The organism is Streptosporangium heterodermiicola (assembly GCF_051390675.1).
Taxonomy (GTDB): Bacteria; Actinomycetota; Actinomycetes; order Streptosporangiales; family Streptosporangiaceae; genus Streptosporangium.
Genome location: NZ_JBPJSR010000004.1, coordinates 1 through 115343, shown reverse-complemented (window position 1 = coordinate 115343; position 115343 = coordinate 1). Strand labels below are relative to the sequence as shown.

91 protein-coding genes and 2 tRNA genes (1 of these 93 running past the window's edge) are annotated in these 115343 nt (G+C 70.4%); 53 read left to right on the top strand and 40 right to left on the bottom strand.

What is annotated here, in order from left to right; translation table 11 throughout:
* Positions 1–602, bottom strand: partial view of a glycosyltransferase family 2 protein gene (locus ACSC1Q_RS10405; RefSeq protein ID WP_436758456.1) — the 5' end (the start) only. Its footprint begins 661 nt before the window's first position; 602 of the gene's 1263 nt are visible here — the first part of the coding sequence; the start codon lies at positions 600–602; its stop codon lies off the left edge, out of view.
* 523 nt (positions 603–1125) lie between these two features.
* On the opposite strand from ACSC1Q_RS10405, the gene ACSC1Q_RS10400 reads away from it, so the two are divergent.
* The 3 genes from ACSC1Q_RS10400 (at position 1126) to ACSC1Q_RS10390 (ending at position 4160) form a co-directional block, all read left to right on the top strand.
* Positions 1126–1644, top strand: a complete 519-nt coding sequence (locus ACSC1Q_RS10400; RefSeq protein ID WP_436758455.1) for a SigE family RNA polymerase sigma factor — start codon at positions 1126–1128, stop codon at positions 1642–1644.
* The gene (locus ACSC1Q_RS10395) at positions 1641–2765 is read left to right on the top strand and encodes a WD40 repeat domain-containing protein (RefSeq protein WP_436758454.1); all 1125 of its coding nucleotides are present in this window, start codon (positions 1641–1643) and stop codon (positions 2763–2765) included. Before ACSC1Q_RS10400 ends, ACSC1Q_RS10395 begins: the two co-directional genes overlap by 4 nt.
* 336 nt (positions 2766–3101) lie before the next feature.
* Complete coding sequence (locus ACSC1Q_RS10390; protein WP_436758453.1) at positions 3102–4160, top strand: LLM class flavin-dependent oxidoreductase; 1059 nt, start codon at positions 3102–3104, stop codon at positions 4158–4160.
* Between the two features lie 149 nt (positions 4161–4309).
* Here the strand turns inward: ACSC1Q_RS10390 and ACSC1Q_RS10385 are convergent, their stop codons facing one another.
* From ACSC1Q_RS10385 to ACSC1Q_RS10365, 5 genes are all read right to left on the bottom strand, one after another.
* Positions 4310–5602: a PP2C family protein-serine/threonine phosphatase gene (locus ACSC1Q_RS10385; RefSeq protein WP_436758452.1), complete on the bottom strand. Its 1293-nt coding sequence runs from the start codon at positions 5600–5602 to the stop codon at positions 4310–4312.
* A gap of 365 nt (positions 5603–5967) precedes the next feature.
* On the bottom strand, positions 5968–6195 hold the full coding sequence (locus ACSC1Q_RS10380) for a hypothetical protein (RefSeq protein ID WP_436758451.1): 228 nt from the start codon (positions 6193–6195) through the stop codon (positions 5968–5970).
* A gap of 423 nt (positions 6196–6618) precedes the next feature.
* On the bottom strand, positions 6619–6948 hold the full coding sequence (locus ACSC1Q_RS10375; RefSeq protein WP_436758450.1) for a hypothetical protein: 330 nt from the start codon (positions 6946–6948) through the stop codon (positions 6619–6621).
* A gap of 379 nt (positions 6949–7327) precedes the next feature.
* Positions 7328–7969 (bottom strand): fasciclin domain-containing protein, encoded by a 642-nt coding sequence (locus ACSC1Q_RS10370; protein WP_436758449.1) that lies wholly within the window; start codon positions 7967–7969, stop codon positions 7328–7330.
* Between the two features lie 47 nt (positions 7970–8016).
* A complete protein-coding gene (locus ACSC1Q_RS10365; RefSeq protein ID WP_436758814.1) occupies positions 8017–9603 on the bottom strand; it encodes a molybdopterin-dependent oxidoreductase in 1587 nt (528 codons plus the stop codon).
* 297 nt (positions 9604–9900) lie between these two features.
* Between ACSC1Q_RS10365 and ACSC1Q_RS10360 the strand changes: the two genes are divergently transcribed.
* The 8 genes from ACSC1Q_RS10360 to ACSC1Q_RS10325 all read left to right on the top strand — a co-directional run bounded on the left by ACSC1Q_RS10360 (position 9901) and on the right by ACSC1Q_RS10325 (position 15351).
* Positions 9901–9973: transfer RNA gene (locus tag ACSC1Q_RS10360), tRNA-Thr, on the top strand.
* 212 nt (positions 9974–10185) lie between these two features.
* Positions 10186–10259: transfer RNA gene (locus ACSC1Q_RS10355), tRNA-Met, on the top strand.
* A gap of 80 nt (positions 10260–10339) precedes the next feature.
* On the top strand, positions 10340–10504 hold the full coding sequence (rpmG, locus tag ACSC1Q_RS10350; RefSeq protein WP_030921771.1) for a 50S ribosomal protein L33: 165 nt from the start codon (positions 10340–10342) through the stop codon (positions 10502–10504).
* Between the two features lie 341 nt (positions 10505–10845).
* Positions 10846–11292, top strand: coding sequence for a MaoC family dehydratase N-terminal domain-containing protein (locus ACSC1Q_RS10345; protein WP_344742788.1), 447 nt, complete (start codon positions 10846–10848; stop codon positions 11290–11292).
* Position 11293: 1 nt separating this feature from the next.
* Positions 11294–11722, top strand: coding sequence for a MaoC family dehydratase (locus ACSC1Q_RS10340; RefSeq protein ID WP_436758813.1), 429 nt, complete (start codon positions 11294–11296; stop codon positions 11720–11722).
* 81 nt (positions 11723–11803) lie between these two features.
* Positions 11804–13099, top strand: coding sequence for a glycosyltransferase family 2 protein (locus ACSC1Q_RS10335; protein WP_436758448.1), 1296 nt, complete (start codon positions 11804–11806; stop codon positions 13097–13099).
* 122 nt (positions 13100–13221) lie between these two features.
* Positions 13222–14259, top strand: coding sequence for a UDP-N-acetylmuramate dehydrogenase (locus ACSC1Q_RS10330; RefSeq protein ID WP_436758447.1), 1038 nt, complete (start codon positions 13222–13224; stop codon positions 14257–14259).
* Between the two features lie 522 nt (positions 14260–14781).
* Positions 14782–15351, top strand: coding sequence for a TMEM165/GDT1 family protein (locus ACSC1Q_RS10325; protein ID WP_436758446.1), 570 nt, complete (start codon positions 14782–14784; stop codon positions 15349–15351).
* Here ACSC1Q_RS10325 and ACSC1Q_RS10320 read toward each other — a convergent pair whose 3' ends face one another.
* The 3 genes from ACSC1Q_RS10320 to ACSC1Q_RS10310 all read right to left on the bottom strand — a co-directional run bounded on the left by ACSC1Q_RS10320 (position 15352) and on the right by ACSC1Q_RS10310 (position 19385).
* Positions 15352–15984 carry a hypothetical protein gene (locus tag ACSC1Q_RS10320; protein ID WP_436758445.1) on the bottom strand — a complete coding sequence of 211 codons (633 nt, stop codon included), beginning with the start codon at positions 15982–15984 and terminating at the stop codon, positions 15352–15354.
* Positions 15985–16222: 238 nt separating this feature from the next.
* Positions 16223–19099: a helix-turn-helix transcriptional regulator gene (locus ACSC1Q_RS10315; RefSeq protein WP_436758444.1), complete on the bottom strand. Its 2877-nt coding sequence runs from the start codon at positions 19097–19099 to the stop codon at positions 16223–16225.
* Positions 19100–19223: 124 nt separating this feature from the next.
* The gene (locus ACSC1Q_RS10310) at positions 19224–19385 is read right to left on the bottom strand and encodes a hypothetical protein (protein WP_436758443.1); all 162 of its coding nucleotides are present in this window, start codon (positions 19383–19385) and stop codon (positions 19224–19226) included.
* A 779-nt stretch (positions 19386–20164) separates the two neighbouring features.
* On the opposite strand from ACSC1Q_RS10310, the gene ACSC1Q_RS10305 reads away from it, so the two are divergent.
* The 4 genes from ACSC1Q_RS10305 (at position 20165) to ACSC1Q_RS10290 (ending at position 24145) form a co-directional block, all read left to right on the top strand.
* A complete protein-coding gene (locus tag ACSC1Q_RS10305) occupies positions 20165–20464 on the top strand; it encodes a hypothetical protein (RefSeq protein ID WP_436758442.1) in 300 nt (99 codons plus the stop codon).
* Positions 20465–20630: 166 nt separating this feature from the next.
* Positions 20631–21569 (top strand): deoxyribose-phosphate aldolase, encoded by a 939-nt coding sequence (gene deoC, locus ACSC1Q_RS10300; protein WP_436758441.1) that lies wholly within the window; start codon positions 20631–20633, stop codon positions 21567–21569.
* Positions 21570–21578: 9 nt separating this feature from the next.
* Positions 21579–23006 (top strand): aldehyde dehydrogenase family protein, encoded by a 1428-nt coding sequence (locus ACSC1Q_RS10295; protein ID WP_436758440.1) that lies wholly within the window; start codon positions 21579–21581, stop codon positions 23004–23006.
* Between the two features lie 182 nt (positions 23007–23188).
* On the top strand, positions 23189–24145 hold the full coding sequence (locus tag ACSC1Q_RS10290) for an aldehyde dehydrogenase family protein (RefSeq protein ID WP_436758439.1): 957 nt from the start codon (positions 23189–23191) through the stop codon (positions 24143–24145).
* Between the two features lie 74 nt (positions 24146–24219).
* Here ACSC1Q_RS10290 and ACSC1Q_RS10285 read toward each other — a convergent pair whose 3' ends face one another.
* The 4 genes from ACSC1Q_RS10285 to ACSC1Q_RS10270 all read right to left on the bottom strand — a co-directional run bounded on the left by ACSC1Q_RS10285 (position 24220) and on the right by ACSC1Q_RS10270 (position 30707).
* The gene (locus ACSC1Q_RS10285; RefSeq protein ID WP_436758438.1) at positions 24220–25584 is read right to left on the bottom strand and encodes an amidase; all 1365 of its coding nucleotides are present in this window, start codon (positions 25582–25584) and stop codon (positions 24220–24222) included.
* Between the two features lie 217 nt (positions 25585–25801).
* On the bottom strand, positions 25802–28474 hold the full coding sequence (locus tag ACSC1Q_RS10280) for an ATP-dependent RNA helicase (protein ID WP_436758437.1): 2673 nt from the start codon (positions 28472–28474) through the stop codon (positions 25802–25804).
* Positions 28475–28620: 146 nt separating this feature from the next.
* Complete coding sequence (locus ACSC1Q_RS10275; RefSeq protein WP_436758436.1) at positions 28621–29547, bottom strand: inositol monophosphatase family protein; 927 nt, start codon at positions 29545–29547, stop codon at positions 28621–28623.
* A 17-nt stretch (positions 29548–29564) separates the two neighbouring features.
* Positions 29565–30707 (bottom strand): hypothetical protein, encoded by a 1143-nt coding sequence (locus ACSC1Q_RS10270; protein WP_436758435.1) that lies wholly within the window; start codon positions 30705–30707, stop codon positions 29565–29567.
* A gap of 159 nt (positions 30708–30866) precedes the next feature.
* Between ACSC1Q_RS10270 and ACSC1Q_RS10265 the strand changes: the two genes are divergently transcribed.
* The 8 genes from ACSC1Q_RS10265 (at position 30867) to ACSC1Q_RS10230 (ending at position 37306) form a co-directional block, all read left to right on the top strand.
* A complete protein-coding gene (locus ACSC1Q_RS10265; RefSeq protein WP_436758434.1) occupies positions 30867–31268 on the top strand; it encodes a hypothetical protein in 402 nt (133 codons plus the stop codon).
* Between the two features lie 127 nt (positions 31269–31395).
* Positions 31396–32043, top strand: coding sequence for a hypothetical protein (locus ACSC1Q_RS10260; RefSeq protein ID WP_436758433.1), 648 nt, complete (start codon positions 31396–31398; stop codon positions 32041–32043).
* On the top strand, positions 32040–32183 hold the full coding sequence (locus ACSC1Q_RS10255; RefSeq protein ID WP_436758432.1) for a hypothetical protein: 144 nt from the start codon (positions 32040–32042) through the stop codon (positions 32181–32183). The genes ACSC1Q_RS10260 and ACSC1Q_RS10255 overlap by 4 nt, the downstream gene beginning before the upstream one ends.
* A 185-nt stretch (positions 32184–32368) precedes the next feature.
* Complete coding sequence (locus ACSC1Q_RS10250) at positions 32369–33349, top strand: D-alanine--D-alanine ligase family protein (protein WP_436758431.1); 981 nt, start codon at positions 32369–32371, stop codon at positions 33347–33349.
* A gap of 13 nt (positions 33350–33362) precedes the next feature.
* Positions 33363–34163: a threonine ammonia-lyase gene (locus tag ACSC1Q_RS10245; RefSeq protein ID WP_436758430.1), complete on the top strand. Its 801-nt coding sequence runs from the start codon at positions 33363–33365 to the stop codon at positions 34161–34163.
* Positions 34105–34764: a cysteine peptidase family C39 domain-containing protein gene (locus ACSC1Q_RS10240; protein ID WP_436758429.1), complete on the top strand. Its 660-nt coding sequence runs from the start codon at positions 34105–34107 to the stop codon at positions 34762–34764. Before ACSC1Q_RS10245 ends, ACSC1Q_RS10240 begins: the two co-directional genes overlap by 59 nt.
* A gap of 8 nt (positions 34765–34772) precedes the next feature.
* Positions 34773–35597 (top strand): M55 family metallopeptidase, encoded by an 825-nt coding sequence (locus ACSC1Q_RS10235; RefSeq protein ID WP_436758428.1) that lies wholly within the window; start codon positions 34773–34775, stop codon positions 35595–35597.
* A 485-nt stretch (positions 35598–36082) separates the two neighbouring features.
* On the top strand, positions 36083–37306 hold the full coding sequence (locus ACSC1Q_RS10230; RefSeq protein ID WP_436758427.1) for an extracellular catalytic domain type 1 short-chain-length polyhydroxyalkanoate depolymerase: 1224 nt from the start codon (positions 36083–36085) through the stop codon (positions 37304–37306).
* A gap of 96 nt (positions 37307–37402) precedes the next feature.
* Here the strand turns inward: ACSC1Q_RS10230 and ACSC1Q_RS10225 are convergent, their stop codons facing one another.
* A complete protein-coding gene (locus ACSC1Q_RS10225) occupies positions 37403–37627 on the bottom strand; it encodes a hypothetical protein (RefSeq protein ID WP_436758426.1) in 225 nt (74 codons plus the stop codon).
* Positions 37628–37760: 133 nt separating this feature from the next.
* On the bottom strand, positions 37761–38588 hold the full coding sequence (locus ACSC1Q_RS10220) for an undecaprenyl-diphosphate phosphatase (RefSeq protein ID WP_436758425.1): 828 nt from the start codon (positions 38586–38588) through the stop codon (positions 37761–37763).
* A 323-nt stretch (positions 38589–38911) separates the two neighbouring features.
* On the opposite strand from ACSC1Q_RS10220, the gene ACSC1Q_RS10215 reads away from it, so the two are divergent.
* Complete coding sequence (locus tag ACSC1Q_RS10215) at positions 38912–39544, top strand: mycothiol-dependent nitroreductase Rv2466c family protein (protein ID WP_436758424.1); 633 nt, start codon at positions 38912–38914, stop codon at positions 39542–39544.
* Positions 39545–39845: 301 nt separating this feature from the next.
* Here ACSC1Q_RS10215 and ACSC1Q_RS10210 read toward each other — a convergent pair whose 3' ends face one another.
* Positions 39846–41348 carry a M28 family metallopeptidase gene (locus tag ACSC1Q_RS10210; RefSeq protein WP_436758423.1) on the bottom strand — a complete coding sequence of 501 codons (1503 nt, stop codon included), beginning with the start codon at positions 41346–41348 and terminating at the stop codon, positions 39846–39848.
* A gap of 100 nt (positions 41349–41448) precedes the next feature.
* Positions 41449–43008: a M28 family metallopeptidase gene (locus tag ACSC1Q_RS10205; RefSeq protein ID WP_436758422.1), complete on the bottom strand. Its 1560-nt coding sequence runs from the start codon at positions 43006–43008 to the stop codon at positions 41449–41451.
* A gap of 215 nt (positions 43009–43223) precedes the next feature.
* Between ACSC1Q_RS10205 and ACSC1Q_RS10200 the strand changes: the two genes are divergently transcribed.
* Positions 43224–43409 (top strand): PspC domain-containing protein, encoded by a 186-nt coding sequence (locus ACSC1Q_RS10200; RefSeq protein WP_344743060.1) that lies wholly within the window; start codon positions 43224–43226, stop codon positions 43407–43409.
* A gap of 101 nt (positions 43410–43510) precedes the next feature.
* Complete coding sequence (gene lipB, locus ACSC1Q_RS10195) at positions 43511–44149, top strand: lipoyl(octanoyl) transferase LipB (protein WP_436758421.1); 639 nt, start codon at positions 43511–43513, stop codon at positions 44147–44149.
* Between the two features lie 189 nt (positions 44150–44338).
* On the opposite strand, the gene ACSC1Q_RS10190 is transcribed toward lipB, so the two are convergent.
* Together ACSC1Q_RS10190 and ACSC1Q_RS10185 are read right to left on the bottom strand one after the other, a co-directional pair.
* Positions 44339–45916 carry an amino acid permease gene (locus tag ACSC1Q_RS10190; RefSeq protein ID WP_436758420.1) on the bottom strand — a complete coding sequence of 526 codons (1578 nt, stop codon included), beginning with the start codon at positions 45914–45916 and terminating at the stop codon, positions 44339–44341.
* Entirely contained in the window at positions 45913–46866 is a 954-nt protein-coding gene (locus ACSC1Q_RS10185) for a phosphotransferase (protein WP_436758419.1), read from the bottom strand. Before ACSC1Q_RS10185 ends, ACSC1Q_RS10190 begins: the two co-directional genes overlap by 4 nt.
* A gap of 75 nt (positions 46867–46941) precedes the next feature.
* On the opposite strand from ACSC1Q_RS10185, the gene ACSC1Q_RS10180 reads away from it, so the two are divergent.
* From ACSC1Q_RS10180 to ACSC1Q_RS10165, 4 genes are all read left to right on the top strand, one after another.
* Entirely contained in the window at positions 46942–49488 is a 2547-nt protein-coding gene (locus ACSC1Q_RS10180; protein WP_436758418.1) for a GcvT family protein, read from the top strand.
* 309 nt (positions 49489–49797) lie between these two features.
* Positions 49798–50847: a DUF8832 domain-containing protein gene (locus ACSC1Q_RS10175; RefSeq protein WP_436758417.1), complete on the top strand. Its 1050-nt coding sequence runs from the start codon at positions 49798–49800 to the stop codon at positions 50845–50847.
* A gap of 208 nt (positions 50848–51055) precedes the next feature.
* Positions 51056–53290, top strand: a complete 2235-nt coding sequence (locus ACSC1Q_RS10170) for a heavy metal translocating P-type ATPase (RefSeq protein WP_436758812.1) — start codon at positions 51056–51058, stop codon at positions 53288–53290.
* A gap of 273 nt (positions 53291–53563) precedes the next feature.
* The gene (locus ACSC1Q_RS10165) at positions 53564–55108 is read left to right on the top strand and encodes an ankyrin repeat domain-containing protein (RefSeq protein WP_436758416.1); all 1545 of its coding nucleotides are present in this window, start codon (positions 53564–53566) and stop codon (positions 55106–55108) included.
* Positions 55109–55355: 247 nt separating this feature from the next.
* On the opposite strand, the gene ACSC1Q_RS10160 is transcribed toward ACSC1Q_RS10165, so the two are convergent.
* The 4 genes from ACSC1Q_RS10160 to ACSC1Q_RS10145 all read right to left on the bottom strand — a co-directional run bounded on the left by ACSC1Q_RS10160 (position 55356) and on the right by ACSC1Q_RS10145 (position 58563).
* Positions 55356–55997, bottom strand: coding sequence for a thymidylate synthase family protein (locus ACSC1Q_RS10160; RefSeq protein ID WP_436758415.1), 642 nt, complete (start codon positions 55995–55997; stop codon positions 55356–55358).
* A gap of 51 nt (positions 55998–56048) precedes the next feature.
* Entirely contained in the window at positions 56049–56732 is a 684-nt protein-coding gene (locus ACSC1Q_RS10155) for a hypothetical protein (protein WP_436758414.1), read from the bottom strand.
* A gap of 199 nt (positions 56733–56931) precedes the next feature.
* Positions 56932–57786 carry an STAS domain-containing protein gene (locus ACSC1Q_RS10150; protein ID WP_436758413.1) on the bottom strand — a complete coding sequence of 285 codons (855 nt, stop codon included), beginning with the start codon at positions 57784–57786 and terminating at the stop codon, positions 56932–56934.
* Positions 57787–58143: 357 nt separating this feature from the next.
* Positions 58144–58563, bottom strand: a complete 420-nt coding sequence (locus ACSC1Q_RS10145) for an HGxxPAAW family protein (protein WP_436758412.1) — start codon at positions 58561–58563, stop codon at positions 58144–58146.
* Between the two features lie 131 nt (positions 58564–58694).
* Here ACSC1Q_RS10145 and ACSC1Q_RS10140 point away from each other — a divergent pair, with 131 nt between their 5' ends.
* Positions 58695–59177 carry a MarR family winged helix-turn-helix transcriptional regulator gene (locus ACSC1Q_RS10140; protein ID WP_436758411.1) on the top strand — a complete coding sequence of 161 codons (483 nt, stop codon included), beginning with the start codon at positions 58695–58697 and terminating at the stop codon, positions 59175–59177.
* A gap of 161 nt (positions 59178–59338) precedes the next feature.
* Here ACSC1Q_RS10140 and ACSC1Q_RS10135 read toward each other — a convergent pair whose 3' ends face one another.
* The 6 genes from ACSC1Q_RS10135 to ACSC1Q_RS10110 all read right to left on the bottom strand — a co-directional run bounded on the left by ACSC1Q_RS10135 (position 59339) and on the right by ACSC1Q_RS10110 (position 62539).
* Positions 59339–59536, bottom strand: a complete 198-nt coding sequence (locus ACSC1Q_RS10135) for a hypothetical protein (protein ID WP_436758410.1) — start codon at positions 59534–59536, stop codon at positions 59339–59341.
* 177 nt (positions 59537–59713) lie between these two features.
* A complete protein-coding gene (locus ACSC1Q_RS10130) occupies positions 59714–60067 on the bottom strand; it encodes an STAS domain-containing protein (protein WP_436758409.1) in 354 nt (117 codons plus the stop codon).
* A gap of 28 nt (positions 60068–60095) precedes the next feature.
* Positions 60096–60317 (bottom strand): hypothetical protein, encoded by a 222-nt coding sequence (locus ACSC1Q_RS10125; protein ID WP_436758408.1) that lies wholly within the window; start codon positions 60315–60317, stop codon positions 60096–60098.
* A gap of 79 nt (positions 60318–60396) precedes the next feature.
* Positions 60397–60948, bottom strand: coding sequence for a TetR/AcrR family transcriptional regulator (locus tag ACSC1Q_RS10120; protein ID WP_436758407.1), 552 nt, complete (start codon positions 60946–60948; stop codon positions 60397–60399).
* A gap of 329 nt (positions 60949–61277) precedes the next feature.
* A complete protein-coding gene (locus ACSC1Q_RS10115) occupies positions 61278–61814 on the bottom strand; it encodes a pyridoxamine 5'-phosphate oxidase family protein (RefSeq protein WP_436758406.1) in 537 nt (178 codons plus the stop codon).
* A 47-nt stretch (positions 61815–61861) separates the two neighbouring features.
* Positions 61862–62539, bottom strand: coding sequence for a DUF899 domain-containing protein (locus ACSC1Q_RS10110; RefSeq protein WP_436758405.1), 678 nt, complete (start codon positions 62537–62539; stop codon positions 61862–61864).
* A 97-nt stretch (positions 62540–62636) separates the two neighbouring features.
* On the opposite strand from ACSC1Q_RS10110, the gene ACSC1Q_RS10105 reads away from it, so the two are divergent.
* Positions 62637–63146, top strand: a complete 510-nt coding sequence (locus tag ACSC1Q_RS10105; protein WP_436758404.1) for a winged helix-turn-helix transcriptional regulator — start codon at positions 62637–62639, stop codon at positions 63144–63146.
* Positions 63147–63274: 128 nt separating this feature from the next.
* Here the strand turns inward: ACSC1Q_RS10105 and ACSC1Q_RS10100 are convergent, their stop codons facing one another.
* The 4 genes from ACSC1Q_RS10100 to ACSC1Q_RS10085 all read right to left on the bottom strand — a co-directional run bounded on the left by ACSC1Q_RS10100 (position 63275) and on the right by ACSC1Q_RS10085 (position 66218).
* Positions 63275–63562 carry a YiaA/YiaB family inner membrane protein gene (locus ACSC1Q_RS10100; RefSeq protein WP_436758403.1) on the bottom strand — a complete coding sequence of 96 codons (288 nt, stop codon included), beginning with the start codon at positions 63560–63562 and terminating at the stop codon, positions 63275–63277.
* 157 nt (positions 63563–63719) lie between these two features.
* Positions 63720–64979: an RNA polymerase sigma factor gene (locus ACSC1Q_RS10095; RefSeq protein ID WP_436758402.1), complete on the bottom strand. Its 1260-nt coding sequence runs from the start codon at positions 64977–64979 to the stop codon at positions 63720–63722.
* 75 nt (positions 64980–65054) lie between these two features.
* Complete coding sequence (locus ACSC1Q_RS10090) at positions 65055–65426, bottom strand: YciI family protein (protein WP_436758401.1); 372 nt, start codon at positions 65424–65426, stop codon at positions 65055–65057.
* Positions 65427–65525: 99 nt separating this feature from the next.
* The gene (locus ACSC1Q_RS10085; RefSeq protein WP_436758400.1) at positions 65526–66218 is read right to left on the bottom strand and encodes a DUF998 domain-containing protein; all 693 of its coding nucleotides are present in this window, start codon (positions 66216–66218) and stop codon (positions 65526–65528) included.
* A gap of 302 nt (positions 66219–66520) precedes the next feature.
* Between ACSC1Q_RS10085 and ACSC1Q_RS10080 the strand changes: the two genes are divergently transcribed.
* The 3 genes from ACSC1Q_RS10080 to ACSC1Q_RS10070 all read left to right on the top strand — a co-directional run bounded on the left by ACSC1Q_RS10080 (position 66521) and on the right by ACSC1Q_RS10070 (position 69267).
* Positions 66521–67087 carry an MFS transporter gene (locus tag ACSC1Q_RS10080; protein WP_436758399.1) on the top strand — a complete coding sequence of 189 codons (567 nt, stop codon included), beginning with the start codon at positions 66521–66523 and terminating at the stop codon, positions 67085–67087.
* 193 nt (positions 67088–67280) lie between these two features.
* Positions 67281–67991: a copper chaperone PCu(A)C gene (locus ACSC1Q_RS10075; RefSeq protein WP_436758398.1), complete on the top strand. Its 711-nt coding sequence runs from the start codon at positions 67281–67283 to the stop codon at positions 67989–67991.
* Between the two features lie 28 nt (positions 67992–68019).
* Positions 68020–69267: a Dyp-type peroxidase gene (locus ACSC1Q_RS10070; protein ID WP_436758397.1), complete on the top strand. Its 1248-nt coding sequence runs from the start codon at positions 68020–68022 to the stop codon at positions 69265–69267.
* A 106-nt stretch (positions 69268–69373) separates the two neighbouring features.
* Here the strand turns inward: ACSC1Q_RS10070 and ACSC1Q_RS10065 are convergent, their stop codons facing one another.
* Positions 69374–70156 carry a VOC family protein gene (locus ACSC1Q_RS10065; protein ID WP_436758396.1) on the bottom strand — a complete coding sequence of 261 codons (783 nt, stop codon included), beginning with the start codon at positions 70154–70156 and terminating at the stop codon, positions 69374–69376.
* A 167-nt stretch (positions 70157–70323) separates the two neighbouring features.
* Positions 70324–70773 carry a phosphatase domain-containing protein gene (locus tag ACSC1Q_RS10060; RefSeq protein WP_436758395.1) on the bottom strand — a complete coding sequence of 150 codons (450 nt, stop codon included), beginning with the start codon at positions 70771–70773 and terminating at the stop codon, positions 70324–70326.
* 577 nt (positions 70774–71350) lie between these two features.
* On the opposite strand from ACSC1Q_RS10060, the gene ACSC1Q_RS10055 reads away from it, so the two are divergent.
* Positions 71351–87391: a DUF7507 domain-containing protein gene (locus ACSC1Q_RS10055; RefSeq protein ID WP_436758394.1), complete on the top strand. Its 16041-nt coding sequence runs from the start codon at positions 71351–71353 to the stop codon at positions 87389–87391.
* A 564-nt stretch (positions 87392–87955) separates the two neighbouring features.
* A complete protein-coding gene (locus ACSC1Q_RS10050) occupies positions 87956–88393 on the top strand; it encodes a hypothetical protein (protein ID WP_436758393.1) in 438 nt (145 codons plus the stop codon).
* 146 nt (positions 88394–88539) lie between these two features.
* On the opposite strand, the gene ACSC1Q_RS10045 is transcribed toward ACSC1Q_RS10050, so the two are convergent.
* Positions 88540–90042, bottom strand: coding sequence for a CehA/McbA family metallohydrolase domain-containing protein (locus tag ACSC1Q_RS10045; protein ID WP_436758392.1), 1503 nt, complete (start codon positions 90040–90042; stop codon positions 88540–88542).
* A gap of 478 nt (positions 90043–90520) precedes the next feature.
* Here ACSC1Q_RS10045 and ACSC1Q_RS10040 point away from each other — a divergent pair, with 478 nt between their 5' ends.
* The 4 genes from ACSC1Q_RS10040 (at position 90521) to ACSC1Q_RS10025 (ending at position 94515) form a co-directional block, all read left to right on the top strand.
* The gene (locus tag ACSC1Q_RS10040) at positions 90521–90934 is read left to right on the top strand and encodes a ribonuclease domain-containing protein (RefSeq protein ID WP_436758391.1); all 414 of its coding nucleotides are present in this window, start codon (positions 90521–90523) and stop codon (positions 90932–90934) included.
* An 8-nt stretch (positions 90935–90942) separates the two neighbouring features.
* The gene (locus tag ACSC1Q_RS10035; protein WP_436758390.1) at positions 90943–91323 is read left to right on the top strand and encodes a barstar family protein; all 381 of its coding nucleotides are present in this window, start codon (positions 90943–90945) and stop codon (positions 91321–91323) included.
* 207 nt (positions 91324–91530) lie between these two features.
* Positions 91531–92052 (top strand): phospholipase, encoded by a 522-nt coding sequence (locus ACSC1Q_RS10030; protein ID WP_436758389.1) that lies wholly within the window; start codon positions 91531–91533, stop codon positions 92050–92052.
* A 795-nt stretch (positions 92053–92847) separates the two neighbouring features.
* Entirely contained in the window at positions 92848–94515 is a 1668-nt protein-coding gene (locus ACSC1Q_RS10025) for an ABC-F family ATP-binding cassette domain-containing protein (RefSeq protein WP_436758388.1), read from the top strand.
* 125 nt (positions 94516–94640) lie between these two features.
* Here ACSC1Q_RS10025 and ACSC1Q_RS10020 read toward each other — a convergent pair whose 3' ends face one another.
* From ACSC1Q_RS10020 to ACSC1Q_RS10010, 3 genes are all read right to left on the bottom strand, one after another.
* A complete protein-coding gene (locus ACSC1Q_RS10020; RefSeq protein WP_436758387.1) occupies positions 94641–95294 on the bottom strand; it encodes a GNAT family N-acetyltransferase in 654 nt (217 codons plus the stop codon).
* 247 nt (positions 95295–95541) lie between these two features.
* Positions 95542–96222, bottom strand: a complete 681-nt coding sequence (locus ACSC1Q_RS10015) for an NADPH-dependent F420 reductase (protein ID WP_436758386.1) — start codon at positions 96220–96222, stop codon at positions 95542–95544.
* 121 nt (positions 96223–96343) lie between these two features.
* A complete protein-coding gene (locus tag ACSC1Q_RS10010; RefSeq protein WP_436758385.1) occupies positions 96344–96847 on the bottom strand; it encodes a nucleotidyltransferase domain-containing protein in 504 nt (167 codons plus the stop codon).
* A gap of 340 nt (positions 96848–97187) precedes the next feature.
* Between ACSC1Q_RS10010 and ACSC1Q_RS10005 the strand changes: the two genes are divergently transcribed.
* The 6 genes from ACSC1Q_RS10005 (at position 97188) to ACSC1Q_RS09980 (ending at position 109021) form a co-directional block, all read left to right on the top strand.
* A complete protein-coding gene (locus tag ACSC1Q_RS10005; RefSeq protein ID WP_436758384.1) occupies positions 97188–98459 on the top strand; it encodes an acyltransferase domain-containing protein in 1272 nt (423 codons plus the stop codon).
* Complete coding sequence (locus tag ACSC1Q_RS10000) at positions 98456–101509, top strand: SDR family oxidoreductase (RefSeq protein WP_436758383.1); 3054 nt, start codon at positions 98456–98458, stop codon at positions 101507–101509. The genes ACSC1Q_RS10005 and ACSC1Q_RS10000 overlap by 4 nt, the downstream gene beginning before the upstream one ends.
* Before the next feature lie 14 nt (positions 101510–101523).
* The gene (locus ACSC1Q_RS09995; RefSeq protein ID WP_436758382.1) at positions 101524–104280 is read left to right on the top strand and encodes a KR domain-containing protein; all 2757 of its coding nucleotides are present in this window, start codon (positions 101524–101526) and stop codon (positions 104278–104280) included.
* Entirely contained in the window at positions 104277–105611 is a 1335-nt protein-coding gene (locus ACSC1Q_RS09990) for a cytochrome P450 (protein ID WP_436758381.1), read from the top strand. Before ACSC1Q_RS09995 ends, ACSC1Q_RS09990 begins: the two co-directional genes overlap by 4 nt.
* Before the next feature lie 89 nt (positions 105612–105700).
* The gene (locus ACSC1Q_RS09985) at positions 105701–108052 is read left to right on the top strand and encodes an SDR family NAD(P)-dependent oxidoreductase (RefSeq protein WP_436758380.1); all 2352 of its coding nucleotides are present in this window, start codon (positions 105701–105703) and stop codon (positions 108050–108052) included.
* Between the two features lie 189 nt (positions 108053–108241).
* Entirely contained in the window at positions 108242–109021 is a 780-nt protein-coding gene (locus ACSC1Q_RS09980; protein WP_436758379.1) for an alpha/beta fold hydrolase, read from the top strand.
* 181 nt (positions 109022–109202) lie between these two features.
* On the opposite strand, the gene ACSC1Q_RS09975 is transcribed toward ACSC1Q_RS09980, so the two are convergent.
* A complete protein-coding gene (locus ACSC1Q_RS09975) occupies positions 109203–110363 on the bottom strand; it encodes a glycosyltransferase 87 family protein (RefSeq protein ID WP_436758378.1) in 1161 nt (386 codons plus the stop codon).
* A gap of 405 nt (positions 110364–110768) precedes the next feature.
* Here ACSC1Q_RS09975 and ACSC1Q_RS09970 point away from each other — a divergent pair, with 405 nt between their 5' ends.
* The 6 genes from ACSC1Q_RS09970 (at position 110769) to ACSC1Q_RS09945 (ending at position 114432) form a co-directional block, all read left to right on the top strand.
* Positions 110769–111326: a YciI family protein gene (locus tag ACSC1Q_RS09970; RefSeq protein ID WP_436758377.1), complete on the top strand. Its 558-nt coding sequence runs from the start codon at positions 110769–110771 to the stop codon at positions 111324–111326.
* 438 nt (positions 111327–111764) lie between these two features.
* Positions 111765–112076 (top strand): type II toxin-antitoxin system RelE/ParE family toxin, encoded by a 312-nt coding sequence (locus tag ACSC1Q_RS09965; RefSeq protein ID WP_436758376.1) that lies wholly within the window; start codon positions 111765–111767, stop codon positions 112074–112076.
* Between the two features lie 5 nt (positions 112077–112081).
* A complete protein-coding gene (locus ACSC1Q_RS09960) occupies positions 112082–112381 on the top strand; it encodes a helix-turn-helix domain-containing protein (RefSeq protein WP_436758375.1) in 300 nt (99 codons plus the stop codon).
* A gap of 548 nt (positions 112382–112929) precedes the next feature.
* On the top strand, positions 112930–113301 hold the full coding sequence (locus ACSC1Q_RS09955) for a type II toxin-antitoxin system RelE/ParE family toxin (RefSeq protein ID WP_436758374.1): 372 nt from the start codon (positions 112930–112932) through the stop codon (positions 113299–113301).
* On the top strand, positions 113301–113675 hold the full coding sequence (locus ACSC1Q_RS09950; RefSeq protein WP_436758373.1) for a helix-turn-helix domain-containing protein: 375 nt from the start codon (positions 113301–113303) through the stop codon (positions 113673–113675). Before ACSC1Q_RS09955 ends, ACSC1Q_RS09950 begins: the two co-directional genes overlap by 1 nt.
* Positions 113676–114231: 556 nt before the next feature.
* Complete coding sequence (locus ACSC1Q_RS09945) at positions 114232–114432, top strand: hypothetical protein (RefSeq protein ID WP_436758372.1); 201 nt, start codon at positions 114232–114234, stop codon at positions 114430–114432.
* Positions 114433–115343 lie beyond the last annotated feature (911 nt).

Here is a 115343-nt window from a genome sequence, read left to right as displayed (position 1 = left end):
GCCGGTACGTAGTCGTAGTAGCGCAGGTTGACCAGCCAGTCCGCGATGCGCCGCCAGACGCTGCTGGTCCGCTGGAACACGTTCTGCTGGGTGCCGACCCCGCCGACCGCCGGGTCCTCGAAGGGCATCTGCACGGCGGCGAGCAGGCCGGGCTGCCACCAGGTGTCGGAGTCGGCGAAGACCACGACCTCACCCTGGGCCGCCCGGATGCCCACCCCGAGCGCGGAACGCTTGCCCGAGTGCTCGAAGATCAGGACGCGCAACCGGGGGTCCGTCACCTCGCGGAGCTTGGCGTGGCACTCGGTGTCCGCGACGTCCACCACGATGATCACTTCTTGCGGATCCTGGGACAGCCAGCTGGCCAGGCAGCGCACCAGGATCTCGGCGTCCTCCCGGTAGGAGGGTACGACCACGGAGACCGTGGTCCGGTAACCGTTCACGATCGGCTTGGCCAGCCGGGAAAGCACTACCCGGTAGATCCACAGGCCCCAGACGAGCAGGCCGGCCAGGCCCAACGGGATCAGGTCTCGCCATGTCCCGTTGGCGCTGGAGCGGACGATCCATTCATAGGCAGCATCAAACCAATCGACAACTGACGCCACTGATCCTCCTGGGCGAATCGTCCCAACATGCCCATGGGGAAAGACCCCTTAGCTGATGGACCAGGACATTACTGGGCCAACATTGGCCAAGTATCTTGGAACGGTACAACCGTTACAAGACTGAGTGAGTTTGCACATGATGCACCTGGGGTCGATGAGGTGATGCCGAGGGCATCACGGACCCCACGGACCCCATGGACTCCGTACGACACTCGCGGAATGTCAGATATATCAGCTTTTGTGTCGTTTTGGGAGTGACATTGAGGAATCGCAGCGGGTGATCCCAAGGGCTGAGACGCAGGTCGAAGCCACGAGCGGATGCCTCCAGCCGGGGTCACGGGCCGATACTCCAGGCCGAGGCACGGGCTGACACTCCGGCCGCGCCCAAGGACCGGGAGCCGCGAAGAACTGGGCGGCGTGAAGAACCGGGAGCCGTGGGGGACCGGGAGCCGCGAAGAGCGGGGAGAGGGCTACAACCATTCGGGCGGCGGGGCGCGTTGGGAACGGGCGGGAGGAGATCACATTGAATCATCACGACGGCTTCCGCGAGTTCGTGCTCGCCCGCCAGCAGGCGCTGATGCGGGCCGCCTACCTGCTCACGGGAGACGCCCACCTCGCCGAGGACCTGCTGCAGAGCGTCCTGATCAAGGTCGTGGGGCAGTGGCCCAAGCTGTCCGAGGGCGGCAACCCGGAGGCGTACGTGCGCAAGGCGCTGGTCAACCAGTACATCTCCTGGTGGCGCAGACCCCGCCCCGAGTTGCCGAGCGCCGACCCGCCGGAACGCGGCGCCTCCTACGACGAGGCCGCGCTCGACCGGATCGTGCTGCGCCAGGCGCTGGCCAAGCTGACGCCCAAGCAGCGCGCCGTGATCGTGCTGCGCTTCTGGGAGGACCTCACCGAGACGCAGGCGGCCGAGACGCTCGGCTGCTCGGTGGGCAACGTCAAGAGTCAGGTCCATCACGCGCTGGCCCGCCTGCGCGCGCTCGCGCCCGAGCTGGCGCACCTGCTGTCCGATCCCGAGATCAGGGAGGTGGCCCGATGACGAGGCTGCACGACGCGCTGGACGGTATCGCCAACGAGGCCCCACTGGTGGACCTGGCCGATCTGGTCATCGCCGGTCACCGGCGCAGACGGCGTACCACCCTGACGCTGGCCGCCGTCGCGGCGGTCGCGGTGCTCGGCGTGGCGACGGCGGCCGTGGCGCTGCCGGGGTCCCGCGACGGCCGCGACGACCGCGACGACACGGCCACGCCGGGGAGCGTGGAGAAGGTGCCCGACCTGCCCGACGGCAAGGTGGGATCGCTCAGCCACGCGTACCGGACACCGTGCAAGGTCGACCCGAAGCAGCGGCGGCAACCTCCCGACTGCAGCGTCGTCGAGTGGCGGGTGGTCACCGGCACCGGCACGACCTACCGGCTGCCACAGGCGCTCACCGCCAACAGCAAGGGGCGGAACGCGCCCGTCGCGATCAGCCGGGACGGGCGCATGATCGCCTACTACAGCCGTGAGGCCCAGGCGCACGTGGTCCGTGACCTGGTGAGCGGCTCCGAGGTGACCTCCCCCGTCACGGTGAAGGAGGAGCGGATCGGCATAGGCTCCATGCTCGTGGTCTCCGACGACGGCCGCCACGTGTTCTTCGATCCGCGGGAGGGGAGCAAGGATCCCGGCCTGCTGATCGACACGCGGACCGGCAGGACGGTGCCGGTGTCGGGCAGGTTCGAGGCGATCGGCATCAAGGACGGCGTCGTCGCGCTGGTCCGGTACGTCAAGACCGACCTGTGGCTGATGCCCGTCACCGGCGGAGGCGCGCCGGTGCGCTTCGACGGCGTGTTCATCATGTTCAGCGAGCCCGCCCCGGACGGCCGCACGGTGGCCGCCATGGACTTCGAGAGGAAGGACCACATGAAGTGCACGTTAACCCTTCTCGACGCCAGGACCGGGCGGACCCTGAGGAGGGTCGCCGTCCGCGGCCTGCCGAAGAGCCGTGGCATGTGCGTGACCTCCCTCTGGCGCGGCGGATCCGAGATCACGATCATCTACGAGGACGGGGAGACCAGCACCTACGCGGTCGACGTCAACACCGGCCAGGCCCGGCGGCTGGCCCGCTACCCGGGCATGTCCAGGCACATGTCCCTGGCTCTGCCCGGAATGCCGGGCCTCTGACGGCACCGAGACGTCAGGCCCTCACCCCTGGCCTTTCCCGGGACGACGTCCCGGATGAGGCGCCTCCGAGGTGACCGGGGCGCGCCGGGAGCCGCAGGGCGGACCGCGTGCCCCGGCCTCGCGCCGGCCGGTACGGCCACCGGTCACCTGCCGGAATTCTCACCGTGGCGCCGTGGTTTCCGCCTACTGTCCGCGCCGTTGAGCGACGACTGAGCGATGACGGCCGGGAAGCCGCCGGAGCCGTCGGGAAGCCATCGGAGCTGTCGGGAAGCCGTTCAGAAGCCGTCGGGAAGCCGTCGGGAAGCCGTCGGGAAGTCGTTGGGAAAGAGGGAGATGATGTCCGCACCGCTTGAGTTCGCGATCGACACCTTCGGGGACGTCACCGTCGACGCGGACGGGAACCGGCTGCCGTACGCGCAGGTGATCCGTAACGTCGTCGAGGAGGCCGTGCTCGCCGACAGCGTGGGGATCGACGCGATCGGCATCGGGGAGCACCACCGGGACGATTTCGCGATCTCGGCCCCGGAGGTCGTGCTGGCGGCGATCGCCGGCCGTACCGAACGCATCCGTCTCGGCACCGCGGTGACCGTGCTCAGCTCGGACGACCCGGTGCGGGTGTTCGAGAAGTTCGCGACCCTGGACGCGGTGTCCCAGGGGCGTGCGGAGATCATCCTCGGCCGTGGCTCGTTCACGGAGTCGTTTCCGCTGTTCGGGTTCGACCTGTCGCAGTACGAGGAGCTGTTCGAGGAGAAACTCGACCTGTTCTCCCATCTCCTGGAGGAGGGCCCGGTCACCTGGCGGGGCCGGCTCCGTCCCGGGCTGGAGGACCAGCACGTGTATCCGAAGACGGAGTCCGGCCGGCTGCGCACCTGGATCGGCGTCGGCGGCAGCCCCGAGTCCGTGGTGCGCGCCGCGCGCTATCGGATGCCGCTCATGCTCGCGATCATCGGCGGCTCGCCGGAGCGTTTCGCGCCGTACGTCGACCTGTACCACCGTGCCCTCGACCAGCTGGGAGGCCGGCGGTTGCCGGTCGGCGTGCACTCTCCGGGTCACATCGCCGAGACCGACCGGCAGGCCCGCGACGACCTCTGGCCGCACTACCGGGCGATGCACGACCGCATCGGCCGCGAGCGTGGCTGGGGCCCGACGAACCGCGACCGCTTCGAGGCGGAGGCCGACGAGGGCTCGCTCTACGTCGGATCACCCGAGACGGTGGCCGCGAAGATCGCGAAGACGGTGGGCACGCTCGGCGTCGACCGCTTCGAGCTCAAGTACAGCTCCGGGACGCTCTCCCACGAGAGGCTGATGACCACGATCCGCCTCTACGGCGAGGAGGTCGTGCCGAGGGTGAGGCGGCTGCTGGCCCGGACCCCCGCCACGACACCGGCCGGCTGACCCCGCTCCGACCCGCTCCGACCCGCTCCGATCAATCCGGACCGGCCTGCTCGGGCCGGTCCGGTGGGGCTCGTTCCGGCTGGTCACAGGTAGAGGCGGGCGGCCGCGTCCTCGACATTCCTCCGGGCATCCGGCGAGAGAAGTTCCGGTCACCGGGCCGGGACGCGGAGCGCCAGGATGGCCATGTCGTCGGTCATGTGTCCCTGGCTGTGGTCGAGCGTGGCGTCCCCGATCCGCCGCACGATGTCGCCGGCGTCGAGATGCCCGCACTCCGCCAGCAGGGCGACCAGGCGCTCGTCGCCGAACAGGTCCTGCCGTCTCGGCGGATGGGCCTCGGTGACGCCGTCGCTGTACAGCACCAGCGTGTCACCGGGCCCCAGGTCGAAACGGATGTTCCCGAGCCTCGTCTCCTCCATGATGCCCAGCACGACGCCGGGCGTCCTCAGCGACTCCACGCTTCCGTCGGCCCGCCGCAGCAGGGCGGAGGGGTGCCCGGCCGTGGACAGCATTCCCGTGAAACCGTTCCCGTCCGGGCGGAAGATCGCGCACACCACCGTCAGGAACCGCCCGTCCCTGACCCGCTGGGCCAGCAGGGCCCGGTTCAGCTGCTCCAGCACCCTGCTGGGCGAGACGTGGCGGGGCGCGTCGGCCCGCAGGGTGTACCGGGCCAGGGCGGTGATCTGCGCGGCCTCCACGCCGTGCCCGCACACGTCGCCCAGGACCGCGCACCAGCGCGAACCGCTCGCCAGGAACAGGTCGTAGAAGTCGCCGGTCACGTCCACCTCGCCGGTGGCCGGGATGTAGGTGGCGGCGGCCTGCAGGCCGGGAACCGTCGGCATCATCGGCGGCAGCAGGCTGTCCTGGAGGGTACGGGCCAGTCTCTCGGACACCTCGCCCGCGGTCTTCAGCTCCGTCACGTGCCGCTCGGAGCGGGCCAGCGCGTCCCTGAGCCGGATCTCACCCGACACGGCGCGCGCCAGGATGGCCAGCGTCTGCGCGTCGGCCTCGGACCACGCGCGCGACACCGAGTCCACCACGCAGAACCCGCCCAGGACCTCGCCGTCCGGGCCGTGGATGGGGTATCCGGCCCACCCGCCGATCCCCAGCCGCTCCACCGCCGGAAGGTGGCGTACGCGGGGGTCGGTGGCGGCGTCGCTCACGAACAGCGGCTCGTTCGTCGCGATCAGGATGTGGCAGGGGCCGTCGGGCACCGGGTTCTGCCGTTCGGACACGGACAGCTCGCCCATCCCGATCGCGCTCTTCCAGAACGACCGCCGGTCGTCGACCAGGGTCACGAACGCCCTCGGCGTGCCGGTCACCCGCGCGGCCAGCCGCGCGAGATCGTCGAACGACGGTTCGGGCTCGGTGTCGAGCAGGCCGGTGGCCCACACCGCCGACAGGCGTTTGGGATCGAACACCGCCGCCGGGATCTCAACGCCCATGTGCGTGACCGCCTTCTTCCGGGTACGCCATCCACGATCACGCCGCTCATACCCGGAGCCGCCGGAATCAGCCCGGGGCAGGCGATTGTGCTTCACAGAGCAGTACAGATCGCTACAGACCACTACAGGCCAAACTGTAGGTGAGCGGTCCCGGGACGGCGTTGCCCCACATGATCCGTTCCCGGGTCACAGGACTTCGCCGGGCTCGTGGTCCCGCTGTGAATCACGTGGCCGAGCCGCGGGTTCTCGGGGTCATGGCACGGAGGCGTGTCGTGGCACGGGTCGTGGGGGCGCGGGCTCCCGCCGTCGCGGCGTGACGGCGCCGGGCCGGTGGCGAGGTGAATCTCAGGGGCGGGAGGACGTGTTCACAGACCCATCTCGCGGGTCAGCAGCAGGTGGTGCGCCTGTTCGATGTCCTCGGAGGTGTAGCCGGGAATGCTCCGGTCAAGCTGTTGGAGAAGGTCCATCAGGGCCTGTTTCTGTGCCATGTGCCGGACGGGGAGCTGGTCGAGATCCACGCTCAGGAGCCAGTCGAACAGCACCACCGCGTCGGCGGTCCACAGGCTCAGCGCGGTCTTGTCCGAGGCTGCCATTCTCAGGCCGGGCGTTCCGCTCATGCGAGCAACTTACCCCTATGCATATATGCGAAATAACCCACTTTGTCATCCGAATGCGGCGATCTTATGGCGCGGCCGTAACGGGGGCTGAGCGGTGGTCGAAAACAGTCGAAAATCGATGGAAAGAGCTGGTGAATGCCATTCGCCCGCCGGTCCGGCACGGTCGGCGACCGGTCCGTATCCCGGGCCGTACCCGTGGATCCGGGACGGGCGGATCAAGGCGCGGGGGCGGGGTGGCCGGGGCGCCCGGCGGGAGGATCCGGGGCCGGAGACGGGAGTCAGGGATCCCGGGTCTGGGGAGCGTGGTGAGGTGCACCCTTGACCACGGAGGGGTGCTTCTCACCCGCCGAGGGACCGAAGGGTGCGCTCACCGAGGGGTGCTCTCATCGGGAAGTGCTCTCATCGGGGGGTGCTCTCACCGGCCGACAGGGCGGTCCACAGGGTGTCGAACTCCTCGGGGGTCAGGGCGTTCAGGCCGAAGTCACCGGGATAGATCGGGCCCTCGGCCAGGAAGCCGTGCTCGTCCTCGATGTGCCGCCACGAGTACGTGCGGGCGAGGCCGTCAGAACCCAGTTCGGCGTGTCTCACGGGCCAATATTCCCCGCCGCTGTCGATGACGGTCTCGAACAGCCACACGTGGCCGTCGCCGTCCACTCCGTGCCAGTACAGGTGCGGCCGGTCGCTCTCGTCGAGCGCCCGGATCGTGTCCCTGCGACGGTCCTGCGGCATCGTGCTCCTCGGTGTTCGGCAAAAGACTCGGTGGTCCCCGGAAACGCCGACGGCCACCACGAGTGACCAGAGGGTACGCAACCTGTCCTTTGTCGTGGCGCGTGTCCTCGGTGCCGCTCCAGGCGGAGATCGACGGCCGTACGGGGACCGGGGCACCTCCCGGCGGCGAGCCGCGGCGGGCACCGGTCTTCGCCGATCGTTTCATCTATGACCCGTGGGGCGGGCAACCGCTCCCCGGGACACTGCCGGACCACGTGGAGAGGGGCCGCCGCGGGCGCCCCTCCGCGCGGCCGGTGCCGGGATCGCCCCGGCACGGGCCCGCCCCCTCAAGTGTCCCCGAGGCGCGGGCACCGTGTCGGAACCGGCACGAACGGGGTGTCTACTTCGGCATGAGAACGGTGTCGACGATGTAGACGGTGGCGTTGCCGGTGGGAACGTTCCCGCAGACGACCTTGGAGTCGTTGACCGTGTAGTCCTCGCCCGAGCCCTTGACGGTCAGCGTGCCGCCCTGCAGCGTCTCCAGCGAGGCGTCGCCCAGGTCCGCCGGGCTCTTCTTGCCGGCGACGACGTGGTAGGTCAGGATCTTGGTCAGCGTCGCCTTGTCGGCGAGAACCTTGTCGAGGGTCGCCTTCGGGATCTTGGCGAACGCGTCGTCGGTCGGCGCGAACACCGTGATGTCCTTGGCGGAGTTGAGCGTGTCGACCAGACCGGCCTTCTTGACCGCCGCGACCAGCGTGGACAGGACCGGGTTGTTGGACGCGGCGGTGGCGACCGGGTCGTCGGCCATGCCGGTGAAGCTTCCCTCACCCGACGCCGGTACGGCGGAGCAGGCGGTGCCGAACGGGGCGCCGGCCATGGCGTCCTCGGTCGGGGTCTCCATCGGGCTCTGCGTCGCGCTCTCCATGGGGGAGGACGTCGCCGGTGCCGCCGTGCCGCCGGTCGCCCCGGTGTCACCGCCCCCGCAGGCCGCGGTGAGGGCCAGGACGGCCAGGGTGGTGGCGGCGAATGCCGTGCTCTTCATGGTGATGCTCCTTCTGTCGGTTCTCATCGGTGTGTGGGTCGGATCGGTCACGCGACGGTGACCACGACCGAGTGCCAGCCCGTCGCGCCGTCGGGGAACGGCGTCACGCGGGACGATTGCTGGACGCGCCCGGTCGCGTCGGTGGCACGGGCCTCCAAGGTGTGGACGCCGGGGGTGGCCCGCCAGGTCCAGGTCCACTGCCGCCAGGTGTCGGGGCCGGGGGTGGCGGCCAGCGTGGCCTCCTGCCAGGGGCCGCCGTCCACGCGGACCTCGACGGCCGCGATGCCCCGGTGCTGCGCCCAGGCGACCCCGGCGACCCGCACGGTTCCGGCCCGCAGGCGCTTGAGAGGAGCCGGGACGTCGATCCTGGACATGGTCTTGACGGGCGCGTCGACGGCCCAGCCGCGTTCGGTCCAGTAGGCGCGCTCGTCGGCGTAGCGGGTCATCCGGAGATCCACGACCCACTTGGTGGCGGACACGTAGCCGTACAGGCCGGGCACGAGGAGCCGGGCGGGGAAACCGCGTTCGGCGGGGAGGGCCCGGCCGTTCATGCCGACGGCCAGCATCGCGTCGCGGCCGTCCATGACGATCTCCATCGGGGTGCCGCAGGTCCAGCCGTCGGCCGAGGTGCTCAGCAACTGGTCGGCACCGGCGGGAACGCCCGCCTCCCGCAGGAGGACGGGCAGTGGCACGCCCAGCCAGCGGGCGTTTCCCGCGTACGGCCCGCCGACCTCGTTGGAGACGCAGGTCAGGGTGATGTCGCGCTCGATCAGCCCTCGCCCGAGCACGTCGGCCATCGTCAGCTCGATCGTCCGGGTGCCGTGGACGCGGAGCGTCCAGCTCGCCAGGTCGGGGCGGGGGACGACCAGCGCCGTGTCGACCCGGTAGAAATCAGCGGCCGGGGTGACGAACGGGCTCAGCCCGGGGACGCGGAGATCGGTCCCCGCCGGGAGCGGCCGTGCCGGTGAGGCGGGTGCGGGCAGGGCGAGTTCGGTGGTGGCGGGGACGCGGGAGGAGAGCAGGCGGCCGGCCGCGAAGGCCGCTCCGGCACCCGCGCCCGTGAGGAGGAAGGCCCTGCGGCGCGAACCGGACGGCGCCGTCCCGCCGTCGGGGAGGGCTCCGCCCTCTTTCGCGGGCGCCGCCCCGGTGCCTTCCGGGTTTTCCAGGGATGGTGCCGTTCCGGTGTTTCGCGAGGGTGGTGCCGTCCCGGTGGCGGCGCGGGTGAGAAGGAGCAGGGTGAGGGCTCCCACGCCCGCCGCCACCAGGGGCGGCGCCACGTCCAGGGGGACCGCCGCCGGCCGCGTTCCGGCCGCGAGGGCACCGAGGGCGCCGAGCCCGGCCACGCCCGCCGCGGCCAGGATCCGTCGCCCGGCCGCCGCGAGGAAGCCGAGCAGGACGGCGGCGGCGAGCAGGACGGCGACGATCGTGCCGATCAGGATGAGTTTGTCGTAGGCCCCGAAGGTGCTTACGGCGAACTCCTTCACCGGGGTCGGCGTCAGGTCGATGACCGCGCCGCCCACGGCGACGAGCGGGGAGGACTGCGGCCGGAGCAGCCCCGCCGCCAGCTCTCCGCCGCCGAGCGCGGCCAGCGCCGGCAAGAGCCCCGCTCCCGCCGCCCTCACCACATGTCCCAGATTCGCCACGCAACGTATTCGGAGACCTCACGGCCGAGGATTGGTGCGGATCCGCCCCACTCGATCGCCGGACCGGATTCGGCGCCTGCCGCACCTCACGGCGGGGCCGCGTTCTCCGAGGTTCTCCCTCGGTATCCGGGGAGATGGACCGGATCTTGGCCGGGGTGCTTCGCGAGGGGCGGCGTGGGGGCTTCGAGGGGGAGGTGTGGTGGTCCGGGTGGACCTCATTTGATTTCGCATCCCGCTGCGGAGCCGTGTATGGTTACACCTGTCCGCAAGCGAGAGCGACACGGACAGGCCCCTTTAGCTCAGTCGGCAGAGCGTCTCCATGGTAAGGAGAAGGTCTACGGTTCGATTCCGTAAAGGGGCTCAACAGCCTAAAAGCCCTAACCTCCTGGTTAGGGCTTTCGGCTTGGTTGGCCTTGAAGGCAGGTAAAGGCGGGCCAGAAAATACTCAAGGTTCCTGACACGCGAGCGGGCATACTGGGGCGACCCAGAAGAGATCGCCCTGACCTGCACAAGTTCGCAGGCGCTCCGCGGGTCGGGTATCCTTGCGGGGTCGGTCGATTTCGTCGGCCTCAAGGCGGAGTAGCTCAGCCAGGCAGAGCAAACGGCTCATAATCGTTGTGTCGCCGGTTCAAGTCCGGCCTCCGCTACTACCCATCCGGGGCTTCTCCCACAGGGGAAGTCCTGTCGTGGGTTGTCCACTGTCCAGAACGTAGAAAGGCACTCCCAAGTGGCTGCCACCGACGTTAGGCCGAAGATCACGCTGGCCTGCCAGGAGTGCAAGCACCGCAACTACATCACGCGGAAGAACCGGCGCAACGACCCGGATCGGCTTGAGCTGAAGAAGTACTGCCCCAACTGCAAGACGCACCAGGCGCACCGCGAGACTCGTTAGTCTGCGCGAAGCCTTCCGCCGCGGCGGGAGATGAGTGCTTCGGCACGCACACACTCCACACGGAAACCGGCGTCCTCAGACGAGGCGCCGGTTTGTCGTATCCGTACAGTTTTCTGGCGCGAGCGTTGACCACGCAGGAGATCCGGCGCGGGGCCGGGCCGGGCTACGGTTTCCTGGCGGCCCGCCCGCCGGTGGGCCGCTTCCAGGCGGCCCGCTTTCCGGTGGCCTGCCCGAGGGCACATACTGGAATCTTGTTCTGTCAATGTCTCGTCCGACCCGCCGGTGTCGGCCCCACCGGTTCGATCCGGTCCGATCCGGTTCGATATCCGCAAAGGAGCACGATGGCTCTGAACCGTGACTTCGTCGGGCGGGCGTCCGCGCCCTCCTCGCCGTACGAGGTCAGTCGCGTGAAGATCAAAGAGTTCGCGACGGCGATCGGCGACAACAACCCGATCTACCGGGACAGGGAGGCCGCCCAGGCCGCGGGGCACCCCGACGTGATCGCGCCGCCGACCTTCCCCATCGTGTTCAGCCTGGCCGGAGGGTCGATCCTGACCGACCCCGAGCTCGGCCTGAACCTCGCCATGGTGGTCCACGGCGAGCAGCGCTTCGAGTACCGGCGGCCGATCCACGCGGGGGACGAGCTGGTCAGCGTCTCCACCGTGACCGACATCCGCAGTGTCGGCCGCAACGAGCTGATCACCGTCAAGAGCGACGTCAGCACCGTCGAGGGTGAGTTCGTGTGCACGACCTACAACACCATCGTCGAGCGTGGAGGGGCGGGCTGAGATGGCCGCGACGGTCAAGTACGACGAGGTCGAGACGGGCCAGGAGATCCCGCCCGCCGAATACGCGGTGCGCCGCGCCAACCTGGTGATGTACGCCGGGGCCTCGGGTGACTTCAACCCCATCCACTGGAACGAGCGCTTCGCCAAGACCGTCGGGCTTCCCGACGTCATCGCGCACGGCATGTTCACCATGGCGCAGGGCGGCCGGTTCGTCACCGACTGGGTGGGCGACCCCGGCGCGGTCGTCGACTACGGGGTGCGGTTCTCCTCCATGGTGGTCGTCCCCGACGACGACCAGGGCGCCGTCATCACGGTGAGCGGGATCGTCGAGGAGAAGCTTGAGGACAAGCGCGTGGTGGTCGCCCTGACCGCCAGGTCCAACGACTCCCGGGTCCTGTCCAAGGCCCGCGCGGTGGTCCAGCTGGCGTAGGCGCCCGCGGCGAGCGCGGTGTCGCGGCGGGCCCGTGGGCCGGGGCCGAATCTTCTCCCTGTTCAGGGGTAGCTCCCCAGCATGAGCGAAGTACCTCCTAACGTGACCGGCCTGGCCGAGCGGCGGGCCAAGGCGCGAACCGAACACGATCATGCCGCCTCCGACGCGCTCCGTGACGAGATCAGATCCGAGGGCTGGCTCGTCCGGGACACCGCGGACGGCTTCGAGCTCATCCCCTCCCCCTCCTTCGAGGTGTGGCCCACGGTGAGCTCCCTGCCCGAGGGGGGTTCCCGGGGACCGGATGGGGGTTCCCGGGGAACGGAGCGGGACGGTTCGAGCGGCGAACCGGGAGCCTCCACGGCCCCGGGGCGGATCGGCGCCGAGGACGGTGACACGGACGCCGCCACCGGACGGGACGACTCGGCAGACCCCGGGCGGGTCGCCGAGGCCGCGGAACCGGGACGCCACCCGGGGCGGCTCGGAGACCTGGACGCGAAGAAGGTCGCCGAGAGCGAGGCGGCGCCCCAGCAGACCCCCGAGGGGTCGGAGCTGGTCGGCCGGTCCGACGATCTCGACGGTCATCCCGAGCGGATGGTCTCCTCCCAGCTGCTGTGGGACGCCAGCCTGTCGGTCTCCCGGCTCGACGAGACCATCGTCCCACCGGCCGAGGTCGAGGAGGCGAGGGCCGCGCGGCCGACGGTCACCGTCGCGCTGCTGGTCGACGGCCGTCCCGACGAGGTGCGCGAGTGCGTGCGCGCCCTGGTCGCCCGTACGGAGGCGAGGGTCCTCGCCCTCGACCTGGGAGACGTGGACGGCGCGGGAGCGGTCCTGCAGGAGCTGGTGGAGGAGTTCCCCCGCCGGGTGGAGGCCTGGCACGTGGCCGAGTCGCCGCACTGGAAGGGCGGCTCCGCGGGGTGGGGCGAGAGCCGCGACAGGCTGTTGCGCCTCGACACCTCGGACGTGCACGTCGTCATGGACACCTCCGTGGTCCTGGACGGCGACGCCGTCACCCCGCTCGTCAAGGCGCTGGACGACGACGTGACCGCGGCCGGGTGGAAGGGTGTGAATCCCCGCGAGGACGACGAGGAGTGGCTGGAGGCCGAGCCCGGCGAGGTCCGGGGACTGCTCGGTCACCTGTTCGCGGTGAGGCGCGACACCGCGCTCGCCGCGGGCGGCTTCCCCGCCGACGCCCGCTACTACCGCAACGCCGACCTGGAGTTCTCGCTCAGGCTGCCCGGCACTCTCGTCGCCCTGGGGAAGGATCTCCCGGTCCACCAGGACCGGCACCGCCGCGACGACGGCGCGGACCCCGGGTACCGCGACGAGGAGTCCCGGCGGACCTACGACCGGGTGCTGGGGCTGCTGCGCTCCCCGTAGGCTGGTCGCGGATTTCGGTCGGGTCGCGAGCGGTCGCGGGTGGCCGCGATTGGTCGTGGGTGATCGCGAGTGGTCGTGGGTGGCGTGAGTGGTCGCGGGTGGTCGCGAGTGGGGAAGAGCGCATGACGGAGCGGGTGGCGGGGGTGCGGCTGGCGCCGTACACGACGCTGGGGCTGGGGGGACCGGCCGGGGCGTTCGTGGAGGCGGGGTCGTCCGAGGAGATCGTCGAGCTGGTGGCGGCGGCCGACCGGGCGGGCGAGCCGGTGCTCGTGCTGGGCGGCGGCAGCAATCTGGTCGTCTCCGACGAGGGCTTCGACGGCCTGGTCGTGCGCGTCGCCTCCCGGGGCGTCGAGGTCGCGGGGGACCTGGTCACCGCGCAGGCGGGCGAGGACTGGGACGCCCTGGTCGAGCGCGCGGTGCGCGAGGGCCGGTCGGGCGTGGAGTGCCTGTCCGGCATCCCCGGGCTGGTCGGTTCCACGCCGATCCAGAACGTCGGCGCCTACGGGCAGGACGTCTCCCAGACGATCACCGCCGTCCGGGCCTACGACCGCCGGGCCGGTGAGGTGCGGGACCTGGCCGCGGAGGAGTGTGGATTCGCCTACCGGCACAGCGCGTTCAAGGACGACCTGGGGCGGTACGTCGTGCTCGCGGTCACCTACGAGCTGGCCGGGGACGCGCTGTCCGGCCCGGTCGCCTACCGCGAGCTGGCCTCCCGGCTGGGCGTCGCCCCGGGCGACCGGGTGCCGCTCGCCGACGCGCGGGCGGCGGTGCTGGAGCTGCGCGCCGGCAAGGGCATGGTCCTGGACGCCGCCGACCCGGACACCCGCAGCGCCGGGTCGTTCTTCACCAACCCGGTCCTGGCCGCCGCGCGGGCCGCCGAGCTGGAGCTGCGGGCGCCGGGCTTTCCCCGCTGGGACATGCCGGAGGGGGCCGTCAAGGTCCCGGCGGCGTGGTTGATCGAGAACGCCGGGTTCCCGAAGGGCTACCGGCGCGGCCCGGCCCGCATCTCCACCAAGCACACCCTTGCCATGACAAATCCGGAAATGGTGGCGTCGACGGAGGAGCTCCTCGACCTCGCCCGCGAGGTCAGGGACGGCGTCCTGGAGAAGTTCGGCGTCACCCTGGTCAACGAGCCCGTGATGGTCGGCACCCGGCTCTGAGGTTCACCGGCGTCGTCCGGCCCCGCGAGGTTTTTTTCCGGGTTCCCGGGGCTCTCCAAGGTTCCCCGGGGTCCTTCGGGGGCCCCAGGTCCTTCGGGGCTCTCGGGGGTTTCCGATGTCCTCCGGGGTTCCCGGGATCCTCCGGGGTTCCCGGGATCCTTCGGGGTTCCCGGGATCCTTCGGGGTTCCCGGGATCCTTCGGGGTTCTCGGGATTCTCCGGGGTTCCCGGGATCCGCCGGAGCTCCCGAGGTGCTTGGGGGGCGGGAATGGGCATCCGATTTCTGCTGCTATGGTCTGATGGAAAGACCCGAAGGGGAGTAGTCCCAATCGCGTGATCGACATGCTGGCGCCCGAGGCGCCCGGTCGCGCGGGCCCCGGATCCGGCCGTTTCGGCCCGGTTCCGTGGCGGACGAGACCTTCGGCCTGGCAGGCATTGTTGGATGCCGCCGGGCCGAAGACGTGCCCGAGACTCCCCGGGTTCCCCCTTCCGCCCGGCTGCGTACGCGGGAAGGGCACCCTCGTTGGAAGCGTTCTGGATCAGTCTTGTCGTGATCTTCGTCGCCGAGCTCGGCGACAAGAGCCAGCTCATGGCCATGACCTTCGCCACCCGGTTCAAACCGTGGCCGGTCCTCGCCGGAATCACCCTGGCCACCGCGGTGGTCCACCTGTTCAGCGTCGGCCTGGGCGGGCTGGTCGGCGACTTCCTCCCCACCACGGCGATCACGATCATCGCCGGGATCGCCTTCCTGGGCTTCGCGCTGTGGACGCTGCGCGGGGACGAGCTGACCGACGAGGAGTCGCGGAAGGCGCAGCGCACCACCCGATCGGCGATCATCGCCGTGACCGTCGCCTTCTTCCTCGCCGAACTGGGTGACAAGACGATGCTCGCGACCATCACGCTCGCCACCCAGTACGGCTGGCTCGGCACCTGGATCGGCTCGACGGTGGGCATGGTCGCCGCCGACGCCCTGGCCATCGTGGTCGGCCGGATGCTCGGCAAGCACCTGCCGGAGAAGGTCATCCGGTACGGCGCCGCCGCGGCCTTCGCCGTCTTCGGGGTGATCCTGCTGCTCGAACCGCTGTTCGCCTGATCAGGGCCAGTAGGGGCGCGCGTGCTCGGCGGCGGCGGCGATCGCCGCGCCGTCGACCTCGGTGAACGTCAGCGGCACGTCGAAGGCGGGCCACTCGACCGCGACCTCGAACGGCCCCGCGGGAGGCAGCGGCCACAGCCACAGTTTCCAGTTGAGGGAGATGAGACGGTCACCACCACTTCCACCTCCCCCGCCGTGCTGCTGGAGGAGCGGGCCGTCGGGGCGCGGCGGGGGCCACTCCCCGTCGTGGCGCGGCCCGCCGTCAACGGTCGTGGCCTTGCCGCCGTCGGGGAAACGGACGCCGAAGCGGAGGACCTCGTCTTCCAGCGACCTTCCTGGACGGAATCTGTGGTGGCTCCTTTCGAACATCAGGTCACGCCGCTCCCACCACGTCTCCTTGTTCACGCCCTCGACGGGACGGGCCGCTATCCGGATGTCGAGTTTCGCCCCTTCGGGAAAGGCGATGGCGCTGGTGAGCACGATGGCCAGCGCCTCGCTGCGGAACAGCGTCCGGCTGATGTCGACGATGCGGCCGAGCACGGTGTCCGGCGGGCCGAGCCAGGGGGGAAGCGTTCTCTCCTCTTCGGGCTCCCGGTCCCGGTCCCGAGCCGGTGGTGCGGTGAAGAAGTCCATGGGATCAAGATACGTAACCACAAAATCTTGTGCGCATATATCGATATGTAAGCCTTTTTGTGCATCTTTAGTGCTTTGTGGGACGTGTATCGGCCCGGATGACCGGTGGGAAAAGGCCGCCGGATTCATCCCACCGCGCCGTGCCGCTGTCCGTGAGTCGCTGTCCGTGAGTCGCTGTCCCCGCACCACTGTCCCCGTACCGCGGACAGGTGATCAATCGCGGTGAGGGAGTGGGGGGTCAGCCGATCAGGGCGAGGCGGTGGGCGGTCGCGACCGCCTCGCCACGGGTGGAGACGCCCAGCTTGCCGAGGATGTTGGAGACGTGGACGCTCACGGTCTTGGCCGAGATGAACAGCTCGGCGGCGACCTCGCGGTTGGACCGCCCCTGGGCGACCAGCCGGAGCACCTCCAGCTCGCGCGGGGTCAGCGGTGACTCCCCGGCCCCGGCCCGCCCGACGGTTCCGGCCTGCTCGGTGAGGGAGATCCCGATCCGGCGGGCGAGCGCCTCGATCTCGGTGGCCAGCGGCCGGGCGGAGAGTGCCACGGCGATCGGGTGGGCCGCGCGCAGCCGGGGCGCGGCACCGTCGCGGTCACCGGCTCCGGCCGCCATCCGTCCCCCGTAAAGCAGCGACTTCGCCTGGGGGAAGGGGCGGCCGAGTCGTTCCCAGGCGGTGGCCGCGGCGTCGTGGTCGCGGGTGAGGCCGAGCCGGTAGGCCTCGGCGACCGGGCTGTCCACGATCATCGTCGCCGCGGCCTTCCCGACGTGGGCGCGCAGCGCCGCCACCCGTTCTGGCGCGAGCTCCTCGACCGTCTCGCAGATGCCGCCGAGCAGGCCGAGCGTCCGCCAGCCCAGCATGGGCTTGCTCGTGATCTGCCCCTCCTGGGCGACCCGCTCGGCGACCTCCAGCGCGGTCAGCGGCTCCCCGTTGAGCACGTGCAGGCCGATCATGAGCCGGGAGTCGGTGGTCAGCTCCTGCAAGAACTCCTCGGGGACGGTGCCGAACGCGCTCACCTCGTCCAGGACGGATCTGAGCACGTCCGTCTCGCCGCGGGCGACCGCCACGTCCCCGCGGACCCGCCGCAGGTGGTGGCGGGTACGCAGGGTGGGGTCCATGCCGAGGATCCGCTCGACCAGCTCGGCCGCCTCGTCGAACCTGCCCAGCGCCTCCAGCGCCTCGGCCCGGTTGTTGGCGATGAAGGTGCCCTGGTTGCGGTAGCGGCCGTACTTCCTCGCCAGCCGCTCCCCTTCGAGGGCGAGCTCGATCGCCTCGACGGAGCGGCCCATGTTGTTCAGCGCGTCCACGTTGTTGGCGATGGCGCGCAGGACGCTGCGGCCCGACCCGACACGCTCGCCGATCGCCTGCGCGGTCTCGTTGAGCTCGATCGTGGTCTCGATGCGCCCCGCGATCGAGTGGCCCAGCGCGAGGTTGAGCAGCAGCTCCGCCTCCAGGGTCTCCTCGCCGTGCTCGCGCGCGATCCGCAGCGCCTCCTCGGTGTGCGCCGTCCCCTCCGCCAGCTCGCCGCTGAATATCAGGTACGAGCCCAGCTTGGACAGCACCTCGGCGCGCTCCAGCCCCGGTCGGGGGACCAGCCGCTCGGCGTAGCGGAGGTCGTCGAGCACACCGGGCCGCCGCTTGGCCTTCTTGAACTGCGATCTCCGTACGACCAGGTTCGCCACCCGGGCGGGCTCGGCCCGTTCGTCGAGCTCGTGCAGCGCGGCCTTGACGAACTTGCTGCCGCGGTCGACCTCCCCGCACGCGCTCGCGGCCTCGGCGGCCTGCTCCAGGACGGTGGTGTGGTCCACGCCGATGCGCTCGGCGGCGTCGGGGACCTTGGTCCACAGCGTGAGCACCCGGTCGAGCAGCTGCATCATCTCCCCGTGGGCGAAGGTCTTGGCGGCCTTGCCCGCCGCCTCCCAGGCGGACACGAGGGCCCACAGGTCGTCGCGGGCGGAGTGCCAGTGGTGGGCGATCTCGATGGCGGCCCGGCCGGGGGGCACCAGCGTGCGGTCGTTGCCGATCTCCTCGGCGAAGCGGGCGTGCAGCCGTACGTGCTCGCCGGGCAGGAGCTCGTCGTGCACGGCCTCGCGGATCAGCGCGTGCCGGAAGACGTAGGCGCGGCCGTCGGCCACCTGCAGCACGTTGGCCGCGATCGCGGTGCGCAGCGCGTCGTCGAGCTCGACATCCGACAGCGCGCTGACCGCGACGAGCAGGGCGTGGCTCACCCGGATGCCGCCGGCGGCGGCGATGCGCAGCACCCGCTGCGTCTCCTCGGGGAGCCGCTCCACGGAACCGATGATCAGATCGTGCAGGGAGTCGGGAAAGGTGCAGGTTCCGTCGCACTCCATCAACGCCTCGACGAACAGCGGGATGCCCTCGCTGCGCTGGAAGACCCGCTCGACCTGGACGAACTCGGGGGTGGTGCCGAGGATGCCGGCCATCTGGGCGGCCACCTCGGACTGGGTGAGCCGGGGCAGGTCCATCCGCAGGACCCCGTCCAGGCGGCCGAGCTCGGCGAGCACCGGCCGGAGCGGGTGCTGGCGGTGGAGCTCGTCGGAGCGGTAGGTGAGGACCATCAGCACGGGAGCGGTGCGGAGGTTCCGGCTGAGGAAGGCGATCAGGTCGCGGCTGGAGCTGTCGGCCCAGTGGACGTCCTCGATGAGGAGGATCACCGGGTGGCGCTCCGCGAGCCGCTCCAGCAGGGTGAGGATCTGTTCGAAGAGGCGGGCTCGGGCGGTGTCGCTCTCGGTGTCGCCGCTGGGCTCGCCGAACTCGGGGAGCAGCCTGGCCAGGTCGCGCGCCCCTCCCTCGGGGAGCAGGGCCGCGACCCCCTCGGCGCCGCACTCGCGGACGAGCTGGCGGATCGCCGCGGTGAACGGCGCGTAGGCGAGGCCCTCGGTCGACAGCTCCACGCAGCCCCCGTTGAGCACGTGGGCGCCGTCGGCCGTGGCCCGCTCCGCGAAACACCCGATCAGCCGTGACTTGCCGACACCCGCCTCGCCGCCGAGCAGCACGGTCACCGCCGCGTCCTTCCGGGCCTGCTCGAACGCCTCGGCCAGGTCCGCAAGCTCCCTCTCCCGCCCCACGAAGACGGGACTCACCGCCCGACCCACCATGTCTGCCAGCATGTCATGCCTTAAAGGTGTGTTCTCCCTATTTTTCGCTAGGTGGAATCAGTGGTTCAGGGAGGCAGCGAGGCCCGGCCGGGCGGGTGGGAGCGGCCGGGCTCTCGGGTCGGGGTCATGCCGGGATGATCTTGCTGAAGAGGCTCCGGCGGGGCTTCTCGGACGAGTGGGCCTTCCTGTCCTCCTGCGCCTCACGGGCGCGCCGGTAGCTGTCGGCCTCCCGCCGGAGCTCGGTGGTGCGGTGGGCGATCATCTGAAGGTGAAGCTCGGGACCCATGGGGGTTCCTTCCTGGTGTGGCGCCCTGCGGCGCGCTTTCCTTACAGACTCAAGATTCGTCCTAAGGCCCCCGGTCCCACATCGGGAGGATGTCCTATCTCCCGGACGTCTCCCGGCCCCGGCACTACCTAGATCACGCCTAGGCCGCCCCGGCACTACCTAGACGGCGCCGGCCCGCCTCCCCGGGGCCTCCTGGGGCGGCCGGTGTCCCCGAGGCCCCGGCGGAGGGGCGCGTCCCGCCTTCGCGCGGAGTTTCCACCGCCTCCGGCGGTGCGCTTTCCCCGGGACGGGCGTGCTTTCCCGGGACGGTCGCGACCGGCCCACCTGACGCGGAAAACCGAAAAGGCGCCATGCCTTCGTGGTATTCCTTCCGCCGATTTTCGGTAATCGACCGGCCATTGTCTACAAGGCCACTATTTCATGACATGGCGGTGTGGCTTGACGTGGTGGACCGGAGGGCCGGTGGGCGTTCCGCTGTTTCCCTTTCCTTTGTGGAGGGGGGCGGATCTGTGTCGTCCTGATTGGAGTGATCTTGGGAATATGGCCTTGACCTGCGAGTTCTTGTTCGAACGGCATTCTGTTGCCAGATGTTCGCCGTGATTTCGTATCGCGGGTTCTCGTGGAGGAGGACGACATCTATATGTTTGGCCCGAAATATTTGATCGTCCGGATAAAATAACTCTAATTCATTGCTTCGCGCTTGTTTCCTCGGCAACGTGATGAGCACAACCAGTGCGGACGCCTAAAGGCGCCCGCCTCGTTGAAAGGGAACTCTCATGATGCGTCTTCAGAAAATCGCTGTCCGTGGCGTCGCGGTCGCCGCTCTCGGCCTGGCCGTACTAAGCACTCCCTCCGTCGCGGGTGCCGCGGCGACTCCCGGCCCTGCCGTCTCCGGTGCCGCCGTGGCCGCTCCCAACCCGTCCCTTTCGCAGGCCGAACTGTGCCAGACCATCAAGACCATCGCCGGGCCGCTTCTCGCCCTGGTCGGAGCCGGGTTGCTTCCCCTCAACACGGCCCTGAACCTCATCGCCAGCCTCGCCGGTGTGACGGTGCCTCAGGTTCTCGCCTGTCTCGTCTGATCAGGTTTCCGCGTTGACGCCGGGCTCTCGTGTGACACGGGGGCCCGGTGGTGTCCGGGCCCGGCGCGGGCCGGTCGGCGGATGTTGACGAAAACCGGCAAGCCTGCTGTGCAGGGTCCAGTTTGGAAGTAATCACACCAGTAGGCATGCTGGAGAGGTGTCAACTATGACGACCTCGCTCACCGACGTGGCAACGTCCAATGTCACGCTGCGAAGCTTCCTGCACGGCCTGCCCGGTGTCGACCGCGTGGGCGCCGACCAGCGCGCCGCGATGCTCGGCACCCGATCCATCAAGACCACCGCCAAGGCCCGGGCCATCGACCTCGCCATCGGCATGGTGGACCTGACGACCCTCGAAGGTGCCGACACCCCGGGTAAGGTCCGCGCGATGTGCGCCAAGGCCGTCCACCCCGACCCGGCCGACCCCTCCGTGCCCAGGGTGGCCGCGGTGTGCGTCTACCCCGACATGGTCGCCGGGGCCGCGGCGGCCGTGAAGGGCTCCGGCGTCAAGGTGGCCAGTGTCGCGACCGCCTTCCCCAGCGGGCGCTCCTCGCTCGACGTCAAGATCGCCGACACCACCTTCGCGGTGGCGGCCGGGGCCGACGAGATCGACATGGTCATCGACCGGGGCGCGTTCCTCTCCGGCGACTACCTCAAGGTCTACGAGGAGATCGTCGCGATCAAGGCAGCGTGCGGCGACGCCCACCTGAAGGTGATCCTGGAGACCGGCGAGCTGTCCACGTACGACAACGTGCGCCGCGCGTCCTGGCTGGCCATGCTGGCCGGGGGCGACTTCATCAAGACCTCCACCGGGAAGGTGCAGCCCGCCGCGACCGTTCCGGTGACGCTGGTCATGCTGGAGGCGGTCCGCGACTTCCTCGCCGTGACCGGCCGCAAGGTCGGGGTGAAGCCCGCGGGCGGCATCAAGACCACCAAGGACGCGATCAAGATGCTCGTCCTGGTCAACGAGACCGTCGGCGACGGCTGGCTCGACCCCGACTGGTTCCGGCTCGGCGCCTCCAGCGTCCTCAACGACCTGCTGATGCAGCGCCAGAAGATGGCCACCGGCAGGTACGCGGGTCCCGACTACTTCACCCTCGACTAAGGCGTTCACATGTTTGAGTACGCACCGGCGCCCGAGTCGCGTGACGTCGTCGACATCAGGCCGTCCTACGGCCTGTTCATCGGTGGCGAGTGGGTCGACTCCCAGGGTGAGAACCGCAACAAGACCGTCAACCCGGCCTCCGAGGAGGTCCTGGCGGAGGTCGCCTGGGCCACCGAGGCCGACGTCGACCGGGCGGTCCAGGCCGCCCGCAAGGCGTTCGGCGTCTGGTCGGCGCTGCCCGGCTCGGAGCGGGCCAAGTACCTGTTCCGGATCGCGCGCATCATCCAGGAGCGCTCGCGCGAGCTGGCCGTGCTGGAGTCCCTGGACAACGGCAAGCCGATCCGCGAGTCCCGCGACGTGGACCTGCCCCTGGTGGCGGCCCACTTCTTCTACTACGCCGGCTGGGCCGACAAGCTCGGTTACGCCGGGTACGGCCCCGCGCCGCGCCCGCTCGGGGTGGCCGGCCAGGTCATCCCGTGGAACTTCCCGCTTCTCATGCTCGCGTGGAAGATCGCACCCGCACTGGCCTGCGGCAACACGGTCGTCCTCAAGCCCGCGGAGACCACCCCGCTCACCGCGCTGCTGTTCGCGGAGATCTGCGCGCAGGCCGACCTGCCGCCCGGCGTGGTCAACATCGTGACCGGCGCGGGCGAGACCGGCGCCGCCCTGGTGAACCACCCCGACGTGAACAAGGTGGCCTTCACCGGCTCCACCGAAGTCGGCCGCCAGATCGCGAGATCGGTCGCCGGCACCGGCAAGAAGGTCACCCTGGAGCTCGGCGGCAAGGCCGCGAACATCGTCTTCGAGGACGCCGCGCTCGACCAGGCCGTCGAGGGCATCGTCAACGGGATCTTCTTCAACCAGGGCCACGTCTGCTGCGCGGGCTCCCGGCTGCTGGTGCAGGAGTCGATCGAGACGGAGCTGCTCGACGCGCTGAAGCGGCGGCTCGGCACCCTCCGGCTGGGCGACCCGCTGGACAAGAACACCGACATCGGCGCGATCAACTCCGCGGCCCAGCTCGCCAAGATCCGCGAGCTGTCCGACCTCGGGGAGGCGGAGGGCGCCGAGCGCTGGTCCCCGGCCTGCTCGCTGCCCGACAAGGGCTTCTGGTTCCCGCCGACCATCTTCACCGGCGTCGCCCAGTCGCACCGGATCGCCCGCGAGGAGGTCTTCGGCCCGGTCCTGTCCGTGCTCACCTTCCGCACCCCGGCCGAGGCGGTGGAGAAGGCCAACAACACCCCGTTCGGCCTGTCGGCGGGCGTGTGGACGGAGAAGGGCTCGCGCATCCTGTGGATGGCGGACAAGCTCCGCGCCGGTGTCGTCTGGGCCAACACCTTCAACCGGTTCGACCCCACCTCACCGTTCGGCGGCTACAAGGAGTCCGGGTACGGGCGAGAGGGCGGACGGCACGGGCTGGAGGCGTATCTCGATGTGTGAGCATCACAGGGCCAAACGCCGCCCCCGTCGTGCCCAGAGCACCCGGGGCCACGGCTTCGCCCGCGCCGGACGGCCGGTGCTGCGGGGCTGGTTCGCCCACCGGTGCGGCGTGAGCCGCTGCGGTCAGATCTTCGTGCCGGCCCGGCTGGCGCAGCAGGAGAGCTCGTGGAGAGGGCTGGGAAATGAGTAAGGCGGAGCGGCCGAGCCGATCACGGGCGGGCAAGCAGGCGAGTGCCCCGGCGGGAGACGGTACGGGCGAGGGCGGAGAGGACCCCGCGAGCCCCGGGTCCGCGCGGCTCGCCGTGCGCAAGACGTACAAGCTGTACATCGGCGGGGCGTTCCCGCGCTCCGAGAGCGGAAGGTCCTACGCCGTGGCCTCCTCCAGGGGCGACTTCCTCGCCAACGCGTCCCGGGCCTCCCGCAAGGACGCCCGCGACGCGGTGACGGCCGCGCGCAAGGCCTTCGGCGGCTGGTCGGGCGCCACCGCGTACAACCGGGGGCAGGTCCTCTACCGCGTCGCCGAGATGCTGGAGGGCCGCCGGGCCCAGTTCACCGCCGAGCTGGCGGAGGCCGGGACGAGGAAGGCCGGGGAGGTCGTGGACGCGGCCGTCGACCGGCTGGTCTGGTACGCCGGGTGGTCCGACAAGATCGCGGCCGTCGCCGGGGCCACCAACCCGGTCGCCGGGCCCTATTTCAACATCTCCACGCCGGAGCCGACCGGCGTGGTCGCGGTGGTCGCCCCCGACGAGCCGCTGCTGGGGCTCGTCTCGGTGATCGCCCCGGTGATCGTCACGGGCAACACCTGCGTCGTGGTCGCGAGCGAGCGCGCCCCGCTGCCCTCGATCACCCTGGCCGAGGTGCTCGCCACCTCCGACCTGCCCGGCGGGGTGGTGAACATCCTCACCGGCTCGGCCGCCGAGATCGCCCCCTGGCTCGCCGCGCACATGGACGTCAACGCCCTCGACCTCACCGGGGTCACCGACGAGGGCCTGGCGGTCGCGTGCGAGGAGGCGGCGGCGGAGAACCTCAAGAGGGTCTTCCGTCCCGCCGCCGCGACCGACTGGTCCGCCGACCCCGGCACCAGGCGCCTGACGGCCTTCCTGGAGACCAAGACCGTCTGGCACCCTACCGGCGTCTGACCTCCCTCGGCTCCGGCCCGCCGGGCCTCGTTCGTTGGGTCCGCCAGGTCAGGTGGGCCCGGTGGGCCCGGCGGTCAGGTGAGCGGGGCGTGGCGGGGCCAGGGGCGGGCGGTCTCCAGCTGACCGGCCAGGGCGAGGAGCTGTGCCTCGCCGCCCGGGGCCGCGACGAGCTGGACCCCGATCGGCGTGCCGTTGGAATGCCTTCCGTACGGGATGTTCATGGCCGGCCAGCCGGCCATGTTCCACGCCGCGGTGGCGGGCGCGTACGACAGGTTGACGCGGACGTTGGCCAGCAGCCCCCGGCGGCCCCAGCGTTCGGCGGGCGGCGGCACGGCGGCGAGCGTCGGGGTGACGAGCACGTCGGCGTTCCCGAACCACTGGTCGGCGCCGTACGCGCGCCAGCGGTCGCGGCCCGTCGCGCCGTCCGCCCCGAACCTGGCGAGCAGCCGGCCCATCCTCGCCAGGGATCTGGTGCGCCGCTCCAGCCGGCGCGGGTCGAGGCCCTCGGCGTCGCCCCTGGCGCACGCGAACCAGGTGGCCACGGCGGCGGCACCGGTCCGGAAGGGCATCCGCTCGGTGTGGTCCACCACGGTGTGCCCCGCCGCGCCCAGGACCTCCGCCGCCCCGGTCACCGCCCGCTGGAACTCGGCGTCCACCGAGAACCCCGGCGGCAGCGGCATCGGCGCGACCGCGATCCGCAGCCTCAGCGGCTCCGACAGGGTGAGCCCGCCCGGGTAGTCGTCGATGGCGCTGCCCACGCCGAGGGCCTCGCTCTCGCCGGGCGTCGCCAGGGCCATGTCGTCCGCCATGACGGCGAGGGCGAGGGCGAGGTCGGCGACGGTGGTGGCCAGCGGCCCGTTCTCCGCCATCGCGTACCAGTCGTGCTCGGGCGGCGGGACCAGCCCCTGCCCCGGCTTGATCGAGACCAGGCCGCAGCAGGCGGCGGGGATGCGCAGCGAGCCCAGCCCGTCGGCGCCGTGGGCCAGCGGGACCATCCCCGCGGCCACGGCCGCCGCGCTCCCGCCCGAGGAGCCGCCGGCGGTGCTGCCCGGGTCCCACGGATTGCGCGTGACGCCGTACACGCTGTCGGAGAACCCGGCCAGGCACAGCTCCGGCACGTTGGTGATGCCGACGACCACCGCGCCCGCCGCCCTCAGCCTCGCGACCACGGGATGATCGTCGTCCGCGGGCACGTCGGGCGTCGCCGCCGAACCGTCGCGCGACGTCTCACCCCGGACCGCGACATTGTCCTTGATCGCGACCGGCACCCCGGCGAGCGGCAACCCGGCCAGGTCCCCCCGCTCCTGCAGGGCCCGCGCCTCGGCCAGCGCCCGCTCGGCGAGGACCACGCGGAACGCCCCGATCCGCCCGTCGCGCTCGGCGATGGCGGCGAGATGCTCGGCGACCACCACGGGTGCCGTGACCTTCCCCCGTCGCACGGCATCCGCGATCTCCACTGCGGAACTTCCCACCCACGACATGCACCGAGTGTGGTCTGGCGAGTGCGTGAGGGGAAGCGTCCCACGTCTCAATCAGATGACTTGTCCGGCTCGTTGACGTTATTTCATCCGGCGTATCCGGCGCTCCCGGGTCCCGGGCCGCCGGGGTCGGCGGCGGGGGCCGGTACGGCGGGTGGCGGTGGCCTCCTGGGTGGGGTCAGCGGCGGGGGTTGGTACGGCGGGTGGCGGTGGCCGACAGGGGATCGTCGGGCCAGGGATGCCGGGGATAGCGCCCGCGGAGCTCGGCGCGGACCGCGCGGTAGCCCTCGCGCCAGAAGGAGGCCAGGTCGGCGGTGACGGCGGCCGGGCGGCCCGCGGGGGAGAGCAGGTGGATCACGAGCGGGACCCCCGCGACGCGCGGGGCCTCGGCCCAGCCGAACAGCTCCTGCAGCTTGGCCGCCAGCACCGGCCGCTCGCCCGAGTAGTCGATCCTGACCCGCGACCCGCTCGGCACCTCGACCCGCTCCGGGGCCACCTCCGCCAGCCGGGCGTTCCACGGGACCAGGCGGTGCAGCGCGGAGACCACGTCGAGGCGCTCCAGGTCCGACCGGCGGCGGGCTCGCGACAGCTCGGGCTCCAGCCAGCGGTCGGCCGCGCCGACCAGCGCGTCGTCGTCCGTCGCGGGCCACGGGTCGCCGAGCGTGCGGCGGCAGAAGGCCAGCCGCTCGCGCAGGGCCACGGCCTCTGGCGTCCAGCGCAGGATCGACAGGCCCTCCACGCGCAGGCCCTCCAGGACGGCGGGCCGCACGTCGGCGCCGCGGAGCGCGCCGCTGGACAGCTCGATGGCGCCCAGCCGCTCCACCCGGCGCGCCGACACGTCGCCGCGCCGCTCTCCCGGCGGCGTGTGCCAGGTGATCTCCTCGTCGGAGCCGTACAGGGAGGCCGCGGCGAGCCTGGCGATCTCCTCGTCGATCACCACCGCCTGCCTGATCCTGGCGGACGCCGCTCCGGTGGGCCGGTCGGCGACCGCGACGGCGAGCCACTCCGCCGTCCCCAGCCGCGACCCGCGCGGCAGCTCCGCGGCCGTTCCCGAGGCCATCAGGTACGAGCCGCCGCGCCGTCGCGCCACCCGTTCCGGGTAGGCCAGCGCCACGACCATGCCGGCCACGGCGTCGTCGCCGTCTCCTGTTCGGACGGCGTCCGCCGGCTTCCCGCCGGAACGGCGAGCGGTGCCGGGTACGGCCCGCGCCAGGCGTCCCGCCTCCTGACGCCAGCGGGCGGAGAAGCCGTCGCCGCCCTGGCGGGCGGAGCGCCAGACCGCCACCAGGTCGTCGCCCGCGTCCCGGGGCAGCTGCTCCGACAGCAGCGCCACGACCTCGGCGGCCCGGGAACCCGCGTCCGTGGCGGTGGCGGTACCGGCCGTACCGGCGTCGATCAGGGCCCGTGCCAGGCGCGGATGGACCCCGACCCCGGCCATCCGCCGTCCCCGGTCGGTCACCCGGCCCGGGGGAAGGTCCGGCGCGTGTCCCGGCGAACGCTCCGGCGCGCCCGGTGGCCGCGAGGCGCCGGGGGAGTCCAGGGCGCCCAGGGCGTACAGGGTGCGGCGGGCGGCGTCCATCGCGGCGGGCGGCGGCGCGTCGAGCAGGGCCAGGCCGGTGGCGGCGGGATCACCCCAGCAGGCCACCTGGAGGGCGAAGCCGGTCAGGTCGGCGAGCGCGATCTCGGGGCGCGCGTGCTCGGGCAGCCGGTCGTGCTCGGCCCGCGACCAGCACCGGTAGACCACGCCCGGCGCCTCGCGGCCCGCCCGCCCCGCCCGCTGGGTGGCCGAGGCCCTGGACGCGCGGACGGTGGTGAGCGAACCGAGACCGCGGGCGTGGTCGGTGCGAGGCTCCCTGGCCAGGCCGGAGTCGACCACGATCCGCACGCCCGGCACGGTCAGGCTCGACTCGGCGACCGAGGTGGCGAGCACCACCCTCCTCCCGTCGCCCGGGGACAGGACCGCGTCCTGGACGCGGGCCGGAGCCTGGCCGTGCACCTGGAGGACCTCGACGCCGGAGAGCATCGCGGCCACCCGGCCGATCTCGCCGACGCCCGGCAGGAAGCAGAGCACGTCCCCCTCGTGCTCGGCCAGCGCGCGCCGTACGACACCGGCGACGTGGGCGAGGAACACCGGGTCCACCCGCATGCCGTGGGGCGGGGCGACGGTCCCGGTGGGCGGGGCCCAGACGGGCGTGACCGGGTGCATGGTGCCGGAGGCGTGCACGATCGGCGCGGGTCCGCCCGAGGCGTCGTCGGAACCGTCGGTGTCGCCGGGGTCGTCGGGCGGTACGCCGGAGCCGCCGGGCGCCGGGGGGCCGCCGGGGGAGCCGAGGAGGCGGGCCCAGGGGGCGGCGTCGGCGGTGGCGGAGGTGGCGAGGATCCGCAGGTCGGGGCGGAGCGCGGCGCGGACGTCGAGGAGGAACGCCAGCGCGGTGTCGGCGTCCAGGTGGCGCTCGTGGCACTCGTCGAGCAGGACCGTGTCGACGCCTTCGAGCTCGGGGTCGCGCTGGAGCCGCTGCAGGAGGACCCCCGTCGTGACGACCTCGACGACCGTCCTCGGACCGACCCTGCGCTCGCCGCGTATCGAGAACCCGACCTCCGCCCCCACCTCGGACTCCAGCAGCCACGCCATCCGCCTCGCCGCCGCCCGTACCGCCATCCGCCTCGGCTCGGCCACGATCACCCGCCTGGGCGTAGAGCCGTCGAGGAGCCCGGCCAGCGCGAGCGGGACGAGCGTGGTCTTGCCGGTGCCCGGAGGCGCGGTGAGCACGGCGACGCCCCGCCCGTCGAGTGCCGCGAGCAACTCGGGCAGGGCATGACGTACGGGCAGGCCGGACCAGTCGGAACGCACCCGTCCAGTGTCCCCGAGTCCGGTACCGGGTGAGACGCGGCCCCGGACGGCCGATTCCGGGCCTCGTCCCGTTATAGGAGCTTCACAGAAAAGCCGTCACGTCTGAGGGGGCAACCCTGGTGTGTCCGGCCGGACAGCCGGAGCTCTCATTCCTCTGTCAGCACGTCGGCGATCTCGTCGGCAAGCGTCGGGTTGGTGGCCGCGATGAACGTCTGGCGCCGGTCCATCGCCTCGGCGATATCGCCCAAGGTGTCGAGCCGGTAGTTCAGTGAGATGGGCTTGCCTCGGAGGTCGATGACGGTCCCGCCGACCGCGCTGAGGATGTAGTGGCCTGGGGCCAGGTCCCATATCGCGAAGCCCTTTGAGAACTCGATCGTCGCGTCCGTGAACCCGGCGGCGACATGGCACAAGCTGATGGAGCCGAAGTCCACACCGATACGGCCAAGGCTGTTCCCGTTGTCGGCGGGCTGGTTCAGTTTCTCGATCAGGCGGTTCTGCTGGGCCAGTGCCTGGAAGCGGTCGGGCTTCATCAGGAAGTTGGTGATGAGGGCTTCCCGTACGGGCACGGCCTGCCTCGGCCGGAGGGGGTGAGTGGCGCCGTTCTGCTCACGCAGGAACGCGTGATCCTGGCCGGCCTCGTCGCGGGCCGCGGTGTAGATCTGGAGGTGGTGGAAGATGTCGCCCACCACAGCCGCGATCGGGCGTGCGAGGCTTCGCGAGTAGACCATGACGTGCGTGTAGCCGTAGAGGGAACGTACAGCCATCTCGCTCGTGTCCAGCGGATCTACGAGGACGCACAGGTCGGGGTCAGGGTCGTCGCCTATGACCTGTGGGTCGGCCTCTTCGCTGGCGTAGACGAAGGACGGGAAGATCTCTGAGAGCAGCTCCCGATAGCGGTCATGGAGGAGCAGGTCGTAGTCGGACAGGAAGTTGTCGGTGTGCCGGGCATTCGTGCGGTCGGCATGCTTGCCCGAGAGGGCAGCGCCGATGAGCTGGGGGCGAATCTCACTGATCAGCGTGGATACCAGGGTTGTGAGATCTTCGGCGACGCTCGGAAGCTGGGCCTCGGGCACTGCATGTACCTCCGTTGTCAGCGTAACTCCAGGGGTGGTTCAATCCCCGGAGGGGACATCGTCGCAGCAATGAACACCGCCTTGAAGGCAGCGGCTCGCATGATGCCAGCGCCTGTCAGGTCATCGAAGCTGGCCACTTCGAGGTTCCGCTCCTTCGTCATGGCGCCGAAGACGGCGAAGTAGATTTCTGCGCCAGGGTAACGCTGGCGAATCTCGCCGGTGATGAATCCAACGACATCCGCGTGCTTGACCTCGAAGTCGCACAGAACGATCGTTGGAGCTTCTGGCAGGTCCGGGTACGTCGAGGACCGATCGAGGGTGATGAAGTCCCGGCTCTTGTTGCACCTGAGGTATCCAATGGGGCACCGCCCGAACTGGGCAGATGCCAGGAAGGTTGCCATGACCAGGCCCGCTTCGTTGATCCCGAAGCAGGCATCCACGTCCACGCGGCGCCCAACGTTCTTGATCTGCTGGATAAGTCGTTCGAGCCCGTGGCCGAACGATGCCCACGTCAGGTTCAGCAGTTGGCCTGGTCGGGGGTTGGGAAGGGAGTACAGGCAGATTTCCGGATTGCCGAACTCGACAGTGGGAGCAGTCAGGCTGAAGTCTGGGCCGATGGGGTTGTCGGAAGTGTCGACCATCTGACGCCCCACCGCGAACGGGCGCCGTTCCGGGACTGGCCGTAGCTCGGGTGGCTCTGGGAACGAGTTGGCCGCGGTGAAGCTTTTCAGTGAAAGCTGGTCTTCGGGTGCGAGGCGCTCATACGCTTCAGCGACCAGATCGCCGGGGGAAATGTCCTCACTTGCGACTCCTAGGGGGCCGCTGCTGTATGCGGTGGCGAGAATCAGCAGGCTTGAGAATGACGGAGGCGATCCAGCTCCACCGCGAGCACGCGCCCATGTCTCCCAAGCGTTGATGGAGGTGCCGCCCAGGCTGGTTTGGTGCCCGGTTACCTCGTTGTACCGAACGGCGGCTTGATCCTGCGAGAGGCCACAGGCATAGCGATGTGCCTGGAGACTGGGTATGTCGGGATGCCGATTCATTAGCTCGACGGCGGCCCCTTTGACCGAACCTATCTCCTGAAATAACTCTCGACCCATACGTGCCAGTTCACGTCCTCGCGCTTGAGGACTTTCCTTGCCTCGGCTCTGGGTAGGCATTATTCGCCGCCTCCTCGGTTTCGGCGCCACGTTACCCATCTCAATGGGCAGGTGACACGGATTAGAGGAAAGAGCAGGTCAGCGCCGCCCTGATATCTGAGCGATTGTGGGCTCCGTCGCAGGTGTGGGGGGAACGGGGCAACTCCTAGCCTCAGAGTCATGATCCCTGTACAGACAGCAACAGAGGCCGGCGCAGAGGAGCGCACCCATCCTGAGGTAAGTGACCTTGTCGCCGAGGCGCATGACAAGGCGCTCGTCGTCGTACGGCAGCTACTGAAGATGAAGGGTGTCCACCACACCTACGTCGTTCACACGATTGCCCTGAAACTGGGAGTGGACAACAAGCCGTGGCCCACGGGACAGCGAACGCGGCGCGCCCCCGAGCTTGTCGCTCACAGCCGTGAGGGCTGGGAGGTCGCGACCGTGACCGTGGGGACCCGCTCCGGCTGTTACGTGGTTTCCCTGCCTGCGGTGGGCGTCACGGCCCAGCTGGTGAACGCTGACCAGCCGCACGCGGTAGTGGATCTGATTCTCGCGGCGCTTCCAAAAGAGGCGACGTGATGCTGGAGATAGAGCAGTTCGACGTCACAGAGAACCCGGACGGCACTTTCGAGGCGCGGCGCAAGGGCAGCCCCGAGAGCGCCCCTGCCGACGTGACCGAACCGACGTTCCGAGACCTTGAGCTGGGATGCATGGCCGCGCGGATCAGGTGGTCGATCTGGCTGGCTGGGAGGCCGCGGTGACCGGCGCCGCGCCGACACAGCTTCGCGCCCCGGCCGTCGTCGCCCACGAAGGCGAAGCCCTACCGCAGCATGTCATCTTCGTGAATCACCCCACCGGGCCACGACTGCGGCATGCTCAGCCTCGCCCAGGCGACTTGGGCTATGGGGTCCTGCGGGCTCGCCAGAAGACGAACCGGCGGGGCCGACCCATTTTCCCCAAGGTCCACACCCGCCGTCAGTGGCAGTACATCGACCTTGGACTCTGCCAGATATGCAGCAGGCCGGCACTCGATCAGAAATCCGGGCGATGGTCATGGCTGCTCTCCGACGACGGCAAGTCAGCGGATCAGGGATACACCAACGCCCCGCCCACCTGCCGGGACTGCATCCCCGAGGCGATCGAGCAGTGCCCCCACCTTCGCAAGGCCGCGGCCATCTACACCGTGGGCGGCTACGAGCCTTACGGCGTCCTGGCGAACCTGTACATGCCCTTCGGAGAGCTGGCTCTCCCCCTGGCGGAAGGGGTCGAGTTGACGCTGTCCGACAGCCGCCTCGGGCGGGCTCTGGCCACCCAGCTCCTTGTGCGCCTTCACGACCTCCAGGTCGCCATATGATCCTCGAAGCGTTCAGAAGAGGCGTCGACGCCATCACCGTGACCATCCTGCTCGGCATCACGGCCATCGTCGTGGAGTCGTTCGTGCGGGACTGGCGCAACGGGTGGCGGCCGTGGCACTGGGATTCCTGGAACTCCTAGAACTCCCCGGTAGGGCCAACCTTCCCAGGACGGTCTACACCCTGCATCGACCGTGCCCTACCGGGGGCACACCCCCCTGGTTGCAGGTGACCCCCACGTCACCATCCCTCTATGCCAACAGGCGATGGGAGGGAGCAACCAGGGGCCTTAACGACCCCAACCCCCAGGGACTACAGGAGGATCCTGTGCCGTTTCCCACCGACGCCGCCCTACTCGACCTGCGTAGCCATGGCCGAATCGGCGTACTGACCGGCGGCGTCTCCCGCGAGCGCGAGCGCTCGCTCCTGTCGGGCAGGACCGTTCACGCATCGCTGGTCCGGCAAGGCTTCTTCGCCGTCCAGATCGACACCTCCACGCCCGACTTCGTCAAATCCCTGCGCGGGGTGGATGTAGCGTTCCTCGCCATCGCCGGGCAGTACGCCGAGGATGGCAAACTGCAAGGCCTGCTGGAGCACCGGAGCATCCCCTACACCGGATCGGGTGTGCTGGCCAGCGCTCTGGCGATGCACAAGCCCGCCGCCAAGACGATGGTGGCCGCGCACGGTGTGAACGTCCTGCCCGGTAGCTCCATCGACCCCGGCCGGCCCGCTGAGCTGTCCGCCAAGAAGCTGATGGAATCCCTGCACCTGCCGATCATGCTCAAACCGGTGTCGGAGGGCGGCTCCATCGACATGCGCGTCGCCCGCGCCGAGGAGGACCTTACCCAGCTGATCGAGGAGCTGCGGGCCGGCGGGCAGGCCTTGTTCGCCGAGCGCTACTGCCCCGGCCGCTCCGTTACCGCAGGAGTGCTCCAAGACGGCGACGAATTGCGGGTGCTTCCGGTGCTGGAGACGCGGACAACCGGCGAATGGTACGACCACGCGACCAAGAACAACCCTGAGCTGTTCTCCAACCACTGCCCGGCCGACTTGCCCGCGAGCACGACCTCGCTGATCGGTGAATGGGCGAAGGACGCGCACCGCGCGTTGGGCTGCTCCGGCTACTCGCGCAGTGACTTCGTCGTCACCGGCATCAATGAGGTGTTCTGGCTGGAGACCAACACCCTGCCGGGCCTGTCGGGCAAGGGGAACATGGCCACCATGGCCACGGCCGCCGGGCTGGAATACGACGGCCTGATCACCCACATCCTGTCCAGCGCCCTGACCAAGCAGGGCTACCAGCCCTGAGGAGGTGAACCACATGATCGGCATCGACGACGTCCGCGCGGCCACGGCCCGCCTGACCGCCCTCACCAGCACTCCCCTGCTGTCCATGCCCACGCTGGACCAGCTGTGCGCCGCCCCGGTGGTGTGCAAGGCCGAGAACCTCCAGCGGACCGGCTCGTTCAAAGTTCGCGGGGCGCTGAACCACGTGCTGAGCCTGTCGCCTGAGGAGCTGGCGTCCGGCGTGATCGGAGCCTCCTCGGGAAACCACGCCCAGGCGCTCGCCTTCGCTGCCCAGCAGGCCGGTACTCGTGCGGTCGTGGTGGTGCCCGCCGACGCGCCAGAGATCAAGGTAGCCGCCGCTCGCGCCCTCGGGGCAGAGGTGATCTTCTATACACGCGGCCACGGAGACCGTGACGTCGTGGTGGCCGAGCTGGCCCACCGACGGGACCTGACGATCATTCCGACGATCCGGCAGCCGCTCACGATCGCGGACGGACTCGCGCACACCACCCCGGCCCCGATCCCGTTCGACATCAACCGCACGCTGCTGGATCGGGTGATCACCGTTACCGATGCGCAGATCATCGAAGCGATGGCTCTCTGCTTCACACATCTGAAAGTTGTGGTCGAACCCAGCGGCGCGTGCGCGCTGGCGGCGGTCACCTGCGGGCAGATCACCAGCGCCTCCGGCAAGATAGGTGTGGTCTTGTCCGGGGGGAACATCGCCTGGGCGACGTTCCGGGCGCTGATCGGCCGCACTGACGCAAGGGGAAACGATGGGTTGCCTGACCTGCGGGCCGACGACGGCCGTCAACCCCGAGCAGACGCTTCATGACGACGTCGGGGTCTACACCCAGTACATGACGCCCGATCTCATCGAGGCGATCGCCTACCGGGGCGCCGACTCCGCCGACGATCCACGCTGGGCGGAGTCGGGCGCCGCTACCCGCGAGGAGTACGGCCGGTGGGCTCAGCACTGCTGCGGGATGGCCGGCCTCCAGATGGTCCTCGACCATCGCGACGGTCATGCGCCGCCGATGCTGGAGTTGCTGCGCGGGGTGCTGCCCTACGGTGGCTACGTCGAAGACGACCAGGGCCGGATCAAGGGCCTGTACTACCAGCCGTTCGCCGACTACGTCCGCGCTGAGCACGGCCTGGACGCGACTGTCCACCCGCACCTGACCATGCGGGAGATCCCCGGCCTGCTGGCGGCCGGATACTTGGTGATGGCTTCCGTTCACAAGGAGATCCGCCGCCCTGACCGGCCCGCGCCCGGCCAGGGCGGACACCTGGTCCTGCTCACCGGCCACGACCACGGGCTGATCCACCTGCGTAATCCCTCCGGCCACACGCCCGGCGCTCGCCAGGCCAGCCTGCCCGTCAACGTGTTCGAAACGTTCTTCGGTGGCCGTGGTATCGCCTTGCGCGCGTGCTAGAACAAGCCATGGGAATCAAGGTATTGATCTCGGTGGACATGGAGGGCATCGCCGGGATCGTTCATCCTGCGGAAACCACTCCAGAGCGCTACGACTACGAGCGCGGCCGGAGGCTGATGACCGCTGAAGCCAACGCCGTGGTGGCGGGGGTGATCGACGCCGAGCCCTCGGCCGAGGTGCTGGTGGCCGACTCCCACGGCCCCTACCGCAACATCTTGCCCGAAGACCTCGACCGGCGAGCCCGGCTGATCCGTGGCAAACCTCGCGAAATGGGCATGCTGGCGGGCTTGGAAGCAGGTGCCCAGGTAGCGATGTTCGTGGGGTACCACGCCCGCGCGGGTGCCAGCGGCGCCGTGCTCGCTCACACCATCACCGATGCCATCCTCGACGTCCGCATCAACGGCGCCTCGCACGGCGAGATCGGGATCAACACCCTGCTGGCGGGTTCATACGGCGTACCCGTCGTGCTGGCCAGCGGAGACGAGGCCGCATGCGACGAGTTCAGCGCGCTGGCGCCCCGGGCCGTCACCGTGCCGGTCAAACGAGGCCTCGGCCAGCACGCGGCCGACACCCTTCACCCGCAGGAGGTGCAGGACCGCCTGCGGCAAGGCGCCGGCCAGGCGATGCGACTCCATGCCGACGATCCGCCAGCCCTGGTTTCTCGGCCGCCGCAGGTCGAGGTCGATCTACATCAGCCACGCTCGGCAGACTTTTCCGCCCTCATTCCCGGCGTCACCAGAAGCGGGCGCACCGTCTTCTTCACCGCCGAGACCATGACGGCCGCCTACGGCATGCTCCAGCTCATCGCCCTGCTCACACAGATCGGACCGTGAGCGGGAGCGGCGGCCAACGGTGACCGGGGGACATGCCGGGGGTTCGCGCCTGCGGGGGTGTTCGTCGTGCTGGGTGGGGGAATGATCCTTCCGTGATCGGTCTGACCGCTATGTTCCTCACCGCTGTGACCGCCTATCAACATGCCGCCCGGCTGCGGGCGGACAACCGGCAGCCTCCCGCCGGAGCCGGAGCCGGAGCCGGGCGCGCTTCGGGGAGTGATGTCTCGCGGCGGTCGCCGAGGGGGTCCGCGGGGCCGCCCGCGGAGAGCGTCCGTGGAGCCCGTGGAGGTCAGGAGACCGGGAAGACAGGGAAAGCCGGGAAAGTTCGTGAGGTCCGGGAACGGGGAGCGCCGCCCGCGCCCGTGTGATCCATAACGCGGGGGCGAAGAGTGTGTCTCGGGAACATGTCAAATGGGTTACGACAGTTTTAACGTGCGCTGGTAAGGGCCGGTGATACAGGTCACAGGGCCACAAAGGAGCACGTCATGGCCGCATCCCTTCCCGCGGGTCTACTCCGCATCCTCCTCACCCTGTCGCTCGGGCTGCTCGGACTACTCGGCGCGGCGACCGCGACGACCTCTCCCGCGCGAGCCGCGTCGCTCGTCCAGGTCGGCTCGTTCGGCAGCAACCCCGGCAACCTCACCATGTTCAGCTACCGTCCCGACGGGTCGACCGCCGGGCGCCCGCTGGTCGTCCTGCTGCACGGCTGCACGCAGAACGCGAGCGGCTACTTCGCCAACTCGGGCTGGCGCAAGTACGCCGACCAGTCGGGATTCACCCTCGTCCTGGCACAGACCGGCAGCGCGAACAACTCGTCGAGCTGCTTCAACTGGTTCCAGACCGGCGACACCACCCGCGGCCAGGGCGAGGCCGCCTCGATCCGCGCCATGGTCGCCTACGCCGTCTCCAACTACGGGACCGACCCCGCGCGCGTCTACGTCTCCGGCCTGTCGGCGGGCGGGGCCATGTCGGCCGTCATGCTCGCCACGTACCCGGACGTCTTCGCGGGCGGCTCGATCGGGGCGGGGCTCGCGTACCGGTGCGCGGCCAGCCTGACCCAGGCCTCCACCTGCCAGTACGGCCCGGTCAGCAAGACCCCGCAGCAGTGGGGCGACCTGGTGCGCGGCGCCCACTCCGGCTACTCGGGACCTTACCCGCGCGTCGCGATCTGGCAGGGTTCGTCCGACTACACCGTCGTCCCCGCCAACGCCGCCCAGCTGCGCGACCAGTGGACGAACGTGCGGGGCGTCTCGCAGAGCCCCACCTCCACGCGGAGTCTCACCGGCGGCACCTCGCTGAAGGTGTACGGGAGCGACGCGGTGCGCGTGTACGAGATCGCGGGCATGGGACACGGCCTGCCGATCGATCCCGGTGGCGCCGCCGACCAGTGCGGCAGCGCGGCGGCGTACTTCCTCGACACCATCTGCTCGGCCTACCACGACGCGCAGTTCTTCGGCCTGACCGGCGGGACGGGACCGCCCCCGACCACCACGCCGACCCCGACGCCCACCCCGACTCCGACGGTGCCGCAGACCTGCGTCAGGGCGAGCAACTACGCCCACACCACCGCGGGACGGGCCTACCAGTCGGGCGGCTACACCTACGCCAACGGGTCCAACAACGCGATGGGCCTGTGGAACACCCTCATCACGCACGGCCTCAAGCAGACCGGCCCCAACCACTGGGTCCTCGCCGACAGCCAGTGCTAGAACGCCCTCGGACGGCGGGAACCTGAACGCGACCGGCCGGCCGGCGGATCGACCGGCCGGCCGGACGCGCTTCGCGGGCCCGGACCTCCTCGCGTCTCAGCTGGGCTTCTCCTTGAGCTTGCCCAGCGGGCCGGTCTCGGTGCCGAGGGCCGGGCTCGCCGCGACCGGCCCCCGCGCCGGCCGGCCGGATTCGCGGTGGCCGAGGCGGTTCCCGGCGCGACGGCCGAGGTGGCGGTCGAGATCCCTGGACGGGCATACGAGAGCCGGACCGGCCGGGGCCGGCGCCGGATCCCCGGCGACCACGTGATCGAGGTGTCGCACTCCCCGGACGACACCCGGCTCGTGATCGGCTGGATCCCGGTGTCTCGACGGGCGCGGGCCCCGGCTGGGCCCGCACCCGCTTGTCCTGGGCCGGTTCAAGCCGTCCGGGGTCGTCCGGGGGCGTCCAGGCCGTCTACGCCGAGGGGTCGAGGACCCCGAAGCTCACCAGGGCGATGATGACGATCCCGAGGGCGATCCGGTAGATCACGAAGCCGGTGAACCGGTGGGTGCTGATGTACTTCAGGAACCACGAGACCGCCAGGTAGCCCACGATGAACGAGATCACGGTGGCCAGAATCGTGGGCCCCCACTCGGGCGCCTTCCCCTCACCGATCTTGAACAGCTGCAGGAAGCCCGCGCCCAGCACGGCCGGGATGGCGAGCAGGAAGGAGTACTTGGCGGCCTCCTCGCGGCGGTAGTCCAGCAGCAGCCCGGCGCTGATGGTGCCGCCGGAGCGGGACACGCCGGGGATGAGGGCGAGCGACTGGGCGAAGCCGTAGATCAGGGCGTGGGTGAAGCTGAGGTGCCGTTCCAGGGTGAGCCTGTTGCGGGCGGTGTGGTCGGCGAACCACAGGACCAGGCCGAAGACGATCAGCGTCGTGCCGATCAGGCGCAGGTCGCGGAAGGCGTTGTCGATGGAGTCCTCGAAGAGCAGGCCGAGCACCACGATCGGGATGGTGCCGACGATGACGTACCAGCCCATCCGGGCGGCGTGGTGGGCGCGGAGGGCGGGGGTCCACAGGGACCGCGTCCAGGTGGAGATGATCTCCCAGATCTCCCTGCGGAAGTAGATCACCACCGCGGCCTCGGTGCCGAGCTGGATGACCGCGGTGAACGCGGCCCCCGGATCCTGCCAGCCGAAGAACGCCGACACGACCCTGATGTGGGCACTGGAGGAGATCGGCAGGAACTCCGTCAATCCCTGAATCAGTCCGAGGACCACCGCTTCGAACCAGCCCATCACATGAGCACCTTCCGTACCAGCGCGTGCGTAACCTACGCGAGGCTAGCGGAGCGGCGGGGTGACTGTGACCCGGCCGTTCGGCCGATGCCGACCGCGCTCCGTTCGTGACCGGCCGTGAACCGGACCCGCCCGCCGGACGACGGTCGTCGCCGGAGCGCCGAGGCGGGCCTTCGGCCGGACGAACCCGGGGACGAACGCGCCGGTCCCGCACCCGGCCACGAGCACCACCTTTGCTCTGCCGCGCCCTGCCGCATCGTACGGCGTCGGCGAAGGTGGCATATTCCTGGGTGCGGCCCGGGACGACGATCGGAGAGCTGGAAATGACGGACAAGACGATCGCGGACTTCTGGTTCGACCCCTCCTGCCCGTACACCTGGATCACCTCCCGGTGGCTGGTGGAGGTGGAGCGGGTACGGCCCGTCGAGGTGCGCTGGCACGTGATGAGCCTGTCGGTGCTCAACGAGGGCCGCGACGAGGATCCCGAGGGCGACACGGAGGGATACCTGTGGGTGCCCGTGCGCGTCTGCGCGGCCGTGCGGCAGGAGTACGGCCAGAAGGCGCTCGGGAGGCTCTACACCGCGATGTGGACCGTCGGGCGCGCCCGCGGGGAGGACTGGGCCGGTTCCCTGCACGACTCCCTGGTCGCCGCCGGCCTGCCGCCGGAGCTGGCCGGGGCCGGGGCGTCGACGGCCTACGACGAGGCGGTGCGCGCCTCGCACGCGGAGGGCATCGGCCTGATCGGCGAGCACGTCGGCACCCCGGTGGTCGCCGCCACCGGGCCCGCCACCGGTGGCGAGCGCGTGGTGTTCTTCGGCCCGGTGATCTCCCGGGTTCCGGTGGGCGAGGGGGCGGGCCGCCTGTGGGACGGGACGCTGCTGGTGGCCGCGACCCCGGGGTTCCACGAGCTCAAGGGCGCCCCGCACGAGGAGCCCCGGCTCGACGACCCGAGCTGACGGACCCGGGGCCCGCGAGCGGGCCTCCTGAGAGGGGCCTTCCGAGAGGCCTTCCACGAGAGGCTTTCCGTGAGCGGGCCTTCTGAGATGAGCCTTCTGAGAAAGATCTTCCGCGAGAAGCCTTCCGCGAGCGGGCCTTCTGAGAGGAACCCCTCAGAGAGGGGTTCCTCTCAGAGCGGTCTTTCCGCGAGGGGGTGCGACCCGCGTGGCGGGCCGTCCGGACAGGAGTCCGGACGGCCCGTGGAGGGGAAGGCGCGGGCCGCACCCGGTCTCGCTTACCGCCGCCGGGTCACCGTCCCGCTCACTGGCGGGTCAGCTTGACGTCGTCGACCCCGGCCTCGACCAGGGAGGCGCCCGAGGCGTCACCGGCCTCGATCAGGATGCGGACGCTCTGCCCCGCGAAGGCGGAGACGTCGACGTTGGCCGCGCCCCAGGCACCGTTGCGGTTGGAGGCCGCGCCGAGCTGCTGGAACACCTGGGTGGTGGTGGAGCCGACGACCTTCACCCGCAGGAAGTCGGCGCTGGAGGCGTTGGTACCGTGCGCCAGGTACCAGGAGAACGCCAGCTTGAGCGTTCCCGTCGACGGCAGGGTGACCGCCGGGGACCGGACGCTGGTGATGCCTCCGTCGAGGTCGTAGTCGCCCGCCGCCGCGCCCGCGAGCCTGCCGGTGACCAGGTCGTTGGTGCCGCTGACGGTGGTGCCGAGCTGCTTGGCGCCGCTGGAGGTGGTGGCCTCGGGGTCGCCGCGCTCCCACAGGCCGAGCGTGGCGGTGTCGGTGCCGGACGGGTTGACCGTCCAGCCGGTCGCGGTCTCGAAGGTGTCCTGCCAGACGACCGTCGGAGGTACGGCGGTCGCGGTCGTCCACACCGCGTAGGCGATGGCGTCGGCGTTGCGGTTCAGCGCGGTGTCGCTGATGTTGGACGTGGTGTCGCACGCCCGGTGGTAGCAGGGGTCGAACGCCTGCCCCGACGTACCGCCCCAGAGGGTGGCCTGGGCGCTGGTCTTGACGCCCTCGGCACCGGTGAAGGTGCCTCCGGCCGGGATGCCGACGGCGATGAACGGCCCGTAGTCGGAGCGGCCGTCGAAGTCGGTGCCCCGGGTGGCCACGCCGATCGAGGTGAAGTACGCCTGGAGCGTCGACTCCAGCTGCGCCGAACCGGCCGGGCCGGGGCCCGAGCCGACGCCGTCGGAGTTGTCGCCGTCGTAGACGAAGTAACCGGCGTTGGGCGAGCCGACCATGTCGAAGTTGTAGTAGCCCTTGATCTTGGCCCGCTCGGTGGACGAGAGGCTGTTCACGTAGGCCTGCGAGCCGCGCAGGCCCAGCTCCTCGGCGCCCCACCAGGCGAAGCGGAGGTGCTTGGTGGGTGCCAGCGACTGGCGGGAGACCTCAAGGGCGGTCTCCAGGATGGCGGCGCTGCCGGAGCCGTTGTCGTTGATGCCCGGTCCCGCGGTCACACTGTCGAGGTGCGAGCCGACCATGAGGATGTCGTTCGGGTCGCCGCCCGGCCAGTCGGCGATGACGTTGTAGCCGGTCGCGCCGTTGTAGGTGAACGACTGCAGGGAGGTGGTGAACCCCGCGCCGTCCAGCAGGCCCTTGACGTAGTTGGCCGAGGCCAGGTAGCCGGGGCGGCCGTGGGCGCGGTTGCCGCCGTTGGCGGTCGCGATGGACTGGAGCTGGGTGAGGTGTGCCTTCACGGCGGTCAGCGAGATGTCCGGTGGGGCGGCTGCCGACGCCGATGGTGCGGTGAACGCCAACGGGATGGCCAGGATCGCCGCCATGCCCATGGTCCACATACTGCGCATCATGCTCCTCGGGTCTGAGGGTGTGTGGGTCCCCCGAGCGGCGCGCACCCATGCCGGGTGCGCGCCGTACAGCGTGGTGGTGCGCTTGCGGAGCGGTCCCCTAGCGGGCGGCACCCTCAGGTGCCGCGCTCTTCGCCGCGGACTTGGCGAGTGCCGCGTTGCGGTCGGGGATGCCGGTCAGGTCATAGGCGAAGTACGCGGTGGCGTAGCCGATGGCCTTGGAGTTGCGCTCCAGCGCGGCGGCGTTGATGTTGGCGATGCCGTCGCAGGCGGAGTGGTAGCAGGGGTCGTAGGCGAGGCCGGCGGTCCCGCCGAACTTGGCGGCCTGCTCGGCGGTCTTGACGCCCTCGGCGCCGGTGAAGATGCCACCGGCCGGGATGCCGTTGGCGATGAACGGCCCGTAGTCGGAGCGGCCGTCGAAGTCGGTGCCCTCGAACGAGAGGTTGCGCTTGGTGTAGAACGCCTCAAGGCGCTTCTCGATCTCGGGGGAACCGGCCGGGCCCGCGGGGGCGCCCTCGGCGTCGGAGTCGTCACCGTCGTACAGGAAGGTGGCGTCGTTCGGCGAGGCGATCATGTCGAAGTTCAGGTAGAGCCTGATCTTGTCCTTCTCGGACTGCGACAGGCCCGCGACGTACTGCTCGGAGCCGAGCAGGCCGAGCTCCTCGGCACCCCACCAGGCGAAGCGCACCTTGTACTTGGTCGGCACGTAGGCCAGCTTCAGCGCGGTCTCCAGGGTGGCGGCGCTGCCGGAGCCGTTGTCGTTGATGCCCGGTCCCTCGGGCACGCCGTCCAGGTGGGCGCCGACCGCCACGATCTCGCCGGACTTGCCCCAGCGGGAGTCGGCGATCAGGTTCTTGGTACGGCCGACCTCGGTCTCGGCGTCGACCTTCAGGCGGACGGTGGTGTTCGGGCTGTCGGCCAGGTCGAGGCCGACAGCCGTGCTCGCCATCACGATGGGGAAGCCGAAGCGCCACTCGATGATGTCGAAGACGAGCGGGTCGGTACGGCCGGGCTGGCCCTCGTTGAAGAAGATCACGCCCGCCGCGCCGGCCGCCTTGGCGTTGGTGGCCTTGTCGACGAACGGGCAGGTGCCGCGCTGGATCAGCGCGATCCGGCCGGGGACGAACCCGGCGAAGTCGGAGGTCTCGCAGCCCGCCGTCGAGGTGTTCGGGGTCGGCGCGGGCGGGATGACGGGGTCGACGACCTGAATCTGCGCGGTGACGTCGCCTCCGCTGGAGGAGATCACGGTCACGAAGTCGGCCGGGTTGGCGTAGGTCTTCGCCTCGGGGGCCGTCTGCTGCAGGACGGAGGGGCTCGCCTCCTCCCAGCCCAGCGGGAACTCGACGTCGGTCGTGGAGGTCTTGTATCCGGCCTTGCGCAGCTTGTCCTGCACGTAGGCCAGGGAGGCGTCGTAACCGGGCGAGCCCGCGGCACGGTTACCGCCGTTGGCGGTCGCGATCTGCTGGAACTTGTCCAGGTGCTTCTTGACGTTGCTTCCCTTGATCTGCGTCGCGAACACGTTGGCGAGGACGTCGGTGACGCCGGGGGACGTGGTGGTCGCGGTGGTCGCACTCGCCGGGACGGTGAAGGCGAGAGGGAGAGCGATGGCCGTGACCAGGGTGGCGGCCTTGACCATGCTGCGTCGTAACCTCAGGCGCATAGCGCTCCTCGGGGTGGAACGGAGGGGGATCCCCTATTACGTACATGGCGGAACGTACCGTGATCAACTGGTTTCGCCTAGATGCGTCGGCGCTCAGATTCAAGAAAAGTTACCAAGCCGACCCTGACAGGGTTTTCTCAGGGTCGGCTCGGGAACGGTTCGGTTCCGGTCGTTCGTTTGAAGAGACGAAGAACACCGATTCGGGGAGAGGCATCGTGCACCGTTCGAGAAACCACAAGATAATCGCCGGGGTCTGCGGCGGGATCGCGGAGACCCTCAACATGCCGCCCACCCTCGTCCGGGTGTTCTGGCTGTTGCTCTCGCTCATCCCCGGCCCCCTGTGGGTCGCCTACGTGCTCATGTGGATCTTCGTCCCCAAGGCGCCGGCGGTCCGTTACTGAGGTCGCGGGGCGCCCGCAGGCCTACTGGTCCTCAGGGCGCCCGCAGGCCACCACCGAGCCCCCGGGCGCCCGCAGGCCGCCGATGAAAATAGGCTGGGGGCATGAGGCGACGCCCACTGTCCCTGGTCCAGGACGACCTGGTCGACTACGAGAAGGCGATGGAGCGGATGACCGACCTGGTCGGTCGGCGGCAGCGCGACGAGCGCTCCGACACGCTCTGGTTGCTCAGCCACCCGCAGGTCTACACCGTGGGCAGGCGAACCCCTGAGCGGCACCTGCCCGACCCCGCTCACGGCATTCCCGTCGTGAGCACGGGTCGCGGCGGGCAGCTCACCTACCACGGCCCCGGCCAGCTTGTCGGATACCTGGTCGTCAAGCTCGGCGAGGACGAGGGGATCGTCGACTACGTCCGCGAGGTCGAGCTGAGGCTCGTCGCCGCGCTCGGCGCGCTGGGCGTCCAGGCCGAGCGCCGCGACACCCCGCCGGGCTCGGAGCTGCTGACCGGGGTGTGGACGGCCGGGACGGGACGCAAGATCGTCTCGATCGGCATGCGGCAGAGCCGAGGTGTCACCAGTCACGGGTTCGCCCTCAACGTCGACGGCGACCTCACCCCGTGGGGCTGGGCGGTGGCCTGCGGCATGCCCGACGTCGACATGACCTCCATGGGGCGCGAGGCCCCCGCCGCCGCGGCGATGGACCGGGTCCGCGCGGCGGTGGCGGAGGCCTTCGAGGCGAGCTGACCGGCTCTCCGGGGATCTTCGAGCGGGCCCGCGTTCGCGCGGACCGGCTCTCGGGGGTACGCGTTCACGCGGGCCGGTTTTTCGGGGGTACGCGTTCGCGCGGGCCGGTTTTTCGGGGGTACGGGTTCTGGCGGTGACCGGCCCGGTCTCGGGGAGCGGGCCGGTCACCTCGTGCTCTCGGGGCGGAGGTCAGCCGATCGGCTCCTTGCCGGCTGGATCGGCCGTGCCCGCCGGGTCGAACGCCTCGGCCATGTCGACCGTGCGGCGCGGGCCGGTGAACCAGTGCCTGGCCGACAGCGTCCACCACAGGCCCACGGCCAGCACCATCACGCCGACCACGATCGGCGCGTAGTTGACCGCGGTCCAGGTGAAGTCGTCGCTGAACGGCACGGCGGCCGGGACCAGCGGCATGATGAAGTAGATCGAGACGACGAAGATCTCGACGATGGCGATCCAGCACATGACCTTGTACTTCGACCCCAGCGTCCAGGGCCCCGGCTGGAACCGGTCGCCCATCCGCAGCCGGAGCCAGATCGGGATCGCGAAGGCGATGTAGAGGCCGATGACCGCCACCGACACGACCGCGTAGAAGGCGAGCGGCAGACCGCCGGGGGCCTCGTACAACGCGGGCAGGGTGAGGATCAGCGCGGCCGTGCAGCCGAAGACGATCGCGTTGACGGGGGTCCGGTTGCGGTCCACCCTCGACCACAGGCGCCAGCCGGGGATGGCTCCGTCCCGGGAGAAGGCGTAGGTCATCCGGGACATCGAGGTCACGCAGCTCATCCCGCAGAAGAACTGGCCGATGGTGGAGATCGCGAAGATCGCCGTGGCCAGGTTGCCGGGGAGCGCGCTGTCGAAGATGGCGCCGACGAAGCCGCCCGCCTCGTTGACCGCGTCCACGTCGGTGGCCGCGAACAGGAAGGCGAGCAGCAGGACCCAGCCGCCGATCGCCGAGTAGAAGATCGACTGCCACAACCCCCTGGCGGCGGCGGTGGAGGCGCCCTGGGTCTCCTCGGACACGTGCGCGCACGCGTCGAACCCGGTGATCGTGTACTGGGTCAGCAGGAAGCCGAGCGGCAGCACGTAGAACCAGTACGACGAGTCGGAGAAGCCGGAGTTGTTGATCGTCTCGGTGAAGACGAACGACATCGACTGGTGCGAGTCGGGGCCGAAGACCAGGATCAGCACGACCACCGCCGCGCCGAACACGTGCCACCACACCGAGACGTTCTGCAGCGTCGCGATGAGCCGGTGGCTGAAGATGTTGATCAGGGCGTGCAGGACGAGGATGACCGCGAACAGGATGAACGCGTTGGTCAGGCTGGGGTCCCAGCCGGGGAAGAACCGGTTGAGGGTGATGTTCAGGAAGGTCGCGCAGCCGTAGTCGACCGAGGCCGTCACGGCGATCAGGCCGATGAGGTTGAACCACCCGGTGAACCAGCCGTGGATCGGCTTGCCCATCTTGGCGGCCCACCAGTAGATGCCGCCCGCGGTCGGATAGGCCGAGACCAGTTCCGACATGCACAGCCCGATGATCAGAATGAAGATCGAGATCAGCGGCCACCCCCACGCGATGGCGACGGGGCCACCGTTGTTCCAGGCCTGGCCGAACGTGGTGAAGCAGCCGGCCAGGATGGAGATGATCGAGAAGGAGATGGCGAAGTTGGAGAAGCCGCTCCAGGTTCTGGAGAGCTCCTGCTTGTATCCGAGTTCGGCGAGGCGCTTCGCGTCCTCGTCGACCGCGTCGACAGATGTTGGCTTGGTCACTCAAGCCTCCTTGCGTGGTGGTGCGGGGGGTGGGGAGATCCGGGGCTCGCGCCCCGGACGTCGTCGACGAGCCGTCCGAACCCCGGGTCGTCCAGGTCCCGTACGGCTTGCGAGAACTTGTCGGCCGCCTCCGCCTCGTAGTCGAAGTCGGCGTCGGCCGCCCGCTCCTTGAGCAGCCCGTGGTGCACGGCGAACCAGAGCGTCCAGGTCAGGTTGGACATGATCAGGTTGAGCCGGACCCTGGCGGTGAGCCGCCGGTCGTCGGTGCCGAAGTAGGCGCGGGCCAGCCGGACGGTGAGGTCCGGGTCGTAGTCCGCCTCGGCCGCGATGTCGCCCAGCTCGAAGGCCGGGTCGTTGTTCCCGGAGAGCTGGTAGTCGACGATCCTGACCTCGGTGCCGCAGCGGATGAAGTTCTCCGGCAGCAGGTCGTTGTGGCACGGCACCGTGGGCAGCGGATCGGCGGCGAGCGCCCGTTCGATCTCCGCCGCCGCGGGAAGACGGTCCTCGTAGCCGTCGGGTGTGCCCAGTTCGTGGGTACGGCAGAGGGCGAGGAACTCGTCGAGCTTGCGGAAGATGGAGAAGTCGTTGACGAACCTGGGCCCGGCGTGCAGCCGCCGGCAGGCCGCCGCGATGGGGCCGGGAATCGTCCGTACGGTGTGGGCGTCCAGGGTGACGCCGTCGAGATACTCCAGGACCAGCGCGCCCGGCAGCCGGTGCAGCACCCTGGGCCCGACCCCCGCGTCCGCCGCGTGGACCGTGTTGGCGATCTCCTGGTCGAGCGGTATGCCCAGTCCGGCCTCCGAGACCCGGGGGTCCAGCACGCGCAGCAGCCATCGCCGCCCGTCGGCCGTGGTGAGACGGGAGATCCGGTGGCTGAGCCCACCCTTGATCAGAGTCTCGGTCACGGGCTGGTCGGCCCATTTACGGACGTCCGCTAGAGGATCTGGCATGCCGCCCTCCTTTGGCCTACCTTCATACCATTGATCCGATTCTGTGGACTAGTTGTTACAGAGGGGTTGCGCGCTTTGAAACTTCCCAGCTCCGCGCGAGCCGTCGTGATCGGCGGCGGGGTGGCCGGTTGCAGCGTCGCCTACCACCTGGCGAGGCTCGGCTGGACCGAGGTGATCCTCGTCGAGCAGCACGAACTCACCGAGGGGACCACCTGGCACTCGGCCGGATTCGTGGGCCAGCTTCGCTCCACGGTCACCCAGACCAAGATGATCATGTATTCGGCCGGTCTCTATCCCGAGCTGGCCGAGCTCACCGGGCTGGACCCGGGTTGGCACGGGGTGGGCGGCCTCCGCCTGGCCGCCACGCCCGAGCGGGTGGAGGAGTCGCTGCGGCTGGCCGGGGCCGGGGAGACCTACGGCCTGGGCCTGGAGGTGATATCCGGCGCCGAGGCCAAGGAGATGCTCCCGCTGCTGCGCGCCGACGACGTGCGGGCCGCGCTCTGGCTGCCCGGGGACGGCTGGCTGGACCCGGCGCTGCTGGCCAGGGCGCTGGCGGCCGGGGCGCGGAAGCTGGGTGTGCGAATTCACACCGGGACCCGCGTGACGGGAATCGACGTCGCGGGGGGCGCGGTCACCGGGGTACGGCTCGCGTCGGGGACTGGGGACTCCGGGGACTCCGGCGACTTCGAGGAGTGGTCGGTCCAGGCGGAGACCGTGGTCGTCGCGGCCGGAGCGGCCAGCGGGCGGGTCGGACGGCTGGCCGGTGTCGACATTCCGGTCGTTCCAATCAAGCACCAATATGTCACCACCGAATCATTCGGGGTTCCGTCGTCCATGCCTACGGTGCGGGATCCGGACAACATTGTCTATTTCCGTGAAGAAAACGGCGGGATTTTGGTAGGCGGATATATCCGGAATCCCGAGATATGGGACACGACTACTCCGCTGGATGAGCCGCGGACTGTCTTTCCTCCGGATATGCCGAAATTTCAGGAATCGTGGGAATCGGCGGTGCGGCGGGTTCCCGAGCTGGCCCGTACCGGGATCACGAAGGTCGTGCACGGCCCCGAGGCGTTCACCCCCGACGGCGAGTTCCTCCTCGGCGAGACCCCGGTCCGCGGGCTGTGGGCGGCGGCCGGTTTCTGCGTCCACGGCCTGGCGGCGGCCGGGGGCGTGGGCAAGGTGATGGCCGAGTGGATCGTGGACGGCGCGCCCGAGTACGACATGTTCGGCATGGACCTGCGGCGTTTCGGGGCCCACGCCCGCTCCACGTCGTGGACCCGCGCCAAGGCCCTGGACTCGTACTCGAAGTACTACGACATCGTCTACCCCGGCGAGGAGCGCACCGCCGCCCGGCCGCTCCGCCGCTCGCCCGCCTGGGTACGGCACGTGGAGCTGGGAGCGGCGTTCGGCGAGAAGTCCGGCTGGGAACGCGTCAACTGGTACGAACCCGGCGGTGCTCCTCCCCCGGGGGACCCTAGCCCCCGCCCGGACGGCTGGGCGGGCCGGATCTGGTCACCCGCCGTGCGTGAGGAGTGCCTGGCCACCCGCGACGCCGCCGGTCTCTTCGACCAGACCTCGTTCTCCAAGCTGGAGGTGTCGGGGCCCGGGGCGCTGGAAGGGCTGCAGCGGGCGTGCGCGGGGCAGCTCGACAGGCCGGTGGGCTCGATCGTCTACGCCCAGCTCCTCAACGAGCGCGGTGGCATCGAGGCCGACCTGACCGTCACCCGCCTGGCCGAGGACCGCTTCCGGCTGGTCACCGGCACCGCCTTCGGCGTCCACGACGCCTCCTGGCTCCGTGGCCAGGGCCTCGACGTCCGCGACGTCACCTCGGCGCACGCCTGCTACTGCCTGTGGGGTCCACGGGCACTCGACATCCTCGGTTCCGTCTCCGGCGACGACCTGACCTTCGGCTACATGAGGGCCAGGGAGATCAGTGTCGGGAACGTCCCGGTGCTGGCCCAGCGGGTGACGTTCGTCGGCGAGTTCGGCTGGGAGCTGTACTGCCCGTCGGAGTACGGGCTGACGCTGTGGGACACGCTCGTGGAGGCGGGCACGCCGTACGGCATGCGCCCGGCCGGGTACCGCGCGATCGACTCGATGCGCCTCGAGAAGGGCTACCGCGTCTGGGGCATGGACATCACCCCGGAGACCACCCCCCGCGAGGCGGGCCTGGGCTTCGCGGTCGCCCGCGACAAGGACTTCCTCGGCCGCGCGGCCCTGGACGCCGCCCACCGTCCCGCACCGGCCGGGCCGGGCACACCGGACGCGGCCACGGACGCGATCGCCGGTGCCGGTGCCGGTGCCGGTGCGGGGGCAGACGTGGTCGCGGAGGCCGGTGCGCCCGCGCGACGGCTGTTCTGCCTGGTCCTGGACGACCCCCGCCAGGTCTGCCTCGGCGGGGAGCCGGTCCGCGCCGGTGGCCTGCCCGCCTCGCGGGTGACCAGCGGCGGGTACGGCCACCGTGTCGACCGCTCGATCGCCTACGCCTACCTGCCGGAGGGCACCGCCCCCGGCGACCGCGTGGAGGTCGGCGTCACCGGCACCTGGGTGGGCGCCGCCGTCACCACGGAACCCCTCTACGACCCGTCCTCGGAACGCGTCCGGCGCCTGCCGTCCTGACCGTCCCCCAGGAGGTTCCGCCGGATCCCGGAGGGCGCCGTACGCCGGTCGGCCGGGGTCCACCCGGCTTCACGGCCCCTCCGCAGCCCCTCCGCGGCCCCTTCACGGCCCTTCGTAGCCCTTCGCGGGTCCGGCGGCGGGCGAGCGACATCCGTCCCTGATTTCCCATAGGTCCCGTCATGGACCTGTGTATCGGCCATCCTGTGACCTGGAGACCGGCGTCAGGTATACCCCCCCGGGGTTGCTGAAAAGGTGGTGGTGTGGCACTGTGGTCGAACGAGTAGATACCCCCCAAGGGTATTAGGAGGGATGGTCGAGATGAACGGCGCGATCAAGGTGGGTGCGTACGCGCTGGGGCTGGCCGTGGTGTTCGGCGGGGCCCTGGGGGCGGGCCGGATGGCCGGACCGGTCGGACCGGCGGGAAGCGCGCAGGCCGAGAGCTCTCGCGGCACCGGCGCCGGAACCGAGCGGGGCACGGGTCAGGACGCCGGAGCGGGTGCGGGCCACGGCGGCCATCAGAGCGCCGGGCAGGAGGCCGGGCGGGAGGCCGGGCCAGAGACGGCTGCCAAGAAGGCTCTGACCCTTCCCGCGGGGCTCCAGGTCTCCCAGGGCGGATACACGCTCATGCCGGAGACCGACGAGGTCAAGGTGGGCAAACGGACCGATTTCCGCTTCTCGGTGATCGGCCCCGGTGGGTCCCCCGTCACCGGCTTCACCACCCAGCACGACAAGAAGATGCACTTCATCGTGGTCCGCCGCGACCTGACGGGTTTCCAGCACCTGCATCCCACCCAGCTGGGAGGCGGGGTCTGGTCGGTCCCGCTCGACCTCCCCGCCGCCGGGGAGTACCGCGCGTTCGCCGACTTCGCCCCCGAGGGCGCGCAGCCCCTGACACTCGGCATGGACCTGTCGGCGGCGGGCGACTACCGGCCCGAGCCGCCCGCGATCCCGGCCGAGACCGCCAAGGTGGGCGACTACACCGTCACCCTCGCGGGAGATCTCATCCCCGGCCGTACGAGCATGCTCACGCTCTCGATCGCCAAGGACGGCAGGCCGGTCACCGACCTGCAGCCCTACCTGGCCGCGTACGGACACCTGGTCGCGCTGCGTGACGGCGACCTGGCCTACCTGCACGTGCACCCCGACGGCGCGCCCGATGACGGGCGCACCGCGCCCGGCCCGAACATCACCTTCTACGCCGAGGTGCCGAGCGCGGGGACCTACGGCCTCTATCTGGACTTCAAGCACGCCGGGACCGTGCGCACCGCCGTGTTCACCGCCGCCACGAGCCCGGATCCCGAGGGGAGCACGGCCACGGCCCCGTCCGGGGACGGCCACGGGCACAGCCACCAGCCGTGAAATACCCCATAGGGGTTACGTGTTCTCATGAAGGGGAGAGATATATGCCTGGACACACCCCGCGCCGGGGCGAGGGACGGGCCCGCTCGCGGGCGACGGCGGGGTTTCCGGCCGTCGAGGACGCCGAGACGGTGGCGGCTCAGGGCCGCGTACGACGACAGAGACAGAGCCAGAGACAGAGAAGGCACGAGGAGAGGCCGTGACGTCCATGACCACCGGCGAAGCACCCGCCCACGGTGAGATCGAGCTCGCCATCGGCGGCATGACCTGTGCCTCCTGCGCGGCCCGCATCGAACGCAAGCTCAACAAGCTGGACGGCGTGACCGCGACCGTCAACTACGCCACCGAGAAGGCGAAGGTCGCCTACCCCGCCGGAGTCACCCCCGAGGACCTGGTCGCGGAGGTGGAGAAGGCCGGATACACCGCCGAACCGCCCGCTCCGCCGGTGTCCGCCGAGGGGGACGGGACGGACGAGGAGGAGAGGGAGGGGGAGCGCGCAGGGCTCGCCCCCCTCAGGCAGCGCCTGATCACCTCGGTCGTGCTGTCGGTGCCGGTCGTCGCGATGGCGATGATCCCGGCGCTGCAGTTCGACAACTGGCAGTGGCTCTCCCTCGCCCTGGCCGGACCCGTCGTGGTCTACGGCGGGTGGCCCTTCCACCGGGCGGCCTGGACCAACCTGCGGCACGGCGCCGCGACCATGGACACGCTGGTCTCGCTGGGGACGATCGCCGCCTTCTCCTGGTCGCTCTGGGCCCTGTTCTTCGGCACGGCGGGCATGCCGGGCATGCGGCACGGCTTCGAGTTCACCCTGTCCGGGGGCGACGGCTCGGGGAACATCTACTTCGAGGCCGCCGCCGGGGTGGTCACCTTCATCCTCGCGGGCCGCTACTTCGAGGCCCGATCCAAGCGCCGCGCCGGTGCCGCGCTCCGCGCGCTGCTGTCGATGGGCGCCAAGGACGTCACGCTGGCCTCCGGGGAGATCGTCCCGGTCGGCGGGCTCACGGTGGGCGACCTCTTCGTCGTACGGCCGGGGGAGAAGATCGCGACGGACGGCGTGGTCGAGGAGGGGTCCTCGGCCGTGGACGCTTCCATGCTGACCGGCGAGTCGGTCCCGGTCGAGGTGCGGCCGGGCGACGCGGTGGTCGGTGCCACCGTGAACGCCGGGGGGCGCCTCGTGGTGAGGGCCACCCGGGTCGGCTCCGACACCCAGCTCGCCCAGATGGCCAGGCTGGTGGAGGACGCGCAGAACGGCAAGGCCGCCGTGCAGCGGCTGGCCGACCGGATCTCCGCGGTGTTCGTGCCGATCGTGATCGCGCTGTCCGTGGCCACCCTCGGCTTCTGGCTCGGTACCGGCTCCGGAGCCGCCGCGGCCTTCACCGCCGCCGTGGCGGTGCTGATCATCGCCTGCCCCTGCGCCCTGGGCCTCGCCACGCCGACCGCGCTGATGGTCGGCACCGGCCGGGGCGCCCAGCTGGGCATCCTGATCAAGGGTCCGGAGGCGCTGGAGTCGACCCACGGCATCGACACCGTGGTCCTGGACAAGACCGGCACCGTGACGTCGGGCACGATGACCCTCAAGGACGTCTTCCCCGCCGCCGGTGAGGAGCGCGAGGAGGTGCTCCGGCTGGCCGGGGCGCTGGAGGGCGCCTCCGAGCACCCGGTGGCCCGCGCCGTCGCCCGCGCGGCGGGCTCCACCGCCCAGGTCGAGGACTTCGCGAACGTCGAGGGCCTCGGCGTCCAGGGCGTCGTCGACGGGCACGCCGTGCTCGTCGGGCGGCCCCGGCTGCTCGCCGACTGGTCGCAGCACCTGCCGCCCGAGCTGGAGGAGGAGCTGGAGCGGGCACGGGCACGCGGGGAGACGGCCGTCGCGGTCGGCTGGGACGGGAAGGCCCGCGCGGTGCTCACCGTCGCCGACGCGATCAAGCCCACCTCGGCCGAGGCGGTCGCCGCGCTGCGCGCGCTCGGCCTGCGCCCGGTCCTGCTGACCGGCGACAACGAGACGGTGGCCCGTACGGTCGCCGAGGCCGTCGGCATCGAGGACGTGATCGCCGACGTGCTGCCCGCCGACAAGGTGGAGGTCGTCAAGCGGCTCCAGTCCGAGGGCCGCACCGTGGCCATGATCGGCGACGGGGTCAACGACGCCGCCGCACTCGCCCAGGCCGACCTGGGCATGGCGATGGGCACCGGCACCGACGTCGCGATCGAGGCCTCCGACCTCACGCTGGTCCGGGGCGACCTGCGGGTGGCCGCCGACGCGATCAGGCTGTCCCGCCGAACGCTGCGCACCATCAAGGGCAACCTGTTCTGGGCCTTCGCCTACAACGTCGCGGCCATCCCGCTGGCCGCGCTCGGGCTGCTCACCCCGATGATCGCCGGGGGCGCGATGGCGCTCTCCTCGGTGTTCGTGGTCAGCAACAGCCTGAGGCTGCGCCGCTTCAGGTGAGGGGCGCCCTGCGTGGGGCGTTCGGGTGAGGGTGCTCTGGTGGCGCGTTCGGGTGAGAGGCGCCTTGGTGGCGCGTTCGGGTGAGGGGCGTTTCGGCGGTGCGTTCGGGTGGGGGGAGTCCTGGCGGCGCGGGCGTTATGGTGGAGTCCGCGCGGCAGGGCGCACCCGGTCCGCGGGAAGGGCAGAGCCCACCTGAGCACCACACTGCTCATCGGCCAACCTCCTTTTCGGCCCGATCACGCGGACGTCGGGCGTGACGAAAGGGAGGCATCCGTGCCTGTTCGCCGTCTTCCCGACAACCCCAGCCTCGAATACCTGAGGAACCAGGCCAAGCGTCTCAAGAAGGCGGTCCGCGCCGCCGACACCGCCGCGCTGGAGCTGGTCGCCGAGTTCCACCCCCGCCCGTTCCCCGGCCTCCCGGCGCGGCCCGCTGGATCGTCACCGGTCGGAGGAGACCCGCGCTCGTTCCCCGAGTTCCGGGCGCGGTCCGCCGGATCGCCGCCGGTCGGGGGTCCGCGTGCGCGGGAGGGGTTCACGCTGGCCGATGCCCAGTTGACGGTCGCGAGGGCGTACGGCTTCGCGAGCTGGCCCCGGCTCCGCGCCCACCTCGACGTCCTCGCGCGGCACTCCCGCTCGCCCCACCTGGTGCCCCGGAGCGCGGACCCGGTCGCGGAGTTCCTCCGGCTGGCCTGCCTGCCGTACGGGAACGACGACCCGGCGCGCCGTCGTGAGGCGGCGCGGGCGCTCGCCCTGGATCCTGGACTCGCGGTCGCGAACGTCCACACCATGGCCGCGACCGGTCAGGCGGAGGCGATGGCCGCGACGCTGGCGGCCGACCCGGCCCAGGCGCGGGCCGAGGGCGGGCCGCACCGGTGGGAGCCGCTGCTCTACCTGGCGTACTCGCGGGTCGAGGGGGGCGACGCGCTGGAGACCGCCCGGGTGCTGCTCCGGCACGGTGCCGACCCGGACGCGGGATACCTGTGGGACGGGCTGACCTCGCCGTTCACCGCGCTCACCGGGGCCTTCGGCGGCGGCGAGCGCGGTGAGCCGCCGCACCCGCGCCCCATCGAGCTGGCCCGGCTCCTGCTGGAGGCGGGTGCCGATCCCAACGACGGCCAGACCCTCTACAACCGGGGGCTCGGAGGGTCCGGCCCCGACGACACCGAGCACCTGGAACTGCTCTTCGAGTACGGTCTCGGCCGGGGGGACGGCGGGCCGTGGCACCGGCGCCTCGGTCCCGCCCACGCGACACCGGAGCGGATGCTCCAGGACGAGGTGCTCGCCTCGGTCATCGCGCGGCGGCCCCGGCGCCTGCGGCTCCTGATCGAGCACGGCGCGGGTGTCGACGGCCCCGGCACCGGCCACCCGGTCTTCGAGGGCCGTACGCCCTACGAGCTGGCCGTGCTCGGCGGGAACGTCGAGGAGGCCGCGATGCTCGCGGAGGCCGGGGCGACGGGTTCCCTGGACGAGGTCGACCTGTTCCTGGGCGCCTGCATGCGCGCCGAGCGCCCGGACGCCGATCCGGGCCTGGTGGCCAGGGCCGTCGAACGCGTACCGCACCTGGTCAACCGGGCGGCGGCGCACGGAAACGTCGAGGCCGTGCGGCTGATGGCCTCCCTCGGGTTCGAGGTCGGCCTCGTGCGCCGGGCGTCGCCGCTGCACGAGGCCGCGTGGGCCGGGGACCTGCCCACGGTCAAGGCCCTCCTGGAACTCGGAGCCGACCCGTCCGCGCGCGACACCGAGTTCGGCGCCACGCCCCAGGGATGGGCCGAGCACGGGGGACGGCACGAGGTCGCCGCGTACCTCGCCTCCGTGTGACGTGACCGGCAGACGTGACCGGCAGGTGTCTCCCGGCGGCATGGACCGGTGTCCTTCGGCGACACGAGGGGGTATCTCCCGCTGACACGGACCGGTGTTCTTTGACGACACGGGCCGGTGTTTCCCGCTGACACGGACCGGTGTTCTCCGCTGACACGGGCCGCCTCCCGGGACGGTGAGTGCCGGGAGGCGGCCCGAGTCTTCGCGTCGGCGGCCCGCCAGGTCAGGGAGTCGGCGGGCCGCCAGGTCAGGGAATCGGGCAGATCCGATGACCGGGGCCCGGCGCCGCTTCCCCCCCGCCTCCCTCACCGGGGCCGTCGCGCTCCGACAGCTGGAGGATCTCTCCGACCGCGGCCTCGTCCGCGGTGTAGATGTGCGGCACGTCGACGAACACCCTCATCGACCCGCAGCCCACCGTGAGGCCGTCCGCGACCTCGCTCTGGATGCCGCGCAGCGGTACGTAGTTCAGATAGGACGTGAACACGTTCTGCGACCGGAAGGCGGCGGTCATGACGAGCCGTCCGGCACGGAGCCTGAAGGCCAGGCTGGTCAGGCAGGGCACCGCGTCCGGAGGCTCACCGGGGGCGGTCAGCGAGATCCAGCCGCTCTTGGTGTACGGCTTGGCGCGCAGCACGTCGGAGATCCAGCCGAGCTGGTCGACGCCGAGGAACTGGCGGAGTCGCCCTCCGTAGCTGTACTTGAACGGCGGGACGACCGACCGTTCGCTGAACTTGCTGGAGTACAGCGGGATCTTCCCGGCGTCGCCGTAGCATTTCAGCACCGGATCGTCCCAGGCCAGGCCGGTGACCTCGAACAACACCGCCGGAGCCTCGATGATCGGGCCGCGGTCGTCCAGGGCGGGCCCGCCGTTGTGTGTCACGTATCGCATCAGCCAGATCCACGTCTCCCCACAAGACGCGAATCTGAGGAGGTCGGACATTCAGGTCTCCACGTTGGGGAAATGGAAGGGGTTGTGTGGGAGCCGGCGTTGCCGGGAGACATTGGCGCGAACGTAGTAGACGAAATAGTGGACCAGCGCGAGCAGGCCGATGATCACCATCAGCAGAGCCGTGGTCGGCGCCGCCCCGATCATCCCGAGCACGCCGACCGCGATGTAGGAACTGTTGACCAGGGCCAGCATCATCACGTTGATCCCCGGCCAGGCCATCGGCGCGTACGTCTCCGGATAGCGGGGATCCACCGGCAGGTTGGGAGTCCAGCCGAGGGCCGAGAACTGGTCCTTGAGGTGGACCGCGTAGAGCAGGCGGAAGTTGTTGAGCGCCCGCGCGGTCCTCATGTGCGCGTTGACCGCCTCGATCAGTCGCAGGAAGGGCAGCACGCTGAGCAGCCCGAACGCGGCGACCATCGCGAACAGGTGCCAGGGGACGTTGTGCCAGGTGGTCAGCATGGCCGGGCTGACCACCTTCGCGCTCGCCAGCGCGACCGCCGCCGCGAACGGGGCGGCGAGCAGGCTCATGGACAGCCGGGTCATCTTGATGCGCTCGTCCTTGGCCGCCAGGTAGACCTGGTAGGTCCCGCTGAAGTCCACGGACACGAGGGCGAGGAATTCCCCGGGTGCCACGGGCAGCCCGTCCAGGGTCTCGGGTAGTGCTTCCGCGGTCATCCGCGGCGACATCTTCCGCATCGGGACCCCACTTTCGCCGGATAGTGGATTTTCCCGTAAGAAGATATTGACCCACTTGTCAGGAGAATGAGTGCGTTTTAACGACATACGTCTCAGACATCTATGCGATGTCCTCCGCGGGCGCGTCTTCCGCATTCGCCTCACGCCGGAGAACGGAACCGCCGTCCACCCCCCCGTGTCAGTGCCCCTCCGCCGCCCCGAACCCCTCGTCCAGCAGGGCCTCCTCCACGGAGGAGGCCATCGTGAAGTAGGTCAGGAGCCCGGTGGTGGCCATCATGTGGCGCAGCGTCCGGCTCACCCCGGCCAGCACCAGGCGGGTCCGGGTCTCCTGGCTCCTGCGCAGCAGCCACAGCAGTTCCGCGAGCCCGGTGGAGTCACAGAAGGTGAGCCCCTCCAGGTCGAGGATGAGCCAGGGCTCGACCTGGACCCGCGTGCCCTGAGACGCCTCGAAGGCGGAGAGGGTTTGTGGCGAGGGAGGGAGCGAGGTCACCGTGGAGAGCGGTGACCTCCCGTCCGGTGACCTCCCGTCCGATGGTCGCTCGTCCGGTGGCGGCCTGTCCGGGGAGAGGGGTGAGGGGCCGTCGGGGAAGAGCGGCGGCGGGCTTCCCGGGGGCGGCGGACTTCCGGGGGAAGGGGGCGGCGGGCTCCCGGGAAAGAACGGGGAAGGCGGCTCGGGCGACAGCGGTGACGGCGGCTCCGGGGGGAGCGGACCTCCTGCGGTGAGCGGGACTCCGGAGAGGAACGGTGTCTCCGGGAGAAGCGTCGCCTCCGAGAGGAACGGTGTCTCCGGGAGAAGCGGTGACAGGCCGGGGAACGCCGCCGTAGGAGTCGGGAGGTCGGAGGGCGGGTCGAGCGGCGAGGGAGTCGTCAGCTCGGGGAGTGAGTTGTCGGCGCTCATGCTCCAGGCCCGGATGATCTCTCTCCGGAAGGTCGGCGCGTAATCGTAGTCGAGCTCGCCGATCGCCCGGACCACGATGGCGCTTCCGCGTACACCGGCCGATATCGAGAGCGTGTTCACACCTTCGGGTGGCATGGAAAGACTCCTTAGACCCGCAGTTCACAGGGCGGGCGTTCCCTCCGTCTTACCAGGTATGCAGTTCTGGTCGCCCCGATGGCGGGGAATTACAGTGTACTTGCGTGATTTCGTCCTATCTGGCGGGTGGTGGAAGGAGAGCCGCCCGCTCGAAGTCCTGGCCAGCCGCGCATTCGTCCCGGAGGGACGGCCCGCCGCGCGGGCCGGGCCGTACCCGAGCGGACGGCCCGCCGGACCGGAACGGGACGGTCCGGCACGGGCACTGGAAAACCGGAAGGACCGGCCCCCCTGCCGAGGGACCGGCCTGCGCGCCCCGGTGACACCGGGGCCGGATGGATCGTGCGGGGTACGGCCAGGTCAGGGGCCGGGTCGCGGGCCCGAGGTGATCCGGGCCGCCGCCGTCGGCTGGACCGGGCGGGCGGGGGCGGACAGGTGAGGATGAGGTTCCGTACGGGATCGTGTCGCCGCTCCCGGTAGCCTCACCGCCCCCGGCGTTCTCGATGCCGGACGCCAGTGCATGCCGCGTTCGGACGCCGGGCGTGGTCCGATCTCCTTGCCGAGGCCCATCTGGTGGAGGAGCCACCCCAGGGCGCCTCCCAGGGCCACGACCCCCGCGCCGATCCAGAAGAAGGGGACGCTGGCGGCCACCATCGCCACCCCGGAGATCGCGAAGCCGGTGATGCAGACGATCGAGCCGGTCCAGCCCGCCACGGTGTGTCCCATGTCGTGCTCTTCGTGGATCTCGGCCAACTCCGCGAGGTCTTTCCTTATCCCCACGATGTCTCCTCCATCTGAAGCGCCTCCCTCCGCAGGCCGTGGCGGATCGCCGGGTGGCAGGCGCTAGGTTGAATCCGCTCGTATAATTTATCTCACGAGCTAAGTTTCTTAGATGGTAAGGAGACTTTGTGGTGGAACGCAAGTCGGAAGCCGGCGTCTCGCCGCTGGAGGTCCTGGCCCGGATGGACCAGCTGATCGCGTTGAGCCTGGTCGGGCAGCACACGCTCGCCGAGCGTCTCGGTGTCAACGTCACGGACCTGACGTGTCTGGGCTTCGTCCTCGGCGCGGGGGAGGAGGCGCTCACCGCGGGACGCCTCGCCGAGCTGGCCGGTCTCACCACGGGAGCCGTCACCGGGGTGGTCAATCGCCTGGAGAGTGCCGGGTACGCCCGGCGCGTTCCCGATCCCGACGATCGGCGTCGTGTCCGGATTGTCCCGGAAAAGGATTCGGCCGCCCGCATCGCGGTGGCGTACGAGCCCACCTACCGGCGGCTCACCGAGCTCTTCGAGAGCTACGGCCCGGAGGAGCTGGCCGCCATCTCCGACTGGTTCACGCGCGCCGCCGACGCCATGCGGATCTCTCTCGCCGAGATCCGCGAATCTCCGGCTCCCTGAGGCCGGACGTCGTGCCATGGCCTGGTCGCAGTGTCCGAGGTCCTACGTGTTCGCCGGCCGGGAGGGATGGGAGAAGCGCGAGGAGAGCGGGCGGAGGCGGCGACCCGGAAAGCGGGAGCGGCGCGCGGCCGGTCCCCGTCGAGCGGTTTCCCGTCGAGCGGTCATCCGCCGTCGCGGCGCGCGTTCTGCTTCGCGATTCCCTGGAGGACCTCGGTGACATGGGGCGCGCAGACCGGATCGCGGGAGTGCCTGCCGGAGAACCAGCGCGTTTCGATCACGTAGTCGGCCGGATGGCCGCAGAGACACTTGCCGGGAGCTCCGGCATCGGCCGGTACGACCGCCGTGCGGTGAGTCACCATGAGCTAACTTTAAACTCGTTTGACGCTTTTATGATATTTCCTCGCTCTTTTTACTAATAAATCAATTGATGCTGGCCCGGAACCGCTCCGCCCTCCGATACCCAGGGGCTCTCCGATACCAAGGACTCTCCGGCACCGAGGGCTCTCCGGGCCGGAACGAAGGGTGCGGGCGGTGGTTCACCCGACAGCGGCGGGCAGCGGTTCGGCGATCCGCGCGCCGGCCAGATCGGCGCTGACGGCGAACCTCCCCGACAGCCCGCTCACCTTCAGCAGCCCGCGCACCACCGGCGCCGGCGCGATCAGCCGCAGTGTGCCACCGTGCCGTACGGCCCTGCGCAGGGTGGAGAGCAGCACGGCCACCCCGCTGGCGTCCATGGCGGTGACCATGGACATGTCGAGGAGGAGCCGGTATCCCGGGCGGCCCAGCGCGGCCAGCAGGTGCTCGCGGAGCGCGTTGGCGGTGAAGATGTCGATCTTCCCTGCGACGTCGCAGACCATCCAGTCTGGGTGGGCGTGCGTGGACAGGTCCATGCGGACCTCCGATCGGCGGCCGCGGGCGTCAGCCCGTGGAGCGTCCGTTGGAATGGGCGGTGTGACCGATCGACGCCGCTGTGGCGATGTCGAAAGTGTGCCACACCGGGGTGCGTTTCCGTGGTGCCTGTTCGTTGTCGCCGACGTTTCCGAAGCCGGTGGTCCGCCTGTCACCGGTACCCGACCCGGCGAATTCGCTTTCCACCGGGCTCCGATCCGGCGAACCCGCTTTCCGGGGTTCGTTCTTCACGCAGGGCTCATCCGTCACGCGGGGCTCACCCGTTACGCGAGGCTCATCCGTCACGCAGGGCTCATCCGTTACGCGGGGCTCACCCGGCCGTCGGCGGGCCGGCTCCGAGTGCCGCCAGCGCGGCGGCCACCGCCGGGGGGCCGAGCGTCGCGGCTGGCACGTCGGCGAACTCCACGGTGCAGTCGGAGAGCCCGCCGATGGCCACGACCGCGCGGGTGCGGGCGGCCAGGTCGGGATCCGGGCCGAGCAACAGGGCGATGAGCCGACGCCGCCAGTCGCCCATGCGGGGCCCCAGGTCGAGATGGGCCAGGGTGGACAGGTCGCGCACCACCATCACGGTCACCTCCCGGTGCCGGAAGGTGATGTCGAAGTAGCCCTGGAGAAGATCGCGAGGGCTCTGCGGCGCGTTCGCCTCGGTGTCGGCCAGGAAGGCGTCGACGTCGTCGATCAGTGGCTGGACGATGCTGCGGAGCAGGTCCTCGCGCGAGGTGAAATGGTAGTAGAGCGCGGGTTTGGTGATCCCGAGGCGGTCGGCGATGTCGCGCAGGCTCGTCTGCTGCACGCCCTTCTCGGCGAACAACTCCCTCGCGACCGCCTGGATGCGTGCCTTGGTGTCGGACGGCCTCGCCACCTGTCGCTCTCTCCTGTCCTCGTGCCGGACCTCCCGTACGCGCGGGCGTCCTCGTGCTCGGACCAAGGGTACCGGCACGGCGAAGGAGACTGACTTAACGATAGGTAAGTGCTCGTGGGAGGGCGCCGACGGGATCGACGTCACCTTCGAGACGGGCGCCCCACGCATTCGGCCTGACGATCGGTGCCGACGACGTCCACTCGAACGTGCGCGGCCTGGCCGGGTTCCGGCGTACGGGTGTGCGCCCGCACGACACGATCGAGCTCAAGGACCACTCCCGCCGGGAACGGGCCGGGCGTGAACAGGCGTGTGAGGCCGGGCGGAGCCGGTCATCCGAACCACCAGCGTGTCGCCGTCCTGCCGTCCGTGCCGTAACCGAAGGCGCGCGTGGGCGTGACCTGGTAGAAGCCGTACTCGGGTGAGCCGGGAAGGCTGTCCTCGTAGACGGAGCCGTCGCGTACCGCGAACTCCCACCCGTACTTCTCCCCGAAGGCGGCGGCCACCCGCCGGAGATCGTCCTCGTCCCGCCCCCGGGTGGCCCTGCCCTCGACCACGAGGTCGAGGGTCTCGCCCGCGACGGTGATGACGCAACTGGGGTTGCCCGCGAGGTTCCTGGCCTTGCGGGATCCCGGGCGGGTCGCGATCCAGGGCGCGTCGCGGGCCCAGACCGGCATCACGGGCATGGCGTGCGCGCGGCCGTCGGGCCACACGGTCGAGATCCAGGCTTTCTGCGCGGACTCCAGGCACGCCCGCGCCTCGTCCCACGGTTTGATCGTCGCTTCGTCCGTGCTGATCGGTGTCGCGTCGGCCTCGCCGAACAGGAGCTCGGCGACGGGTGTCGTCCCGGTCGTCGCGGGTCTGCTCATCCTCGGGGTCCTGACTCCTCGTCGGGTGACGGTCGATCGGGTGGTGCTCAGGCCTCGTACTCGTCGTGCAGGCGCCACCACGCGTAGGGCCCGCTCTGTGGCCGGTCCTCGGGGGAGTCCTCCCAGGTCTCCTGCCGGCCGAACGGCGTCAGGTCGAGGAAGGTCCAGCCGCTGCCGAGCCGCTCGACTCCCCGCCCCGAGGTGAAGTAGGTGCGGTAGACGGTGTCGCCGTCCCGGAGGAAGACGTTCAGCGCGAACCCGTCGTCCGCTCCCATGTCGTCGTTGAAGTCGTTGCCCAGTGAGGAGAACCACGGGATCGTCCAGCCCATGCGCTCCTTGAACGGGATGATCTCGGCCAGCGGGCCGCGGGACACCAGGACCAGGGAGGTGTCGCGCGCGTGGAGATGGCTCAGATGCCCGACGTTGTCGGTGAACATCGAACATCCCGGACAGAAGGCGTCGCCGCCCAGCCACATGAAGCTGTAGACGATGAGCTGGCGTCGCCCGTCGAACAGGTCGAGCAGGCTCACCGGCCCGTCCGGGCCCTCGAACACGTATCCGCCGCCGTCCCCTTCCTCGCCGTCTCCGCCGACCCTGACCATCGGCATCCTGCGCCGCTCCGCGGCGAGCGCGTCCAGCGCGCGGGTGTGTTCCTTCTCCTTCACCAGCAGTGCTTCCCGCGCGGCCTGCCACTCCTGGGCCGAGACGACCTGGGAACTGTTCACGACGTGCCCCCCTCGGTTGGTTCCTTCAAGGAACTGACTGGGGAGACGGTAACAGGAGAACGTTCCTTAAGGGAACCCTCTCGCCTAGACTGCCCTCATGCAGCGAACCCGATTCGGTGACATGGCCTGCTCGATCGCCCGAACGCTGGACGTCATCGGTGAGCCCTGGTCGCCGCTGATCCTGCGGAACGTCTATGTCGGCATCAGCCGCTTCGACCAGATCCAGCAGAGCCTGGACATCTCACGCAAGGTGCTCACCGAGCGGCTCAAGTGGCTGGTCGAGAACGGCGTGCTGGAGCGGAGGGAGTATTCGAGCCGGCCGCCCCGCCACGAGTACACGCTCACCACCAAGGGCCTGGAGCTGTGCGACCTGCTCCTGGTGATGGTGCGCTGGGGCGACCGGTGGACGGCGGGCGAGGCCGGTCCGCCCGTCCTCTACCGCCACCACGCCTGCGGTGAGATCAGCCACGTCGAGCTGCGCTGCGCGGTGTGCGACCGGCCGATGGGCGCCGCCGACGTCGACGTGCTGCCCGGCCCCGGTGCCGGGGCCCCGGCCGGGGCGTCCGATCAGGCCGGTACGGACCGGTACGAGCACGCCGGGCCCTGAGGGGCCCCGCAGGGGCGTCCGATCAGGCCGGTACGGACGAGGTACGAGCGCGCCGGGCCCCGAGCCGCGCCCGCCAACCCGGGCGCCGGACGCGGGCGCCGGACGCGGCCGGCGGATCCGTGCGGGCGTCAGTCGTTCTTGAAGGGGTCGTGCTCGGCCAGCAGCTTGTCCAGCCTGGCCTGGTCGACGCGGCTGACGACGGAGGCCTCCTCGTTCCGGTCCCGGACGCACTTGGCGAGCGTGAACGTCGACGTCACCACGTAGAGCAGCCCGAGCCCCATGAAGGACCGGACCCAGGTGGTCACGGGCAGGTAGGCGATGCCGATCCCCAGGGCCGCCACGGACAGTCCGAAGGAGATGACGGCCTGCGCGTAGAAAGCGGTCGTCGTCCTGTTTTTCGCCGGTCGTGTCGTCATGCGCACCATCGTCGCGAGGATCCGCTCCGGGATCGTGAGCGCCGCTACTTAGTTACCGGTGAGTACGACGGCCGCGGCCCTCGGCGCGAGGCAGGTTCTCAGCGGTGGGTCAGGCCCTTGGCGGTGAAGCGGATCCCCAGCGGTGGCCCGGTGCCCGTCAACCGTCCGGGGCGGTCGCGCGGGCGAGGAAGAGGGCCCGCTCGCGCTCGTTGCGGGTGAGCCCGGCGGCCCGTTCGAACTCCTCGCGCGCCTCGTCGAGGCGGCCCAGCTTCACGAGCAGATCACCCCGTACGGCGGCCAGCAGCGGGTAGCCCTTGAGCGCGCGCTCCGTCACCAGCCCGTCCACGATCTCCAGGCCGCGTTCCGGGCCGTACGCCATGCCCACCGCGACCGCGCGGTTCAGCTCCACCACGGGGGAGGGGGCGACGTGGGCGAGCACCCGGTACAGGGCGGCCATCCGCTCCCAGTCCGTGTCGCCGGCGGACGGCGCGCGGGCGTGGCAGGCGGCGATCGCGGCCTGCAGGCCGTACGGGCCCAGCGTGCCGAGCCCCTCGGCGCGGGCGAGCGACTCCAGCCCCCGGCGGACGAGCAGCCGGTCCCACAGTCCCCGGTCCTGGTCGAGCAGCAGGACCGGCTCGCCACCCGGTCCCGTCCTGGCGCGGGTGCGGGACGCCTGGATCTCCATCAGGGCGACGAGGCCGTGCACCTCTGACTCCCCCGGCATGAGACCCGCCAGGATCCGGCCCAGGCGCAGCGCCTCCTCGCAGAGCGAGGGGCGCATCCAGTCGTCACCGGAGGTCGCCGAGTAACCCTCGTTGAAGATGAGGTAGACGACCTCCAGGACGGACGAGAGCCGGTCACCCAGCTCGGCCGGGGCGGGCATCTCGATCCGTACCCGCTTCTCGGTGAGGGTGCGCTTGGCCCGGAAGATCCGCTGGCCGACGGTCGGCTCGGGCACCAGGAAGGCGCGCGCGATCTCCTCCGTCGTCAGGCCGCCGAGCAGGCGCAGGGTGAGCGCCAGCCGCCCTTCCGTGGACAGTACGGGGTGGCAGGCGGTGAAGAGGAGACGCAGCACGTCGTCGCCGATGTGATCGTCGAGGGCGTCGTCCAGCTCGGCCTCGGCCGACTCCCGGCGGATCTCCATGTCCCGGCCGACCTCTTCGAGCTTCCGTTCGTACCGGTTCCCGCGGCGCAGCAGGTCGATCGCCCGATGCTTGGCGGTGAGCATGAGCCAGGCACCGGGGTTATCCGGTACGCCTGTCTTGGGCCACTGCTCCAGTGCGATGACCAGGGCGTCCTGCGCCAGCTCCTCGGCCAGTCCGACGTCGTGCACCATCCGGGAGAGCCCCGCGATCACTCTCGCGGACTCGATCCGCCAGACCGCCTCGACCACCCGGTGAGGATCCCCAACCGTCATGCTCCCCGATCCAAGCACGTCGCCCCCGCCCGCGACACCGCCCGCGACGCCGGGGCGACACCGCGGGCGACGGCTTCACGCGGGGGCGAAGTCCTCCGGGCCGAAGACGCGGTGAAGGTCGCTCTCACCCTCCCAGCCCTCCCAGTGGTCGCGGTGGAGCCTCATGAAACGGGAGACCCACTCCATGGCCTCCTCCTTCGACCGGACCTGGTAAACGGCATAGCTGATCAGCTCCTTCGCCTCGGCGAACGGGCCGTCCGTGACGCTCAGCCTGCCCCCGGTGAGCTCGATCCGCGCGCCTTGCGTGCTCGGCGCCAGCCCGGCGGTGTCGAGCAGCACGCCCGCCCTGGTGGCCTCCTCGCCGAGCTTGGCGATGGCCTCCATCAGCTCGGCGGGCGGCGGGGTGTCGGGCCGGTGGGTGACCTTGAGGGTGGCCATGTATCGCATCGTGTTTCTCCTTGGTCCTGTTGTCTGCCGAAGGTCGTGTTGTCGCCGAAGGTCGTGTTGTCGCCGAAGGTCGTGTTGTCGCCGGACGGTCCGGCCGGGTCAGGCGTGCCGGGGCGCGGTGCGCCGGTAGAGGTGGAGCGATAGGGCCGAGAGCCATCCCCAGATGACCACGATCCCGGTGACGAAGGCCAGGTTGGCCCAGACGGCGCCCCCGCCGCTCGCCATGGCGGCGAAGGTCACGAGGAACAGCGCGCCGGTGAGCCCCGAGCAGACGGCCCATCCCGTACGGCCCTCCGCCGCGAACCGGCGGCCGATGACGAAGCAGGCGGCGATCACGCACAGGAAGCCGACGGCGCCGCAGGCGAAGTGGAGCATCCCGTGCCAGCTGACCGGTCCCGGGCCCTCGGGCGTCCCGGCGGGGAAGCCCATCCCCGGGTCCGCCCTGAAGATCCCCGCGCCGACCAGGCTCACCCCGTACGCGCCGACGAGCCGGGGAGCCCAGGTCGCCCCGCGCCCCGGGAGCAGAGCCCGGCGCAGGCCGGCCGCGCAGGCGACGCTCGCCAGGCCGGCGACGACGAGGTTGGCGATCTGGATCCAGCCGGGGCCGCCGTTGGCGAGCATGCTCCACGCGTGGCGGGTGAGGTCGAAGCCCTCCCGGGTCAGCGCCTGGGCGAGGGACACCGCGATGTACAGCGGCCCGGCGATGACGCCGTAGACCAGGAGCGACCTGGTGACGCTCGTCCGGGGGTCGCGGGCCACCGTGTTCGCGGTGCTCGTCGTCTGCTGGGCCATGGCCTTCTCCTCACGTGTCCCGGGCCGGTTCCCGTGTTCCTCCCGGCCCTCTGACCACGCTTCGAACGGGCTCGGCCCGATTCGACACGGCGCCCGGATTTCTTTCGAGATTTTTTGGAACCGATGTCCCCGGGGTGACCTCCGCCACTCCGAGCTGCGAGAACAAGGGTTCGGGTGGAGGGATCACGATCCGTGGTGGGGGCGCCCCGAGGCTCCGGAGGCGCGAGGCGGTGGCGCGAGCGCGAACCCCCGTGGGCGCCGGACTTCGTACCGCCGGGACGGCGTGGGATGATTTCCCCATCATGCCCGCGACGCCGCTCCTCCGCCTCGCCCGCGCGGCCGCCTTCGCGGCGGTCTGCCTGGGGCTGAGCGTGATGGCGCACGTCCTCGCGGGAGGCTCGGTCTCCGTGCCGGCCGCGACCGTGGCCCTGGTGCTCGCCTTCGCCGCCGCTCTCGCCGCTTCGGGGCGCGAGCGGACGCTGGCGGTGATCCTGCCGCTGCTGGCGGGCGCGCAGGCCGGGCTGCACGTGCTGTTCTCCCTCGCGCACGCCGCGTCCCCCGCCGAGATGGCCGAGATGATCGGGCATGCCCACTCGGGGCTGCTGCCCGGCCTGGGCATGCTGGTGGCGCACGGCTGGGCCGTCGGGCTGACCGCGCTGTGGCTGGCGCGCGGCGAGGCGGTGCTGTGGGCACTGCTCCGGCGGCTCGGCGTCCGGCTGCGCCGCGTGCTCATCGTGGTCGTGACCCCGGAGTACGCGTCCTTCCTCACCGCGGCCGCGATCGAGCCGGGAGTCCTCCGCCCGGCCGTGTTGCGCCACGTCGTCAGCCGGCGCGGCCCTCCCCGGATCGTCACCGCCACCTCCGGCTGACCGCCCAGGTCACCCGGGGGCGCGACTCGTTCCCGCACCCGCGCGTACGTACGCGCGGGCCCGCGCCGACGCGGCCTCCCGGCCGCTCGGCGGATCGAATCAGCGTGACAATCCCGGCCGCGTGCCCGGCATGGCCCTATCGAGGCGGCGTTCCGCCGCGGCCCGCCGGTCCGGCCAGAAGAAAGGCGTCAACGTGTCTGCTCGTCGTGTCAACCGTGCCGGAATCGACCTCGCCGTGATCGACCATGCCGGAATCGGCCTCGCCGTGATCGGCCGTCGTGGGGTCGGCCGCGCCGGAATCCGCCGTACCGCCTCCGCGGGTGTCCTGGTCGCGGCCGTGATGGTCCTGGGCGCGTGTGGTTCCCAGGGCGCCACGGCCCCGGCCACCGCCCCGAGTGCCGCCGCGCCCGCCGTACCCGCGGCCACCCCCGCCGCCGTCGCCGAGGTGACGATCACCGATCCGTGGGTGAAGACCGCGAAGAAGGGGATGAGCGCCGCCTTCGGCACCCTGGTCAACAACACCGACGCCGAGGTGACGATCGTCTCCGGCGCCTCGCCGCTGTCTCCGAAGATCGAGTTGCACGAGGTCGTCGACTCCAAGGGAAAGATGATCATGCGGCCCAAGGAGGGCGGGATCGTGATCCCCGCGAAGGGCACCCACCACCTCCAGCCCGGCGGCGACCACATCATGTTGATGGGCATCACCGAAGCGGTGAAGCCCGGCGCGCAGATCCCCTTCACCCTCACCCTCAAGGACGGCAAGACCGTGGAGTTCACCGCGGTCGGCAAGGAATTCGCGGGGGGCAAGGAGGACTACCAGCCCGGCATGGACATGGGAGACGACAAGGGCGACAAGGGCGACAAGGGCGACAAGGGCATGGACATGGGCGAGAGCGACGGCTGACCGGGAAGCGGGAAACGGAGAAGAACTCATGCGGGAACCCCGACTCAGCCGTAGGGGACTGCTCGCGGGAGGCGCCGCCACCGCGGTCGGCGCCCTCGCCGGGTGCGCCCCCGACCAGGCTGTCCCCCCGGTCGCCCCCCAAGCCGATCCCCAGGCCGCCTCGGTGGCATCCCCTGTCTCCGGAGGCTCCGGGGGTTCCGGGGGTTCCTTAACGGAACCCTTCGACGGGGTCCACCAGGCCGGGATCGCGACGGCGCCCCAGACGTACGGGGTGTTCGTCGGCCTGGATCTGCTGCCGGACACCGGCCGTGAGGCGCTGGTCCGGATGATGCGGCTGCTCACCGACGACGCCCGGCGGCTGACCCAGGGCAGGCCGGCCCTCGCCGACACCGAGCCCGAGCTGGCCGTCCTGCCCGCCCGGCTCACCGTGACCTTCGGGTTCGGTCCCGGCCTCTTCGCGGCGGCAGGGCTCGCCGACCGCCGTCCGGAGGCGGCGGCGCCGCTGCCCGCCTTCGCGGTCGACAGGCTCAGGAAGGAGTGGAGCGGCGGGGACCTGCTGCTACAGATCTGCGCCGACGACTCCCTCACCCTGACCCACGCCCTGCGCATGATCGTCAAGGACGCCCGTTCCTTCGCGAAGGTCCGCTGGACCCAGCGGGGCTTCCGGCGCGGCGCGGGCACCCAGCCCGCCGGGCAGACCCAGCGCAACGTGATGGGCCAGCTCGACGGGACCGTCAACCCGGCGCCCGGCGCTCCCGGGTTCGACCGGGCCGTGTGGGTGAGCGACGGCCCCGAGTGGCTGCGCGGCGGCACCACGCTGGTGCTGCGGCGCATCCGGGCGGAGATGGAGACCTGGGACGCCGTGGACCGGGTCGCCAAGGAGTTCAGCGTGGGCCGGCGTCTGGACAACGGTGCCCCGCTCACCGGGCGCGACGAGCATGACGTGGCCGACTTCGAGAAGCTCAACGCGATCGGCTTCCCGGTCATCTCCGAGCAGGCCCACATCCGCCGGGCCCATGTCGCCGACCCGAACCTGCGGATCCTGCGCAGGGTCTACAACTACGACGAGGGGCTCACCCCGGAGGGGCACGCCGACTCCGGGCTGCTGTTCGCCTCCTACCAGGCAGACGTCTCCCGGCAGTTCGTCCCGATCCAGCGCAGGCTGGCCGAGGCCGACCTGCTCAACGAGTGGACGACCCCGATCGGCTCGGCAGTCTTCGCGATCCCGCCGGGCTGCTCCCCCAGCGGCTGGATCGGGGACAGCCTCCTCACCTGACGGGGGCCGCCGTACGCCCGTGACACCCGTGGCGTCCGTGCCGTCACGGGCGTACGGCGGCCGCCCCTCGTTCCGCTGACCGGGTCCCCGAACCAGCGGGACCCGGTCAGGGGTTCGGCTGGATGATCGAGAAGCGCCCGCCCTGGGGATCGTTGAGCAGGGCGGACCGCCCGGCCGGGACGTCGTGGGGTGCCATCGCCACCGTGCCGCCCAGCTCGGCGGCGCGTGCGGCGACGGCGTCGCAGTCGGACACCGCGAAGGTGGCCGTCCAGCGGGCCGGGGTCTCGGCGGGCCACCGCTCGTCCATCCGGACCGTCCACCCGGCGGGCGTGCCGCCGGGTGCGCGCCACTCGGTGTGGGAGGCGGGGCCGGTGTCGCCCTTCCAGCCGAGCACCGTCCCGTAGAACGCCCCGGCGGCCTCGACGTCGCGTACGGTCAGCTCGCTCCAGCAGTACGCGCCCGGCTCGCCGACGACCCCGGCGCCGTGGAAGTCCTTGGCCTGCCAGAGCCCGGCCAGCGCGCCCTGCGGGTCGAACAGCAGCGCGAAGCGGCACAGTTCCCCGCTGTCCATCGGCCCCATGAACACCTGGCCGCCCGCGTCCCGTACGAGCTCGGCCGTGGCGTCGACGTCGGCGACGCTGACGTAGGTGGTCCAGAAGGCCGGTGTGCCGGGCGGCGCCTCGGCGATCATCGGCATCAGCGCGGCCACCGGACGGCTCAGGTCACCGTCGAGGGTCAGCGTGACGTGGCCCGCGACCAGGGGGTCGGGGTCGAGGTGCGCGTGCCAGCCGAACAGGCCGGTGTAGAAGGCCGTGGCCGCGTCCGGATCGGGCGCGTTGAGGTCCGCCCAGCAGAACGTTCCCGGTTCGTACGAGGTTCTCCCCGGCATGGCCGATTCCCTTCCCCTGCATTCCCCTGCATTCCCCTGCATTCCCCTGCATTCCTCTGCGTTCCTCTGTGTTCCCGCATGCCGCGCTCGCCCGGTGGCGGGCGCGCGGACCGAGACGGTCCCCAGACGCTACCGAACGAGACGTCCGGGACGGGTGCTTCGCGGGGTCACGTACCGGAGTGGGTGGAGAACCATGTCACCCACCGCCGTTGCCAGGGGGTCTCGACCGCACGGTGATGGTAGTGCTCACGCGTCCACTCGACGGCCTCCCGAGGGGGCAGGCCGGTGAGGGTGGCGAGGCAGGCCATGACGGTGCCGGTCCTGCCGACCCCGCCGCCGCAGGCGACCTCGACGCCGAGCCCCGATCGCGCCTGGTCGTGCAGGTGGACGATGGAGCGTGCGGCCGCGTGCCGGTCCACGGGCAGCAGGAAGTCCGGCCAGCGGATCCATTCGTGCGGCCACCGCAGAGCGTCCTGGTGTCGTTGCCGAAGGCGTGCGGAACCGAGATAGAGCGCGAAGTCGGGTGCCGGGCCGGTGGGAGCGGCATCGCGCAGTCCCCGGCCGCGAACCCTGACACCGTCGGGGAACCGGACCGCTCCGGTCAGTGATGCCGTCATGAGGTGATTGTCGCTCACCGCCGCCCCGTGGCGGGGCGTCACGCGCTCGCCCACCCGCTGCCGACCGCGCTTCCGGCGCCGGCGGGCGGACCTCGATCCGGGCCGGGGCATCGTCAGGCCGGGGCATCGTCAGATAGACATCCAATCCGACTTCCTCCCGTAATATCCAATATCCGATGAGTCGCAATCGATGGCTTTTGTGAAAAGCCGTGCCGGTAAAGAAAGTGGATCGCCGGTAATGCCATAATTTGAAAGATCGTGATTGCCGCGCGCCTAACGTTTCGGCTGCTGATGGCCTGGTTATCCTCCTAAAGCCGTGGTCAGGACAATATCGCTGCGGAAAGCTCGGCCCCCCGTTACTTAATTCGACACTATTTGTCGGAATTCTTGCGGGAGGTCGGCCTTGTTGTCCTGGACACGTGTGCGGAAGGGCTTCTTTGGGAGCGCCTTGTCCGGATTTACGGTGTGTGCGGTTGGCTTGGGACCAATGATGCATACCTCCTATGCCGAATCTCGCGGTGATGGCGACACCCCGTCTTTCGTCATCACGTGCGGCCCGGACAGCACCGGCCCGACATTGCGGCTGACCAGGGAGGCACGGCTCGACGGCGACCGCGCGATCGTCACGGTGCACGTCGCCAACACCGGTGACGTCGACGCGGAGGGGGCGAGTTTCGCCGAGGACCTCTCCGCCGTTCCCGGCGGCGAGACCGTGGGTGACAGCCGGGCGACCGCGGGCAGGTTGACCTACGAAAAACCCCTGCTCAAATGGGTGGGCGATGTGGCCGCCGGTGAGAGCGTCGACGTGCGGTACGCCGTCCGGGCGGCCGGTGACCGGATTTCCATCCCGACGGTCGACGCGCACGCGGGGCGGACCTGCCAGGGCATGACCTCCGGACCCAGGGCCGTCGGCACACCGGCCGGTGAGTCCGCCGACGCCGACGCCCCAGCCCCAGCCGCCGCCGACGTCCCGACCGACGCCGACGCCCCGGCCGACGCTCCCGCCGACACCCCGGCGGACGCCCCGGCCGACACGTGGGCACAGGCCGAGGAGACCGGTGCGGCGACCGCTCCGGCACGGAGGGGCACGCAGGGCAGGGCCGCCCGGCTGAAGGCCTCCCCGGAGGTCCTGACCGAGACCAGGCTGGCCCGGGCGGGCGCCAAGGCGGGTTCGCGATCGGCACGCCGAGCGCCGATCACCTTCTCCCAGCGCTACGTGAGCAACTACCGGGGGTCGGTGACCCGCGCGGCGAACTCGGTGGTGACCTGTTACCCCCCGCAGGTGGCCACCTGCGCCACCGTCCAGAACGGTTCGGGCAACAACAGCATCGCCGCCACGTTCATCGACGTGGACAGTGACGGGACGACGTTCAACTCCAGCACCGCCGGCCTCACGCTGTCGGCCGGCGCGCAGGTCGCCTACGCGCGGCTGTACTGGGGCGGCCGGGGCCAGACCACGACCGACACGACGGGCCTGCCGGCCGGCAACCGCATGGCCCCCGACATCAGCCTGCGCGGGCGGGTGCTGATCAAGGCCCCGGGCGACACCGCCTACCGGACGATCAACGCCTCGGCCGCCGACATCGGCGACACCCCCGACAACGTCACCGCGGACGGGATCGTCTACGGCGCCTCCGCGGACGTCACCTCCCTGGTGGCGTCGGCCGGCGCCGGCACCTACGCGGTGGCGAACGTGCAGGCCGCCCGGGGGTTCGACGGCCTCGGCGCGTTCGGCGGATGGTCGCTGGTGGTGGCCTACCGGGACTCGTCCCTGCCGTTGCGGAACATCTCGGTGTTCGACGGCTTCCTGGAGCAGCAGAACGGCACCCCGGACACCACGATCAACCTGAGCGGATTCCAGACCCCGACCGTCGGGGCCGTGAACGTCCAGCTGGGTGAGGTCGTCTACGACGGCGACAACGCGATCGTCGGCGACTCCCTGAGCATCAAGACCACCAACGGGCCGCTGACCGTGCTGAGCGACGCCCTCCACCCGGCGAACAACTTCTTCAACTCCACCATCGCCACGCTCGCCAACCAGGTGACCGACCGGAACCCGACCTACACCAACACGCTCGGGTACGACTCCAACATCATCGACGCGTCGTCGGCGTTCCGTAACAACGACACCTCGGCCCAGTTCACCTTCAGCACGGTCGGTGACGCCTACTGGCCCCACGCGTTCTTCACGCAGACCGACCTGCACCAGGCGAACATCCAGATGACCAAGGCCGCCCAGGTGGTCGGTGGCGGGACCCCCGCGCCCGGCTCGGTCGTCCAATACACCATCACCGCGACCAACACGGGAGACGACACCGCGATCGGGGTGCTGCTCTCCGACCCGATCCCCGCGAACACCGTCTACGTCCCGGGCACCATCGCCGTGGCGTCGGGACCCAACGCCGGCTCCAAGACGGACGCCCCGGGGGACGACCAGGCGCAGTTCGTCGGCAACCAGGTCAGCGCGCAGCTGGGAACCGGGGCGAACGCCACGAGCGGCGGCTCCCTGGCACCGGGCCAGTCCACCTCGGTGACGTTCCGGGTCACCCTCGGCCCCAACTCGCCCGGCACGACGGTGACCGACACCGCGACCATCAGATACTCCAGCTCCGACACGCCGACCCAGCAGGGAACGGCCAGCGCGAGCGCCTCGACGGTGGTCCCCGTGCAGGTCTCGTCGCTGGCGCTGCTGAAGACGGCCTCGCCGAGCACGGTGACGGCCGCGGGCCGGACGATCACTTTTTCGTACGCCGTCACCAACACCGGTCAGACCACCCTCACCGGGGTGGGGGTGACCAACACCGCGTTCTCGGGCTCGGGAGCGCCTCCGGTGATCACCTGCCCGGTGACGACACTGGCCCCGCAGGCGTCGACGACGTGCACCAGCACGTACGTGACCACGCAGGCGGATGTGGAGGCGGGCTCGATCGTGAACACCGCGAGGGCCACCGGCACCCCGCCGACGGGCACGGCGGTGACTTCGTCGCCGTCGACCGCGACGGTCACGATCCCGTCGGCTCCCAGCATCGCCCTGCTGAAGACGGCCTCGCCGACCACCGTGACGGCCGCGGGCCGGACGGTGACCTACTCCTACCTGGTCACCAACACCGGTAACCGGACATTGAACGGGGTGGGGATAACGAACACGGTGTTCTCGGGTACGGGGACGCCGTCGGCGATCACCTGCCCGGTGACGACGCTGGCCCCGCAGGCGTCGACCACCTGTACCAGGACGTATGTGACCACGCAGGCCGATGTGGACGCGGGCACGATCGTGAACACCGCGACCGCCTCCGGCACCCCGCCGACGGGTCCCGCGGTCACCTCCGCCCCGTCGACCGCGACGATCACCCTCACCTCGGCTCCCAGCCTGTCGTTGCTGAAGACGGCCTCGCCGAGCACGGTGACGGCCGCGGGCCGGACGATCACCTACTCCTACCTGGTGGTCAACGACGGGAACAGGACGCTGACCGGGGTGACCGTGGCGAACACGGCGTTCTCCGGCACCGGGACACCTCCGGTGATCACGTGTCCGGTGACGACGCTGGCTCCGCAGGCGTCGACGACGTGCACCAGCACGTACGTGACGACGCAGGCGGATGTGGACGCGGGCACGATCGTGAACACCGCGACGGCGTCGGGTACCCCGCCGACGGGCCCGCCGGTCACGTCGGCTCCGTCGACCGCGACGGTCACCCTCACCTCGGCTCCCGGCATCGCGCTGTTGAAGACGGCCTCGCCGACCACCGCGACGGCGGCCGGCCGGACGATCACCTACTCGTACGCGATCGTCAACACCGGCAACCGGACGTTGACCGGGGTGACCGTGGCGAACACGGCGTTCTCCGGCACCGGGACACCTCCGGTGGTCACCTGTCCGGTGACGACGCTGGCTCCGCAGGCGTCGACGACGTGCACCAGCACGTACGTGACGACGCAGGCGGATGTGGACGCGGGCACGATCGTGAACACCGCGACGGCGTCGGGTACCCCGCCGACGGGCCCGCCGGTCACGTCGGCTCCGTCGACCGCGACGGTCACCCTCACCTCGGCTCCCGGCATCGCGCTGTTGAAGACGGCCTCGCCGACCACCGCGACGGCGGCCGGCCGGACGATCACCTATTCGTACGCGATCGTCAACACCGGCAACCGGACGTTGACCGGGGTGACCGTGACGAACACCTTCTTCTCCGGCACCGGTACGCCGTCGGAGATCACCTGTCCGGTGACGACGCTGGCCCCGCAGGCCACGACGACCTGCACGAGGACGTACGTGACCACGCAGGCCGATGTGGACGCGGGCACGATCGTGAACACCGCGACGGCGTCGGGCACCCCGCCGACGGGCCCGCCGGTCACGTCCGACCCGTCGACCGCGACGGTCACCCTCACCTCGGCTCCCGGCATCGCGCTGCAGAAGACGGCGTCGCCGAGCACGGTGACGGCCGCGGGCCGGACGATCACCTATTCGTACGCGATCGTCAACACCGGCAACGCGACGTTGACCGGGGTGGGAGTGGTGGACACGTTCTTCTCCGGCACCGGTACGCCGTCGGTGATCACCTGCCCGGTGACGACGCTGGCCCCGCAGGCCACGACGACCTGCACGAGGACGTACGTGACCACGCAGGCCGACGTCGACGCGGGCTCGATCGTGAACACCGCGGTCGCCTCGGGCACCCCGCCCACCGGCCCGGCGGTGTCCTCCGCCCCGTCGACGGCGACGGTGACCGCCACGTCGGACCCGCAGCTGTCACTGCTGAAGACCGCCTCTCCCTCGGCCGTGGAGGTCGCGGGGCAGACGATCACCTACTCGTACATGGTCGTCAACACCGGTAACAGGACGTTGACCGGGGTGAGCGTGACGGACACGGCGTTCTCCGGCACCGGGACGCCTCCGGTGATCACCTGTCCGGTGACGACGCTGGTCCCGCAGGCGTCGACGACGTGTACGGGCACGTACGTGGCCACGCAGGCCGATGTGGACGCCGGTTCGATCGTGAACACCGCGGTCGCCTCGGGCACCCCGCCGACGGGCCCGGCGATCACGTCCGCTCCGTCGACCGCGACGGTCACCGGAGATCCGGCCGCCGGGCTGTCGCTGCTGAAGACGGCGTCGCCGGGCACGGTGTCGGCGGCGGGCCGGACGATCACCTACTCGTACATGGTCGTCAACACCGGCAACGCGACGCTGACCGCGCTGAGCGTGGTGGACACGGCGTTCTCGGGTACGGGAGCACCTCCGGTGATCACGTGTCCGGTGACGACGCTGGCTCCGCAGGCGTCGACGACGTGCACCAGCACGTACGTGACGACGCAGGCCGACATCGACGCGGGTGCGATCGTGAACACCGCGACGGCCACCGGCACCCCGCCGGTGGGCCCGCCGGTCACGTCCGCCCCGTCGACGGAGACGGTGACGGCAGCCCCGGCCCCCAGCCTGGAACTGCTGAAGACGGCGTCGCCGAGCACGGTGGCGGCGGCCGGGCGGACGGTGACCTACTCCTATCTGCTCATCAACACCGGTAACACCACGTTGACCGGGGTGAACGCGGTGGACACCTCCTTCTCGGGCACCGGGACGCCCCCGGTGGTCACCTGCCCGGTGACCACGCTGGCCCCGCAGGCCACGACGACGTGCACCAGCACGTACGTGACCACGCAGGCCGACATCGACGCGGGCTCGATCGTGAACACCGCGACGGCGTCGGGCACCCCGCCGACGGGCCCGCCGGTGGCCGCCGACCCGTCGACCGCGACGATCACGGCCGCCCCGGCCCCCAGCCTGTCGCTGCTGAAGACGGCCTCGCCGTCCACGGTGTCGGCGGCGGGCCAGACGATCACCTACTCCTACCTGGTGGTCAACGAGGGCAACACGACGCTGACCGCGCTGGTCGTGGTGGACACGGCGTTCTCGGGTACCGGTGCGCCTCCGGTGGTCACGTGTCCGGTGGTGACGCTGGAGCCGCAGGAGACGACGACGTGCACCAGTACGTACGTGACGACGCAGGCGGATGTGGACGCGGGCTCGATCGTGAACACCGCGGTCGCCACCGGCACCCCGCCGACGGGTCCGCCGGTGTCCTCCGAACTGTCGACCGCGACGGTGACGGCCGCCCCGGCTCCCAGCCTGTCGCTGCTGAAGACGGCGTCGCCGAGCACGGTGTCGGCGGCGGGCCGGACGGTGACCTACTCCTACCTGGTCACCAACACCGGCAACACGACGCTGACCGCGCTGAGCGTGGTGGACACGGCGTTCTCGGGCTCGGGTGCGCCTCCGGTGGTCACCTGCCCGGTGGTGACGCTGGAGCCGCAGGAGACGACGACGTGCACCAGTACGTACGTGACGACGCAGGCCGATGTGGACGCGGGCTCGATCGTGAACACCGCGGTCGCGACCGGCACCCCGCCGACGGGTCCGCCGGTGTCCTCCGATCCGTCGACCGTGACGATCACGGCCGCCCCGGCTCCCAGCCTGTCGCTGCTGAAGACGGCGTCGCCGGGGACCTTCGCGGCGGCGGGCCGGACGGTGACCTACTCCTACACGGTCGTCAACACCGGCAACACGACGCTGACCGCGCTGAGCGTGGTGGACACGGCGTTCTCGGGCTCGGGTGCGCCTCCGGTGGTCACCTGCCCGGTGGTGACGCTGGAGCCGCAGGAGACGACGACGTGCACCAGTACGTACGTGACGACGCAGGCCGATGTGGACGCGGGCTCGATCGTGAACACGGCGGTCGCGACCGGCACCCCGCCGACGGGTCCGCCGGTGTCCTCCGATCCGGCCACGGAGACGTTGGCCGCCGTGCTGGACTCCGGTCTGGCGCTGCTGAAGACGGCCTCGCCGAGCACGGTGTCGGCGGCCGGACGGACGGTCACCTACTCGTACGCGATCGTCAACACCGGTAACACCACGCTGACCGCGGTGAACGTGACGGACACCTCCTTCTCGGGCACCGGGACACCTCCGGTGGTCACCTGCCCGGTGACGACACTGGCCCCGCAGGCCACGACGACGTGCACCAGCACGTACGTGAGCACGCAGGCGGACGTGGACGCCGGTTCGATCGTGAACACCGCGGTCGCGACCGGCAACCCGCCGACGGGCCCGCCGGAGGCCTCCGCCCCGTCGACGGTGACGATCGCCATCGACGACCTTCCCAGCCTGTCGCTGCTGAAGACGGCGTCGCCGAGCACGGTGACGGCGGCCGGCCAGGCGGTGACCTACTCCTACCTGGTCACCAACGACGGCAACACCACGCTGACCGGCGTGGACGTGACGGACACGGCGTTCTCCGGCACCGGGACGCCCCCGGTGGTCACCTGCCCGGTGACGACGCTGGTCCCGCAGGCCTCGACGACCTGCACGGGCACGTACACGGTCACCCAGGCCGACATCGACGCGGGCTCGGTCGTGAACACGGCGGTCGCCACCGGCACCCCGCCCACCGGCCCACCGGTCTCGTCCGCCCCGTCGACCGCGACGCTGAACGCCGCGCCGAGCTCCGGCCTGACGGTGCTGAAGAGTGTCACCCCGTCGACCCTGGTCGGCGTGGGCCAGACGATCACCTACTCGTACCTGGTCACCAACACCGGTAGCGCGACGCTGACCGGGGTGAACGTGACGGACACCGCGTTCTCCGGCACCGGGACGCCCCCGGTGGTCACCTGCCCGGTGACCACGCTCGTCCCGCAGGCCACCACGACCTGCACGGGCACCTACGTGGCCACGCAGGCGGACGTGGACGCGGGCTCGGTCGTGAACACCGCGACGGCCTCCGGCACCCCGCCGACAGGCCCTCCGGTGACGTCCGTCCCGTCGAGCGCGACGTTGCCCGCCGAACTGCTTCCCAGTTTGGCGTTGATGAAGACGGCGACCCCGGCCACGGTGTCGGTGGCGGGCCAGACGGTGACCTACTCCTATCTGGTCACCAACACCGGGAACGTGACGCTGACCGGGGTGACCGCGGCGGACACGGCGTTCTCCGGCACCGGGACACCGGCGGTGGTCACCTGCCCGGTGACGACGCTGGCCCCGGAGGGCTCGACGACCTGTACCGGCACGTACACGGTCACCCAGGCCGACGTCAACGCCGGTTCGATCGTGAACACGGCGGTCGCCACCGGCACCCCGCCGACGGGTCCGGCGGTCTCGTCGGCCCCGTCGACCGCGACGGTCACGGCCGAGGATGCCTCGGCGCTGACGCTCGTCAAGTCGGTGGCCCCGGCCACGGTGACGGCGGCGGGCCAGACGGTGACCTACTCCTATCTGATCACCAACGTCGGCAACGTGACGCTGACCGGGGTGATCGCGGCGGACACGGCGTTCTCGGGTACCGGGACGCCCGCGGTGGTCACCTGCCCGGTGACGACGCTGGCGCCACAGGCCTCGACGACCTGCACGGGCACCTACGTGACCACGCAGGCCGACGTGGACGCCGGTTCGATCGTGAACACGGCGACGGCGACGGGCACCCCGCCGGAGGGTCCGGCGGTCACGTCGGCCCCGTCGACGGCGACGGTCACGATCCCGCCGACTCCCGGCCTGGCGCTGCTGAAGACCGCCTCGCCGAGCACGCTGACGGCGGCCGGCCGGACGGTGACCTACTCCTACCTGGTCACCAACACCGGTAACACCACGCTGACGGGCGTGGGGGTGACGGACACGGCCTTCTCCGGCACCGGGACACCTCCGGTGATCACGTGTCCGGTGACGACGCTGGCCCCGCAGGCGTCGACGACGTGCACCAGCACGTACGTGACGACGCAGGCGGACGTGGACGCGGGCACGATCGTGAACACCGCGACGGCGACGGGCACCCCGCCGACGGGTCCCGCGGTCACCTCCCCGCCGTCGACGGCGACGATCACCATCACGGACGCTCCCGGCCTGTCGCTGCTCAAGACCGCGGCCCCGCCGGCCGTGACGACCGCGGGGCAGACGATCACCTACTCGTACGCGATCGTCAACACCGGTAATACCACGCTGACCGGGGTGAACGCGGTGGACACCGCGTTCTCCGGCACCGGGACGCCTCCGGTGGTCACCTGCCCGGTGACCACGCTGGCCCCGCAGGCCACGACGACGTGCACCAGCACGTACGTGACCACCCAAGATGACATCGACGCCGGTTCGATCGTGAACACCGCGGTCGCCTCGGGCACCCCGCCGACGGGTCCGGCGGTCACGTCCGCCCCGTCGACGGAGACGGTGACGGCCGACCCGGTTCCCAGCCTGGAACTGCTGAAGACGGCGTCGCCGAGCACGGTGGGGGCGGCGGGCCGGACGGTGACCTACTCGTACATGGTCACCAACACGGGTAACACGACTCTGACCGCGCTGGTCGTGGCGGACACGGCGTTCTCCGGCACCGGGACGCCTCCGGTGGTCACCTGCCCGGTGACCACGCTGGAGCCGCAGGAGACGACGACGTGCACCGGCACCTACGTGGTCACCCAGGCCGACGTGGACGCGGGCACCGTGGTGAACACCGCGACGGCGACGGCCACCCCACCGGCGGGTCCGCCGGTGACGTCCGGCTCGTCGACGGTGACGATCGCCATCGCGGACGCTCCGAGCCTGGAGTTGTTGAAGACGGCGTCGCCGAGCACGGTGACGGCGGCGGGCCGGACGATCACGTACTCGTACACGCTCGTCAACACCGGTAACACGACGTTGACCGGGGTGGGTGTGGTGGACACGGCGTTCTCGGGTACGGGTGCGCCTCCGGTGGTCACCTGTCCGGTGACGACGCTGGTCCCGCAGGCCACGACGACCTGCACCGGCACCTACGTGACGACGCAGGCGGACGTGGACGCGGGCACGCTCGTGAACACCGCGCTCGCCACGGGCACTCCACCGGTGGGCCCGCCGATCACGTCCGATCCGTCCACGGTGACGATCGCCATCGCGGACGCTCCGAGCCTGGAGTTGTTGAAGACGGCGTCGCCGAGCACGGTGACGGCGGCGGGCCGGACGATCACGTACTCGTACACGCTCGTCAACACCGGTAACACGACGTTGACCGGGGTGGGTGTGGTGGACACGGCGTTCTCGGGTACGGGTGCGCCTCCGGTGGTCACCTGCCCGGTGACGACGCTGGCTCCGCAGGCCACGACGACCTGTACCAGCACCTACGTGACGACGCAGGCGGACGTGGACGCCGGTTCGATCGTGAACACCGCGCTCGCCACGGGCACTCCACCGGTGGGCCCGCCGATCACGTCCGATCCGTCCACGGTGACGATCACCATCGCGGACGCTCCCAGTCTGGCGCTGCTGAAGACCGCCTCCCCGTCGACCGTGACGACCGCGGGGCAGACGATCACCTACTCGTACACGCTCGTCAACGACGGCAACGCGACGCTGACCGGGGTGGGTGTGGCGGACACGGCGTTCTCGGGTACGGGTGCGCCTCCGGTGGTGACGTGTCCGGTGACGACACTCGCGCCGCAGGCCACGACGACCTGCACGGGTACCTACACAGTCACCCAGGCCGACATCGACGCGGGTTCGGTCGTGAACACCGCGGCGGGGTCGGGCACCCCGCCCACGGGTCCGCCGGTCACGTCTCCGCCGTCGACGGTGACGACCACCGTCGCGGACGCTCCCAGTCTGGCGCTGCTGAAGACCGCCTCGCCGGGCACGGTGGCGGCGGCCGGTCGGACGATCACCTACTCGTACATGGTCACCAACACCGGCAACGCGACGTTGACGGCGCTGAGTGTGGCGGACACGGCGTTCTCGGGCACGGGAGCACCTCCGGTGATCACCTGCCCGGTGACGACACTCGCCCCGCAGGCCTCGACAACCTGCACCAGCACGTACGTGACCACCCAGGCCGACGTGGACGCCGGTTCGATCGTGAACACCGCGGTCGCCACCGGCACCCCGCCGACGGGGCCGCCGGTGACGTCCGCCCCGTCGACGGAGACGGTGACGGCCGACCCGGTTCCCAGCCTGTCGCTGCTGAAGACCGCCTCGCCGAGCACGGTGACGGCCGCGGGCCGGACGATCACCTACTCGTACGTGGTCGTCAACGACGGCAACGCGACGTTGACGGGTGTGGGAGTGACGGACACGGCGTTCTCGGGTACGGGTGCGCCTCCGGTGGTCACCTGCCCGGTGACGACACTCGCTCCGCAGGCCACCACGACCTGTACGGGCACGTACGTGAGCACCCAGGCCGACGTGGACGCCGGTTCGATCGTGAACACGGCGGTCGCGACGGGTACCCCGCCGACGGGTCCGGCGGTCACGTCCGACCCGTCGACGGCGACGGTCACCATCGAGGCGGCTCCTGACCTGTCGTTGCTGAAGACGGCGTCGCCGAGCACGGTGGCGGCGGCCGGTCGGACGATCACCTACTCCTACCTGGTCGTCAACACCGGCAACGCGACGTTGACGGCGCTGAGCGTGGTGGACACGGCGTTCTCGGGTACGGGTGCGCCTCCGGTGGTCACCTGCCCGGTGACGACACTCGCCCCGCAGGCCACCACGACCTGCACGGGCACGTACGTGACCACGCAGGCGGACGTGGACGCGGGCACGCTCGTGAACACGGCGGTCGCGACGGGCACTCCGCCGGTGGGCCCGCCGGTCACGTCCGACCCGTCGACGTCGACGGTCGCCATCACGGATGTCTTCAGCCTGTCGCTGCTGAAGACCGCCTTCCCGTCGGCCGTGGAGGTCGCGGGGCAGACGATCACCTACTCGTACGCGGTCGTCAACGACGGCAACGCGACGCTGACCGCGCTGAGTGTGGCGGACACGGCGTTCTCGGGCACCGGGACGCCTCCGGTGATCACCTGCCCGGTGACCACGCTCGCCCCGCAGGTCACCACGACCTGCACGGGCACCTACACGGCTACACAGGCCGATGTGGACGCCGGGACGATCGTGAACACCGCGGTCGCCACCGCCACTCCGCCCACGGGCCCGGCGATCACGTCCGATCCGTCGACCGCGACGGTCACCGGAGACCCGGCCGCCGGGCTGTCGTTGCTGAAGACGGCGTCGCCGAGCACGGTGACGGCGGCCGGTCGGACGATCACCTACTCCTACCTGGTCGTCAACAACGGCAACGCGACGCTGACCGGGGTGGGCGTGACGGACACGGCGTTCTCGGGTACGGGTGCGCCTCCGGTGGTCACCTGCCCGGTGACCACGCTCGCCCCGCAGGCCACCACGACCTGCACGGGCACGTACGTGAGCACCCAGGCCGACGTGGACGCCGGTTCGATCGTGAACACCGCGGTCGCCACCGGTACCCCGCCGGTGGGCCCGGCGGTCACGTCGGCCCCGTCGACGGCGACGGTCACCATCACGGCGGCTCCTGACCTGGAGCTGCTGAAGACGGCCTCGCCGAGCACGGTGGCGGCGGCCGGCCGGACGATCACCTACTCGTACACGCTCGTCAACACCGGCAACGCGACGTTGACGGCGCTGAGCGTGGTGGACACGGCGTTCTCGGGCACCGGTGCGCCTCCGGTGGTCACCTGCCCGGTGACGACGCTGGCTCCGCAGGCCACGACGACGTGCACCAGCACGTACGTGAGCACGCAGGCCGACGTGGACGCCGGTTCGATCGTGAACACCGCGCTCGCCACGGGCACCCCGCCGGTGGGACCGCCGGTGTCCTCCGGTTCGTCGACGGTGACGATCACCATCGCGGACGCTCCCAGTCTGGCGCTGCTGAAGACGGCGTCGCCGAGCACGGTGACGGCTGCGGGCCGGACGGTGACCTACTCCTACCTGGTCACCAACACGGGTAACGCGACGTTGACCGCGCTGGTCGTGGTGGACACGGCGTTCTCGGGCACCGGTGCGCCTCCGGTGGTGACGTGTCCGGTGACGACATTGGCGCCGCAGGCCACGACGATCTGCACGGGCACCTACGTGACGACGCAGGCCGATGTGGACGCGGGCACGCTCGTGAACACGGCGGCGGCGACGGGTACTCCGCCGACGGGTCCGGCGGTCACGTCCGATCCGTCGACGGTGACGATCACCATCGCGGACGCTCCCAGTCTGGCGCTGCTGAAGACCGCCTCCCCGTCGACCGTGACGACCGCGGGGCAGACGATCACCTACTCGTACACGCTCGTCAACGACGGCAACGCGACGCTGACCGGGGTGGGTGTGGCGGACACGGTGTTCTCGGGCACCGGTGCGCCTCCGGTGGTCACCTGCCCGGTGACGACACTGGCGCCGCAGGCCACCACGACCTGCACGGGCACCTACACGGTCACCCAGGCCGACATCGACGCGGGTTCGGTCGTGAACACCGCGGCGGGGTCGGGCACCCCGCCCACGGGTCCGCCGATCACGTCTCCGCCGTCGACGGTGACGACCACCGTCGCGGACGCTCCCAGTCTGGCGCTGCTGAAGACGGCGTCGCCGAGCACGGTGGGGGCGGCGGGCCGGACGGTGACCTACTCGTACATGGTCACCAACACGGGTAACACGACTCTGACCGCGCTGGTCGTGGTGGACACGGCGTTCTCCGGCACCGGGACGCCTCCGGTGGTCACCTGTCCGGTGACCACGCTCGCCCCGCAGGCCACCACGACCTGCACCAGCACCTACGTGACCACCCAGGCCGACGTGGACGCGGGCACGCTCGTGAACACGGCGGCGGCGACGGGCACCCCGCCGGAGGGTCCGCCGGTCACGTCCGCCCCGTCGACGGAGACGATCACCGTCGTGGACGCTCCCGGCCTGTCGCTGCTGAAGACGGCGTCGCCGAGCACGCTGACGGCGGCCGGTCGGACGATCACCTACTCCTACCTGGTCGTCAACACCGGCAACGCGACGTTGACGGGTGTGACCGTGGTGGACACGGCGTTCTCCGGCACCGGTGCGCCTCCGGTGGTCACCTGTCCGGTGACCACGCTGGCCCCGCAGGCCACGACGATCTGCACGGGCACGTACGTGAGCACGCAGGCCGACGTGGACGCCGGTTCGATCGTGAACACGGCGGCGGCGACGGGTACCCCGCCGACGGGTCCGCCGGTCACGTCCGTCCCGTCGACGACGACCATCACCATCACGGAGGCTCCCGGCCTGGCGCTGCTGAAGACGGCGTCGCCGAGCACGGTGACGGCGGCGGGCCGGACGGTGACCTACTCGTACATGGTCACCAACACGGGTAACGCGACGTTGACCGCGCTGGTCGTGGTGGACACGGCGTTCTCGGGTACGGGTGCGCCTCCGGTGGTCACCTGTCCGGTGACCACGCTGGCCCCGCAGGCCACGACGATCTGTACGGGCACCTACGTGACGACGCAGGCCGATGTGGACGCGGGCACGCTCGTGAACACGGCGGTGGCGACGGGTACCCCGCCGACGGGTCCGCCGGTCACGTCCGTCCCGTCGACGACGACCATCACCATCGCACCGGCTCCCAGCCTGACGCTGCTGAAGACGTCCTCGCCGACCACGCTGACGGGGGCGGGACAGACGATCACCTACTCGTACGCGATCGTCAACACCGGCAACGCGACGCTGACCGCGCTGGTCGTGGTGGACACGGCGTTCTCCGGCACCGGGACGCCCCCGGTGGTCACCTGCCCGGTGACCACGCTGGCCCCGCAGGCCACCACGACCTGCACCAGCACCTACGTGGTCACCCAGGCCGACATCAACGCCGGTTCGGTCGTGAACACCGCGACGGGGACCGGCACCCCGCCGACGGGTCCGCCGGTCACGTCTCCGCCGTCGACGTCGACGGCGACCGTCACGGAGACTCCCAGCCTGTCGCTGCTGAAGACGGCGGCCCCGGCCACCGTGACGGCGGCCGGCCGGACGATCACCTACTCCTACCTGGTCGTCAACGACGGCAACGTCACGTTGACCGGTGTGGGTGTGGCGGACACGGCGTTCTCGGGCACCGGGACGCCCCCGGTGGTCACCTGCCCGGTGACCACGCTCGCCCCGCAGGCCACGACGACCTGCACGGGTACCTACGTGAGCACGCAGGCCGATGTGGACGCGGGCACGCTCGTGAACACGGCGGCGGCGACGGGCACCCCGCCGGAGGGTCCGGCGGTCACGTCCGACCCGTCCACGGTGACGATCACCATCGCGGACGCTCCCAGCCTGGCACTGCTGAAGACGGCGGCCCCGGCCACCGTGACGGCTGCTGGGCAGACGATCACCTACTCGTACGCGATCGTCAACACCGGCAACGCGACGCTGACCGGGGTGGCCGTGACGGATACGGCGTTCTCCGGCACCGGAACACCTCCGGTGGTCACCTGCCCGGTGACGACGCTGGCCCCGCAGGCCACCACGACCTGCACGGGCACGTACGTGGTCACGCAGGCCGACATCAACGCGGGCTCGGTCGTGAACACCGGGACGGGCTCCGGCACTCCGCCCACGGGTCCGCCGGTCACGTCTCCGCCGTCGACGGCGGCGGTGGGCGCCGCACCGGTCGCCGCCCTGACGCTCGCCAAGACGGCCTCGCCGTCCACCATGGCGACCGTGGGACAGACGATCACCTACTCCTACCTGCTCACCAACACGGGGAACGTGACGTTGACCGGGGTGGGCGCGGTGGACGCGGCGTTCTCGGGCTCGGGAGCACCTCCGGTGGTCACCTGCCCGGTGACGACGCTGGCCCCGCAGGCCACCACGACCTGCACGGGCACGTACACGGTCACGCAGGCCGACATCAACGCCGGCTCGATCGTGAACACGGCGACGGCCTCGGGCACCACGCCGACAGGCGCGATCACCGGCTCCAACCCGTCGACCGCGACGGTCACGGCCGCGGCCGTCTCGTCGCTGACACTCGTCAAGACGGCGTCGCCGAGCACGGTGACGGCGGCGGGGCAGACGATCACCTACTCGTACCTGGTCACCAACACCGGCAACGTCGCGGTGACCGGCGTCGGCGTGACGGACACCGCTCCTCCGGGAGGCGGGGTCCCCGCGGTGGTGACGTGCCCGGTGACGACGCTGGCGCCAAGGGCCTCGACGACCTGCACGGGCACCTACACGGTCACCCAGGCGGGTATCGACGCGGGCTCGATCGTGAACACCGCGACGGCCTCCGGGACTCCGCCGACCGGTCCGCCGGTCACGTCCCCGTCGTCGACGGCGACGGTGACCGCCACGCCGAGTCCCGGCCTGACGTTGTCGAAGTCGGCGACGCCCGGCAGGGTGTCGACGGCGGGGCAGACGATCACCTACTCCTACCTGGTCACCAACACCGGCAACGTCACCCTGACGGGGATCGGTGTGCGGGACACGTCCCCGAGGTCGGGGGTCCCGCCGGTGATCACGTGCCCGGTGACGACGCTGGCGCCGAGGGCCTCGACGACCTGCACGGGCACCTACGTGGTGACGGGGGCGGACATCAACGCGGGGCCGATCGTGAACACGGCGACGGCGACGGGCAACCCGTTCTCGGGCCCGCCCGTCACGTCCGGCGGGTCGAGCGTGACGGTCGCGGTGGCCGCACCGGTCAGGCCGCGGGCGAACGACGGAGTGGACCGCCAGGAGAACAAGATCCGCAACCGGTCGTCCGACTCCACCAAGATCAAGATCACCGACCGCAAGAAGAAGCGCCACCACAAGCACCACGGAGGTAACTGGAAGAGGCGCCGTTGAGCCCCGCCGGGGCGGTGACGGTCATCTGAACAGCAAGGAGTGATCGGCTCGGCGCTCGTGGCGGCGACACCCGATCACGGCGACCGGCAGGCCGGGAGAGGATTCACCCGGCCTGCCGGCCGGACGGGATTTCGCGGTGGGTGCCACAGCGCCCACCGCGAAATCATGTCCGGGCGGCGAGGGCACCGGTGTCCCGGCGCCGGAATGGCTTTATCTGTCATACGAGACAGGAGAGGAGAATTCGCCCCCGATGAGCGTGAATATTACCTCAAAAGGGGGTCGGCTATGGACAATGAAGAATGCGGTCACCGGGAGCGGTTGTATTATCGTGGGTGATATGGCATCCACTGCTCCATGGTAATCGTGAAGAAATGGCTTCGGCGGTCATTCTGCGCACCAGATACGCGGGCCCCGTGCGAATCCAGTGCATCCGGTGGATGTCCTCGGCCCGACGCTGCGATTCCGTATCGGCCGAGGATCTGAATATCAGGATAAATCAACTGATGCTGCGGGAGTCGTTCAGTGAATATACGATTTGCGTCACCTACGGTGGTAAAAGCCCCGGTGCTGGTGATGCTGGCCGCCGTGCTGGCAGCCGGATGTTCTTCGAACGTGGACACCATGCCCAACGCCGCGGTGGTGTCGGAGAGGTCGCCGGTCGTGGAGCCGACCGGGGCGGGCGGTGAGGCGGGCGGCGAGGCGAACGAGCTGCCGGCGAAGGTGGCCAACGAGCCCAACGTCCGCAAGAACGTCGTCCAGACCAAGTGTGAGGCCATCCCGGGCGGTTGGAGCGCCGAGGGAACGGCGAAGAACCCCGGGAAGAAGGCCGTCACCTACAAGGTCGTCGTTTACTTCACCACCACCAAGGCGACAACGCTCGACTACGCCCAGGCCCTCGTGAAGGTTCCCCCGGGCGAGACGGTCACCTGGAACGCGAAGAAGCACTTCCCCGCGAAGCGGGAGATGCTCTGCCCCATGCCCGGGATCAGCGTCGTGTCCTGACGCCGGGGAAACCCGACAACCCGGCGCGGCGGGCGGCCCGAGCCCGAACGTGTGAACGCCCCGCCGGTCTCCGGACCGGCGGGGCGTTCACGTGTGTTCGAGGTGCCGGCGGTGAGCCGGCGGGGCGTTCTCGGGCGGTCGAGGTGCTAGCGGTACTGGACGAAGACCGGGTTCGAGTAGAACCACAGGTCTTCCCAGGGGCTCTCCTTGCCGTCGGCGAGCGGCTCGGCCTCGTCGGTGCTCGTGCCGCGTACGCGGGCGTAGAAGTCGCCCTGCACGTCGCGCAGGGTGTGGCGGATGACGTACTCGCGTCCCGACCTGCGCCAGTCGCGCGGGCCGAACCGGGCCACGACCTTCGTGGTGGGGTTGGTGTCGGCGTCGAGGTTGGCGCTCGGGCCGGTGACCTGGCCGGTGATGAGGTCGACGCGCCGGACCTCCGGGTGGTCGCCGTTGGCGTTCTTGCCCTCCAGCGGCCGGAACCTGATCTCGATGTCGACGTCGGTGCGGTTGCGGCGGCTCACGGTGAGGGTCTCGCCCGCGGTGGCCTGGCGGCCCTGGGTGCTCGCCGTGACGTCGAGGCCGGTGATCAGGTCGCCGGTGCCGACCCAGATCCGCCCGTTGCGGAGGCCGTCCATGATGTCGGCGTAGTCCTGCCTGGCCAGCACGTGGGTCTTGCTGTACTCGCCCGGCCAGAAGTCGGCGCCGCCACGCGTCCAGTGCACGTGCGAGTCCGAGGTCGCGGTGATCCACCAGCGCCGGCCCTCGCCGAGCAGCGAGTCCCAGAGGCCGCCGACGCGAGCCGTCATCTGGTCGAAGCCGCCGTAGGTCGGGTGGTTGCCGTACGAGCCGCGCGCGCCGCCGTTGAGCGGGCCCGCCTGGTGGCCGGGAGAGCCCTCGAAGCCGACGTAGATCTCCGGCGCGGCGTTGTTGCCGTTGCGGAACTCCCGGGGGGTGTCCTGCCCGTAGACGCCGAGACCGGTCGCCGACCGCGAGGCGTGGTGGGCGATGACCAGCGGCTTCTGCCGCATGTCCTTCGCGGCCTTCAGGAACTCCACCATCTTGGCCTCGGTGTCGCGGCCGGGGTCGGCGGGGAACGCGTCGTGCTTGGCGAAGCGGCTCTCCAGCTCGAACAGCTGCTGCGCCTCACCGGAGTGGTGGGGGATCATCAGCGTGTGGTGGTCCAGCGCCGGGGCGTCGAACTCCATCCCCCAGAACTGGAGGACCTCGGGCACGAGGACGCGCGAGCGCAGCAGGTCGGGGTAGGCCTGCTCAAGGTTCACCTTCGAGTGCGTCGGCCCGCCGTGGTCGGTGCACATCGCCCAGCTCAGGCCGAAGTACTTGGCCATGATCGCGTTGGTGACGATCGGGTACACGGCGTCGGCGCCCTTGCTGAACTTCGGCGGGTTCGTCGAGGTGTCGAAGTTGCCGCTGTACTCCGAGTGCACGTGGTGGTCACCGGCGCGCCACACCCGGTTGCGGGAGTTGCCACGGTTCTCGCTCGCGCGCTCGGGGTTCTCCTCCGCCCACGCCGCGTTGCCGGTCGCCAGCGGGCTCGCGGCGACCAGCGTCGCCCCGAGGCCGGCGTACTTGACCAACCGGCGCCGCGAGAGCGACGAACGCTCGGGGTCTTCGATGTTCTGGTCCTTCACAATGGAGCCTTTCGGTCATCTGCAGCTTGGTCCCAATCTGCGAGTCTCGAAGGCCGGGCTGAACGCAACGTGAACGAGGAAAGGGGCAGTCAAGAACAACAGGATCAGAAGGTCGAAAATCGTCCTCGCGCGCTTGAGGGGCGAGGAGTTGGGCACACAGGTTCGTCGGCCTATGCCGAAGCACGGACGTCGGACCGCCGTGGCCGGCCACACGGACTCGAAACCGCCTCGGCACGCTGACCGTCTCCGGCGGGCGGGGTCACGCGCGGGCCGCCGCCGACTCGCCGATCGCCCGCCACGCACGGCGGCCGGTGCGGGAGAGCCGGGCGGCGCCTCGGGTGCCTTGGACGATCCTCCGTCATCGGATCCGCCAAGAGTTCACCGTACCTTTGGCGATCTTTGCCTTTACCTGACAGCCGCCGGGCGGTGATCCTGACGAGTGTTCGTCACCCTCGCACCCCCTAGGCAAGGAGACTCCGTGCACACCTCCCGGCGACCCCGGTCCTCCCGGCTGGCGCAGCTCACCGTCATGCTCGCCGCCATCCTGTCCCTCACCGGCGTGGTCGGCATCACCCCCGCCAACGCGTCGGTTTTCAACTCCTGCACCATCTCCCGATGCTCCGACGCGCGTTCGGCCAACGCGACCTGGGCCTCCAAGGGCTACCCCACCACCAGCGGCTGGTACACCTGGTCGGGTGGCAAGTACAACTACACCGGCGGACGCCACTACAACCGGGAGGGCCAGCTCCCCACCGGTGCCACCTACTATGAGTACGACGTCTACCCCCGGGCCCGGGGTGCCGCTCGTGACGCCTACCGGATCGTCGTCAACCGCAGCACCGGCGTGACCTGGTTCTCGCCGAACCACTACGCCGACTTCTACAGGCTCTAGGACCTTCCATGACATCCGCCGCACGTCCGCTGCCGCCATGGCTGACGGTGTCCACCGGTCCGGCACCCGCGGTCGTCGACGGGCGCGCATGTCGGACCCGCGCCGCCTTCTTCGAGGAGGTGGCGCGGGTCCTGCGGTTCCCCGACTACTTCGGCCGCAACTGGGACGCGCTCACCGACTCCCTGCGCGACGCGACCCGTATCGGGAACGTCGCCCTGGTCGTGGAGCACGCCGAGGAGCTGCTCGGAGCCGAGCCCCTCGAACAGCTCTCCGTCCTGCTCTCCGTCCTGGCCGATGCCACCGACGCCGGGCTGACCGTGACGCTGCGCACCGACCCCGGCCATGAGACCCCGCTCCGCCTGCGACTCGACGCCGCCCTGGCCGGGTAGGCCGCGTACGTGGAAATCGTCTCGGGCCCCAGGCTCGCGACATCTCTCCTTACATGACGCGGTAAATGTTGTAAAGAGCCTTCGTCTACGAATATCCGGGCCGATCTTCGCGGAGATCTGTTCCGGCGTCACAGGATATTTCGTTTCATTGTTAGGCCGTGGCGGATCTCTGCCACGAGAGGCACCCCCCAGACAAAGGCAGAGCCCATGGTGAAACGCGCCCTCGCAACTGCTTCCCTCTCCCTCGCCGCGTTAATCGGATTAACACAGACGGCCTACGCGGTAACGCTGGAGCAAAAACTTGCCGCACTTTCCAATTTCAGCCAGCCGACGGCGGCCAGCGCCGCCAGTTGGACTTCCGCCTGGCAGAACCAGGGAAGCTGGGGGGACTACGGCTTCGACTGGTCGACCGACCTGTGTTCGAGCAGCCCCGACCAGCCACTCGGCTTCGACTTCAGGAATTCGTGCCGGCGCCACGACTTCGGCTACCGCAACTACAAGGCGGTGAGCCAGTTCCCGGCGAACAAGGCACGCATCGACGACGCGTTCTACTTCGACATGAAGCAGGTCTGCGCGAGATACTCCACCATCCCCAGGGGGACCTGCAACAGCCTCGCCTGGACCTACTACCAGGCGGTCAAGGAATTCGGCACCCTCAACGTCACCGGGGCGCAGATCGAGCGGATCCGCCAGGCCGCGGAACAGGCGGACCAGGAAGCGGCGGCGTGATCCGTCCCGCTCCCCGCGGACACGAAATCGTTCCTTCGCGTTGAGTTGATCCCTCACCGACGCCTCACGGATCCCTCGTGATCTCTCGCTGACGCGTGCCGGGCCGGTCTCGTAGCGGCCCGGTTTCGCGTCGGCCCGGTTTCGCACCGGTCGGCGGCCACGGTCCGGAAACAGCCACAGCCGCAGCTCCGCGAACCGTCCCCGCCGCAGCTCCGCGAACAGCTCCTCCGGCCGTGGCCGGATCCCCCGGCCCGGCCGACGATCCTCCCGGGAGCGGACCACCGACGCGGTCCGCTCCCGTCAGGCCCCGTCAGAGCCCGGGCTCCGCGATCGTGGCCAGTGGCCGACCACGTGCCGACCACGTGCCGACCGGCCCCGCCCGTCGCCCCGGTCACCGGAAACGTCATCGGAATCGCCTCTCCGTGGACGAGACACCGACGCTACGTCCCCTCCCGCCTCCGGCGCATCGGACGACCATGGGCCCAGGACTTCCGGGACACGTTCCGGCACGTGAGCTCTTTCGGGCCCCGTACGGCCAGAAGGTCTCCGGGGGTGCCGTGGGGAGATCTTTCCGGTCCTCCGCGACGCATCCCATATGATGGGCCGCGAGTGACAGGGCAAAAGGGAGATCAGACGTGATAGGTGACGACGACATCTCCGGGTGATACCGGAAGGAATCGGCCACCGGCCGGCGCGTAGCAGCGCTGTCGCCGTGGCCATGTCGTCGTCTCACCGATTCCTGTTCCCCGGCTGGGCGGCCTTCGCGCGCCCGCGTCCCACACGAGGTCTTCTCGCATGTCCGATGCGTTCGTCATCTGCTCGAACCTTTCCTTCTCCTGGCCCGACGACACCCCGGTCTTCCAGGATCTCTCCTTCACCGTGGGCGGCGGCCGTACCGGCCTCGTCGCCCCGAACGGCGCCGGCAAGAGCACCCTGCTCAAGCTGATCGCGGGCGAGTACCGGCCCGGTGGCGGAACCGTGTCCGTCCAGGGCGTGCTCGGCTACCTCCCGCAGAGCCTGCCGCTGGCCGGTGACCTGACCGTGGCCGAGGTCCTGGAGATCGCTCCGGTGATCAGGGCCCTGGACGCCATCGAGTCCGGGGACGCGAGCGAGGAGCACTTCACCACGATCGGCAACGACTGGGACATCGAGGAGCGCACCCGTGCCCAGCTGGACCGGCTCGGTCTCGGGGAGCTCTCCTTCTCCCGGCGCCTCGCGACCCTCAGCGGCGGCCAGGTCGTCTCCCTCGGGCTGGCGGCGCAGCTGCTGAAGCGGCCCGACGTCCTGCTGCTCGACGAGCCGACCAACAACCTCGACCTGGACGCGCGCCGCAAGCTCTACGGCGTGCTGGAGGACTGGAACGGCTGCCTGCTGCTGGTCAGTCACGACCGGGCGCTGCTCGACCGGATGGACCGCATCGCCGAGCTCGACCGGGGCGAGGTCCGCTCCCACGGCGGGAACTTCACCGCCTACGAGGAAGCCGTACGCGCCGCGCGGGAGGTCGCGGAGAAGAACGTCCGCAACGCCGAGCAGGAGGTCAAGCGGGAGAGGCGGGAGATGCGGCAGGCCCGCGAGCGGGCGGCGCGCCGGGCGAGCAACGCCGCCCGCAACCTCAAGGACGCCGGGCTGCCGAAGATCTTCGCCGGGACGATGAAACGCGACGCCCAGGAGTCGGCGGGCAGGGCGAACGAGACGCACGCCGCGCGGGTCGACGACGCCAGGGCCCGGCTCGACGAGGCGAGCCGCGCCCTGCGCGACGAGCAGAGGATCACACTGGAACTGCCGGGGACCAACGTCCCGGCCGGACGCACGGTCTTCCTCGGCGAGGGGATGCGGGTCCACTACGGTGAGCGGGCCCTGTTCGCGGGGGAGGGCGTCGGCCTGACGATCCGGGGACCCGAGCGGATCGCGCTGACCGGCCCCAACGGCGCCGGCAAGTCCACCCTGCTACGCGTGATCAACGGTGATCTCGAACCGGAGGGCGGCCGGGCCAGGCGGGCCGACGGCCGGGTCGCCTACCTCTCCCAGCGGCTCGACCTGCTCGACCTCGGCCGGACCGTGGCGGAGAACCTGGCCGAATTCGCCCCGGGGATGCCGCAGGCCGACCGGATGAACCTGCTCGCCCGCTTCCTGTTCCGCGGCTCCCGCGCTCACCTGCCGGTCGGAGCGCTGTCCGGCGGTGAGCGGCTGCGCGCCACCCTGGCCTGCGTGCTGTACGCGGAACCGGCGCCCCAGCTGCTGTTGCTGGACGAGCCGACCAACAATCTCGACCTGGTCAGCGTCGGCCGGCTGGAGAGCGCGCTCAGCGCCTACGAGGGCGCGTTCGTGGTGGTCAGCCACGACGAACGCTTCCTCGCGGAGATCGGGATCGACCGCTGGCTGCGGCTCTCCGAGGGCCGCCTGCTGGAGACGGGAGCCCCGGCGGCGACCGAGGCACCTCGGGGTGGCTCAGCGGCGGGCTGATGGCGCTCATCCTCGCGGTGATGTTCCCCGGCGACCACCGGCGGTTGTCCCGGCGTTACCGGCAGACCAGGGCGGGCCGCGAGTATCTCGTCCCGGTGGGACGCCGCCGGGCCTGCTGGGACAGCTCACGCCGTACGCCCAGACGCCTGATCACTCCCGTCGCGGGGAGCTTCCCGTCGCGGGAAGCTCCCTCGGCCCGATCCTGGTTGGCGAACACCAAGTCGGCGCCGCTCCCAGTCGGCCCGGGTGAGCCCGTACTCGACGTCGCCGTGCTCGGAGCCCTCGATGATCTCCGGCCAGTCCTCGGTGAAGCTCCGGACGAACGACAGACCGGCCTTCTCCATCACGCGCCGGGATCGTGTGTTGACGGTCATGGTGTTCGCGGTCACCCGTTCCACCCCGAGGTCCGTGAACCCCCTGTGGATCAGGGCTCGCGATCCCTCCGTGGCGTAACCGACGCCCCAGGCGGCCTTTTTCAGCCGGTAACCGAGCTCCACCACGACGGGGCCGTGGTCGTCCGGCGGCCGGAACGCGAACCAGCCCAGGAAGGTGCCGGTGCTCCTCTCCTCCGCGGCCCAGTAGCCGCGGGTGCCGAAGCACGGGTGGTCGTGGAGGAGGCGCGGCAAGGTGTGTGTCCGGATCGCCTCGCGGCTCGCCGGGCGGCCGCCGTTGATGAAGCGCATGACGTCGGGGTCGTCGTCCAGCTCGAACAGGTGGTCCGCGTCGGCCTCGGTGAACGCGCGGAGCACGAGCCGGTCGGTCTCCAGGAAGATGCGCATGCCGGAATCCTCACCACCGGCGACCGGGACCGCCACGGGATTTCCGTCAGGCGAGGGGCGACGGGCCATCCGGCTGTCCGGTCGTTCTACATCCGCTCATCTGCCATATCGCGTCTGTCCTCCTCCCCGGCACCGTACATCCTGGCCGGTTTCCACCGATATCGCTCGGCCGGAGGGGAGCGGCGAGGATCGAGCCCGCGTCGCCGAAGGGCCGGTCGGCTCGCTGGGATCCCGACCGGCCCAGGTGTCAACGCCGGGTGCCGGCCAGCTTCGCGCGGAGCGCCGCGCCGCCGAAGGGCACCCCCGGTGACTCCCAGAAGTTCTCGATCCCACCCGCGTAGACGAAGCCGTACGCGGGCGTTCCCGGCTGGAAGCGCCACCCGTCCGCGAGCGCGCCCGCGTCGACGGTGTCGTAGCCGATCCGGTCGAGGAACGCGGTCGTCTCATCCTTCGCGCCGACGTCGTCGCCCACGATCGCCAGGGCGCTGCGGTCCGCCGCGCCGGAGGGCCGGGCCAGCGCCCGCAGGTGCTCGAAGTAGATGTTGTTGAAGACCTTGACGACCCTGGACGCCGCCAGGTGCCGCTGCAGCAGCTCACTGGACGTGGTGGATCCGGCGTCGAGCTCCGGGATGTCCCCGTCGCGCTGGGGATAGTAGTTGTTGGTGTCGAGAACGGTCTTGCCGGCGAGCGGCTCCACCGGCACGTCGAGATAGGCCCGGAGCGGGACGCTGACGACCACCAGGTCGCCGGCCTCGGCGGCCTCGGCGGAGGTCGCGGCGCCGGCCTTCGGCCCGAGCTCGTCGACCAGTTCCTTCAATGTCTGCGGGCCGCGTGAGTTACTCAGCACCACGTCGTAGCCCGCCGCGACGGCGAGCCGGGCGACCGTGCCCCCGATGTTTCCGCTGCCGATGAGTCCAACAGTTGTCATGACAACCATCAACTTCCGCACTGCACCCGGCATTCCCCGCCGCGTCATGCGTGCCCGGTCACATGGCCCGCAGCCGGGCCGGCCACATGCGGCCTCGGCGTCCGGCCTCTCCGGTGGATGATCAGAAGTGGGTCGTGATCCCGAACGCGTCACGGAGCAGGGCCATGTCGTGAAGGTCCCGGTCACCGGGGTCGTACCCCTGATGGAAGTGGACCTGCTGGGCGGCCGACAGACAGGGCACCCGAACGCCGTCGATCACGCCTGTGACGAAGCAGTCCGGGGGGTGGGAAGAGATGCCGCCGGCGGCGTCGATCCGCTGGACGGCGGAGCCGTCCGAGGCGAACAGCAGCGGGTGAAGGTCCAGATCGTCGCCGTCGCGATCGGTCATGACGAAGCGAGCCGGTCGCCCGGGCGAGACGTCGGGCTGTTCGGCGAACCCGGCCGACTCCAGCGTCCTGATCAGCAGAGGCTCCCGCTCGACGCGATGCACCAGGTCAAGGTCGCGATGCTCGCGGGTGATCCTGTCGACCAAGGCGTCGATGCCCCATCCGCCGGCGACCCAGACCTCGCACCCCGCGTCGCGGAGCAGCGCCAGCACCCGCGGCACCTTGCCGGCCTCGAACATGGGAACACCCTAACGAGGGCCCGGCCGATCACCCCAGAGATAAGACCTTAGGGGTGTCCCGCGCATCACGGCCGTGGTTATCGTCGGATGTGTCAATCCCCCGCACGCACTTTTCCACGGGGATCACCAGAGGCGATGCATTCGTCTATTCGTCGTGCTCGGGAAGGGGAAGACAATGCTGAACACCGTCGAGATCGTCGTTGGTCTTTTTCCAGGACAGGGCGCCTACGCGCCGAACGCCCTGCAGTGGCTGAAAGCGTACGGGAATGGCCCGGCCGAAGCGGTTGACACCATTGACGACGTGGCCCGGGGAATGCTGGGAAAAGGACTGGACCGCGCTTTGTCCGGCGATTCCCTGGAGCGGCTGCTGGATGAGGCGCCGGACGTCCTGCAGCTGGCCGTGTTCGCCGCGTCCACCGCGGCCCACCGCGCGCTCACCGAGGAGGGAGCGCGGTTCAGCGTGCTCGTCGGGCACAGCCTCGGCGAGATCGCGGCGCTGGTCGCCGGTGGCGCGCTGAACGTCGCCGAGGGCGCGGAGATCCTCTGCCACCGCATCATCGCGCTGCGCGAACACGACAGCAGCGGCGGCGGGCTGCTGGCGCTGGGCTGCGAGGCGGAGCGGGCCCAGCAGATCCTGGACCTGCTGCCCACCTCCGGGGCCGTGATCGCGGCGGACAACGGGCCGGAGCAGACGGTGGTGTCGGGGCCGGCCGACGCGCTGCGGCGCACGTCCGCGATCGCCGGCGCCGTGGGCCTGGCCGCCACCGCGCTGCGCGCGCCGCATCCGTTCCACAGCCCGCTGCTCGCCGCCGCCGGGCAGGAGCTGGGCCGCAGGCTCACCAGGTACGGGCGGCGCGGGCTGGGCGTGCCCGTCTTCTCGCCCATCCTGGGCCGTTACTACCGCGACTCGGACGACCTCGGCGAGCTGCTCGCCTCCCATCTCGTCACGCCGGTGCGCTTCGGCGCCGCCGTGGAGCGGCTGCACCGTTCCGGCGCGGGCGTCTGGGTGGAGGTGGGCGCGGGGCGGGCGCTGACGTCACGGGTGCGGTCGGCGCACCGGACCGCGTCCGTGCACACGCCGCTGCTGCCGGACGTGGACACGTTGCGGGAGACCGGCCGTTTCCTGGCCCCCGCCGCCACCCCCCGGCCGGTGGCCGTTGAGAACTCCGGCTCCCGGTCGGTGGCCGTTGAGACCCCCGCCCCCCGGTCGGTGACCGTCGAGAACCCCGCCCCCCGGGCGATTCCCGCTGATGGCGCCACCACCATGGTGGTCGCCGCTGGTGCCACCGCTCAGGCGGTCGTCGCGGGAAGCCTCACCGCTCCCGCTGAAGCCGGAAGCGCCGTCGCGCGGTCGAGGGAGGCGATCGCCGCCCGCGTGCGCGACCTCTACGCCACCACCCTGGAGTACCCGGAGGAGGTCTTCGAGGACCACGCCGAGCTGGAGGCCGACCTCGGCGTCGACTCGGTCAAGCGCGTGGAGCTCATGAGCCGGCTCGGCCTCCTGTTCGAGCTGGGCCCGCGCCCCGAGAACCTGCGGATGTCCGACTACCGCACGTTCGGCCAGGTGGTGGACTTCGTGGTCGACTCGCTGGCCAGGGCGGACGCGGCATGACGGCGTTCGAGGGCCGGGTGGCCCTTGTCACGGGCGGCGCGGGCAGCGTGGGCGCGCACCTCGTGCGCTCGCTCGCCGAGGCCGGCGCCACGGTGGTGCTGAACTGCTTCCACTCCTACGACGCGGCCAAGGAACTCGCGGCCGAGCTGGGCGGCGGCGTCCGGGTGATCAGGGCGTCGGTGGCCAAGCAGGACCAGGTGCGCCGGATGTTCGACGAGGTGACCTCGGCGTACGGACGGCTGGACCTGCTGGTCAACAACGCCGCCGCGGGCACCTTCGTCGGCTGGGACGAGCTCACCGAGGAGCACCTGGACCACGCGTACGAAACCAACGTCAAGGGCGCGCTGTGGTGCGCCCGCGCCGCCCGCCCGCTGCTGGCGCGCTCGGACGCGGGCTGCGTCGTCAACGTCTCCTCGGTCGGGGCGGTGTACGCGCCGGCGAACTACCTGCCGGTGGGGCTGTCCAAGGCCGCGCTGGAGGCGCTGACCCGCTACCTGGCCGCCGAGTTCGCGCCGGACGGGATCCGCGTGAACACCGCCTCCGCCGGGCTGCTGGACAACCCGGTCGGGCGGATGTTCCCCGGGTTCGACTCGATGAGCGCGAACGCCGTGGCCGCGACCCCGATGGGCCGGCTGGCGACCCCGGCCGACCTGGCGGACCTGGTGCTGCTGCTGGCCTCGCCGGGCGCGGCCTGGGTCACGGGACAGACGGTGGTCGCGGACGGCGGTATGTCGCTGCACCGCGCGGCCCTGTCACCGACCCCCGCGCCAGCGCCCGCATCGGAGCGCGTACCAGAGTCCGCGTCAGAGCGCGTACCAGAACCCGCGCCAGAGCCCGCGCAGTCGCGGTCCGAGCCCGAGTCGGCATCCGAGCCCGAGCCCACGTCCGAGTCCAAGCCCACGTCCGAGCCCGCGTCGGACCCCAGCCCCAACCCCAAGCCCGGGCACGAGTCGCGTACGGAGCGGATCCAGGAAGTGGACCCGATCGCGGTGGTCGGGATGGGGCTGGCCGTGCCGGGCGCCGGTGACCCCGACGCGTTCTGGCGGCTGCTCACCGAGGGCGCCGACCTGTTCGTGGACGTCCCGCCGGACCGCTGGCCGCTGGCGAGCTTCCACGACGACGACCCCGGCGCCCCCGACAAGACCTACCAGCGCCGCTCCGGCTTCATCACCGATTTCACCCCGCACCCCGCCCTGGCCGCCGAACGCCCGGACGCCGGACTCGACCACACCACGCTGTGGCTGCGGCACAGCGTCCACCAGGCGCTGGAGGGCGTGGCCAGGCGGGGCGCCGACCGTTTCACCGCCTGCTTCGGCTACACCCCCGACGGCAGCCAGCACCTCCAGGAGGCGCTGGTGGACCGGGAACTCGGCGGCCCCGGTGTGCTGCCGCACGGCGACGCCTCCCGGTCGGAGCCGTTCCCGCACCGGGTGGGCGCGGGCGCGATCGACGGCCTGCTCCCGGCGGACACGCGGCTGCTCATGGTGGACACCGCGTGCTCGTCCTCCCTCTACGCCATCGATCTGGGGCTGCGCGACCTCCTGGCGGACCGGGCCGAGGTCGCCGTGTGCGGCGGCGCGTTCGCGCTGGCCCCCGGCGGCTCGGTGCTGTTCTCCAAGCTGCACGGCCTGTCGCGTGGTGGCGAGGTCCGGGCCCTGGACAGGAGCGCCGACGGCGTGCTGTTCTCCGACGGCGCCGGCGTCGTGGTGCTGAAGCGGCTGTCGCGGGCGCTGGCGGACGGCGACACCGTGCACGGCCTCATCGCGGGCGTCGGGCTGTCGGCGGACGGCAAGGGCAAAGCGATCTACGCGCCGTCCAGCGCGGGCCAGGAACTGGCGATCGCCCGCGCCTTCGGCAAGTCGGGTGTCGGCGCCGACGACGTCGACTGGGTGATCGCGCACGCCACGGGCACCCCGGCGGGCGACGAGGCCGAGTTCCTGAGCCTGCGCGCCGCCTACACCGGGACCCGTCAGGTACGGGTGACCTCGAACAAGTCGCTGATCGGCCACACCGGCTGGGCGGCGGGCGTGGTGTCGGTCATCCACGCGCTGCTGGGGCTGCGGCACGAGGTGATCCCGCCACAGCACCGCTTCTCGGCCGCGCCGGACGCCTTCGGCCTGGAGACGTGCAACCTGACCATCCCCACCCGGCCGGTGCCGTGGCCGTCCCGGCCGGACGGGCCGCGTACGGCCGCCGTGTCGGGGTTCGGCTTCGGCGGCACCAACGCGCACCTGCTGGTGCAGGAGTTCCGGCCGGGCCTGCCCGCTCAAGCGGGTTACGGGGCCAGGAACGGAGAGCCCATGGTGATCGTGGGCTGGTCGGCGCACGTGCCGGGGGCCGAGGACAACGAGCAGGTCGGCGCGTGGGCGCGCGGACGGCACCTCCAGCCGGACTCGTTCGGCGACCGCTATCCGCATCCGCCGTTCGCCCGCCTGCGGCTGCCGGCGTCCACCATCCGGGCGACCGACCGTACCCAACTCATGATCATCGAGTGCATGCAGCGGCTGGAGCCGCGCGTCCGTGAGTTCTGCGCCCGTCACAGCCGCACGACCGGCGTGGTCGTCGGCCACACCGGGCCCACACGCAACGCCGTCCTGTACGCCGTGCGCGCCCACCTGGACGAGCTCGGCCATCTGGCGGGTGAACGGGCGGTGGAGCTGCGCGAGCGCGTGACGGGGCTCATCGGCCCGCCGGACGAGGACTCCTTCCCCGGCGAGATGCCGAACGTCATCGCCGCCCGGCTGAGCGGCTACTTCGACCTGCGCGGGCTCAACATCGCCGTGGACGGCGGCGCCGCCTCGCTGGCCGACGCCTTCGACCTGGCCGGGCGCTATCTGGACTTCGGCGACGTGGACGTCGTCCTGGTGGCGGGGAGCAACGGCAACAGCCTGCGGTCGTGGGGCGACCTGCTCGGCTGCGGGCCGATCGGCGAGGGCACGTTCCTGTTCGCGGTCACCCGCGAGTCGCTGGCTCTGGCCGAGGGACTGCCGGTGCTGGCCGAGGTGTCCGTCGAGGCGGTCGCCGAGGAGAGGCTGGAGGCCACGGCATGACTGGAGGCCACGGCATGAGCAGGGCGAATCTGCTGGGCGCGCAGGGCGCCCGCGAGCTGATCGCGTTCCTGGAGGGCGGCGGCGAGGGGACGATCGAGCTCAGGCCCGATCCCGGCGCCGGCGCGCGCCTCATCAACCTGAGGAGACCCACCGCGCGGGACACACGACCCCCCGAGCCCCCTGCGCCCGCCGCGCAGGACGTGCAGGACGTGCGGAAGACCGAACCCGCCGCGCGGGACACGCGCCCCCCCGAGCCCCCCGAGCCCGCCACGCAAGACGCGCGGAAGACCGAGCACGTCGCGAGGCGCGAGCCGGAGCGGCTGCTGGACCGTCACGTGTTCGAACTGGCCCCCGACCCGCGCCGTCCCGTCCGTACGGCCCCGCCCGCGATCCCGCCGGACGCCGTCGTGCTCACCAACGCGCCGCGCTTCGGGACGGGCCGCGACGACGGCGTGTCCGCGCACGTCAGGCTGCTCGTGGACGCCACCGACCCCCGCCTGCGGGCGGCCCGCTGGTCGCCGGCGGTCGACGAGCTGCTCGACCTGCACGAACGCATGTTCCTGAAGGCCAAGGAGTGCGCCGCCCACCTGGACGGCGGCTCGTTCGTGGTGAGCGTCGTGGGCGGCGTGACGGCGGCGGGCGTGCCGCTGCCGTTCACCGGCCTGTTCACGGGCCTGGTCAAGAGCCTGGCGCTGGAGTTCCCAGGCGCCGACGTACTGGCCACCGTGCACGAGGACGTGCCGCTCGACGAGGTGCTGGCCACGGTGAGCGCCGAGCTGGGCGCGCGGCGGCTCATCCCGGTGACCTACCACGCGGGGGGCCTGCGGCTCACGCCAAGAGCGGTGCCCACCCCGGCCCCGCCGTCTACGGTCCCGCCGCACACGGTTCCGTTGTCTACGGTCCCGCCGCATACGGTCCTGCCGTCTACGGTCCCGCCGTTCGCGGTCTCGTCGCTGGGTGAGGACGCGCTGGTCGTGGCCGCCGGAGGGGCGCGGGGCATCGGCGCCCCGGTGCTGGAGGCGCTGGCCGCGCGCCACCGTCCGCGCCTGGTGATACTGGGCAGCTCCGAACTCCCCGACGACGGCGACGAGGAGCTCGACCGCAGCGCGTTCATCCGCGCCCAGCTGCGGCAGGGAGTCTCGGTGCCGGAGGCGAACGCCCGGTACGACCGGCTCGGCGAGGCCCGGCAGATCCGGCGTACGCTGGCCGGGCTGGAACGGCTGTGCGGGCCGGGACGCGTCCGCTACCTGCGCTGCGACCTGCGCGACGGCGACGCGGTCCAGCGGGCCCTCGCCACCGTGGACGGCCCCATCGACCTGCTGCTCAACATCGCGGGCACGAACCGGGCCTCCGACGTCACCGCCAAGTCCGTCCAGGACTTCCGGGTGGTACGCGACCTCAAGGTGCGCACGTACCTGAACCTGAAAGAGGCGACCCGTGGTCGCGAGCCGCGCCTGTGGTGCAACTTCGGCTCGTTCATCGGGCTGACGGGCCAGCGCGGCGAGACCGACTACGGCGCCGCCAACGACTTCCTCAACACGGCCGCCATGAACGCCACCGGCGAGTTCACCATCGGCTGGACGCTCTGGCGCGACATCGGCCTCGGAGCGTCGCCGCTGATGCGCGACTTCCTGGAGGGCAGCGGCGAGTTCACGCCGACGCCGACCGAGGAGGGCGTCGAGCACTTCATGGCCGAGCTGGCCGCCGCCCCGGACGCGCCCGTCACCGTGTTCTTCGGCGCCAAGGAGCGGGCCGCGATCAGGGCCGCCGTACCGGAGTTCCTGGAGTTCTCGGCGGCCGCGACGCGGCCCCTGCCGTACATCGACCGGGTGCTGCGCCGCGACGCCGCCGAGCTGGTGGCCGAGCGGACGTTCTCCCTGGAACGGGACGGATACCTCGACCTCCACCAGGTCCGCGGCTACCCGACGCTGCCGGGCACGTTCGTCCCCGAGCTGGCGGCGCAGGCCGCCGTCGCCCTCGTGCCGGGCCGGGTGCCGGTCGTCTTCGAGGACCTGCGGCTGGAGTCGTTCCTGCGCATCTACCGCGCGGACCGGCCGGAGGTGAAGCGGCTCACCGCCAGGCTGCTGCGCGCCGACGAGCACGAGTCGGTGGTGGCCGTACGGGTGCTGGGGGACGTGGTCGCCCCGAACGGCGTCACGGTCGCCCGCGACCGGCTGCACTTCTCGGTCACGGTGCGGCTGCGCGACGCCCCGGTGCCCGGCCCCTCGTGGGCGCACTGGGACGAGCACGGCAGCAGGCCGCTGCGCGACCCGTACCACGTGCCGGGGTCCGACGTCCTGCTGCGCGAGGTGTTCGAGTCCACGACCGGCACCCGGACGCATCCGCTGGGGCGGCGCGGCCGGCTCGCGCTCGACGCGCCCGCGCTGCGCCGCTGGTTCCCCGACCTGCTGGTCCCGTCCGTGACGCTGGACGGCCTGGTGCGCGTGGCCGTCCTGGAACGGGTGGCGGGCCGCTGGACGCCGGTCGCGATCCCCCGCTCGATCCGCCGCGTCGACCTGTACGGCGGCCACACCGACCTGACACTCGCCGCGCTGACCGAGCCGGTGGAGCTGTACGTCACCCCGGTCGACCTCGACCTGGAGGACCCGGAGCCGGACAACCGGGCCATCGCGGTCGCGTCGAGCGGCGAGGTGCTGCTGCAGGTGAAGGACATCATCGGCGCCGTCGTCGGCTACGTGGACCAGGAGACCGGCGAGTACGTCGACAGAGAGCGATTCGACGAGCGATTCGACCGCGAGGAGCGCCGATGAACCCCGAAGGGACCTGCCCGGTCGCCCACGGCCCGCGAGGGCTGCCGGTGATCGGCGACGCCATCCCCTACTTCAAGGACCCGCTGGCCTACACGCTGTCCATGCAGGAACGCGACTCGCTGGTGTCGGTCCAGCTGCCCATCCCGTTCGTCCAGGTCACCGAGCCCGAGGCGATCGAGCGGGTGCTGCGCGTCAACCCGGACAACTACCAGCGCGGCACCCTCTACCAGGGGTTCTTCGGCATGATGGGGTCGGGCCTGCTGACGCTCGACACCGACGACTGGCGCGGCCCGCGCAAGGCGGTGCAGCCGGCCTTCACCCCCCGGCGGGTGACCGGCAGCGCCCGCGAGGCGGTCACCGCCACCGAGAAACTGCTGCGAACCTGGTCGGGGCACGCCGCCTCGGGCGCGGTGGTGGACGTCGCGCCGGGCCTGATGGACGTGTCCGCGCGGGTCATGGGCATGGCGCTGGTCGGCCGCGACCTGTCGGGCACCGACTACACCCGGGCCGCCGCGATCGCCAACAAGGTCATATACACCAGCACGATCAAGGGCGTCTCGGCGCTGATCCCGTCCTTCGTGCCGACGCGCTACCACCGCGACCGCAAATGGTCGGAACGGGTGCTCGACACCATCATCCGCGAGGTGATCGAGGAGCGGCGGGCCGCCGGCGAGCACGGCACGGACGCCGCCGGGCTGCTGCTGGACGCCGGACTGTCCGACAAGGAGGTCTCGGACAACCTGCGCACGCTGCTGCTGGCCGGCTCCGACACCACCGGTCAGGCGCTGGCCTGGACCATGTACGAACTGGCCCGCCACCCGCAGGCCCGCCGCGCCGTCGAGCGCGAGGTGGACGAGGTGCTGGCCGAAGGGCCGCCCGACCTGGAGCGGCTGGGCGAGCTGCCCCAGACCACGGCGGCGGTGAACGAGGCGCTGCGCCTGCACCCGCCGGTCTGGCAGTTCCCCCGCGACGCCGTCGAGCCGGACACCCTGGCCGGGCGGCACGTCCCGGCGGGAACGACGGTCCTGCTCAGCGTGTACGGCACGCACCGCTCGCCCGAGCACTGGGCGGACCCGGAGGCCTACGACCCGCAGCGCTTCCTGGACGACGCCCAGGACCAGCGGCACAAGCACGCCTTCCTGCCGTTCGGGGGAGGGCGGCGCATGTGCGTCGGCAAGGGACTGGCGATGGCGACGCTGGTGACGGCGGTGGCGATGCTGTCGCGGCGCTACCGGCTGCGGCTGCCGGGCGCGCGCCAGGTGCGCAGCGGCCACTACATCACGCTGTTCCCCAGCTCGGGGCTCCCGGCGGTCGTGCAGGAGCGGGCATGACCGTGACGGAGGTCCGGCGTACAGGAGCGGACACGGCCGTGACGGCGGTCCGGCCGCCCGGGGCTTCCGGCGGTCGTACAGGAGCGGACATGACTGGGACGGTGGTCCGGCCGCCCGGGGTTTCCGGCGGTCCCGCGGGAGCGGACACGGCCGTGGCGGCGGTCCGGCCGCACCTGGTCTCGTTCGAGACCGGCTCCTTCGTGCGGCCCGTGCGCCGCATGGTCTGGGAGCCGGTGCCGCACCCGCTCCCGCCGCCGTCCCCCGTGGCGCGGCGGCTGCTGGTCGTCGGCTCGGACACCGACCTGGCCGTACGGCTGGCGAGCCGTCTCGGCGCCGACGTGTGCGCCCCCGGCCGCGAGCCGGAGCACGGCGACTGGGACGGGATCGTCGACCTGAACGTCACCGGCGTCCCGTACCGGCTCGGCGGCGGCGAGTGGCGGGACGCGCTGGCCAGGACCACCCGCGTGGTGCGGCGCCGCTACGCCTCCTGGCAGGCGGAGTCGCGCGCCGACCGGTGCTGCTACGTCGCGGTCACCCACCTGGGCGGCCTGATGGGCTACGACGACGGGCCGATCGAGACACCCCTGGGCGGCATCTGGGCGGGGTTCGCCAAGTGCCTGCCCCGCGAGCTGCCCAACCTCGCGGTGAAGGTGCTGGACGTCGACTCCGCCGACCCGGACGGGCTCGCCGGGCTGCTGGAGTCCGAGCTGGCGGCGTGGGACCTGTTCGAGATCGGCTACCGGCGCGGCGTGCGCCACGCGCTCACCGCCCTGCCGAGCCCGGAACCACCGCCGCGCCTGGACCTGGACACCGGCGACCTGGTACTGATCTCGGGAGGCGCGCGCGGCGTCGGCTTCGCCCTGGCGCGCGGGCTGGCCGAGCGGTTCGGCTGCCGCGTCGTGGTGACGGGCCGCGACGAGCTGCCCGCCGCGGACTGGCTCACGCTGCCGGACGACCGCTACGACGCCCACCGCCGCGCCCGGATCGCCGCCGCCCGCACCGCCGACGCCCTGCGGGAGACGCGGGCGGCGCTCAAGCGCGAGTCGGAGCTGCGCCAGGTCGCCGCCAACCTGGCCGCCGCCGAACGGGACGGCCTGCGCATCGCGTACGAGGCGTGCGACTGCGTCCGGCAGGAGCAGGTGGACGCCCTGTTCGCCCGTCTCCCGGCCCCGGCCGCGGTGGTGCACAACGCGGGCATCGACCTGCCGACCAGGCTCGACAGGAAGACCCCCGAGGAGGTCGTGCGCACCGTCGAGGTGAAGGTGTCGGGGTTCGCGTCCCTGACCAGGGCGGTGCTCGCCACGCCGGAGCGGCGGGCGGCGCTCAAGGTCTTCTGCAACGTGGGGTCGCTGGCCGGGCGCATGGGCGGCATGATCGGCCAGATCGACTACGCGGCGGGCAACGAGGCGCTGTCGCGGCTGGGGTTCTGGGCACGGAACACGTACGGGCTGCCGACGCAGACGCTCTGCTGGCCGACGTGGGAGCGCCTGGGCGTGATCGCCAACTACGACGCGGCGGTCCGGTACGTGTCCACCCTCGACCCCGCCGAGGGCGTGCGCCGCTGGATCGACGAGCTCCGCTCCGGCGGCACCGGCGAGGTCATGTTCATCGGCCAGGTGGGCGGCGCGCTGGTGCCCACGCAGCTGCGCGGCTTCTGGCTGTTCACCGGCCACCCCGACCTGCCCCGGCTGCACGGCCTGGCGCACTTCCTCGGTGAGGTCGAGGACTTCCTGCCCTTCCGCTCACTGCGCGGCTCGATCGTCCACCGCCCCGGCTCCCACCCCTGCCTCGCCGACTTCACGGTGGACGGCCGACCGGCCCTGCCGGTGTCGGTGCTGCTGGAGCAGGCATGCTCGGTCGCCGACTGGGTGGTACCCCCCGGCTGGCCGCTGCAGCACCTGGCCTCGGTGCACGACATACGGATACACCCATCGGCGCTGATTTTGGACGGCGGCCGGTTCACCACGTCGGCGGTGGGCGAGATGACGGAGGAGGGCTGGACGGTCCACGTCACGATCACCGCCGCCGACGGCGCGGTCGCCGGTTCGATGCGCCTGCTCTACCAGCCGGAACCCCCCGAGATCCCTCCCCTGCCCCCTACCCCCGCCCCGGCCCCGCCCGCCGTCAAGACGTACGATGGCGGCCGCCTGGCCTGGTCGGGGCTCGTCCTCGGGACGGCGGCCGACCCGCTGCCCGTCGTGACGGCCGCCGACCTGTGGACGACCCCCTTCCCACCCGCCCACGGCATCGCGCCCGCCGCCCTGGAGGCCGCCGTCCGCGCGGCCGGCCCGGTGACCGGCGACCTCCTCACCATCGACCGGATCGTGCCCCGCCCAGGGGCGCAGCACGTGGACCGGCTGCTACCCGTGGAAGGCGGCTGGGCCGGTTCGCGGGCGGGCGAGCCCGTACTGTTCATCGCGCGGGTGGAACGGGGGAGCTGACGGCCTGTGACGCGCCGGCCGGGCCGCGCGGGCTTGAGCAGGGAAAACGGGAGCACGGATCGGGGCGGGGCGATTCCCCGTCTGTTCCGGCACGCATCCGGTACGCGATCACGCTTGCGACCTTTTCCCTGTCTCGAAATTGTCGGTGGAGCTCTGTAGCGTCCGAGGCCACTGTGCGAAGGGATCATCATGGCGACGACAACGTCACGCGACGGTACGCGGATCGGATTCGAACAGACGGGAACGGGACCAACGCTCGTACTGGTCGACGCGGCGGGCGGATTCCGCGAGTTCGGCCCCATGAAGTCACTCGCCGAACACCTCGCCGACAGGTTCACGGTCGTGATCTACGACAGGCGCGGGCGTGGCGAGAGCGGAGACACGCAGCCGTACGCGGTCGAAAGGGAGGTAGAGGACCTGGCGGCCGTGATCGAGGGGGCCGGTGGGCCTGCGTTCGTCCACGGGTTCTCCTCCGGCGCGATCCTCGCCCTGCTCGGAGCGGTGGCCGGGCTGCCGATTTCGATGATTTCGCTCCTTGAGCCGCCGATCGCCCTCGACAAGCCGTCACAGGAAGGTGACCTCGCGGCCGAGATCGAGGCACTGGTCGCCGCCGGTCGCCGAGCCGATGCGGTCGAGCACTTCCACACAAGCATCGGCGTTCCCCCCGAGATGACCGCGGGCATGCGACAGGCGCCTTTCTTCCCGATACTGGAGGGCATCGCGCACACCCTCGCCTACGACAGTCGCACGACCGAAGCCGTCTCTTCCGACACGCTTCGATCCGTCGTCGTGCCGGCCTTGGTGATCAACAGCGAATCCAGTGACGAACGCCTGCGCGGCTGGGCTCAGGAGACGGCGGCGGCTCTTCCGCAAGGTCGTCATCTGCCCCTGAAGGGCGATTGGCACGGCGTCCCCGATGACGTGCTGGCCCCCGCACTGGCCGAGTTCTTCCTCCGCGGGGCCGCCTGAGAGCCGTGCGGGCGACACGAACCTCGCACACGAATGAGTGTCGCTCCCCGGAAAGATCAAGTCTCAGGGGGCTGGGGATTCCGTCCGACCTGGGTCTTGAGGCCTGGAGCGGGTGACGGGAGCCGAACGGTTGCCGACTCACGCCGAGGTCAGGTCATGCAACCCTGACCGTTGAAGGTCTCTAGTCGTCGATCGACCCGAGCCTTCTTCGCCGCCAATCGCTCCGGCCGAAATAAATCGCGAGCGCCAGCAATGTCAACAATCCACTGAGCGGATAACTACCCATAAGCGCCGTCAGCCACGTCCCGACGTGGGATGGATATATGAAAAGTGTCGCCAGGGTGATGTATCCGGGCAGTAGAAAGATGAGCCACAGGAACCCCACGCCCGCCTTCTCAAGGGGGGCGTCCACGCGCTGGGCGCGCTGTGCCCAGAGCACCAGGAGCGGTACGCACCAGACCCAGTGGTGCGGCCAGGAAACGGGTGAGACGAGCAGCCCCACGACGGCGCAGGCGGTGATCCCGGCGAGCTCGCCCGCCTTCTTCGCGGTCCACGCGGCGACCAGGAGTCCGCCCGTGCCGATCACCGCGCACAGGGCGAGCCAGAGGGGCACGGTGGGCCAGGAGCCGGGCATGAGCAGAAGCACGCCGCGAATCGATTGATTGAAAAAATTCGCGCTCTGCTCGGCGACCACCCGTTGCGTGTCGAAGAACGCGCCACCCCAGTAATCACGCGAATCGGCCGGCAGCAGCAGGAATCCGAGTATCACCGTGCCGAGAAAACCAAGGCCGGTCATCAGGGCGGCCCGGAAACGACGCGTGATGAGAAGATAGGGGATGAATATCAGCGGGGTGAGCTTGATGCCTGCGGCGATTCCCGTTCCTATACCGTGCCACTTTTCTTTGCCGTGCGTCAGATCCACAACTATCGCCAGCAGCAGAATGATACCTATTTGACCGTTCCATAATGTTAGCGCTACTGGGTACAAGGGAAGCATCGCGACAACGCCCAGCAACGTGTGAGTCGCCCGGCGACTACGGCTCTTCACCGCGGTACGGCCGACGAGAATCCATATCACCACCTCAAGGGCGAGTATGGAGATCAGCACCCAGAGGGCGACGGCGATCTCCATTCCGACCAGGGCGAGAGGCGTGAACAGCATTGCCGCGAACGGTGAATAGGTGAACTTCAGCCAGTTGTCACCTATGATCAAATTGTAGACAGAGGTGCGCTGCAGTACCGCCGCTCCGCCTTCCCGGTAAACCTCCAGATCAATCCAGCCCCTCGCGTGGATCGCGTTGAAGGCGAAGGCTGTCAGCGCGCCACCCAACGCGATCAACACACCGCACGCTATTTGGAAAGAGCCGCCGTCCCTCTTGCCCAAACGAATGCGCGGACCGGCTGACACCAAAGAAGGCATGGCAACTCCCGACTCAGCTGTGGTGCACGTTAGTCACGCCGCCTTGTCAAAAGCTTGTCGTGCCTTGCCTGTGCCGACCGTTCACCAATCGGGGTTCTGGTGTGACCAGAAAGGAGTGTCTCCTTACTGATAACAGGAAGGGATCATGCGCGTCGATCGTCTGTCAGCGGATATGCTCGGTGGTGGCCGGCGCCATCGGGGCCAGCGCTGTCAGGGCCCGCATCAAAGGAAAGTGGAACGACGCTCCGACCTGATGACGAGGATACGAATGGATACGGATTCGGCCAGGAGAGGCTTCGCCGCCACGATCATCTACTTTGAACGACCGTGGAATACTTCGTGTACGGCCGCGACCGCCCCGGTGCCTTCGAGCTCAAGATGAGCCTGAACGGCGACCACCGGTCCTTCATGGACGGGTACGGGAAACTGCTGGTCGCCCGCGGTCCCACGCTGACCGGCGATGGAGACGACGCAGAGTCGACGGGCAGCCTGCACATCGTCGACCTCCCGGACGCGGAGGCCGCTCGCACGTTCGCCTACGAAGAGCCGTACTACCGCGCCGGTGTCTTCGAGTCGGTGCCGCTGTGCCGCTTTCACAACGCCCTGGGCCGCACCATGTGGGACTTCACCGAGGCCGTCGACGGCTGCGGCCGGTTCCTGGTGATCACCATGGGCGAGTCCGACCCCGCACCGGTCACGTCGAAACACATGATCGTGTACGGCGAGCTGCTCGCCCTTGACGGTGAGGCGCGGATCGGCCGAGCGGCCATGGTGGAGGCGCCGGACCGGGAGGCCGCCGCGACACTGCTGCCGGTCGGCGGGGGCCGCACGGAGATACACCCCCGGCGCTTCGGCGGCAGACCCGGTGCGATGCCCGCAGGGTGATCGCGGAGCCATGGCCCGAGAAGGTCGAACAGTCCTGGAAACGACCGAGGCGCGGGTCGGGAATCCATCCCTGACCTGAGCCTCGAAGCGTGGAGCGGGTGACGGGAATCGAACCCGCGCGGTCAGCTTGCAAGTGCATCGATCACAGCTGGCAGGACTGCCGGCCTTGGCTTTGGACCGGTCGTGAGTAATTTTGTTCGGCCCCTTCTCGCCCTGGCCAATGGCCCGGCGATCAGCTCGCGACCTGGTCTTACCCGTACGACACCCGCACCCTGCCCACCTGATCGCCTCGGTCTGCCCGCCGGAGAAGCGGATTCGGGTCGGCCATCCGACCGGAGCGCTTGGTCCCTGTGGATTCGCGTGATCCGCGGATGTGGCGCTTGCCCGCTGTATAACGTCCGTGTTATGACCTGGGGAGGAGTAGGGCTGGAGCCAGAGGTGGACAAGTGGTTCGACACGCTTGATCAAGAAGGTCAGGAGACGGCGGCGTTCTATGTCGGCCTGCTGGCCGAGCGGTGTGTCCTGCTCGATGAGCCTTACACCCGGCAGTTGCGTGGCAAGTTACGTGAGCTGCGGTTTCACCTTGAACGAGAGGCGGTGCGCGTCAGCTACTGCATCGCACCGGGCAGGCGGATCATCCTGTTGACGGTCTTCCGTAAGCAGCGGATGCGTGAGACCGCCGAAGTCGAGCGTGCGTGGCGGGCCATGCAGCGATGCATCGCTGAGGCTCACACGGCAGACGAGGAGTGAGCGGAATGGGCGAGCGTAAGACGTGGGCCGACAAGCGGGAGGAAATCATGAGCCGTCCCGGCGCGGGGGCCGCGTACGAGGCGACGCGGATCCGTTTCGAGCTCGGTGAGGCGGTACGGCTGCGCCGCGAACAGCTCGGGCTGACTCAGGCCGAACTGGCCGAGCGCACAGGGTTGAAGCAGCCCGCGGTGGCGCGGTTCGAGGCAGGCGGGACGATGCCGACGATTCCGATGCTGGAGAGGCTCGCGGAAGCGTTGGAGATGCGGCTCAGCGTCCAGTTCCAGCCGCTGCGTGAAGCGAGCTGATCCGCTGAAGAGGCATTGAAGTCATCGAGTACGCAACGGCACAGGTGGTCGTCGAGATACCGGAAAAGATCAGTCCCAGGCTCGAAATCCATCCCGAAACCGGGCTTTTGGGCGTGGGGCGGGTGACGGGAATCGACCCCGCGCTGCCAGCTTGGGATGTCTCCAACGCACCTGGTCGCTGAGCAGGGGAGAAGCTGACTTTCCGGGGGAGAGGGCGAGTGATCGCGATTCCCCGTGATCTCCCTCCTGACGGGCACGCAACGGGTGCGGGGGCATGCGCCAGCGTGATCGGTGAAGTCTCCACGTGCCATGGCGATGGCCTAACCAGGACGGCGAACCATCACGCAGGCGAACCCTCTGACCTCAACCCCGTACAGGCCTAACAAACGGCCGGCGGGGCCAACCATCGCCTCAGCCAGGCCAAGGGCTCAGCTGAGGGCGTAGCGGCTGATCTGGGATGGTAACCAAGATCGAGCAGTGGACACGAAGTCGGGCCTGGTGCTCATCTCTGCCGCGAGTTACCATCGAGTGTATATATTATTGATGGTATGTCTCAGTGGGAGATCGACCTGGAGCCGGAGGTGGAGTCTTGGCTGGACGGACTTTCCTTTCCGCTCTATCAGCGGGTCATGCGGAACGTAGATGACTACCTCGTCACTGGTGGCATTTCTGATGGGGATCACGTTAAGAAACTGAAGGACGCCGAAGGGGTGCACGAGTTGCGTGTTGCTCTCGACCGTACGACCTGGCGGATGACTTTCTGGAAGCCGTCCAACAAAGTGATCGTGATCCTGACGGTTTTCCGCAAGACACAGGATGGGACACAGACCACCGACATCGACCGAGCGATTGCTGCCAAGAAGCGGTGTGAGGCAGAGCATGACCTGGCCACCACGCACGTGTTCGAGAGGAGCGCATGATGGGGCACAGCCGTTGGGAGACCTACAAGGCGAAGCGTCTGCGCGAGATGGAGGAGGATGCGCAGCCCCACTCCGAGTACGAGCAGGCGGGCCGTGACCTGGAGCTCGGAGATCAGTTGCGTGAGATCCGTAAGCGCCGAGGCTTGTCTCAGAGGGTCGTAGCGGAGCGCTCCGGGATGTCCCAGCCCGCCCTGTCTCGCATCGAGGGCGGTGGCGGTATTCCGGATATAGCGACGCTGCTGCGCCTCGGTGCGGCAATGGGGGTTCGGTTCCGCGTCGAGCTCGTCGTTGACGACGACACCACCGAAATCGAGCCTCTAACGGTGCATCACCGACAGCTCACGAGCGCATCAGCTGCAGGCGGCCACTTCTAGGCCCAGCCTGCAAGCTTCAGCTGCGGCGGCCTTGTTCGGGAGTCGTCGGCGCCAGGGGGCGAGGAAAAGCCCAGCTCTAGATCACGTTCTTGAGCTGGGCTTTTGATATCGAAGCAGGTGATGGGAATCGAACCCGCCCTGTCAGCTTGGATAGTTTCCAAAGCACTTGGCCTCTGAGCTGGGGAAGCGCTGACCTGTGGGGGAGTGTTCCGGTTGCCGTGAGTTCCTCTGGCTCTTCCTGCTGACGGGCACGCAACGGGCGCGGGGGCATGCGCCGGCGTGATCATTCGGAGTGTCCTGCGGTTGCCGTCAAGCTAGCGTCCATGCTCCCGAATCGCCGCCTCGATTCGTAGGCCGATGCCGAGGACAGCAAAGATCGGCATTCCCGTGAGAGCCTGGTCGGGTAGTTCGCCATCATTGGCGATGAGGAGCAGGAGAGAGCCAGTGTCACCCCAAGAGTGAAGGCCACATTCCCGCAGGCTCTCACGGTCTCTAAGTCGCTCTTTGTCTCGCGAGGAGTGACGTTCTCCGGCTCGTTCACAGCGAAGATCATCCCATGTCGGCAGACGCAGCGAAAGAGTGCGGAGACGCCATCCGTGGATTTCGCCTGCCGGATCTTCCCGTCGTGATCTATCTCCACACCACCAAAGATCGGGATCGGGCCATCGCCGACGCATTGGGGGAGATCGTTAAGGAAGGTCTTAAATCTGATAAGAGAGGAACCGAATCGCTGCCTGCCGCCACCCCCAATGCCTGAAGGAGCGGAACATGCCGCAACTCTGCTCAGTGCTCGGGCGCATTCTCTTGTCAAGTCCGGGATCTTTGCCCTGTTTTAGTACTTCTTGTGCAGGATCTATGTGCTGGATGTCGAGCGGTAAGCGGTCTCCTTGCTGGCGCAGAGCAGTACAGGGCACTCCCTTATGTCCGTCAATGCTCGATACGAGAGAGGCATCGTTGATCAGGATCGTGGGGAAGAGAGCGCTGTCCTGCTTTACTGCTCCTTGCGTGAGAGCGACGCACCGATCGCCCAAATGGCGAACGGCTCTCTGTTGGCGCAGAGAGCCGCTCTTACGTCCCTCGCTAGTCGGTACAAGAGAGGACGTCGTTGATGAGCGTACGGAGGGGATCTCCGTCAGACAAAGCATCTGCGGCCGATGGGTATGGACGCCTACCTCAGAGGTGGGTAACCATCCTTGCTGTCTCGTCCGCGATCGCTGTTGCTGCGGCGTTCCTGACCAATCCCATGGTCGGGGTGCCTGTCTGGTTGGCGGCAATCGGCCTGCTGCACCAGATCATGGACTGAGGTCCATCGGTGGGGGTCGCCGCGATCTGTAGACCTGATGGTCGGTGGCCCCCCATGCCAAGATCAACCAATCTGGCACGGATCTGGCACGCGAGTGAGAGACGGCCGTGAAAACAACAAGGCCCAAGTCGGGACTGATGTCCTGAACTGGGCCTTAGCGTTGGAGCGGGTGACGGGAATCGAACCCGCGCTGTCAGCTTGGGAAGTGCATCGATCACGCCTAGTGGGACGGCCGACCTGGGTGTTCGGCCGGTCGTGAGTGACCGTGGTTGCCCCCTCGTCACCCTGGTTAATGGCCCGCTAATGGCCCGATGGTGAAAGCTCTGGATTGGGTTCGGTGGCGGACTCAGCAGCGACGGTGTGGA

Bases quoted from the DNA above. Each gene is read 5' to 3' on its own strand.
- ACSC1Q_RS10395 (WP_436758454.1), top strand. From the start codon at position 1,641: ATGACGAGGCTGCACGACGCGCTGGACGGTATCGCCAACGAGGCCCCA.
- ACSC1Q_RS10310 (WP_436758443.1), bottom strand. From the start codon at position 19,385: ATGGGTCCCGAGCTTCACCTTCAGATGATCGCCCACCGCACCACCGAG.
- ACSC1Q_RS10315 (WP_436758444.1), bottom strand. From the start codon at position 19,099: ATGGTGGGTCGGGCGGTGAGTCCCGTCTTCGTGGGGCGGGAGAGGGAG.
- ACSC1Q_RS10070 (WP_436758397.1), top strand. From the start codon at position 68,020: ATGCGGGAACCCCGACTCAGCCGTAGGGGACTGCTCGCGGGAGGCGCC.
- ACSC1Q_RS10390 (WP_436758453.1), top strand. From the start codon at position 3,102: ATGTCCGCACCGCTTGAGTTCGCGATCGACACCTTCGGGGACGTCACC.
- ACSC1Q_RS10220 (WP_436758425.1), bottom strand. From the start codon at position 38,588: ATGGGCTGGTTCGAAGCGGTGGTCCTCGGACTGATTCAGGGATTGACG.
- ACSC1Q_RS10235 (WP_436758428.1), top strand. From the start codon at position 34,773: ATGGGAATCAAGGTATTGATCTCGGTGGACATGGAGGGCATCGCCGGG.
- ACSC1Q_RS10230 (WP_436758427.1), top strand. From the start codon at position 36,083: ATGGCCGCATCCCTTCCCGCGGGTCTACTCCGCATCCTCCTCACCCTG.
- ACSC1Q_RS10215 (WP_436758424.1), top strand. From the start codon at position 38,912: ATGACGGACAAGACGATCGCGGACTTCTGGTTCGACCCCTCCTGCCCG.
- ACSC1Q_RS10155 (WP_436758414.1), bottom strand. From the start codon at position 56,732: ATGACCGCGGAAGCACTACCCGAGACCCTGGACGGGCTGCCCGTGGCA.
- deoC (WP_436758441.1), top strand. From the start codon at position 20,631: ATGACGACCTCGCTCACCGACGTGGCAACGTCCAATGTCACGCTGCGA.
- ACSC1Q_RS10025 (WP_436758388.1), top strand. From the start codon at position 92,848: ATGTCCGATGCGTTCGTCATCTGCTCGAACCTTTCCTTCTCCTGGCCC.
- ACSC1Q_RS10150 (WP_436758413.1), bottom strand. From the start codon at position 57,786: ATGCCACCCGAAGGTGTGAACACGCTCTCGATATCGGCCGGTGTACGC.
- ACSC1Q_RS10060 (WP_436758395.1), bottom strand. From the start codon at position 70,773: ATGACGGCATCACTGACCGGAGCGGTCCGGTTCCCCGACGGTGTCAGG.
- ACSC1Q_RS10100 (WP_436758403.1), bottom strand. From the start codon at position 63,562: ATGACGACACGACCGGCGAAAAACAGGACGACGACCGCTTTCTACGCG.
- ACSC1Q_RS10305 (WP_436758442.1), top strand. From the start codon at position 20,165: ATGCGTCTTCAGAAAATCGCTGTCCGTGGCGTCGCGGTCGCCGCTCTC.
- ACSC1Q_RS09985 (WP_436758380.1), top strand. From the start codon at position 105,701: ATGACTGGGACGGTGGTCCGGCCGCCCGGGGTTTCCGGCGGTCCCGCG.
- ACSC1Q_RS10105 (WP_436758404.1), top strand. From the start codon at position 62,637: ATGCAGCGAACCCGATTCGGTGACATGGCCTGCTCGATCGCCCGAACG.
- ACSC1Q_RS10270 (WP_436758435.1), bottom strand. From the start codon at position 30,707: ATGCCTACCCAGAGCCGAGGCAAGGAAAGTCCTCAAGCGCGAGGACGT.
- ACSC1Q_RS10340 (WP_436758813.1), top strand. From the start codon at position 11,294: ATGGCCGCGACGGTCAAGTACGACGAGGTCGAGACGGGCCAGGAGATC.
- ACSC1Q_RS10380 (WP_436758451.1), bottom strand. From the start codon at position 6,195: ATGGCAGCCTCGGACAAGACCGCGCTGAGCCTGTGGACCGCCGACGCG.
- ACSC1Q_RS10015 (WP_436758386.1), bottom strand. From the start codon at position 96,222: ATGACAACTGTTGGACTCATCGGCAGCGGAAACATCGGGGGCACGGTC.
- ACSC1Q_RS10115 (WP_436758406.1), bottom strand. From the start codon at position 61,814: ATGAGCAGACCCGCGACGACCGGGACGACACCCGTCGCCGAGCTCCTG.
- ACSC1Q_RS10085 (WP_436758400.1), bottom strand. From the start codon at position 66,218: ATGGCCCAGCAGACGACGAGCACCGCGAACACGGTGGCCCGCGACCCC.
- ACSC1Q_RS09950 (WP_436758373.1), top strand. From the start codon at position 113,301: ATGGGGCACAGCCGTTGGGAGACCTACAAGGCGAAGCGTCTGCGCGAG.
- ACSC1Q_RS10095 (WP_436758402.1), bottom strand. From the start codon at position 64,979: ATGACGGTTGGGGATCCTCACCGGGTGGTCGAGGCGGTCTGGCGGATC.
- ACSC1Q_RS10385 (WP_436758452.1), bottom strand. From the start codon at position 5,602: ATGGGCGTTGAGATCCCGGCGGCGGTGTTCGATCCCAAACGCCTGTCG.
- ACSC1Q_RS10080 (WP_436758399.1), top strand. From the start codon at position 66,521: ATGCCCGCGACGCCGCTCCTCCGCCTCGCCCGCGCGGCCGCCTTCGCG.
- ACSC1Q_RS10260 (WP_436758433.1), top strand. From the start codon at position 31,396: ATGCATGGCCGCGCGGATCAGGTGGTCGATCTGGCTGGCTGGGAGGCC.
- ACSC1Q_RS10185 (WP_436758419.1), bottom strand. From the start codon at position 46,866: ATGCCAGATCCTCTAGCGGACGTCCGTAAATGGGCCGACCAGCCCGTG.
- ACSC1Q_RS10375 (WP_436758450.1), bottom strand. From the start codon at position 6,948: ATGCCGCAGGACCGTCGCAGGGACACGATCCGGGCGCTCGACGAGAGC.
- ACSC1Q_RS10290 (WP_436758439.1), top strand. From the start codon at position 23,189: ATGAGTAAGGCGGAGCGGCCGAGCCGATCACGGGCGGGCAAGCAGGCG.
- ACSC1Q_RS10240 (WP_436758429.1), top strand. From the start codon at position 34,105: ATGGGTTGCCTGACCTGCGGGCCGACGACGGCCGTCAACCCCGAGCAG.
- ACSC1Q_RS09980 (WP_436758379.1), top strand. From the start codon at position 108,242: ATGGCGACGACAACGTCACGCGACGGTACGCGGATCGGATTCGAACAG.
- ACSC1Q_RS10345 (WP_344742788.1), top strand. From the start codon at position 10,846: ATGGCTCTGAACCGTGACTTCGTCGGGCGGGCGTCCGCGCCCTCCTCG.
- ACSC1Q_RS09955 (WP_436758374.1), top strand. From the start codon at position 112,930: ATGTCTCAGTGGGAGATCGACCTGGAGCCGGAGGTGGAGTCTTGGCTG.
- ACSC1Q_RS10245 (WP_436758430.1), top strand. From the start codon at position 33,363: ATGATCGGCATCGACGACGTCCGCGCGGCCACGGCCCGCCTGACCGCC.
- ACSC1Q_RS10090 (WP_436758401.1), bottom strand. From the start codon at position 65,426: ATGCGATACATGGCCACCCTCAAGGTCACCCACCGGCCCGACACCCCG.
- ACSC1Q_RS10175 (WP_436758417.1), top strand. From the start codon at position 49,798: ATGGTCGAGATGAACGGCGCGATCAAGGTGGGTGCGTACGCGCTGGGG.
- ACSC1Q_RS10020 (WP_436758387.1), bottom strand. From the start codon at position 95,294: ATGCGCATCTTCCTGGAGACCGACCGGCTCGTGCTCCGCGCGTTCACC.
- ACSC1Q_RS10335 (WP_436758448.1), top strand. From the start codon at position 11,804: ATGAGCGAAGTACCTCCTAACGTGACCGGCCTGGCCGAGCGGCGGGCC.
- ACSC1Q_RS09995 (WP_436758382.1), top strand. From the start codon at position 101,524: ATGAGCAGGGCGAATCTGCTGGGCGCGCAGGGCGCCCGCGAGCTGATC.
- ACSC1Q_RS10065 (WP_436758396.1), bottom strand. From the start codon at position 70,156: ATGCCGGGGAGAACCTCGTACGAACCGGGAACGTTCTGCTGGGCGGAC.
- ACSC1Q_RS10130 (WP_436758409.1), bottom strand. From the start codon at position 60,067: ATGGACCTGTCCACGCACGCCCACCCAGACTGGATGGTCTGCGACGTC.
- ACSC1Q_RS10030 (WP_436758389.1), top strand. From the start codon at position 91,531: ATGGTGAAACGCGCCCTCGCAACTGCTTCCCTCTCCCTCGCCGCGTTA.
- ACSC1Q_RS10210 (WP_436758423.1), bottom strand. From the start codon at position 41,348: ATGCGCAGTATGTGGACCATGGGCATGGCGGCGATCCTGGCCATCCCG.
- ACSC1Q_RS10000 (WP_436758383.1), top strand. From the start codon at position 98,456: ATGACGGCGTTCGAGGGCCGGGTGGCCCTTGTCACGGGCGGCGCGGGC.
- ACSC1Q_RS10035 (WP_436758390.1), top strand. From the start codon at position 90,943: ATGACATCCGCCGCACGTCCGCTGCCGCCATGGCTGACGGTGTCCACC.
- ACSC1Q_RS10170 (WP_436758812.1), top strand. From the start codon at position 51,056: ATGACCACCGGCGAAGCACCCGCCCACGGTGAGATCGAGCTCGCCATC.
- ACSC1Q_RS10010 (WP_436758385.1), bottom strand. From the start codon at position 96,847: ATGTTCGAGGCCGGCAAGGTGCCGCGGGTGCTGGCGCTGCTCCGCGAC.
- ACSC1Q_RS10255 (WP_436758432.1), top strand. From the start codon at position 32,040: ATGATCCTCGAAGCGTTCAGAAGAGGCGTCGACGCCATCACCGTGACC.
- ACSC1Q_RS09990 (WP_436758381.1), top strand. From the start codon at position 104,277: ATGAACCCCGAAGGGACCTGCCCGGTCGCCCACGGCCCGCGAGGGCTG.
- ACSC1Q_RS10265 (WP_436758434.1), top strand. From the start codon at position 30,867: ATGATCCCTGTACAGACAGCAACAGAGGCCGGCGCAGAGGAGCGCACC.
- ACSC1Q_RS09960 (WP_436758375.1), top strand. From the start codon at position 112,082: ATGGGCGAGCGTAAGACGTGGGCCGACAAGCGGGAGGAAATCATGAGC.
- ACSC1Q_RS10295 (WP_436758440.1), top strand. From the start codon at position 21,579: ATGTTTGAGTACGCACCGGCGCCCGAGTCGCGTGACGTCGTCGACATC.
- ACSC1Q_RS10330 (WP_436758447.1), top strand. From the start codon at position 13,222: ATGACGGAGCGGGTGGCGGGGGTGCGGCTGGCGCCGTACACGACGCTG.
- ACSC1Q_RS10320 (WP_436758445.1), bottom strand. From the start codon at position 15,984: ATGGACTTCTTCACCGCACCACCGGCTCGGGACCGGGACCGGGAGCCC.
- ACSC1Q_RS10160 (WP_436758415.1), bottom strand. From the start codon at position 55,997: ATGCGATACGTGACACACAACGGCGGGCCCGCCCTGGACGACCGCGGC.
- lipB (WP_436758421.1), top strand. From the start codon at position 43,511: ATGAGGCGACGCCCACTGTCCCTGGTCCAGGACGACCTGGTCGACTAC.
- ACSC1Q_RS10370 (WP_436758449.1), bottom strand. From the start codon at position 7,969: ATGAAGAGCACGGCATTCGCCGCCACCACCCTGGCCGTCCTGGCCCTC.
- ACSC1Q_RS09945 (WP_436758372.1), top strand. From the start codon at position 114,232: ATGTCGGCAGACGCAGCGAAAGAGTGCGGAGACGCCATCCGTGGATTT.
- ACSC1Q_RS10135 (WP_436758410.1), bottom strand. From the start codon at position 59,536: ATGGTGACTCACCGCACGGCGGTCGTACCGGCCGATGCCGGAGCTCCC.
- ACSC1Q_RS10205 (WP_436758422.1), bottom strand. From the start codon at position 43,008: ATGCGCCTGAGGTTACGACGCAGCATGGTCAAGGCCGCCACCCTGGTC.